Raw genomic sequence first — 83,837 nt, 5'->3', positions numbered from 1 at the left:
CAGGCGCGCCCTGGTGGTTATATCCGAATCCTGAAGTGCGGCTACCGCACAGGCGACAAGGCCCCTATGGCATATGTTGAGCTTGTGGATCGTCCTGAGCCCGAGAGCTACGACGACGCCGGCGACGAATAAGCCGCTGGAGTTAGAGAGTGTTACGAGAAGCCGGGTTTATGCCCGGCTTTTTTGTGCCTATTGTTTTGACTCGCCACAACGATCCAGTGGTCGCGGATAACACCACCCCTGTTGTAACGCGTCGCGCAGAGCGCTCCTGATTGCTTCACAACAGGCCTGCAGCGGCGGTGGCGTGAAACGGAGCGACACAGGGACGAGTTTTCTACTTCGTTGAGTGTGATCAGCAAAGACTCAGTGAATCAAGGTCGTGTGTGCTGTTACTGGTTACGCCGCCTTACTTTTGCCAGGCTTGCTCCCAAACATGGGCTTCAAAAAGCTTCCGGTATGCGACTTCTTGTTCTTGGCCACGGTCTCCGGCGTACCGGTAGCGATGATCTGCCCGCCGCCACTACCGCCCTCCGGACCAAGATCCACGATCCAGTCTGCGGTTTTGATGACATCCAGGTTGTGCTCAATGATCACTACGGTGTTGCCGTGGTCACGCAGCCTGTGGAGCACCTGCAAGAGCTGCCGAATGTCTTCAAAGTGCAGGCCGGTGGTGGGTTCGTCCAGGATATAGAGTGTCCGGCCGGTATCCCGCTTTGAGAGTTCCCGGGACAGTTTGACGCGCTGGGCTTCACCCCCCGAAAGGGTGGTTGCCGCCTGACCGAGCCGCACATAGCTCAAGCCTACATCTATGAGCGTCTGCAGCTTACGTGCGATTGTGGGTACCGCCTCGAAAAACTCCAGGGCATCCTCGATGGTCATATCCAGCACCTCGTGGATATTTTTGCCTTTGTAGCGAATATCCAGGGTTTCGCGGTTATAGCGTCGACCCTTGCAGATATCGCAGGGTACATAGACGTCGGGGAGGAAGTGCATCTCCACCTTGGTGACGCCATCGCCCTGGCAGGCCTCACAACGGCCTCCTTTCACGTTAAAGCTGAAGCGCCCCGGTTTGTAGCCCCGGGAGCGGGCTTCCTGTGTGCCCGAAAACAACTCCCGCACCGGAGTGAAAATCCCTGTATAGGTCGCGGGATTGGATCTTGGCGTACGTCCAATAGGGCTCTGGTCGATATCGATGCATTTGTCGATGTGCTCAAGACCCTCCATGCCCTCATGTGCTGCGGGAGTGAGGGTGGTTGCACCGTTCAGGGCAGTGGCTGCCAGCGGGTACAGCGTGGCGTTGATCAGGGTTGACTTACCGGAACCGGAAACACCCGTTACGCAGGTCAGGAGCCCCACTGGAATCTCAAGATCTACCGCCTGTAGGTTGTTTCCCGATGCCTTGCTGAGTCGAAGGAGCTTGTCATCGTTTCTGCCTACAAGCTTTTCCGGGATTTCGATGCACCGCTCCCCCGAGAGGTAGGCGCCGGTCAGGGAGTTTTTCTCGTCCATTATGGCCTGGGCATCGCCCTGGGCAACAATGGTGCCCCCATGGACACCTGCGCCCGGGCCGATATCGATAATGTGGTCCGCTGTTCGGATAGCGTCTTCATCGTGCTCCACTACGAGTACCGTGTTGCCCAGATCCCGAAGATGTGTGAGGGTGCGCAGCAGGCGTTCGTTGTCGCGCTGGTGTAGACCGATAGACGGCTCATCAAGGATGTACATCACGCCCACAAGCCCCGCACCGATCTGGGATGCCAGACGAATCCGCTGGGCTTCTCCGCCGGAGAGCGTCTCGGCGCTGCGATCCAGGCTGAGATAGTTAAGACCCACATCGACGAGAAAACGATAGCGGGCGCGTATCTCCTTAAGTATTTTCTCGGCAATTTCGGCCTCTCGGCCTTTCAGATCAAGGGCGGCGAAGTAATCCTCCGCCTGACCTACCGGTAACGCGGTAATATCAGGCAGATTGCGATCGTCCACCAGAACATGCCGCGCGTCCTCGCAAAGACGACTGCCACCACACTCCGAGCAGGGCGCGGTGGTAAGAAACTTCGACAGATCCTCACGCACTGACTGCGACTCGGTATCGCGGTAGCGGCGTTCCATGTTGGGGATGATGCCTTCAAAGGCATGGGAGCGCTTGAATACGTCCCCACGGTCATTCACATAGGAGAAGCTGATTTCCTCCTTGCCACTGCCCTCCAGAATAATCTTGCGGTGTTTCGCCGATAGCTCCTCAAAGGGTGTGTCAATGTCAAAACCAAAGTGGCTTGCCAGCGATGTGAGCATGTGGAAGTAGTAGACGTTACGGCGATCCCAGCCACGAATGGCGCCCTCAGCGAGGCTGGCCTCGGGAAAAAGTACGACCCGGTCAGGATCGAAAAACTGCCGGACGCCAAGGCCATCGCAGCTTCCACAGGCGCCGGCGGGGTTGTTGAAGGAGAACAGGCGCGGCTCAAGCTCGTTGATGCTGTGACCACACTCGGGGCACGCAAAGCGCGCCGAAAACACCAGATCAGCGGATTCGCCGTCCATGTCCACTACCAGCGCCAGACCGTCTGTGAGCTCCAGCGCGGTTTCAAAGGACTCGGCGAGGCGTTGCTTAAGATCATCCCGAACCTTGAAGCGGTCCACCACAACCTCAATGCTGTGTTTTTTCTTTTTGTCCAGATCCGGGAGGTCGTCAAGATCCCTGACGCTGCCGTCTACCCGCGCCCGGACAAAACCGGCGCCGCGGAGCTCTTCAAAGACATGGTGATGCTCCCCTTTTCGCTCGCGAACCACAGGCGCCAGCAGCATTAGCTTGGCGCCCTCAGGTTGCGCCAGCACTGTATCCACCATCTGGCTTACGGTCTGCGCCTGCAGGTGGCGATTGTGCGTAGGGCAATGGGGTTTACCTACCCGGGCAAACAGCAGCCTGAGATAGTCATAGATCTCGGTGATGGTGCCTACGGTGGACCGCGGGTTATGGGAAGTGGATTTCTGCTCTATGGAGATGGCTGGTGAAAGCCCCTCCACGTGATCGATGTCGGGCTTTTCCATCATGCTCAAGAACTGGCGTGCGTAGGTGGACAGCGATTCCACGTAGCGTCGCTGACCCTCGGCATAGAGCGTGTCAAAGGCGAGGGACGATTTTCCGGAACCCGAGAGTCCTGTGATCACAACCAACTTGTCCCGGGGAATATCCAGGTTGATGTTTTTCAGGTTGTGCGTCCGTGCACCACGCAGTTGAATTGTATCCATACTGATTTCCGCAAGTAACAGGCAAAAGCCACCCAGTATAAGGTGACGGCTGGGGGCGAACAAAGATTAGCCAGAAAATCGGGTAAATATACGCCGGCTGAGCAGCTGTGGATGGTCGGCGTTCGCGGAAAAGCTGTTACCATCTGCGTCATTCGTGAGGTACCTCTGAATTGCTAACAACTAATCCCATGACAGCGCTGGAGCGTCGCGTCGTTGCTGCGTTGGCGCTGCTTTACAGCTTTCGCATGCTCGGCCTTTTCATGGCGCTGCCCCTGCTGGCGCTATACGCCGCTGACATGCTGGGCGCGTCACCACTGATGATCGGTGTGGCCCTCGGCGCCTACGGTGCCACCCAGGCTTTGCTGCAGATTCCCCTCGGTTGGCTCTCGGACAAAATCGGCCGCAAGCCCGTAATTCTCGGTGGCCTGGCCCTCTTTGTGCTCGGCAGCGTGGTGGCGGCGCTGGCGGAGAGCGTGCCAATGATCGCCGTGGGGCGCGCGCTTCAGGGTGCGGGTGCCATCTCTGGCTCGGTGATGGCGCTGGCTGCGGACCTTACTTCCGAGGAGCAGCGCACTAAGGCCATGGCCGTGATCGGTATCAGCATAGGCCTCTCCTTTGCCCTGGCCTTGATCTGCGGCCCTTTGTTGGCCGCCTGGGGTGGGTTGGCGGCGGTGTTCTGGATGACCGCAGCGCTGGCGCTATTGGGTATGGCCATAGTACTGCTGGGAATACCGTCGGCGGTCGCACGGACCCACGAAGGCGTTGGCGCAGATCGCAATATGTTTAGACCGGTGCTAAAAGACCCAGTCTTGCAGCGCCTCAATGGTTCGGTGTTTCTGCTCCACTTTATGCTCACGGCGTCATTCCTGGTGGTGCCTGCGGTGATTGAGGGCAGCATGGGGGTTCCCAGGGACTCGCACTGGCAGGTCTATCTCCCGGTGCTCGTGGTGTCACTACTGGGGATGTATCCCTTTTTGCGACTTTCCGAACGGGGAGGCCGGCCTGGACTGGCACTGAAAATCACCGTATTGATGATGCCCCTGTCGCTGGCAGCGCTTTTTCTGGGCGAAGATACGCTGCTGCTCTACGCAGCGTTGGGCGGGTTCTTCACAGCGGTGAACTACCTCGAGGCCGCACTGCCGTCTCTCGTCAGCAAAGCCGTGTTTGCCCATGGCAAGGGTACTGCACTGGGTATCTATGCAACCTGCCAGTTTCTCGGCGCTTTTGCCGGAGGCACCACCGGGGGCTTGGTCTATGGCTATGGGGGGCTTTCGGCGCTCCTGTGGCTGGTGGTAATGGCCGCGTTCCTTTGGCTACTGCTGATCTGGCGCATAGCCCCAAGGCCTGAATCCGGGGCTGCAGCCAGCGCTGCTTGAACGTTTATGCTGTCGCAATTCCAGAGGCGGATTGCTATATTGATCGGCCCTTTTTTACAGATTCGGAAATAGCTATATGGCTTCGCGCGGCGTCAATAAAGTGATTCTTGTGGGCAATCTGGGCGCAGATCCTGAAACGCGCTTTATGCCCTCCGGCGGCTCGGTGACAAACGTCCGTCTGGCCACCTCAGAGACCTGGAAAGATAAACAAACGGGGCAGCCGCAGGAGCGCACCGAATGGCATCGTGTGGTGTTCTTTAACCGCCTTGCCGAGATCGCCGCTGAGTATCTGCGAAAAGGTTCCAAGCTCTATGTCGAGGGCTCCATCCGCACCCGCAAGTGGCAGGATCAGTCGGGACAGGACCGCTATACCACGGAAATAGTCGGTAACGAGATGCAGATGCTTGACAGTCGCGGCGGAAACGCTGGCGGTAACGACGGTGGTTATGATCAGAGCTACTCGGAAGTTGGTGGCGGAAGTGGGAGCGGGTCAAGCATGGACTCCGCGTCTCAGGGGGGGCCACCAACTTCGTCACCTTCATCACAACCGGCAGCTATGGGTGATATTGACGACGATATTCCTTTTTAACGAGGAGGTTTTTCATGATCACTGTCTCGATGTCTATCTTGACTGGTTTTTTCTTGCCGTTGTGGACTGCCGCTCAGCGGCGCCTGGGAAAATCTATACGCCAGTCCGGGGCTCTCTGAGCCCCCGTGGACGTTCTTCTCATTGGCGCGGACAATCCGGTGGGGATGGCACTGCAGGTCGTCTTTGCTCAATGGGGACGACATAGAGGATTAGCAGTAAATACCGCTTCGGCACGGTGGCGCAGCGAGCGCCAGGCTAAAAAGGCGGCCCGGAAAGATAAACCCCAGGCGGTAGTGGATTTGCGTCTCGCCTGGCAGGTATCCACCGGCGAAATACCCCAGCCAATTGATATCGAGCGCGCCCACTGGCTATCGAAGGCCTGCGAGCACAGTGCCATACCTTACCTGCTGCTATCTAGCGATCGTGTGTTCGCCGGTCAGGGTACCCGGAGCTTGCGGGAGTTTGATGCCCCTGATGCGTTTGACGAGCCTGGCTTCCAGATTATGGAGACAGAGACTCGCGTCATCCAGGCCGCGCCCTCAGCCATCGTACTGCGGACCGGCCCCCTGTTTGCGAGCACCGACAGTAATTTTCTGACACGAATGTTGTCCAGAATGAGCGGCGAGCGCCACGCCACTTTCGATGATCAAAATGTCTTCACGCCCGTAGCCTGCGCTGATGTCGCGCGGGTTCTGGCGGCAATGCTTGATCAGCTTAGCGTGGGTGCAGACGCCCGGGGTGTCTATCACTATAGCTCTGGGGATCGCACCACGAAGTACGCGTTTGCCGAGGCGGCACTGGCTGCCATGAGTCAGTATCGCGACTGTGGTGACATTGTGATTAGCGCCAAGGACAAACGTCCGGATGAGAGTGCAGAAACACGGTTTTTTGACTGCAGTCGATTGCGCGACACCTTCGCGATCAAGCAGGTGCCCTGGCGCGGTTTTATAAACGCCACGGTCAGGGATTATGCCGAAAGCAAAAACACCAAGGAGGTCGCCTGACCGTCATGGCAGAAGAGTCATCAGAATCCACAGGCACAGAAGCTAATGGGGCTGTTCCTCTGGGAATTGCAGTGCTGACCGTATCGGACACCCGGGGACCGGAGAACGATACTTCGGGGGACTTTCTTGCACAGGCAGCCCGGGATGAGGGGCATCGGATTGTTCAGCGCGCTTTAACCCCTGACGACATCTATGCGATCCGTGCAGTGCTCTCTCAATGGATTGTTGACGCTAGCGTGCATGCGGTTCTGGTGACGGGAGGGACTGGTTTTGCAGGAAGAGACTCCACCCCCGAGGCAGTATCCCCCCTTTTTGATAAAACCATCGAGGGGTTTGGTGAGACTTTTCGAGCCCTGTCTCTTGCCGAGATCGGTTCCTCCACGATTCAGTCCCGGGCCATTGGCGGTCTGGCTAACCGAACCGCGATATTCTGTATGCCGGGGTCTACCGGCGCCTGCCGCACCGCCTGGAACGGAATTCTGAAGGATCAGTTGGATAGTGCTCACCGCCCCTGCAATTTCGTGACGGTTCTCACCAATCACTGAGTTTATTTCTTGAAACCCCTCCTACCGTTGAATGAGGCGCTGGAGCAGCTGCTTGCCAATGCCACCTGCCGTCTCCCGGGGGAGCCGGTTCTCTTGGAGGATGCCCTGGGCCGAATACTGGCGGAGGATCAGCATGCGGTCATTGACGTGCCCCCGGCTGACAATAGCGCTATGGATGGATTCGCTCTTCGGGCCAGTGACGCTGGACGCAAGTTGCCCGTGAGCGCGCGTGTCGCGGCCGGCGATGCGGGGTCGAGTCTCGAGCAGAACAGCGTCGCGAGAATATTTACCGGTGGAGAGATCCCTGTCGGGGCCGACGCCGTGGTCATGCAGGAAGATGTGCACCAGGCAGAGGGTTTTGCACAGCTGCCCCGGGACGTCCGAGCCGGGCAGCACATCCGACGCAAAGGTCAGGATTGTCGGGCGGGTAGCCTGCTCCTCTCGCGCGGGCGGAGACTCAGACCTCAGGATATGGGCCTTCTGGCTTCCCAGGGTATTGCTCAGGTGCCTGTGTTTCAGAAACTCACGGTGGCACTCCTGTCCACGGGCAACGAGTTGCGGGAGCCCGGATCCGGAGCATTGCCCTCGGGTGCAATCTTTAACAGTAACCGCCCCATGCTGTTTGGTCTGCTCAGTGCGCTGGGCTGCAAGGTGCTAGATCTGGGCATCGTCCGCGATACCGCTGTGGCAACCCGGGAAGCCCTTTTACTGGGGGCCGGTAGCGCCGATGTGATCGTGAGTAGTGGCGGGGTGTCTGTGGGCGAGGCAGATCACGTGCGGGACGCCGTAGAGGCGCTGGGTGAGATCGCGCTGTGGCGTATTGCTATAAAGCCAGGGAAGCCCTTTGCATTTGGTCACGTGGCTTCCACACCCTTCATCGGTCTGCCGGGAAACCCCTCGTCCGCCTTTGTCACATTTCTGTTGTTGGCGAGGCCTTACCTCTGCAAGCTGCAGGGACGGGAGGATGCGACCTTGATGTCCCGGCCGGCACGGGCAGATTTTGCGTTAACAACACCGGGCAGTCGACAGGAGTTTCTTCGGGTATCGACGTCCCAGAGGGATGGTGAAATATGGGCGACGCCCTATGCCAATCAAAGTTCGGGGGTGCTCAGCTCTTTGTCCGCAAGTGATGCCTTGGCTGTGATCCCTGTCGGAGAGACCGTTGAGCAGGGGCAGCCCCTTCAGATAGTCAGCTTGGATGATCTGCTGCAGTGAGGGCGGGCGATGCCCCGCCCAGCATGACCGGTATCAGCCGGTGAAGGCCTGAAACACCAGCGATGCGTTGGTGCCTCCGAAGCCAAAGCTGTTGGACATTACCCGTTGGAGGTCCGCGTTGTCGTGTCGCTCCCGGGCAATGGGCATTCCCTCTGCTTCAGGGTCGAGATTTTCGACGTTCGCCGAGGCAGCAATAAAGCCCGCCTGCTGCATCAACAGGCTGTAGATCGCCTCTTGCACGCCGGCCGCACCCAGGGAGTGCCCCGACAGGGATTTTGTAGAGCCGATGACCGGAGTATAGCCTTTGTCAGAAAAGGCCTCCCGCACCGCCTTGAGCTCCTGAATGTCTCCCGCGGGAGTGCTGGTGCCATGGGCATTAATGTAATCAATGGGGCCTTCTACGGTAGACAGAGCCTGATGCATGCATCGCACCGCGCCTTCGCCTGAGGGCGCGACCATATCGTAACCGTCGGATGTGGCGCCGTAACCCACGAGTTCCGCGTAGATTTTCGCGCCGCGGGCCTGGGCGACTTCCAGAGCCTCAAGCACGACCATGCCGCCTCCACCTGCGATAACAAAGCCATCGCGGTCGGCATCGTAGGCCCGGGAAGCCTGTTCGGGGGTGTCGTTGTACTTTGTGGAAAGGGCTCCCATGGCATCGAACAGACTGCTCATGGTCCAGTGAAGCTCCTCACCGCCGCCCGCAAACACGCGGTCCTGCTTGCCCAGCTGTATCTGCTCCATGGCGTTGCCAATGCAATGGGCGCTGGTGGAGCAGGCTGATGAGATTGAGTAATTAACGCCGCGGATCTTGAAAGGAGTGGCGAGGCAGGCAGAGACGGTACTGCCCATGGTCTGGGTCACCCGGTAGGGCCCTACTCTGCGAAGGCCGCGCTCGCGCAGGATGTCTGCTGCTTCGGTCTGGCTGGCGGAAGAGGCGCCGCCGGAACCGGCGATAATGCCCGTGCGGTCGTTGGATATCTCACTGTCGTTCAGCCCTGCGTCTGCAATGCAGCGCTGCATTGCGATGTACGCGTAAGCCGCCGCAGCGCCCATAAAGCGGAGCTGTTTGCGGTCTATATGGTCTTTAAAGTCAATGTCGGGCGCGCCGGCCACGTGGGAGCGCATACCGACGTCTATTTGCGCCTGATTGGTGCTGATGCCCGAGCGACCATCAAGAAGCGCCTGAGTGACCGTCTCGGCATCGTTACCCAGGCAGGACACAATCCCCAGACCTGTCACAACTACTCGTCGTTGCATGACCTGTTGCATGACCTGTTGCATGGTTTAAAAACTCTCCGTCGATTGGAACAGTCCGACGCGAAGATCAGATGCATGATAGATCTCTTTGCCGTCAACGCTGACGGTACCGTTTGCGATACCCATCACCAGCTTTCGCTCGATGACGCGTTTGATATCTATGGTGTAGGTAACCTTAGATGCCGTTGGCAAAATCTGCCCGGTGAACTTGACTTCGCCGGAGCCCAGCGCCCGTCCGCGACCGGGATTGCCGCGCCAGCCCAAAAAGAACCCCACCAATTGCCACATGGCATCGAGACCGAGACAGCCGGGCATTACGGGATCGCCAGGAAAATGACAGTCGAAAAACCACAGGTCCGGGTGGATGTCCAACTCGGCAATGATCTGCCCCTTGTCGTGGGCTCCGCCCTCAGAGCTGATGTGAGTGATGCGATCGAGCATGAGCATGTTGCCCACTGGCAACTGAGCATTTCCCGGGCCAAACAAATTGCCATGGCCGCAGGCAACTAGTTCGTCTTTTGCGTAGCTCGATTGAGAATTCATGGGTTTTGTGTCGTCCGGGATAATTGATGGGGAGGTTGGGCGAGATTCCGTGCTGAGTCTCTGCGCCTGGTTTTCGCGGGATTTTTTCGCGAGGTTAATGCCAGCATTCTATGCCCGCGAGCCAAGTTGTCAGTTCATGAATTTCTGGTTCACACAAGCGCGGTAATCAAGCGCGGTGATACTGTGACGCAGTTGGCGCTTGATGCAGGTCTTTTGCCGCGTTGGCGGCGTTTTTGCGCCGCTGCCCTTGCCAGCACTCGTCAATTGGTTAGTCTGTGCGGTGAGGGTCATGTAATAAAAGTAGTTAGTTTAAAGCATGCATCCGACAAGTCCACCCGTCACGGTGAAAACAATGGGGTAACAAAACCTTACGCCATTGAAATCCGGGAGCGTTGCTGTTGGCCCGGGACCGCGTAGAGGACGGAAATGCTCTTCACTGTATGTTTGAGGTTTACGATTGATGTTGATACCTGTGTTGTTGTCCGGAGGGGTGGGCAGCCGCCTGTGGCCGGTTTCCCGGGAGGCGTACCCGAAACAGTTCCTCGCGCTGGCCAGTGAGTTATCAATGCTCCAGGACACCATGGCGCGGACTAAGGGGCTGGAGAGCGCATCACCGCTGGTCATTTGCAACGACGAACATCGCTTTATGGTTGCTGAGCAGCTTCGCCAGCTGTCTGTGGATCCCGCGGCCATCATTTTGGAACCCGAGGGACGCAACACCGCGCCCGCTGTGGCATTGGCGGCGTTTCAGGCGCTTGCTACTGATCCCGACGCGCTGCTCCTGGTACTGCCTGCAGACCACGTGATACGCAATCCCGAGTCCTTCACGCAGGCAGTGAAGCAGGGGCTGGGCAAAGCTGGGAGCGGAGCCCTTATGACCTTTGGTGTGGTACCGGATGCCCCAGAGACCGGCTACGGTTATCTGCGCCTGGGCGAGCGTGATGATGATGGTCTCTTTGCCCTGGACAGCTTTGTGGAAAAGCCCGATGCAGAGACGGCGAAGCAGTACCTGGAGTGCGGGCAGTACCACTGGAACAGCGGTATGTTTTTGCTGTCCGCCTCGGTCTACCTGGAGGAGCTCAAGACCCACGCCCCGAAGATCCACAGCGCCTGTGAGCGCGCTATGGCAAACGCCAGTGCTGACCTCGACTTCCTGCGTCCTGATAAAGACGCTTTTCTGGCCAGTCCCTCAGACAGTATTGACTACGCTGTTATGGAGCACACTCAGCGCGGTGGGGTTATTCCCCTGGACTGTGGTTGGAGTGACGTGGGTGCCTGGTCTACCTTATGGCAGGTGTCTGAACGTGACCGTGACGGCAACGTACTTCTGGGCGACGTTATGATCGAAGGCTGTTCCGACAGCTATCTACGCAGCGAGTCACGACTCATCGCAGCTACCGGTATCAAGAATCTTATTGTGGTGGAGACCCCGGATGCGATCCTTGTGGCCGATCGCGACGAAGTACAAAACGTAAAGCAGATCGTCAATCGTCTGAAGTCCGAGGGGCGCAGCGAGGCCTCCACCCATCAGCGGGTTTATCGTCCCTGGGGGAGCTATGAGTCCCTTATCGAAGGTGATCGTTTTCAGGTGAAACGCATTGTCGTTAATCCGGGCCAGACCCTGTCCCTGCAGATGCATCATCACCGCGCGGAGCACTGGATTGTGGTTCACGGTACCGCCGAGGTGACCTGTGAAGACAAGGTTTTTACCCTGGTGGAAGATCAGTCGACGTACATACCCCTGGGGCACAAGCACCGCCTGGCTAATCCGGGCAAAATTCCCGTGGAGCTCATTGAGGTTCAATCGGGAAGCTATCTGGGAGAAGATGACATCGTGCGTTTCGAGGATGTCTACGGACGCAGTTCGTAGTTTGACGTTCAGGCGTTCTGGTCACCCATGGTCCGCAATGCCTCCCGGTTTTAATGGGCGCACGATCAATGAGCACAGCAAAAAGCGGACAGGAGTTTTAAGTGATTAAAAAATGTATGTTTCCCGTGGCGGGCTACGGTACGCGGTTTTTGCCGGCGACCAAGAGTATGCCCAAGGAAATGCTCCCCATTGTTAACAAACCCCTGGTGCAGTATGGCGTCGAGGAGGCCATTGAAGCAGGAATGACCACCTGTGCCATGGTCACAGGTCGCGGTAAACGGGCGATCACCGATCACTTTGATATCAGCTATGAGCTGGAGCATCAGATTAGCGGTACCGCCAAGGAGGGCTATCTCGACAGCATCCGTAATGTGCTGGATAAAGGCATTTTTACCATGGTGCGCCAGCGGGAGATGAAGGGGCTGGGCCATGCCATTCTCACCGGTGAAACGCTGATCGGCAGCGAACCATTTGGCGTGGTCCTCTCCGATGACCTGTGCATTAACGACGGGCCCGGTGTGCTGGCGCAGATGGCGGAACTTTACAATCAGTTCCGCTGCTCTATCGTTGCGATCATGGAGGTGCCGGCAGACGAAGTTCACAAGTACGGTGTCATCGCCGGGGAGTCGCTGAAAGATGGCATCTACCGCGTGGACAAAATGGTAGAAAAACCCAGTACAGACGAGGCGCCGTCAAACCTGGCGATCATCGGACGATACATTTTGACGCCGGATATTTTTGACATCATCCGCGAGACTGATCCGGGGGCCAATGGGGAGGTGCAGATTACTGACGCCCTGCAGATACAGGCCGACCGCGGCTGCGTCATGGCCTACAAATTCAAGGGAAGACGCTTTGACTGTGGCAGCGTGCCCGGCTTTGTAGAGGCTACCAACCATATGTACGAAAACCACTACCTCAAAGAGAACTGAGCGCTCCTATGGATGAAATTACCTGCTTCAAGGCTTATGACGTTCGGGGCCGGGTTCCTGATCAGCTGAGCGAGGATATTGCCCGGCGCATTGGCTGCGCCTATGCGGCGGTGATAAAGCCAAAGAAGGTGGTGGTGGGGCACGACATCCGCCTGAGCAGCCCCGCGATCAAGGGAGCATTGACCGAAGGGCTGCTATCCCAGGGAGTTGACGTTTACGATATTGGTTTGTGCGGTACCGAGGAAATTTACTTCGCTACGCATCATGCCGCAATGGATGGGGGTATTGCGGTCACCGCGAGCCACAACCCCAAGGACTACAACGGCATGAAGTTTGTGCGAGAGGGGTCAAAGCCTATTTCCGGTGATACGGGGCTTTTTGATATCAAGGCGCTCGCAGAACGGAACGAGTTTGCGGACGCTGCTGTCCGGGGGCAATTGCAGTCGCTGGATACAGAGGAGGCCTACGTCACCCATCTCTTGAGTTACATCGATGTTCCCAAGTTGAAGCCTCTTAAAATAGTAGTGGATGCTGGGAATGGCGGAGCCGGAAAAGTGGTGGACCTGCTTGAGCCCCAGTTACCCTTTGAGTTCATTAAGTTGCACCACGCACCCGATGGTAACTTCCCCAATGGTGTGCCCAACCCCATGCTTGAAGAGAACCGTCAGCCGGTCATTGCTGCGGTCAGGGAGTACGGCGCGGATCTGGGTATTGCCTGGGATGGTGACTTTGATCGCTGCTTTTTCTTTGATGCCCAAGGTCGCTTCGTTGAGGGATATTACCTGGTTGGCCTGCTGGCAGAGGCGTTCCTGAAGCGCCACCCGGGAGAGCCGGTGGTCCACGATCCACGACTGACGTGGAATACCTGTGCTGTAGTGGAGGAGCTTGGTGGTCGGGCAGTGCTGAGCAAGACGGGACACGCCTTTATCAAGGAGCGGATGCGCCTGGAGAACGCGATCTATGGAGGGGAGATGAGCGCGCACCATTACTTTCGTGATTTCGCCTACTGCGACAGCGGAATGATTCCCTGGCTTTTGGTGGCGGATCTCATCAGCGCCCGGGGGCAATCCCTGGCGGCGATGGTGGAAGAGCGTATGGCGGCCTTTCCCTGCAGCGGCGAAATAAATCGCTCCATCGAAGATCCGGCGGCAGTGCTGTCGCGGGTTGAGGCAAAGTACGCGGACTCCGCACTGCGGCTTGAGACAGTGGACGGACTGAGTTTCGAGTTTGCGGACTGGCGCTTTAATCTCCGACGATCGAACACGGAGCCTTTGGTGCGCTTAAACGTGGAGTCGCGAGGTGATGTTCAGCTGATGGAAGAAAAAACCCGGGAGCTTCTGTCGCTCATCGATGCTGGCTGAGCAGCGTCCGAGGCCTGTTCACCGCTTAGCGCGCAAAGGCCTCAAATCCGCCGCGTTCCTCGATGCTTAGTGAGATCGCTCCAGAGAAAGCGCCGCAAGATTAACCATCGCCACTTTTGCCGTTGACTCGGGGAAGCTACTCAGCGCTGCGAGGGCTTTGTCCCGACACGCGACCGCAGCCTTGCGGGTGTACTCGAGGCTCCCGCAGTCTCTCACAGCCTGAATGATGTCGGGCAGTCGTTCTCTGTCTTTTGCGTTGATCGCGTCACGCACCAGGGTGGCCTGAGCTTTACTGCCCTCGCGCATCACATGAATCAGCGGCAGGGTGGGCTTGCCCTCAGCGAGATCATCGCCGACATTCTTCCCCGTAACTTCGGGGTCGCCCTGATAATCCAGAAGATCATCGATAATCTGAAACGCGACGCCGACGTTGCGGCCGTAGATATTGAGTTCCCGTGCCTTCCCGGTGTCTACGCCGGCGAGGAGGGCCGCTCCTTCGCACCCTGCGGCAAAAAGCGCAGCTGTTTTCCGGTCGATGACATCGTAGTACTGGTCCTCGCTGGTCGTGGAGTCTCCTGCCCGAATCAGCTGCAGCACCTCGCCCGCGGCGATGGTGTTCGTGGTGTCTGCCATCATCGATAGGACGTCATGATTGCCCAGTGTCACCATCAACTGAAATGCGCGGGTGTAGAGGAAGTCCCCCACAAGGACGCTTGATGCGTTGCCAAAGGCGCTGTTGGCCGTGGGTCGCCCCCGGCGCAGTTCAGATACATCGACCACGTCGTCGTGTAGCAGGGTCGCAGTGTGGATAAATTCCACCACAGCGGCGAAACGGATCTGCAGATCGCTGATGGATCCCAAAGCTGCGGAGGAGAGCAGTACCAGTACCGGGCGCAGCCGCTTACCGCCGGCATCAACGATGTATTGCCCGACGTTTTCGACCATGTCGACGTCGGAGCGCAATTGTTCGATGATCACAGCATTAACCGCGTCTAGCTCTTCGCTGACAACGGCACGGACTTCTTGCATGGTGGGTAAAACCTTGACCCCGGAGAATTGGTCGCGGATGCTAGGTGCCCCCTGCGAGGGTGTCAAGGATTCAGCGCTTGCGTACGGGGCAAAGTGCGCTGTTCCCGGGGGTAGCAGCGATAAAACTTTCTTGAGCTATGACTTCCTTTTCAGTACAATCTCGCGCCCCGCAGCCGCGCGAACGCGGTTTGCGTGATTTTTTTGGACTGCGGGTTGAAGGTTTTTTCTCCTAGTCATGGCTGAAAATCCTTTTGAAAACAGTTACTTGTGCCTGGCCCTGCCCACTGCGAGAGCGGTGCCGCCGGTTTCCCTGGCGTTGCCAGTAGAGCGATACAGCGATGTAGCGTGGCTAACGCGATGGTTGACGGTGTTATTCGAATCTGCGGGAAGGCGAACAACGGAGAAGAAAGATGTACGCAGTTATTGAAAGCGGTGGAAAGCAGCACCGTGTGACCGAGGGCGAGTCCCTCAAGCTCGAGAAAATCGAGGCCGCAACGGGCGACACCATCGAGTTCGACCGGGTTCTTATGCTCGGTGGCACGAACACGCAGGTGGGAACACCGCTCGTCGCTGGCGCCAAGGTCACCGCCGAGGTGGTTTCCCAGGGTCGTCACGCCAAGGTGAAGATCGTCAAGTTCAACCGCCGCAAGCACTACCGAAGAGAAACCGGGCACCGTCAGTGGTTTACGGAAGTCCGTATCACCGGCATCAGCGCGTAAGGAGACTGACAAATGGCACACAAGAAAGCAGGCGGTAGTACTCGTAACGGCCGCGACTCGACAAGCAAGCGTCTCGGCGTTAAGTGTTTTGGCGGTGAGCAGGTGAAGGCCGGCAACATCATCGTTCGTCAGCGCGGCACCCGCTTCCACGCCGGCGAAAACGTCCGGCTGGGCAAGGACCACACTCTGTTCGCAACGGTCGCGGGCAAAGTTGAGTTCATTACCCGGGGTAACAAAAACCGTAAATTCGTACGCATCGTTGGCGCCTGAGGCGAAACCGAGAGCGTAGTGAGAAGCCCCGGTTTCATCCGGGGCTTTTTTTTGCCTGTCGCTCAGTGCGGCAGTTGCCCTATAGAATGAACCCATGAAATTTGTAGATGAAGCCAGTATTCGCGTTTTCGCCGGAAAAGGGGGCAATGGTTGCCTGAGTTTTCGCCGGGAGAAATACGTGGAGCGAGGCGGTCCCGATGGTGGCGATGGGGGTGATGGCGGCAGTGTCTATCTGGTCGCCGATCACAGTCTCAATACCATGGTGGATTATCGTTTCCAGCGTGTTTATCGCGCAGAGAGCGGTGAAAAAGGTCGCGGGCGTAACTGTACCGGCGCCGGGGGTGCTGACCTTGAGTTGCCGGTGCCCGTCGGGACAACTGTTCTTGACGAGGACAGCGGCGAGACTCTGGGGGATCTTGTGGCCCCGGGTGACCGGCTGCTGGTCGCGCAGGGAGGCTTCCATGGCCTGGGAAACACCCGGTTCAAATCGTCGGTCAATCGTGCGCCACAGCAGACCAGCCCCGGTAGTGAGGGGGAAGAGCGGTCACTGAAGCTGGAGCTCAATGTGCTCGCGGATGTGGGCCTTCTGGGATTGCCCAATGCCGGTAAATCAACATTTATTCGCTCGGTCTCAGCCGCGCGGCCGCGAGTGGCTGACTATCCCTTTACTACGCTGGTCCCGCAACTGGGCGTTGTGAAAGTCGATGCGTTGCGTAGTTTCGTTATTGCAGATATCCCAGGATTGATCGAGGGCGCGTCGGACGGGGCGGGGCTGGGGATTCGCTTTCTTAAACATCTCACCCGTAATCGCATACTGCTCCATCTGGTGGATGTGGCACCTATGGATGGTAGCGACCCGGCGGACAGCGCCGCCTCCATTGTGCGTGAGCTGGAGCGTTTCAGCCCGACCCTTGCCGCGCGAGAGCGTTGGTTGGTGCTCAATAAGACCGATCTCATCGATGAGACTGAACTGGCTGATATCGAGGCCAGTGTCATCGACAAACTTCAGTGGTCAGCGCCGGTTTACAGTATTTCGGCACTGGCGCACGATGGTACGGAAAGACTGTGTCAGGACATGATGGGCTATCTGGAACGCTGCGCCGAAGAAGAAGCTGCGAACCCCGACCTGATTGTTGCCGAGCGCGAGGCGCAGCAGGCGATGCAGGAGGAGGCGCGGGAGCGTGTGAACCTGCTCCGCATGCGTAAACGCGGCGAGATGTCTGAGGACGATGAAGACGACGATGATGATCACGATGTTGAGATCGAATACGCACCGTGAGCAACCACTCTCGACACTGGGTGGCTTCTGCCCATCGCTGGGTAGTCAAGGTGGGGAGCGCGCTCCTCACCGATGACGGGCGCGGCATCGATGATGGAGTTATTGTGGCACTGGTTGAACAGTTGGCCGAATTACGCCAGCGAGGCTGTGAAGTGCTCCTTGTCTCGAGCGGGGCGGTTGCAGCGGGGCTTTCCCGCCTGGGGGCCACCGAGCGTCCGGAGGAACTCCACGAATTGCAGGCCGCGGCGGCCGTGGGGCAGTCTGCCCTCCTTCGTCGTTACGAGGAGGCTTTTGCAGCAAAGGGTCTTATGGCTGCGCAGATACTCCTCGGTCACGACGATGTGTTTGCCAGAGACCGCTATCTGAACGCCCGCGCTGCCCTGAAGACCCTGCTTTCCCATGGCGTGGTACCGGTGATTAATGAAAACGACACCGTTGTCACCGACGAAATCCGCTTTGGGGACAATGATACGCTGGCGGCTCTCGTGGCGAACCTGGTAGATGCGGATGTTCTGGTTTTGCTCACGGATCAGGAGGGTCTGTTTGATGCGGATCCCCGAACGACAGACGGAGCGAGCCTTATCCAGCACTCGCGTGCTGATGACCCCCGGCTGGATGCGGTGGCAGGCGAGGGTGGTGTTCTGGGTCGTGGGGGGATGCTGACTAAACTCCGAGCTGCCCGTCTTGCTGCGCGTTCCGGTACCGAGACGGTGATCGTCGGGGGGCGTCATCCCGGGATACTCACCGAACTTGCTAATGGTGAGACGCTGGGCACCTGGCTGGAAAGCGGCAGTGCTCCCGAAAATGCGCGGCGACAGTGGCTTGCCAGCCTGGTGACCTTTCGCGGCATTGTGGAAATTGACGATGGGGCAGTGGCAGTCCTCAAAAGCTCCGGGCGCAGCTTGCTCCCTGTGGGTGTGAAGTCCGTGAGTGGTGAGTTCGAGCGGGGCGATGTGCTCCTCTGTCGTGATATGCAGGGCCGTGAAGTGGCCCGGGGTTTAAGCAATTACAGTGGAAAAGAAGTGCGTCAAATTATGGGCCTGAGCTCAAAAAAAATCGCGGAAATCCTGGGCTACGGTGGTGAAGCTGAGCTGATTCATCGCGACAATCTGGTGCTGCTCTGATGTCTCCCATGCTGTTGCTGGCGGTCTATGGTACTGCTCTTATCGTCTTCTCTGTAGCCGGCGGCGCTGTAACCCAGCGCATCGCTATGACTCATACGAGAACGCAGCTCGCCATGAGCCTCGTCTCTGGTCTTATGCTGGGCATCGCATTTTTCCATTTACTGCCTCACGCAGTGCTGACTCTGGGTGTACATCACGGTCTTACCACGGTGATGTCCTGGACCATGGGCGGCTTGATTGTGATGCTCCTGCTGCTGCGAATACTGCATTTTCACCAACCGGACTATCCCGCCGAAGCGATCGCTGTCTGCGAACACGAGTATGATCATAGTCATGAGCACGGTGCTTCCTTGGGGAACGGGCAAGACGCCGCAGCCCGTGAAGTAACCTCGGTGGTCGCGCCCGGGGTGAGTTGGCGGGGCGTGTTGGTGGGGCTCACCTTTCACACCTTTATCGACGGCGTGGCACTCGGCGCGGCGCTATTGTCGGCCCCCCACGGGCATCAGCAGCAGTTGCTGGGGTTCGGGGTTTTTCTGGCTATTCTTCTTCACAAGCCCCTGGATGCAATGTCGATTGTTGCCCTCATGAAGGCTTCGGGCACTACCGCCTCGGCACAGGCGAGGGCGAATCTCGTGTTTGCCTTTGTGTGTCCCCTCGGGGCTTTGCTGTTTTACTTTTACGCTACGGGACTGGGGGTCAATGGCGAGCTTGTTATCGCATCGGCGCTTGCGTTTTCGGCGGGGGCGTTCGTGTGTATTGCGCTCAGTGATCTGTTGCCCGAGGTCCAGTTTCACAGTCACGATCGCGTAAAGCTAACGGCGGTGTTTTTGCTGGGGATAGCCCTCGCTTACCTTATGGCAAACACCGCGGCTAACCACAGTCACGCGATAGCGACGCTAGCGTTTACTCAAGCCCCAATCTAAATCCAAGTCAGCTTTAAGCGGCATTTCGCGCTTTCATAGCCTCTGCCATGGTGGCGGTTGGTGTATTCTGTGCAGGCTTTGCCGCCAGCCAGGGTCGAAGACGATCGTTTACCAGGTCTGCCAGGAAATCGATGTGTCTTTCGCTGGCATTCAGGCAGGGAATATACTCGTAGCGCTCCCCGCCGGCCTCAAGAAAGTAATCCCGGTTTTCTTCTCCGATTTCCTCGATGGTTTCAAGGCAGTCTGCGGAGAACCCTGGACACACAACCTGCACTGACCGCACACCGCCTCCGGCCATTTCCTTGAGCGTGTAATCGGTGTAAGGCTTTAACCACTCTTCCCGCCCGAACCGCGACTGAAAAGCGCTCAGGTATTCGCCCTCTCCCAGCCCCAGTTCCTCAGCCACGAGTCGGGTCGTCTTGTGACACTGGCAGTGGTATGGGTCGCCTTCATCAAGATAGCGCCGCGGCTCGCCATGATAGGAAAACAGGAGCTTCTCCGCTCGCCCATGGTTCTTCCAGTGTTCCCTGATGCTGCTTGCTATTGCGCTAATGTACCCCGGTTGGTCGTGATAGCTGGCAACAAACTGGAAATCGGGTAACCAGCGCCGCTTACTAAAATTTTCTGCTACCGCATCGAAGGTGGATCCACCGGTAGGGCCACTGTATTGAGGGTACATGGGCAGCACGAGTAACTGGCGAGCTCCACGGTCCATCAATGACTGCAGCGCGTTGCCGATGGAGGGTTCACCGTAGCGCATGGCAAACTCTACGATAACCTCACCGCCGTGTTTGGCATTGAGGCGCTTCTGCAGCTCATGCGCCTGGTTGCGAGTGTGTATCAACAAGGGGGAGCCCTCATCAGTCCACACGGTCTTATACGCCTCGGCAGATCGTGCCGGACGAACGTTGAGAATGATACCGTTGAGAATGAACCACCAAAGAAGCCTGGGAACCTCTACCACTCGCGGGTCTGACAGGAACTGCTTCAGATAGGGGCGCAAAGCTCCTTTCTCCGGAGCCTGTGGCGTGCCCAGATTTGTGACGAGCACGCCGATACTTCCCTGCTGGGCGTGATCGAAATCCGGACTGCCTAGATACTTCATGCCTTAAACCCGTTTCCTGCTGTTCGGCGTCTGAGGAATACTCTTGCGCCGGCTGGTCTCTATTGGCGCGCGGAGCGCATCCCTCCAGCTTGCCACCTATTGTACCGCCAACGTCTGCTTGTTGGCGGTTTTTACGACTTTCTATGCAACGGATAAGAATACGCAGAGCTTTCGCCGCTGGATTCCACCAGCTTATCGACGTTGCCTAACGTTTCACCGAAACGCTCTAACGATGCGCACCGCTCTAACCTAATTTGGGATCGTGGGATGGCGAAGAAGGACGCAGACCGCAAACTAATCCGGCCAATGGCCATTAAAAAGTATGGAGCTTAATCATGAAATCAATTCGACGTGTATTGTTTGCAACGGCAGTGTCTGGTGTTCTCGCCGCATTTGCGGTTCAGGCGAGTGCCAGTAGTATCACTGAGGTCATTGCCGACTCCGTGACAAATCCGACCCAGGTCGCCGTGAACTTTTCTGATCTTGACCTCGATTCTGCAACGGGACAAAAGGTATTGCACTATCGACTGGCTCGCGCCGCGGAACAGGCCTGTGGTCACAGTGATATTCGACGGGCTGGCAGTGTTGCGCGTGCCGCGCGCAACATGGACTGCTACGAGCAGTCGTTGTCTCGCGCCCTGTCGAAGGTGAATGCCTCGGCTGTTGCTGCCGCAAACTGAACCTCCGTGTTCCCGCTACCCCTGGCGGCTCTCCGGCTCTATTGTTACAAGCGCCGAGTTTTGGAAACTTGATTTTGTGCTTGCCAGAGAGCGATGACTGGCGCTTAAAAACTCGCGGGAAAAACGCGATGCGACTTAAACCGATACTGACCTTGGTACAGGCCTTTCGGTGGAGAGCTGGAGCGGGAGGTTGGGGAGATGCAGCGATGCAGCGATGCAGCGATAGAGAGTTTGAGAAGCTTTTAGTTGGTCGCTAGCTGCTGAGAAGGCGGGGCGACAGCTGCTATGCAGCTGCCGCCACAAGCTTACTTCTTTTTCGCTTTGGCAGCCGCCTTCTTTTTGGCAGGTGCTTTTTTCTTTACCGCCGCCTTAGCTTTTTTAGGTGCGGCTTTCGCTTTCTTCACGGCTTTCTTGGCTGCAACCTTAGCCTTCTTGGGAGCTGCTTTTGCTTTCTTGGCTGCAACCTTAGCCTTCTTGGGAGCTGCTTTTGTTTTCTTGGCTGCAACTTTAGCTTTTTTGGGAGCTGCTTTTGCTTTCTTGGCTACTTTCTTGGCAGCTGCCTTGGCCTTTTTAGGTGCTGCTTTTGCTTTCTTGGCTGCAACTTTAGCCTTTTTGGGAGCCGCTTTCTTTTTCGGTGCTTCCACAGTCAGGTCCAGGGTATCAGCGCCGGGTGCATTAAGACCGACTGACTTGATGCCTTTCTCCATGCTGACTGCATTGGAGTACATTTGGCTCTTGCCGATTACCTGGCCATTGGTGGCCTTTATGACGAAGTAGGGTTGTCCTTTGGTCGACGACTTGCGTTCGTAGCGAGCATCCTTATCCGCATTTTTCTTTACGGAAGTAATGCCTGCTGTAGCCGAGCGTTTGCTATCGTAAGTCTGGCTGGTGAATACAACCTGACCGTTTCCTGATTTAAGATTGAAGGAAAACTTTCCGGTTTTTCCTTTCTTAAGTTCAAACTTTCCTGCCATGATCACACCCCTTGTAATGATCCCTATGCCCATTCACATTATTTGCGCGAAATATCTACCCCGCGCATCACAGCATAAGGCTTTCACAAGCTATCGCAAGGGTTAAACCTTCATTTACCCAGAATAAAATCAACGACTTTTTCGGTCTCAAGGAAGCTTAAAAATGCGGATTGAACGGTGAATAAAGACTCGCAGCCCGATTTTCCCCAGGGCGCGGTGGTGTTGATGCTTGCTGCGGGTAGAGCGAAGCGCTTTGGTGATGACAAGCGTCAGGTAATTCTAAAGACAGGTAAAACGCTTTTAGAGCAGTCTATTTCGCAGTTCACATCTTTGGGGCTTCGCGTTTTTCTTAGTCTGTCGACTGAATCCCGGGATGATATTCTTGCTCGAAAACTGCGCGATGAGTCTGTTGAGCTCCTGCGCTGCCAGCGCGCAGGAGAGGGGATGGGAGGCACTCTTGCTGAAAGTGTGGAAAGTATCGGAGACGCAAATTCCATTCTCATCGCGCTTGCAGATATGCCGGGATTGGGGGTGCAGACGATTTTGTTGCTTCAGCAACAGGCGCATAGGGAGCGCATTGTCTTTCCCGTTTACGAGGGCCGTCGAGGTCATCCGGTAATGTTTGGCCAGCGCTTTATACCCCTGCTAAAAAACCTGTCCGGTGACGTGGGTGCAAATCATCTCATCAATGAATATGCGAGCGAGTGCATACCGGTGCCCGTAATTGACCCCGGGGTGGTGAGGGATGTTGATGTGGCTTCTGATCTTCCGGGCATTGAGCGATTGCTTCAGGCGCGTTCTTCCTGAGGAGTGTCCATCTGGCGTGATGGGTGCGCGCGGTAAAAGGCAGGCAATTGTTGGCAGCGCTCATCGAGGGCGGTGATGTTCGGGAACGAGGTCAGATCAACTTTGAAGCGGTAGGCGTTGAATACCTGTGGGATGAGAAACACCTCGACCATCCCGGGGCGCTCCCCAAGAGAAAATTTTTTTCCGAACTGGCCCACCGCCTTTTCCAGAGGCGTAAAGCCGCGATGTATCCAATGTGCATACCAGTTATCTACGGTGCTCTGCTCGAGTCCCAGGGGGTCGCTCAGATAGCGCAATACCCGGAGATTGTTCAGCGGATGAATATCGCAGGCGATGTGTTGGCAAAGGGCACGGGTCTCGGCTCTCTTTAGCGTTCCCTCGGGATACAGCGGTGGATCAGGATGGGTTTCCTCCAGCCATTCCAGAATGGCAACGGACTGTGCGAGGGTGGTACCTGAGTCAAGTGTCAGCGCAGGCACCAGCCCCTGGGGGTTCTCTGAAAGGAACTGCGGGCTTCGCTGCTGTCCTGCCAGAAGATCGACAGGCACGATGCTGTGATCGAGACTTTTAACGCCCAAGGCAATACGCACACGATACGCCGCAGTGGATCTAAAGAAGCTGTAGAGCCTCACTGTTTACCCCCGGGAGGGTTCAAAGGGGGTAATCCGTTGATCAATGGCACCGAAAACAGAGGTGCCCTCATGGTCGAGCATCTCGATACGAATGCGGTCTCCAAAGCTCATGAACGGTGTGCTGGGTCTGCCGTCGCGAATGGTCTCCAGACAACGCACTTCCGCGAGACAGCAGGAGCCATCTTTTGACCCCACGTTGGATACGGTGCCCGAGCCGATAACTGCGCCGCTGATCAACGAGCGGGACTTCGCGCAGTGCGCAATCAGGGTTGGAAAATCAAAGGTCATGTCCTGGCCTGCATTCGGTGCGCCGATTAATTTGCCGTTGAGGGTTGCCCGCAGGGGTAAATGCAGGCGGGCACCGTCCCAGGTATTGCCAAGTTCATCCGGAGTCACGAACACCGGTGCGAAGGCTGTCCAGGGTTTGGATTGATAGAAACCAAACTGCTTGGCAAGTTCTGCGGGAATGAGATTGCGAAGGGATACGTCATTGACGATGCCCAGGAGTTTGATGTGCTCGGCAGCTTCCTCGATTGTGGTGCCGGCCGGCACATCGTCTGTCACCACGACCACCTCACCCTCGAAATCGATGCCCCAGTCCTCGCTTTCTGCTGCTACCGGGTCTTCGGGTCCGATAAAAGCATCCGATGCACCCATGTATACCAGCGGGTCTTCCCAGAAAGAGGCTGGCATTTCGGCGCCTCTCGCTTTTCTCACCAACTCCACATGGGTCACGTAGGCACTGCCGTCTGCCCAGTGGTAGCTGCGGGGAAGCGGCGCGTCGCATTTGCTGGCGTCGAAGTCGGTTGTCTCGCTGTGGTCGCCGCGACAAAGACGCTCGTAGTGCTCCTGAAGGCGTGGCGCAGTGTTGCTCCAGTCATCCAAAGCGACCTGCATCGTGGGGGCAAGGTCGCCGGCGGGGCAGCAACGCTGCAGCGCTCTGTCCACGATCATCAGCTGGCCATCGCGACCCGATTTGTAGGAGGCTAATTTCATGAGCTTGATCCTGCGCTAACTGCGGGCTCTTCTGCACCCTGGCTGCGCCAGGAGTTGACATAGTCGGGTTTTTCGACGCCTTTTACAGCGCTTTGAATAGTCAGGGCCCGTCGTGTATCGATCATCACCGCCACTTCATCCGTGGCCTTGGCGGGATCGGTTTGCGACTTCTGGAGCGCCTTGGGATGAGGGCCGTGAGCGAATCCGCAGGGGTGATAGGTAATCATCCCTGCTTCGATGTTGTCGCGACTGAAAAAATTACCTCGGTGGTAAAAAAGCACTTCATCGTAATCATCGTTGTTGTGATAGAAGGGCACCTTCAGCGCGCCGGGATCCGTCTCAATGGGCCTCGGGCAAAAAGTGCACACCACGAAACCACCGCCTACAAAGGTTGTGTGGGCCGAAGGTGGCAGGTGGTATCGGTGACTCATCACCGGACGGATGTCCCGCCAATTCAGGCGCAGCACCGTATTGTTACCGTGCCAGCCCACTGCATCCAGGGGATTAAACGGGAAGGTGACAACGCTTACCTCATCGTGACGTTTGATATGGACGTCCCAGGGCACCTCGCTTTGCTGGGCAAGAAAGTCGTCATTAATGCGGGGGTGATCGAGAGTCGCCGGATCAAAAACCGCGTGGGGTCCCAGCATTCCGCGATCGGGTAGTTGATAGGCGCCGTCGCGGTCTTCAATGATCAGGCACTCCGCCGGTTCCGCGGGCTCCATGCGCCATGCGGTTCCCCGGGGAATCACCAGGTAATCGCCATCCCGGAAATTCAGCTGGCCGTAATCACAATAGAGAGAGCCACTCCCATTGTGGATAAACAGCAGGTCATCGCCATCGCTATTGCGTACCAGATGTTCCATGGCGCGGTCGCAGCGCCAAAACCTCAGGGCCACATCCTGATTGGCCAGCAATGCGTGCTGCGCAAAGGGGGACTCACTCAGTGCGTCCAGTTGCGTCAGATCAAAAGCGTAGGGTCTCAGCGGCCCCTTCCAGTCGACCCAGCCGGTAGGGGGGTGACGATGGTGAATATGGCTTGCAGGGCCGAAGAATCCTTCACGACCCATCTCTCGCTCGTAGGTGCCTTCGGGGAGGTCGCAGTGTGCCTGCCGAGAGTGCTGTCCTTCGCGAATCACATGGGGGAACCACTGCCGACTCATGACTTTGCTCCTTGCTCCTTGACAGACCTGCAGCTTACTAGTTTCATATGAAACTATCTAGCGAGTTGAAGGAAGCCATGAAAACCCTGTTTCAGCTGGAAGGTTTTTTGCCCTACCGCTTGGATCGCCTGGCGAAACATATCAGTGTGTCTCTTGCCGGGGTGTATCGAGCGCGCTTCGCTGTGAGTGTGCCCCAGTGGCGTATTCTTGCCCTGTTACATGAGACGCCCTATCTCAGTGCCAAAGCCCTTGCCCGGCAGGGCAATCTCGATAAAGTCGCCGTATCCCGAGCCGTTGCAGACCTGGAAAAACGGGGGTTATTGAAGCGCTATTTGAGCACTGGCGATGGTCGCGTGAGCGAACTCTGTCTTACCGGTGCGGGCTCTGAATTGTTCGAATCCATTGCACCCCTGGCGCTGCACTGGGAGACTGGCTTTTTGAGGGTGCTCAGCGCCGTGGAGCGTCAAAACCTCAGGCAGATCCTGGCAAAGCTTGAGGACCATGCCATGACCGAAAAGTCCGACCTATCAATGACAGAAGGTAAGCTACCGTGAGTTCTGCCACACCAAGTCAGCAGGAGATTGTTGCCAGTTTGCCCGTGCACCTTCGGCCCTTCGTCACTGTCCAGGATCCGAACACGCAGTACACGCCCCGGGATCATGCCGTGTGGCGTTTTCTAATGACGGCGCTCACCCGCGGGCTCGCGGAATCTTCGCATCCGGTGTATCTCGAGGGCCTGTCCCGAACCGGTATAGCCCTGAATCACATTCCTTCCATTGATGAAATGAATGCCTGCCTGGCAAAGCTGGGTTGGCGTGCGGTCGTGGTCGATGGCTTCATACCCCCCGCTATTTTCATGGAGTTTCAGGCGCTTAAGGTATTGGTCATAGCCCTCGATATGCGCAGTGTGGAGCACCTTCTTTACACGCCGGCTCCGGATATTCTCCATGAGTCTGCCGGCCACGCGCCCTTCCTCATTGATGTGGACTATGCGGAGTTTCTCCAGCGCTTCGGCGAGGTGGGCATGCAGGCTATTGCCAATGAGCACGATCATGAGCTTTATGAAGCGGTTCGGGAGTTATCCATACTGAAAGAAAATCCCACCACAGCTCCCGATGATGTTGCACGGGCCGAAGCGCGCCTTGCAGCCCTTGCGGAGAGTGATGAGGAACCCTCCGAGGCAGCGTTGCTCACAAGGCTGCACTGGTGGACCGTTGAATACGGGCTCGTCGGTGACGTTGAGGATTATCGGCTGTTCGGGGCGGGCCTGCTGTCTTCCCTGGGCGAGAGTCAAAGCTGTCGTGACGATGAGCGTGTTAAGAAGTTACCGCTGACGGTCAATGCCGTGGAGACGCCCTACGATATTACCTCCACCCAGCCACAACTCTTTGTCACGCGAAGCTGCCGGCATATGAGTCAGGTGCTGGAGGAGTTTGCTGCCACCATGGCAGCCCGGCGCGGTGGCGCGGACTCTCTTCGCAAAGCCATCGATGCGAAGGTGGTTTGTACTGCGGAGTACGATTCCGGGGTGCAGGTCAGCGGTGTTATCTCGGAGGTCATTTGCGATGCAGTGGGTAATGTGAATTACCTTCAGACCCGTGGGCCTACTCAGTTGGCTTGCCGTGGGAGCGAGTTGTACGGGCACGGCATAGACAGTCACCAAGAAGGTTTTGGATCTCCCGTCGGTTTGCTCAAGGAGTTCAGTCGCTGTCTTTCCGAGTACACCGTCGATGAATTAAAGGTCCACCGCATCGCCGTAGGGGAAACGGTGGAGCTTGAGTTTCTCTCGGGAATTACGGTGCGGGGTCATTTGGAAGATGTGCTGCGTCAGGAGCACCGCAACCTCCTGTTGAGTTTTAGTGAATGCACGGTGACGGCGCTGGATGGTCGGGTGTTGTTCGAGCCCGCCTGGGGGCGTTACGACATGGCGGTGGGTGGACGGATTAGCAGTGTGTTTGGCGGCGTTGCCGATCGCGAAAACTACCAGCTGTACAAACCTCTACCGCGCACCACGACGCCGGAGTCCCAGTCTGATGATCGGTTGATGGCTGCTTATGCACTCCTTGGAAAAGAAAGTTCGGGCAGGTCCCTGGAGCCCGAAACGACAATTACGGAGGGGGCGAGAGGCGTTGAATACGCTTTTGACAAGAGCGATATGCAGTTGCTCCGAGCGTGCCTGGACGATTACGCCCGTGAGTGGCTTTTGCGCGCAGAAATACTGCGACTCGGTGATCCCAGGCTTCCCGCAGAATTGATAAATCGTGCCAAGGCAGAGCTCGATGAGTTGGTGGTGGAGGAGCAGCATCGCCGGGCCCTGGCGCTGGTGTTCCCCGAAAGCGCCTACGCCTGACTGCCTGCGCTGGAGCCCCCGGCAGTTGGGCGCCCGGCGCTTGTTGAATTGAGCGCCACTCAGTATTATTAAGCAGCACTCAATGCAACCCGGATTCAGGAAGCCCCGATGTCTCTCGACTTTGATAGCGCGCGTTTGCCCAACCCCCATTTTCGTCCTGAACACGAGGAATGGCGCACCCAGCTGCGGCGTTTTGTCGACACCGAAATAGCACCGTTTGCGGAGGATTGGGACGAGGCGGGAGAGATTCCCCTGGATCTGTGGCCAAAGGCCGCCGCGGTGGGGCTTTTGGGTATGGGTTATCCCGAAGCCTACGGTGGCATTCTCGACGGTATTGATTCCTGGCACAGCTGGATCTCCGGCGAGGAGATGAACCGCTTTGGAGTCGGTGGTGTCCCCGCCTCTTTGCTGGTCCACGGTATAGGCCTGCCCCCGGTAATCAATTGGGGTTCCGAAGCCATGAAACAGGCAATTGCGCCGCCGGTCCTCGCAGGAGAAAAACATATTTCCCTGGGTATCACCGAGCCGGGTGGAGGATCCGATGTCGCACGGCTTCGCACAACGGCGGTTCGCGATGGCGATCATTACATCGTCAACGGCTCCAAAACCTATATCACCGGCGGTATGCGCGCCAACTGGGTGTCCACGGCGGTGCGCACCGGGGGCGAGGGCGCGGGCGGTGTTTCTATGCTGCTGATCCCTACCGACTCTGAAGGCTTCTCCCGCACTGCCCTGGATCGCAAGCAGGGCTGGTGGGCATCAGATACCGCAACGCTCTACTTCGACAACCTGCGCGTGCCGGTGGAGAATCTCATCGGTGAGGAGAATCGTGGTTTTCATGTGATCATGACCAACTTCAACAGCGAGCGCATGGCCATGGCTGTCTCCATGGAGGCGCAGGGTCGGGTCTGCCTTGAGGAGGCAGCTACCTGGGCGAGGGAGCGCAACACCTTCGGGAAGCGTCTTGCCGACCATCAGGTCATCCGGCATAAGTTTGCTCAGATGAAACAAAAAATCAACGCCACCCAAGCCTACATTCGCAGCTGCTACGAAAGCATCGAGAATGGTAGCCCGAATCCTGGCGACATCGCGCTGTTGAAGGTGCAGGCCAGCGAAACGCTGGAGTTTTGTGCGCGGGAAGCAATGCAAATTCTCGGGGGCACGGGCTATATGCGGGGTAATCGGGTGGAGCGGATTTATCGGGAAGTGCGGGTAAACGCCATTGGCGGCGGATCGGAAGAAATTATGCGTGATCTGGCAGCACGGCAGTACGGACTATGACAATGAAATTGTGGCACTGCGAAGGTGCGCGCTCCCTGCGGGCAGTATGGGCGCTGGAAGAGCTGGGCCTCGATTATGAGCTCGTAATGCTGCCTTTTCCCCCGCGGGTTTTTCAGCGCGACTATCTTGAGATAAACCCTCTGGGCACAATTCCTTTTTTTGTGGACGGCGATGTGGAAATGACGGAATCCTGCGCCATTCCCCACTATCTGGCGACCCGGCCCGGCAACGAGCATCTTGCAGTGCCACCGGAGCATCCGGCCTATGGCGACATGCTTAACTGGACCTACCATGCGGATGCGACACTGACCTTTCCCCAGACCATCGTGCTCCGCTACACGGTTCTGGAGCCTACACCCGAAAAGAAACCCGTGGCGGATGACTATGCCAAGTGGTTTATCGCGCGGCTACGACGTCTTGACGCCCACTTGGAGAACAACGACTACCTCGTGGATGGGCGTTTTACCATCGCCGATATCTGTGTTGGCTATGCGCTGTATTTTGGTAAAACTTTAAAACTGGATGAGCGCTATAAACCCCAAACCGCGGCTTACCTTGAGCGCCTCACAAGCCGCGATGCCTTTATCCGGGCGGACGCGGCAGGACGGCAAACGCCGGACGCAGACTGATGTGTCACTGCGCCTTGTTTAAACACGATGCCCCAAAGACTATGGAAGACCTGATATGAACGCTGCAGTAAAGGAACTGGAAGACTTTCGTCGCGAGGTGGCCAGCTGGCTGAAAGCAAATAAACCTGCGGATCCCGGCTTTCTGTTGCCTCAGACGTTTATGGAGGTGGGCAGTGATGAGCAGCTGGAGTTTCTGCGCGAGTGGCAGCATAAAGTCTGGTCCGCTGGTTACCTGGGCATGGCCTGGGCGAAAGAACATGGCGGTCAGGGCGTGGATGCGATCTATCAATCGGTGGTTGATCAGGAGATGCGCCGTCAGGCCGTGCCCATTTGTTTTAACGTCATCGGACTGGGTTGGGCCGGACCACTCATCAACGATATTGGTACCGAAGAAGAAAAACAGCGTTATCTCAAGGGCATCCTGAGCGCCGAAGATATCTGGTGCCAGGGCTTCTCCGAGCCTGATCACGGCTCGGATCTGGGGAATGCGCGCACCCGTGCGGAGCGCGACGGCGATGACTACGTCATCAATGGCAGTAAGATCTGGACCACCATGGGTAACTACGCCAAGTACATGATTCTCCTGGCGCGCACCAATCCCGAAGCCGAGCGCAAATACGACGGCTTGTCCTTCTTCCTTGCGCCCATGACCGTTGATGGCGTGGATACCCGGCCTATTCGCAAGCTCACCGGTGAATTCGGATTTACCGAAACCTTCTTCACCGATGCGCGTATCCCCGCTGACTGCCTCATGGGCGATGAAGGTGACGGCTGGAAGATCGCCATGAAAACGCTGCAGTACGAGCGCGGTGCAGAGGCTGGCGCGGCGGGCGGTCTGGCCTTTGTGCGTATTGTCATTGATGATCTCATTGAGCAGCTTCGCGATGTGACCCGTGATGGAAAACCGGTGCTGGAAGACCCTCTGATCCGTGATCAGTTGGTCAGTCTGATTATGGAGGAGAAGGCCGTGGTTCTGGGTGATCGCCGCTCGGGTATCCCGGCATTGACCAGTGACTATCCTATGTCCCTTCCCTTGTCGAACAAATTGCGCTGGACCGAGTACGCGCGACGCATGCGTCAATTTGCAATCAACGCCCAGGGTGCTGATGGTGCTTTGTTCGTTGGCGATGATCGTGCCCGGGAAGGGGGGTTCTGGCAACGCGCCTACCTCAACAGCTTCTCCGCAACCATCGGTGGTGGCACGAGCCAGGTACAAGCAAATATTGTCGCCGAGCATGTGCTCGGCCTGCCAAAGTAGGGGCTGAATATGTCGGTAATGGGTAGTACGGCCATGCGTTTTGATGAGGAGCAGAGCATGCTCCTGGATTATGCGCGCAGTTTTTGTGCTGACCGTGGCGGCCTGAGCGTTGCGCGAGAGCATCTGGAGACTCCTCTGGAATACAGTCCCGAAGTTTGGGATGAGATGGTGGCAATGGGTTGGACCGGCATCGGCTTACCCGAGGAGCTCGGGGGTTCAGGGCTGGGCATAGGCGCTGCAGTGCCCGTGGCGGAGAGCTTGGGTAAATCCCTGATGGGGACCCCGCTGTTATCGACCTTGCTCGCGGCTCAGCTTCTGCTGCGCGCGGATGGCGAGTCGGTGGCTGAGGTGCTCCGGGGAATTGCCAGCGGGGACGCGGCCAGCGTCGCTGAGCTGGAGTCCGAAGATTGGAGCGCTCTGCCAACGGGCACCGTGATCGATGACGCGGGTATGCTCCAGGGGCAGAAGCGACTGGTGATGGATGCCCAGAGCGCGCGGTGGATCGTGGTGACTGCGCTGTTGGGCGGAGAGACCGCTTTGGCAGTCGTTGACGCGAACAGCCTTCACGACGATGAGAGTGAGAGTGCGATCCGCCCTCGGGTACTCATCGACCATACTCATCGCGCCGCAGACATCACCTTTAACGGCGTGGCACCCACCGCGGTGATAGCAGGGGCAAGCGTCCTTACTGCGCTGCGGGATTATCGTATGCTGGGTGCTTTGCTGGTGGCCGCCGAGAGTACCGGTGCCGCTGCTGCCTGTCTGGACGCGACGGTGGACTATCTCAAGACGCGCAAACAGTTTGGTAAGCTGATTGGCTCCTATCAGGCGCTCAAGCATCCCAGTGTTGAAATTCTGAATATGATGGATTCCGCACGCTCCTTTGTGTACCACGCCAGCTCGCTTGTGGGTGCCGAGTCTCTGGATAAGGACCAGGAGGTGGCCTGCCGCATGGCGAAGGCCCAGGCCACTGATGCGCTGAAATTTGCGGGCGATCGCGCCGTGCAGTTCCACGGCGGTATGGGTTTTACCTGGGATTGCGACGCCCAGCTCTTTATTCGCCGCGCCCAGGGCGCGCAGCAGCAGTTCGGCGATGCCCAGCATCATCGTCAACGCCTCGCGGCATTGCTTTTGGACGGGTAGTTCAGATTCTGGACAGCAGCACCCCCGCGTCATCCTGAGCGCGGGAAGCTGCGTATATAACTCATGACAAAACGCTCTTCCATCCGCCGCGGCAGTTTTGGTCGCGGTCTTGCCGTATCGCTTGCAGGTATCCGCGCAGGGGGGGCCTTCGCCCTCGGCTCCGCCGTGGGCAAGATTCGCGGAGATGAGGCGGGCAACAGCGACCTCATGCGCCGAGAAGCGAGGCGATTTACCGCAGAGCTGGGCCGGCTTAAAGGCACCTACGTCAAAATCGGGCAGATGATGGCCTTACTCGGCGAGCACTTTCTGCCGGCACCCCTCACTGAAGCACTCCATGACCTTGATTCCCAGACTCACCCTTTGCCCTGGGATGACTTGGAGGACGATGTGCGCGAAAGCCTCGGCGATCGATACGAGGAACTCAGCATAGCAAAGCCGCCGCTGGCAGCCGCATCCCTTGCCCAGGTGCATCGTGCCACCCGACAAAGCGACGGCTACGAAATGGTGCTCAAGGTTCAGTATCCAGGACTTGCGGATGTTATCGACGAGGACTTTGATGCCGTGGTGCGTATGCTGGTACTCACCCGCTGGATCAAAACCGGGCGGGAGATTGATGCCTGGCTTGGGGACATGCGCGAACAGCTTCATCACGAAATTGACTACCAGCGGGAAGCCCTCATGACCCGCGATGCCGGTGCCCGCTTTGCCGATGATGCCCGCTACCATGTGCCCGCGGTCATCGACGCCTACTGCAGCGACACGATGCTGGCGCTAGAGTACGTGGACGGCTACCGCGTGACCGAAGCTGAGGTTGCGGCACTCTCCCAGTCCCGACGGAACGCCCTCGGTGAAGCAATGCTTGAGCTGTTTTTTATCGAGCTCTATGACTGGGGCGTGTTACAGACTGATCCTAATTTTGGCAATTACCTGATACGAAGCGGCGACACTACCGACAGCCTTGTTTTGTTGGACTTCGGTTCCACCCTGGCCTGCGATGATAACTTCCGTCGCCACTTTGGCGATGCGATTGCCGCGGGACAGACGGGTGATCGTGAGTTGCTTGCCGATAGCCTGGTAGGTCTTGGTTGCCTTCGGGACGACGCCACGGAGTTCGCCCGGGAAAGCTTCTGCGAGTTTTGTGAGATGCTCCTCGAGCCCCTTGCTCACCCGGAGAACCTGCCCAGGGAGTACCTTAACAAGCGCGGGCTGTATTGTTGGGGACGATCACGATTGATGCAGCGCGTCGGCAAGCATGCGGCAAATTCGGCCGCGACCCGGCATTTTGCAACGCCTTCCCGGGATTTCGCCCTTATCGTGCGCAAACTGACGGGCGTCTTCACCTTCATTACTGTCCTCAACGCAGAGTTTAATGGTCACGAGATTGCCCATCGCTATATCGATGACTGGATCACGGAGGACATGTAGTCATGGCAGGGTCCGACGATAAATCACGGTCAAAGGGCAAAGCCGTTCCCGCGAGTCGCGCTGGGCGCTTTGCCAAGGTCGCGCGCCTGGCGGGCGGTGTGGCTGGCGGCATGCTCGCCGAGGGGGCCCGGCAGATTCGCGCGGGTAATCGTCCCAGCAAGCGCGATCTGCTCCTGACTCCGGGTAATGCGAGGCGGGTGACCCGGCAACTGTCGGAGATGCGCGGCGCGGCCATGAAGCTGGGTCAGATTCTCTCCATGGATTCGGGCGAGCTTTTACCCAAGGAGCTCACGGACATTCTGGCGAGCCTGCGCTCTGATGGCACCAGCATGCCCGACTCGCAGCTCGAAGAGGCCATGACCGATGCCTACGGTGCCGACTGGGAAAACGAATTCCAGATGTTTGATCGCTATCCCATTGCCGCGGCTTCCATCGGGCAGGTGCATCGCGCTGTGAGCCACGACGGTACGGAGCTTGCGCTGAAGATTCAGTACCCGGGTGTGGGCAAAAGCATCAACAGTGACGTCGACAATATTGCTACCGTGCTGCGTATTTCCGGATTGCTTCCCGAAGAAGCGGATCTTCAGCCCCTGCTGGATGATGCCAAGCGCCAGCTAAAGGATGAAGCCAACTATCTCAAGGAAGCGGAGTTTCTTCGACGTTTTAATGAAGTACTCGGAGACGATGAGCGCTTCATTTTACCGGAGCTGATACCTGAGCTGACGCGAAAGAACGTGCTTGCTATGACCTACGTTGCCGGCGGCCCCATCGATGCCATAGCCCGGCGGCCCCAGGAAGAGCGCGACCGCGTGGTGTCCGCGCTGGTAGAGCTGCTCCTTACAGAGCTCTTTGAGTTACGTATGGTGCAGACGGACCCCAACTTTGCCAACTACCAGTATCGCTGGTCCAGCGGCGAGATCGTGTTGCTGGATTTTGGCGCTACCAGGGACTTCAAGGTCCGTTTTGTAAACAACTATCGCAAGTTGGCCGCCGCTGCCGTTAAAGGGGATCGCGGCGCCATGGCCCTGGCCGCCGAAAAAGTCGGTTACTCCATGGGGGATGAGGATTCACGTTACCGCGAGTTGGTACTGGAGTTGCTGCTACTGGCTTTGGAGCCTCTTCGGGAAGACGCCCTTTATGATTTTGGCAATTCCACCATGCCTGAGCGTATGGGCGAGCTTGGCAAGAAGGCGACGGAGTACGCGGAATTCTGGCACGCGCCCCCGACGGACGTGGTGTATTTCCATCGCAAGCTCGGGGGCATCTTTATGCTGGCGGCACGTATGAATGCGCGGGTTAATGTACACGCGCTCATGCAGCGCTGGCTCTGATCGGACCCTGAATAGTGCGCGGCAGTGGTTAGAAACAGCTGCCAGAAAGAGCAGTCAGAAAGAACAGTGAGAAAGAGTCGTTTGCATGAGTAGTAAAACACTGCGATTGATCCTGGGTGATCAGCTTTCCCTCGAGAACCCCGTACTGGCAAGTGCGGACCCGGATCGGGACTGCATCTTACTCGCCGAGGTGGCTGAAGAAGCCAGCTACGTTGCCCACAATCGTCACAAGATCGTTCTGATCTTCAGTGCCATGCGACACTTTGCCGACCTGCTACGAGACAAGGGTTTTACAGTTATCTATCGGACCTTTGACGAGGGTGTGCCGTCGCTGCAAAAGGCCGTAGAGGAGGGACTGAAAAAGTCCAAAGCAGAAGCGCTATTGGTGACGGCACCCGGTGAATACCGATTGCTCGAAGCTATGCAGGGATGGGAATCAGCCCTGGGCGTGCCGGTGGTTCTTCAGGACGACGAGCGTTTTCTGTCATCCATTGAGGACTTTGAGACCTGGGCGGACGGCCGCAAGCAGCTTCGCATGGAGTATTTTTATCGCGAGATGCGTCGGCGCTATGAACTGCTTATGGGTGAAGACGGAGAACCTGAAGGCGGTAAGTGGAACTACGACGCCGACAATCGAAAGGGCTGGCGTGCCCAGATCGATGTGCCCCAGCGGCCATCGGTGAGCATCGACAGCATCACCCAGGAGGTTATCGATCTCGTCGAGGAGCACTTTCCGGACAACCCCGGCGATCTGAAGGAATTCCGTCTGGCAGTTACCACCGATGACGCCCAGGCCCAGTTTGACTGGTTTTGCAGGCATGCGCTGGAGAATTTCGGGACCTATCAGGATGCCCTGGCTGAGGAGTCACCGTGGATGTTCCACGGCTTGATTTCCATGTATCTCAATATTGGTTTGTTGGAGCCTTTGGCCGTTTGTCGGCAAGTGGAGGCTGCCTGGCGCAAGGGCGAGTGCTCCCTGGCGGGCGCCGAAGGCTTTATTCGTCAGGTACTCGGGTGGCGGGAGTACGTGCGGGGTATTTACTGGCACGCCATGCCTGACTATGCAAAGCGCAACACCTTTGAGGCCACCCGAGCCCTGCCCGACTGGTTCTGGAGTGGCGACACCGATATGCGCTGCCTGTCCCAGGCTTTAAAGCAAAGCCTGGATCTGGGCTACGCGCACCACATACAGCGCCTCATGGTGATCGGCAACTTTGCCTTGCTGGCGGGACTCGATGTGGGCGAAGTCTGCGACTGGTACCTGGCGGTGTATGTGGATGCCTTTGAATGGGTGGAACTGCCGAACACGCTTGGTATGGCGCTTCATGGTGACAAGGGTCTGATGGCGAGCAAACCCTACGCCGCTTCGGGAAAATACATTCAGCGTCAGGGCAATCACTGCGGTGCCTGCCGCTATGATCCCAAGGAGACTACGGGAGAGGGCGCTTGTCCCTACAACAGTCTCTACTGGCATTTTATTGACCGGCACCAGGAATACCTCACCAAGAACGCGCGTATGGGTCTTATCATAGGCGGCTGGAAGAAGCGTAAAGCCGCGGACCGCGATGCCATCGTCGATTGGGGCGATCGGATTCTGGCAACGGTGCTGGATTAGGCGCGATCGCTGCGGCGGCTGCGCTGGCTGGAGCAGCGCCGGGAGCAGTAAACGATCTCCTCCCAGTTATTCTTCCAGCGCGCCCGCCACTGAAAAGGTCTGTCGCAGACCGGACAGGTTTTTTCCGCTTTGGGGTTTTTGGCCTGCCCCCGACCCTTGGAGGAGGCCGTGTTCAGTCGTCGCGCTTTCATGAACCGCTTGGGTTGATGGGCCAGTCCGCGGCGTCGGTAACGTACATGGGCTGGGACGCACGCTCGCCATCCCACTTGGCAATGAAAACGCCGTCGGGGTCATATTGGGCCGTTTGTTTTTCGATGTTGAAGGCTCGTCCGCCCCGGGGGTCCGCACCTACACCGGCAATGTACTGCCAGTTGCCGTAATTGCTGCCCACGTCGTAATCGATGAGATGCTTTTCGAAGAATGCGGCGCCGTAGCGCCAGTCGATGCCAAACTCGTTAACAAGGCAGCTGGCTGCAATCTGTCGCCCCCGGTTACTCATCCATCCGGTGGCTACGAGCTGATGCATGAGGGCGTTAACTAACGGATGGTTGGTATCGCCTGCGCACCAGCGTGCAAAGTTCCGAGGCTCAAAGGTGCAGCGCGACACCTTGCCCTCGCGACCTCCATGGCGAAACAGCGCTACGCCGTCCTGCAGTGCTCGGTGAAAAAAGTACTCCCGCCACAGCAGTTCAAAGACCAGCCAGTAGGTGGATTCGTTGGCCCCTTCCTGTGCTTCATGCTCATGCACCGCCGCGGCGACCTCCCGTGCCGACAAGCTTCCCAAAGCCAGCCAGGGAGACAGGGTGGAACTGCCCTCGAGGGGATCGAGGCAGTTGCGGGTTTCTTTGTAGCGACGGATCGCGCCGCTGTGCAGAAACTGCTGCAGGCGACGCTGTCCCGCACGGCTGCCCCCGCGCACAGGCAACCCCAATGGAGCCTTGATCTGCGCATCGGGAATGCGATGAAAGGTGACGGCGGGTGGGGGCGGCAATTGGGGAAGGTCCCGGGAGGGCTTGAGGGGCTCGAGGTTTTTCTCCACCTTGCGCCGAAAGGGTGAAAAACTTTTTGGAAGTTCCGGGCACAGCGCCTTGATATCCGATCGCCGGAACAGGGTGTTCCCCCCATACTCGGTTACAGGTATCTCCAGTCGCTCCCGAAGAACACGCAGTGCCCGGGTCTCATAGCTTCCCGCACACTGACTGGCATGCACCGCGTCAACGCCATAATCCCGCACCAGATCGGGTATCACCAGCTCCGGTGACCCCTGGAGCACTAGAAGGTTTTGTCCCAGTGGCTGAAGATCGTCATGAAGAGCCTTGAGGCTTTCAGTGATAAAACGCTCCCGCTGCTCACCCATGCCCTGGGTGTTGCACCAGGGGCGCTGGAGTGGCCACAGGTACACCAGCAGGAGCTCGTCCGCATTGGCGGCCGCAATGAGTCCGGGGTTGTCGTGTAGTCGCAGGTCATTGCGAAACCAGTAGATAGCGCGCATGGAAAACTCAATGGTGAAAGTAGGGTAAATACGCAGTTAATGGGCGCTTAGATGGCAATTTTCCAGGGCCTGGGCTAGGCTTCCTGCCCCGGCATTGTCAGAGCCTCAGCCCTTGGAGCGTTGCTCCATTGCCATCATCTCTGTTTTTTTGTAACCCGAATCATGGAGTATTCATGTCCGATAACAGCGCCCTGTTTAAGCCTTTTACCTTTGGCAAGCTTGAGCTTCCCAACCGCATCGTTATGGCGCCCATGACGCGGAACATGTCTCCGGACAATGTGCCCCACGAGCAGGTGGTAGAGTACTACCGGCGTCACGCCGCCGGAGGAACCGGGCTGATTTTTACCGAGGGTACCTGTATCAATCACGTTGCGGCCAGCGGATACCCAGGTGTCCCCTATTTTTGGGGTGAGGAGCGTCTCGCGGGATGGAAGAAAGTTGCGGAGGCGGTCCATGAGGAAGGAGGGAAAATCGCGCCGCAGCTCTGGCACGTGGGTGGTGTGAGGCGCGCCGGCACAGCACCGGAGGGTGATGTTCCCGGCTATGCACCCTCAGGTATGGGTGTTCCCGGCAAAGTGCGCTGTCACATCATGACCCAGGAGGATATCGATGATGTCGTCCAGGCTTTTGCCGACGGTGCACGGGATGCCAAAGCCTGTGGCTTTGATGCCATTGAGCTTCACGGTGCCCACGGTTATCTCATCGATCAGTTTTTCTGGGAGGCCACAAACCAGCGAGACGACCATTACGCTGGATCTATGGATAACCGCGGACGTTTTGCCTGCGAAATCATTGCGGCCTGCCGCGAGGCGGTGGGGCCTGATTTCCCCATAGCCCTGCGCTGGTCCCAGTGGAAACAGCAGGACTACACCGCGCGACTGGCGGAGACGCCGGAAGCCCTGGAGCAGTTCATCACGCCCCTCTCAGAAGCGGGGGTCGATATTTTCCATTGCTCTCAGCGTCGTTTCTGGGAGCCGGAATTCGAGGGATCCGAGCTAAACCTCGCCGGATGGACAAAGAAGATTACGGGTAAGCCCACGATCACCGTGGGTAGTGTCGGTTTGAATGCGGATTTCATTCCGGCGCCGGGCGAGACAACCTTCCGGGAAGCGGAGACCGCATCGCTGGACGATCTTGTTGCACGGCTTGAAGCCGAGGAGTTCGATCTGGCGGCCGTAGGGCGTGCAATGCTGGCGAACGCCGACTGGGCAAACAAGGTCCGTGATGGCGATCACACGGGACTGGTGCCCTTCAGGAAAGAAATGCTGGGTGTGTTGAACTAAAGCCTTTTGCTGCCTGAGGGCCTTTTACCGGCTCAGGGCTTTTTACCGGCTCAGGGCTTTTTACCGGCCCAGGGCTTCTTCAAGCGCCGCGATGCGCTGCTGTAACTGGCGGTTTTTGACCCGCAGGGCGTTCACGGATCTCCTAAGCATGTGATTGCAGAGCGTTAGCAGGACGAAACTTCCAAAGTCCGGGTCGCCGAACTGAACGATCGTCTTGCCCATCTGGAAGATGAGGCCGACATACTGCGCAGCGAGATCAGGAACAAGAATGATCTCGCTTTAAAGGATGCCCTGACCGGTGTTTACAATCGCGCGGGCTACGATGAGAGAACCAAGGAGCTTTATGCGCGCTGGCAGCGCACGGGTGCGGCGCTGTCTATTGTTTTTGTGGACTGTAATAAGTTCAAGGAAATCAACGACACCTATGGCCACACGGCTGGCGACCTGGTGCTCGTAAAAGTTTCTGATGTGCTTCAGGGTAGGGCGCGGGCCAGCGATATCGTGTGCCGTTACGGTGGCGATGAATTTGTGATCCTGCTTCCTGATACCCACATTCAGGGCGCTGAGGTATTTGCGCGAAGTGCCTGTGATGAAGTGCTCAATGCAGGATTCAATGATAGCGGCAAGCCATTGGATGTATCCATTTCCTGTGGTGTCACTGAGCTTATCACCGGTGACACCCTTGAAAGCGCCATTGGCCGCGCCGATGAGGCTATGTACCAGGCCAAGAAAATGGATGGCGTGAAGGTTTCCGTCGTCAAGTAATTCTCCCGACCTTCGATCCCTAAGGAATCCGGTAGGGGTCAGATCACGATCACTGCAAGCAACGCTACCTCACGGAATACCGGGGCTGGGCATCCACCGGCGGGCTGCTGCTAATAGTGGCTGCGCGCCAGTTCCTCGGTCAAACTATTTTCTAGCATCCTTGGTATTTATATATTATAATTATCGAATATACGGTGAGCTGAACATTGCCAATGTCTCGCTGTAACCCTTCTTCGGTCCGTGAGCTTTGTCTTGCGGTTAGCCCCGTGGTCTCTGATCACGGGGCTTTTTTTTGCTCCGAAGACTCGCATCGAAGTCAGGACCGCTGCCGCGGCTTGGGTAGCGAGCGAGGAAGTAATCCGGCAAGCGGTCGCTACTTACTCCGCTCGCTGGGTAGGGGTGACGCTCGCTTCGCAAATCGCGACCCCTTGCCTGACGCATGCGCTCAACCGCTTTGCTTTCCAGGACCCCGGCTTTCTCAATTGTCGAGATTCAAAAAGACACCGTGTTCGTTGTACCAGCGTTCGTCGATGACCCAGCGAATGTTGCTGACATCGGGAAAAGCCTTCACGAGTTCCGCTGCGCGGGACTGGGTCGCTGCCAGAGTATCCTGGGCCTTCATCATGTCCGGATGATCAACCGCTGTTTTACTAAGCTCAGGATAGGCGGTGCGCAGGAAACGCATGGCCGGCACCTGTGCCGAGCGGGGGCTGTTCATGGTGGCGATGCCGTTTTCGAGGGTCTCCACCCGAAAAGGGAAGGGGTAGTTTGCCAGCTGACTGTCCAGGGTCAGGCGGTTGTTTATTTCGCCAACGCGGCTGTCCTGTGACGACCAATACCATGCCACTCCAATCACCATTATGGTGACCAGGCCAATCAAGTAGTTTCTGGCAAACGTGTCCATGGGGTTCCTGCATTTGTGAAGAGTGAGGTCTCAAAGGATAAAGGGACCTTGTCAGACCGCCAAGGCGCGAATGCGCTCGGCAATCTCAAGTGCCAATATTGATGCTGCGCATATCCGCTCCCTGGTTATTTCTTGTTTTCTGCATTTGCTACGGCTGCTATGGTGGAGAATTGCCCGATTCCAAGCAAATGAGGTTTCCCCGGTGACAAAATTATCCGAGCCACTCTCCCTTCCCTGTGGTGCAACTGTTCCGAATCGCCTGGTGAAAGCGGCGATGACTGAAGGATTGGCCAGCCTCACAGGCGAACCTACCCCGGCGCTGGAACAGCTTTACCGCATTTGGTCTGAAGGTGGTTCCGGGGTTTTGCTAACCGGTAATGTGGTTGTCGACGCTAACCACCTCGAGCGACCGGGCAATGTCGTCGTGGACCGCGAACCCGATGATGCCATGAAAGCGGCGCTTGCCACTTGGGCCCGGGCGGCGACTTCGGCGGGGAATCATGCCTGGGTACAGATCAGTCATGCGGGTCGCCAGACCTTGAAAACGGTTAACCCTCACCCCAAGGCGCCCTCCGCAGTGAAACTGGGTTTGCCCGGCGGCCAGTTTGGTGAGCCCCAGGCGCTGACCATTGATGAGATCGCCGACCTCGTGCAGCGCTTTGCTGTGGCAGCAAAGGCGATGCAGGAAGCGGGGTTTAACGGGGTGCAGGTTCACGGCGCCCACGGGTATCTTATTTCACAGTTTTTAAGTCCGCGAAGCAATCAGCGCGATGATGCCTATGGTGGCGAACTGGCTCATCGAGCCCGATTTCTTCTGGAGATCATTGACGCAGTGCGGGCCGCGGTGGGGCCGGAGTTTCCCGTTGCGGTCAAACTCAACAGTGCGGATTTTCAGAAGGGGGGCTTTGCCTTTGAAGACAGCCTGCAGGTAGCGAAATGGCTGGAGGAGCACAGCGTCGATGTGATTGAAATTTCCGGCGGTACCTACGAGCAACCTAAACTTCTGGGTAAGGAGGGCATTGAACCCTCGGAGCAGCAGCACGTGGCGGAGACCACTCTACGCCGTGAGGCCTATTTCGTCGACTTTGCGCTGGCCATGCAGAAACAGGTATCTATTCCGCTGATGGTCACCGGTGGTTTTCGGTCTCGGGCGGCCATGGAGCAGGCCCTCGATGAGGGCGGCGCCTCTCTTATCGGTCTGGGACGTCCCCTGTGCGTGCAAACCGATGGTCCCGCGCGTCTTCTGGATGGCGCAGAGACTCTTCCCCGATATGAAGATGAGCTGGCTCTGCTTCCGCCCTGGCTGGGATTTTTGAAAGGGCTCCGCCTGGTAAAGACGCTGAGCACCTTCGCCACGACCTATTGGTTTTATGCCCAGCTGGACTCGCTGGGACGCAATGGCAAAGTCATGGAGAATCTATCGGTGCTTAAGGCGGCCATGCAGGTCAGCAAACAGCAGTCATCGTTTTTGAAAGCCCGACGTAGCCAGACCTAAGTTGGGGAGGGAAAGATAGAGCCTTGCTGCGCTGCTCCCCCCCGATCACAGGCCCATGGCTTTTGTCCCGGACTGCGACCTCCGGGCGCTGCAGACGTCAGTCGACAAGCTCCAGATCCATCCATACCAGGCGGTGATCGGACGAAGCCCGGCGGTTCTTGACCAGACGGCGCAGTGGGTCATCGGGCGCGGGCCAGAAAACCCCCGCATCAATCACCCGCCAGCCTTCCTTGCTGGGAATCACATAGTCCGCGCGCATACCCCAGCTCGCGGTGTGGGTGGGACTGAATCTGCTATCCGCGTTATTGGCCCGTCCTCCATCACTGGTTGGCAGCAAGCCTCGGCGGACTTTGTCGTGTCCTAAAAGCGCCGTGATGCCCTCCCGGCGGGCGTCTCCTTCCTCCATGGAGGCATTGAGATCACCGAGAATGACAAAGCGGTCGTTGTTTAACCCCCCCGGCTGATCCCGATCGTCATAGATGTAGGCGGCCTGCTCCCCGCCTTCGATGTAATCCACCCAGAAGCGGATCTCATCATGGTTGCGACGCCCGTTACGATCTTCCGGGCCATCAAAGACCGGGGGTGTGGGATGGCTTGCCAGCACGTGCAGGACCTGGCCATTGATGCGGATGGGAACATCCCAGTGGGACTTGGACGACAGGCGGAGCGCTTTCTGCACGGATTCGGGGTACCACAGTTCCTTGTCTTCGGTGCGCATGTCCCTCATGAGATTGTCGGGCATGTCCTTCCACTTAAATAGCTGAAAACTGCGGATTGACTCAAAGTCGATGGGATAGCGGCTCAGCAGCAGCATGCCGTACTGGCCAGGATAGAGCCCATAGCCAAAGGCATCGTTACCCGTTCCCGAGGCGTCCCCATCTCTGTCGAGGTCCATGCCGGAATCCACGCCGGTATTGACCGGGCCCTGGTAATAGTAGGGATAGTCAATGGCCTCAACGTCCGCCCGCGATTGCTGCAGATAGCGCTCAATAAATGGCTTTACGCCCTGTTCGGGATCAGCGTGATAGTCGAATTCGTTGAGCAAGAGAAGGTCCGGTCTGATCCGCTGGATAATTTCTGCGATGTTTTTGATTTGCGGGTGCTCGCTGTTACTCAGGGCACCGGGCAATTCGTGGCCGCTGGGAGTTACCCCTTTGCCGACGTAGTTGCCCCCTTCCATGCTCACGTTGAATGTGGCAATGCGAAGTACGCGGGCCTCGCTATAGGCTCCGGCGGGCATCAACAGCGCTCCCCATAGAATGAAAAGAGGGGAGAGCAGCTTAAGGGAGAGGCGGCGCATACAAGCTCCATGGTGCAGGACCTGAGAGTGACCTAAAAACGACGCGCGACACGGTAGCACGGGGAGGATGTTTCCCCCATGGTTTTCCCAACGATTGTGGGTTTCTTCGCGTAAACTACGCGGCGTGTTTTTATTTCCCTTGATACTGTACCCAGTCGGAGCATGAGATTAATGAGTTTTGATACCAAGGCCGCGCGAAAGTTTCTCTCCAGCGACTTCATGGATTTTTGCATCAGGCTGGGACTGGTTGTGGTCGGTGTCGTTGCCTGCGTCGAAGTTTTTGCACCTTTTCTGCCGATCATGCTTTGGGGAGTAATTCTGGCCATTTCGCTCTATCCGGTGTTTGGCGCTCTGCGTGGGCGCACGGGATGGGGGGCCGGGAGCGCGGCCTCGCTCATCGTGATCCTAGGTATATTGCTTCTGGGTGTGCCCACGGTGCTGCTGGGCAGCTCTTTCGCAACCCATATTTTTGATGTTATCGGAAACTTCGACGCGCAGACGGTGACCGTAGGCCTACCCGACCCGTCGGTCAAAGAGTGGCCCCTCGTGGGAGAAAAGGTCTACGAGGCCTGGTCGCAGGCCCATGCGGATTTGCCTGGGTATATCGAAAGCCTGCAGCCCCAGTTGGGTAACTTCAGCAAGGCTGCCCTCCGCTCCGCAGCAAGCACGGCAGGCACGCTGCTGTTTTTCTTCGGCGCGTTGATCATCGCCGGTATCATGATGGCCTATGGAGAATCGGGTAATGCGGCAATGGCGCGCATTTTTTCGCGCATGGTCGGCCATCAGCGTGGACCAGGACTTCATACCATCACGACGCTGACGGTTCGCTCCGTGGCAACAGGGGTTGTGGGTGTCGCGTTTATTCAGGCACTGCTGCTGGGTGTAGGATTTATGATGGCAGGTATCCCCGCAGCAGGCCTGCTGGCTCTGGTGGTGCTTGTCATTGGTATTCTTCAACTGCCCGCGCTGCTGGTCTCTATACCTGCCATTGCCTACCTGTGGGGCGTGGGGGATAGTTCAACTCTGGTGAATGTTCTCCTCACCGTGTACTTCATTGTGGCGGGCTTTGCCGACAACGTTCTCAAACCCATGCTCCTGGGCCGCGGTGTGAGTGTTCCCATGCCAGTGGTACTTATCGGCGCCCTTGGCGGCATGATCGGTGCCGGTATTGTCGGACTTTTTGTGGGCGCTGTGATTTTGAGCGTCGGCTACGAATTGTTCATGAGCTGGGTGGATGAAGCCCCGGCGGGCGAGGGGGCAGAGAGCGCAGAGGCTGAGACATTCACCGATGGCACGCCTCAGTGATCTGCTAGGGTGCTGAGAATCGCTTTGACGCCCCGCGCTTTTCTCTTACTTACAGCCTTTTTGTTTGTGGGCTGTACTACCCTGGGTCCTGATTACCAGGAGCCGGAGCTTAACTGGCTTGTGGATTGGCAGCCGGATCTCTACGGTCAACTGGATCCCACTTCTGAGTCTGCGAGTTCGGAGCTCTCTTCCTGGTGGCGCCGTTTTGAAGATCCGGCGCTCAATGAGCTTATAGAGAACGTTCTTACGGAAAATCCCACCCTGCAAATAGCGGGGCTCGGCGTTCTCGAGGCAAGAGCTCGCCTTGGGGGTGCCGAGGCACTGCGTTATCCCCAGTCCCAGCAGCTGGGTGCGTCCGCGGCCTATATCCGTCAACGGCGCAGCGATGGTCTTCTTCCTGCGACTGATGACAATTTTGGCAGTTACGATGTCGGACTGTCCGCAGGCTGGGAACTGGACTTCTGGGGGCGTTTTGCCCGAAGCATAGAGTCTGCGGATGCCGCCTTTATGGCGTCCGTTGCCAACCAGCGGGATCTCCAGGTCCTGCTCATTGCGCAAACCGCGGATATCTATTACGCCTATCGCACGATTCAGCTGAGAATCGCCATTGCAAACAATAACGCGGCTATCCAGAAGCGCAGTTTCGAAATTACCGAGCAGCTGTATGACAGCGGACAGGAGTCGGAGCTCGATCTGCAGCAGGCCCGGACCCAGTATCTTGCTACTCTGGCGACAATTCCCGATCTTGAGCGTCGCCGGGTGCAGCTACGCAACGCCCTTAATCTATTGTTGGGACGCCCGCCGGCACCGATAGGGGAGTTGGAGGAGGCCTACGAAAGCTTGCCGGCTTTGGCGCCCCTAAGCCTGCGGGGTATCCCGGCCCGGTTGGTGCTCCGTCGACCTGATGTTCGCACCAGTGCCTGGCAGGCGGGCGTGCAGTCAGCACAAATTGGTGTCGCAAAGAGTGACCTGTACCCCGCGCTTTCACTCCTGGGCAGTTTTGGCTGGAATGGTGACAGCCTGGGGGTGACCCGCGACGGTCTGACCTTTGCCGCAGGTCCTGCCATCCGGTGGAACATCTTTGATTACGGACGTATCCGAGCAAACATCCGCGTCCAGGATGCGCGGCTTCAGCAAAGCCTTGTGGCCTTCGACGCGACAGTTTATCGGGCAGCGCAGGAGATTGACGATGCGGCTATTGCCGTGGTGAAGACGGCCGAGGCGCAAGCCGTGCTCCGTGAGTCCCGCGCGGCTGCGGAACGTGCTCTTGAGCTTGCGAACAGACGGTATAAAGAAGGCTACGCGGATTTCCAGAGGGTGCTGGATGCACAGCGCGCGTTGTTCGCGCAGGCGGAAAAAGAACTGGTTAACGAAGGCGCGCACATCTCTGCGGTGATCGACTTGTACAAAGCCCTGGGTGGAGGGTGGCAGCCTCAAACTCTGGAGGACATGATCCCTGAGGACATCCGCGAGACCATGCGACAGCGGGTGAACTGGGGAGAGCAGTGGGAGGCGCCGGTGCCTGTGGCGCTGGATAACGCCGGTTCAGGAGGAAGTTCTCAATGAGTGACAGCGACACGGACACAGATCAGGCGTCCTCTGCGGCGATCAAGCGTACGACCTGGATCGTGCTGGCGCTCATTCTAGGAAGCCTTGGCTGGTCTCTCCTGTCTGATCGTTACGCACCGTATACCAGCCAGGCGAGGGTGCAGGGCTACGTTATCGGTGTAGCACCGGAAGTTGCGGGCACCATTACCAGGGTGCTGGTGAAAAACAATCAGGAGGTGGAAGAGGGTGATGCGCTTTTTGAGATTGATACCTCGCAGTATCAGATAGCGCTGTCCCGGGCCGAGTCTGATCTTGCCAACGCAAAAAGCCAGGTAGAGGCAGGTAATGCAACGGTAGTCAGCGCCCGTGCCAACCTCACCGCGGCGAAGGCCAATGAACTTCGGGCCAGTCAGGATTATGAGCGGCTTACGCGGCTCAGGGAAACGGACCCCGGGACTCTATCGTTAAGGCGTCTGGAGTCTTCCAAGGCTTCCCTGGACCAGGCCCGGGCCAAAGTTGTCGCAGCGGAGTCCGACATTCAAAAAGCCATCGAACAGAAGGGGGGCGATGATGAAAGCAGCAACGCAATATTGCTCTCTGCCCAAAGCGCCGTAGAAAAAGCGCGGCTGGATATCGAAAACGCCGTTGTCCGGGCCTCCTCCCGGGGATTGATTACCGATCTCCGCGCCGACGTGGGCCAGTATGCGGGCACGGGAAAACCTGTGATGACCCTTATCGCCATTCACGACCTTTGGATTAATGCAGCCTTTACGGAAAACAATCTGGGACACATGGAAGCGGGCAGCACCGCGGAGGTCGTGTTTGATGCGCTACCGGGAGAGGTTTTTACCGGCACTGTGCGCAACGTGGGGCTCGGTGTCAGCGCTGGGCAGGCTCCCGCTCCGGGTACTTTACCTACAGTGAGCAATAGCCGTGACTGGCTCCGCCAGGCCCAGCGCTTCCCCGTGGAGGTAGGGTTTGAAATGCCCGACAGCACCCAGCGGAACCAGCTGCGCATCGGCGGACAGGCCTCGGTGATGGTTTACAGCGAGGATGCCCATGTTCTGAAGATGCTCGGTAAGATTTACATCCGGCTCATGAGCTGGCTTTCCTACGGGTATTAAGCGCTTGGCGTCTTTGCCTATGATCTCACCAAGCGCTGAAACCTCGGATCTATGAAGACCGCAGAGCGCCGCGCAATCCGATTTTCCCTCGCCACAACAATGGCCCTGGCGCTGGCTTATGGTGCGGGATTTCCTCTGCCCTTTCTGGCACCGCTGTTTGTGGTGTTTTTAAGCGCCATGCCGGGGCCACCCATGGGGATCAAGGGACTTTTCGCTTTATTGCTGATTATGGTGTTGTCACTGACGGTTGGTGTGTTGCTGATTCCCTTGATTCGCTATTACCCCGTAAGCGCTGTGCTCATTGTAGCGGTCGGACTGTACTTCTCGATGTTCCTGACGCTCATTCGCGGCAAACGCCTGCTGGGCACTTTTCTCACTGTGGGCTTTACCCTGATATCTGTTGCCGGCAGCGTGGATTATCTCCTTGCGACCACGGTTATCAAAGCGCTGGCCTTGAGCATAGTTGCAGCAGTGCTGTGTCAGTGGGTTGTCTATCCCTTTTTCCCTGATGAGGTGGCTGCCGACGCAGCACCCGAGGCGGCCAGTGGCGAGGCCCTGTCGAACTGGCTTGCAGTGCGAGCAACTCTGATAGTCATGCCCGCTTACCTCCTGGCGCTGACCAATCCCTCACAGTATCTGATGACCATCATGAAGTCCGTGTCATTGGGGCAGCAGACTTCCGCCATGGACATGCGCCACGCCGGGCGGGAGCTCATCGGGTCTACCTTTGCCGGGGGGATCATGGCAGGAGCGTTTTGGCTGATGCTCTCCATCTTGCCTACGCTCTGGATGTTTTCTTTGTGGATGCTGGCGTTCTCGCTATACGTTGCTGCAAGGCTTTACGGCTTCATCAAAACGCGGGTTGCTCCTTCTTTCTGGATTAATGCCCTTGTCACTATGCTCATTCTCCTGGGGCCCGCGGTAGAAGATAGCGCCAACGGCAAGGATGCCCTGACGGCATTTCTTCAGCGTTTTGTGACCTTTGTGGGTGTAACCCTGTATGCCTGGGGCGCCATGGCGGTGCTGGAACACTGGCGCAGCCGACGTCTGGCAAAGTCTCAGGCCACCCGAGCAGCTGCGCTGCTCGAGTTGTAAGGAGACAGCAGCGCTGCTTTAGTGCTACGAAGGCAGCTCGGCCTTCTACCGTTGAGAGCTGTCCCGGTAGAAGGCAAGTCGTGACAGCGCCACGCGCGCGGGACCGGGATTACCGATGGCAATCACGCCGATGCGCCGGAGCTGGGAGATGTTCAGAGGCTTCTCAATACGATGCGGTCCGAAGCTGGCAAAGGAAAGGTAGTGAGTTTGCCATTCGCTGCTACTGTCTATGGGGCTTCGATAGCTCTGCCAGGGTCGTTGGGTATCTGCCGTTCGAAGGTTGATTGCATACTCTTGTCCGTCGCCGCAAAGGCTCACCGCAATGCCGGTGGCTCCAGTAGCATCCAGAAATAATCCCGGCCCCGCGAGATCGAGCGCCGCCTGGATAAAGCCGCCGTTGTTTTCAAGGCTCACTGTCCCATGGAGCGCCAGGGCAGGGTTACCTTTTTCCTGCTCATGGTGTGCGCTGCCTCGGGAGATGCCACCCATTACATTGTCGCTCACGTACTGCCAGCTCTGACCGTTGCTGGCCCCTCTGGCGCTGGAAAAATCATCGATGAGCGAGGTTTCTTCGAAAGTGTTTTTCATGGGCAGGACTCTTTTGGCAATGCGTTTTGCGCTGTTGTCACTGGGCTGTGCACTGTATACGCTCGTGACCCGGTCATGGCTTTAGTCCTGTCGAAAAGCCATTGCCAGCGTGCGGGATGACCGTTTAATTCAAAATACTAAGGATTGATCCGATGACCAAAACACTGACCTTGTCTGGCAAACTCGCCCTGGTTGTTACTGCGCTTTTTGGCCTTCTCTATCTGAGCTTTGGTCTGGCCTGGCTTGGAGCGCCTTCCGTGATCGCTGGCGCTCTCGGCGCGTCATTGCTTCAGGGCACCGGTCTGTCTACGCAGCTTGGCGACAGCGCCGCATTTTTTCTGTGCGCGGGCGTTTTTATGCTCTACGGAGTGTTCAGGCGGCATTCGAGTTACCTCATGGCAGGCGCGCTGCTTATCGGTCTTGTGGCGCCGGCGCGTATCGTCGCCTGGCAGGTGCATGGTGCTGCACTGACCCTTGAGCCCATTATTGCGGAGCTCCTGACCTTTGTGGTGGTGTTCGCAGCAGCTCGAGCTGTGCGCACTGATTAGCTCTTTTCCAATTTGCGCACGAAATACTCCAGACTATTTCCCCGGTGAATTATCTTGCCCACGCTCTCCTCGCTGAGCCCTATGCCCATAGTCTGATTGGTAACATCGCCGGTGATCTTGTGAAGGGGCCTCTGGACCGGCACCGGTTGCACCCCCGGGTCGCCGGCGGTGTTCGTCGTCATCGACGGGTGGATGTACTCACCGACAGTCACCATGCCTACCGTGCGCTTAAGCTGCGATTTCCCGACGGCCAGCGCCGCTATGCCGGGCTCGTGCTCGATGTGTTGTTTGACCATTATCTCGTTCACCATTGGGATAGGTTCAGCGAATGGCCGCGGGATGCTTTTCTGGATAGCACCTATCGGGTGCTCAGGGAAAACCCGGTGCTATTGCCGCCGGCGCTTGGCCGTGTTGCAACGGCCTGGACCGATGCCGACTGGCTACGCGTATACGAAACACCTGAGGGTGTGGCGGCGGTGCTTGAACGTCTCTCCCGACGCCTGACGCGACCCGTAGACCTGGTGCGGCTGCTGGACGTCGCGGACGAGCACAGCTCCGAATTTGATCAAGGCTTTCTGGAGGTGTTTACGGATGTACAGCGCATGATAAATGCTTAAGCACAACGCCCCCAATGCTCAATGCTAAGTAATACTCGTTTTATGAACCACCTCCGACTTTACCCAAGGAATAGCCCATGACCCTGACTGCAGAATTAAGTCTTTACCCCCTTCATGAAGAATACATACCGGTTATCCAATCCCTGATTGACGAGCTCAATACGCGAGAAGGTTTAAGCGTTGTCACCAACGCTATGAGCACTCAGATTCAGGGAAGCCACGAGGTCGTGATGGGTGCCGTGAGTGACACTTTGAAAGCCAGTGCAAAGCGCTACGGCCCGTCGCAGGTATTGATCTGCAAATTTATCCCCATGGCTTTGGATCTATAGCTCGGGGCCAGGTTGTCTGGAAAGACATGGTCTATGATGCCGCGCATGACTGATCAATCTGTGTATCTAAAGCGCGGTGCCTTCGAGAGTATTCCGTTGTTTATCCCCGCCATACCCTTTGCCCTGGTGTTTGGCGTGGTGGTGGGAGAGTCTGGTATTGCACCCTGGCTCGGTTGGAGTTCATCGCCGCTGATCTTTGGCGGTGCCGCCCAGATTACCCTCATCAGTCTCCTGGGGGAGGGGGCCTCGGTGGCCTCGGCGGTGACTGCAGCCTTGATCGTGGGTGCACGCCATCTCTTGTACTCCGTAAGCATTGCGCCGCGATTCCAGGGACAGCCTGCGTGGTTTCGCTGGATCGGCCCTTATGTGTTGATCGATCAGGTGTTTGCACTGTCCATGTTGCGCAAGGACGAAGACCCCGCTGCTTTCCGGGCGTATTTTTTAGCCGCCGGGTTCACCTTCTGGTCCTTGTGGATGGTCTGCACCGCCGCGGGATTGTTTCTGGGTCCCCTTGTGCCCGGTAGCTGGAACATTGCCTTTGCCGCACCGGTTCTGTTCACCGCCTTGCTGGTCACGGCCATTGATCGACCGGAGAAGCTGGTTGCCGCTTTAGTTTCCGCTGCGTGCACCGTGTTTCTCAGTGAGCTACCCAATCGCTCGGGATTATTGCTCGGTGCCATGCTCGGGGTGTTGCTGGGCTTGTTTCTCGAAAGTCGGCGCCAGCGCTCATGACACAGTTTGTGGCCATTGTGCTGGCGGGACTGGGTACCTATCTGAGTCGAGCTGTTTTCATCATCGCGCTGGCGGATCGACGCTTCCCTCCTCTTGCCCTTCGCGCTCTGGAGTATGTGGCGCCGGCAGTCATGGGGGCGCTCATTGTCTCCATGCTCACCAGCGCAGAGGGCGAGGTGCTGATCGCAGCGCCGGAATTGGCGGGATTGTCCGCCGCAGCGCTTGTCGCCTGGCGTACGCGTAATCACATCTTTACATTGCTCGCGGGAATGACAGTTTTTTGGAGCATTGCAGCCGTTGTTAGCTAGCAGTGGGGCTATCGGCCAAGCACCGTGAGAGTCTCCACATGGGGCGTCTGCGGGAACAGGTCCAGAGGTTGGATCTCCTGTAGCTCGAAGTCATGGGTCATCGCCACCTTCAAGTCTCGTGTCAGCGTGGCGAGATCGCAGGAGATATAAATAATCGTGCGAAGCTCTTTGGCGGACGCGAGGTAGTCCCCGATGTTTTTCAGCCCATCGCGGGGCGGGTCGAGGAGCAGCAGCGCAGCGCTAGACAGCGGCTTATGGAGTTGGGCGGCGGTAGCGCTGCGATCCAGATCGCAGCTTAAGCCCGTGACACCGGATAATGCACGCTTGTTGAGGCGCTCGATGGCAGGCTGAAAACTATCAACTGCGACAATGTTCTGGCATCCGACCTCCACCAGAACCTCCGTAAAGTTGCCGGACCCTGCGAACAGCTCAAGAACGTGATCAAGTGAGCCTGCCTCAAGCAGTCTGTCTTTCAGCCAGGTTCGCATGCGCTGATTCTGCGCGCTGTTGCCCTGACGAAAAGGCCGGCGTTGGTGAGCGCTCACTTCCGTTGCCGTGATGTGGTCGTCGATATCCAGGGTGGTCCATGCTTTGGCGCGGTCGGGTCTCCAGGGGGAGTTGGGCAACTGCGCACGGAGGTCTTTGAGGGTTTGACGGTTTTTGTCATTGAGCACCAGGCAGTCATGCACTTCAGCGATCTCTCGGGAGTTTGCCGCGACAAATCCCAGGCGCTGTCCGTCAGTTTTGAATTGTCCCCGATTGCGGTAACCCAGTTCGGCAGGAGATGCCCAAATCTCAGCCACAGTGAGCGCTTCGTTCAGCGGCTGGAGCATTTTTGTCACGGACTGTTCTTTGCGCGCTAACTGTTCTGCATAGTCCATGAAAAGCCACGGGCACCCGCCGCAGCTGCCGCTGGCGAAGCCATGGTGAGGGCAGGGGGGGGGGCGACGTCGCGGTGAGGCCTCGCCGAGGGATAGCAGCTTCGCAAAACCCATGCGTCCTTTAAGCGAAGTGACCTCGAAAACACCGGTCTCACCCGGCCATACGCCCGGCACAAAAAAAATGCGCCCCTGGGGGTGAGCAACCACACCCTGACCCTCGCTGTTCACATCACGAACGGAACCGTCGAAGCGATGTCCGGGGGGTATTGGGTCTCGTTTTCTGGATTTAGGTTTTGGGCGTTTGAGCAAACTTGTCTCCTTTGGGGAGCGCAAACTTACCACGAGCCGCGTTGCTTCACGCGGTTAAAGACGGGGTAAAAATCGAAAGAGCTGAGATTGGCGGCCCCGAGGTCGCGCTGACCGGGGGCCGGGCCGTTGTGCAGAGGTCGATGGTCGACCTAGAAGGCGTAGGATCCGGTGACGCCGTAGGTGCGCGGTGGAAGCATGGAACCCACGCGGAGGGAGTTGTATAGCGGGGCGGTGATGATGTTGTTAGATATCACCTCCTCATCGCTGAGGTTGCGGCCCCAGAGACTCACCATCCAGCGCCCTTCAGCGCCAAAGCTGTAGTCGGCGTTGGCATTGATCAGTCCGTAGGATTTTTGGAAGGCGTCCTCCCGGTTCCACTCAGTGAAGTACACGTCGTCCTGGTAATAGCCCTCACCACGCAGACGCAAATTGCCGTCACCCAACGCGGTCTGATAGGTCACCCCGACCTTGAAGGTGTACTCCGGTGCGTTCGGCAGTGTGTTGCCGCTCAGATCCGTGGGTTCAAAGCCGTTGGCATAGTCGCCATTGATGAACTCCTTGTACTCGGCGCTAAGGTAGGTCGCGTAGAGGTCGAAGCTCAGGGCGTCGGTCATCGCATAATTCAGCTCCAGTTCGGCACCGTAGTTTTCGGCTTCCGCCGCGTTGATGGTGCTCACCGTGCTGGTTTCATCCACAAAGGATATCTGCACATTCTGGTAATCGTAGAAAAACGCGGCCAGCGCATAGGTCATGCGTCCGTCGCTGCTGCTGCCCTTGTAGCCAAGCTCAAAGGCATCCACGGTTTCGGGGTCCAGCGGTGGGCTCAGGCTCCCCGTGTTGATCACGCCTGACTTGAAGGCCTGATTGTAGGTGGCATACATCATGTCGTTATCGCTGGGACGATACTCGAGGGTGATGCGGGGCGTAATATCGTCCCAGTCAGCCTTGGCGTCCGTGGGCACATTTAGGCCCACCGCGTCAAAGATAAAAGAGCCGGTGCCCTCCCTCTCCTCATAGTTGTACCGGGCGCCGGCGATGACCGTAAACTGCTCACCCAATGGCACTGTGACTTCTACAAAGGCAGCGTAGGCCGTGATGTCCACATCGCCATCCTGAAGGTATTTGCCGCTATTGAGAAAGTCTCCGACGGGCGTACCACAGGTAGCGGGGGCTGCGAATTCACAGAAGTTCGTCAGCGGTACAAAGACTTCGCCAAAGAGCTCCTCTTCAAAATACATCGCGCCTGCCAGAACACTGTAATTGTCACGCTCAATATTCAGGGTAAATTCCTGGCCGAAGGAGTCGCTCTCCTCGGTGTAGTTGTTCTGCCCAAACAGATCGACTTCCGTGGAGTCCAGATCATCCCGCAGGAAGCGGTCCATGTTCTGTGCCGACGTGGTGGAGCGCAGAGACACGCTGTCGGAGAGTTCAAAGTTCAGGATCATGTTTGCCATGAATCCGTCCCGGGTATTGATAGCCTCCTGATCCGAGTAGATGTCGTAAAGCGTTCCGCCGACGTCAAAAACAGTGCTTCCGCCGAGCGCGGTTACCGCTGGAGGCTGGCCCCCCGCTGTTCCCGCGGAAGGCCCGAAATAATGGAAGGCGTAGTTATTGTCGTCTTCCTCGTAGTACTGGTAAGACAGTGTGGCGTCCCAGTTGGCATCCGGGGTGTAGCTCAAGGTTGCACGATAGGCCTCGGCGTCCCGGTCATCCACATCGTTGCCCGTAAACAGGTTGCTGCCGTAGCCGTCGCGGCGCTCGATTTTGGTGGCCAGGCGCAGTGCCAGAGCGTCGGAGAAGGGAATATCCACGGCGCCCTCAAGGGTGCCCATGCTGTAGTTACCGGCAGTGAGGTTTACGTAGCCACCCAGTTCATTGCCGGGTTTGGCGGTGACCACATTGATTGCGCCGGCGGTGGCTCCCCGTCCGTAAAGGGTGCCCTGGGGACCACGGAGAACTTCCACCTGTTCGAGATCAAACATGCCCACCAATTGCGCGGCGGGACGCGGGATAATTGCACCATCCTGAAGTATGGATACCGCCCCTTCCCCGCCGATATCGATGCTGGTCATGCCGATGCCCCGCATAAATATCCGCGCAAAACCAAACTGGTCACCGATAGAGAGGTTGGGTATTTCTGTGTACATGTCTCTGACCGTTTGCACGCCGCCGGGACCAATGGCATCCCCGCCAATAACATTGGCTGCAGCAGAAAGGTCCGAAAGACTCGCGTCGCGTTTGGTGGCGGTGACCACCACTTCTTCCAGTGTATTCTGGGCAGCGAGACCCGGTGAGATAATGGCGGCCGCTACGGCCGCGGTTAAAACTTTAGATGACTTGCTTTGCATGATGTTTCCCTGCCCTGTTATTTAATTATGGTGTTACGTGGGTCTGCCTTGCGTGCTCACTAAGGATTGTTGTCTGGTATTAGCTACTTAGTGCCTCCCGCTTAACTTTGATGCCTGCTGCTTCTCTGTCCCAGGTGTCACTGGTTACCGCCTCGCCCCGGAGGATGTGTTTAAGGACCTTGGCCGACGGTGTTTTGGGTAGTTCATCCATGATGCGGATATAGCGGGGGACCATGAAGTAGGCCATGCGCTCAATGAGAAACCGCGTGAGATCCTCGGGATCAATGCTGTGTCCGTCTACCGGCGCGATACAAATCATCACGTCATCCTCGCTCAGGTCGCTGGGTACGCCATACGCCGCCGCCTCTCGAACAGCAGGATAGGCAACGACCTCCGCTTCTACCTCGAAGGAGGAGATGTTTTCGCCGCGACGCCGGATGGCGTCTTTACGACGGTCCACAAAGTAGAAATAACCTTCTTCATCTTTACGGAAACAGTCCCCCGTGTGGAACCAGCCGTTGCGCCAGGCTTCTGCCGTTGCCTCGGGATTCTTGTAATAGCCGGAGTTCATACCCCAGGGCCGGTCCGTGCGAACCAACATTTCACCGATTTCACCCAAGGCAACTTCGCAGTCATTCTCGTCCACCAGGCGCACATCGACGCCGTCCCGCTTTTTGCCGCAGGTGCCGCGACTGGTGGGGTTGGGGTCCGAAACAATAGGCGAAGATATCTCCGTCATGTTGAAGATGGTGTAAATGTCGATGCCAAAGCGGGTGTGAAGTTCTCCTGCGGTTTCCGTCATGGGGACCATGAAGGCGAGCCGCAGGCTGTGGTCCTGATCCTGTGGTGAAGGCGGTTGTTTGAGGAGGAACGTTGCCATCACCCCCAACAGGAACGCGGCGCTGGTTTTCGTTTCGCGGACAAAAGGCCAGAAACGTTCCGTATCAAAGGTTTCCATCACTGCAATGGATCCACCCCGGGCGAGCATGACCGAGATAATGCCCATGCCGCCAATATGAAACAGCGGCATGTTGATGAGGAAGCGATCATCCGCAGTCACAAAGTGCCAGGTTTCCGGGCCGGCGTTGGTAAACAAATGCAAATAAGAAGAAAGAACGCCCTTTGAAGGGCCGGTGGTACCCGAGGTGTAGATGATGGACTGATTGTCCCAGGGCTCTATGGGGCGCTCCAGGGCGGGGAGATCCCCTTTCTGTCCCTCGAGTTTTTCGAAAACCTCGCAGGGCAGAGGAGAGCCCTGCGCCTCACCACCGACGGCCATGACTGCTGCCAGCTTTGCGGTGTCAGCATCGGCCAGGCGCGGTATCAGATCTTTATGGGCAATCAATAACTCAGCATCTGAATTACGTAGCACGTGTTCGAGAAGGCTGCCTTTGTAGGCTGTATTGAAAGGTACAAAGACGGCGCCTAGATAGTTGATCGCGAAAAAAGTGAGGATGCCCTCGCGTCCGCCGAAGAGCCACACGGCGACGTGGTCACCCTGGGAGACTCCTCGTTGTGCCAGACCTGCCGCGACGCTAAGGACCTTGTCCCGCAGCTCTTTGTAGGTCCAGGTGTCCCCATTTTCAAAGATCGCGTAGACCGTGTCCGGAGTTTCCGCAGCCCAGCGGTCAATGAGATACCGCACCACGCAATCTTCTCTGGGTGGGACCCGGGTGTCCTGATGGCCATCACTTACTGTATTCACGAGCTTGTCCTCTATCGCTTGATTTTCTTTATGGGGCTTGCTGATTTGCTTTTGGCAGCGTTAGGTTTTTTTCGGGATTGAAGATCCAGGGTCTCGGTGCGAATGGGAGAATGCACAATGCGCGCAACATTCTGTATGAGCGTCGCCAGCACCTCCGTCTCTGACCAGTGACCGCCGGGGGTGTACCACAGGGCCACCCAGCTCATCATGCCGCCAATGGTGGTGGCGGTGAGACCCGGGTTATCGACGGTGAACTCGCCAGACTCACTACCCTCAAGAAGCAGCGCGGCAATGCGGTGATCGAAGAGCGAACGAAGCTCCCGGATCTCCCGGGCTGCTGGCCCCTCCAGGTTTTTCTCCTCACGAAGATAAACCACGATGTTTTCCTCGTTCGCGAGAATTAAACGCGTGACATTATCCACGGTCAGTTTTAACCGGTCCCAGGGCGAGCCCGGGGATGCAAGACAGATTTCCTGGGCTTCCAGAGACAGGGTGATGCCAAGCTTTGAGATGTCGAAGAGGATGTCGCCCTTGTTTTTGTAGTAGCTGTAAATAAAAGGCTTGGTGACTTTCAGGCGTTCGGCGATGGCGTCAATGGTGGCGCTTTCGTAACCCTGCTGAAAAAACAGATGTGCCGCTTCCTCGCGGATACGGCGTCGCTTGAAGGTGGCGAGTTCCCCTTTGAGTCCATCATCGGTGGGACCCGTTGCTACAGCTGAGGGCTGCGTCGCCACGACCTGTTTTTATCCGGCGGCCATCTTGAGGACCGGTAGAACATCGTCGGCTTTTTCGACGGTGCGGGGATTCGTTCGTGCCCAGAAATCATGCATGGTGTTCTCGGCCACCAGCGCATGATCACTCTCGCTCACGCCCACTGCCGACAGCGACCGTGGCATTCCCAGACTGGTGATGAACTCATCCACGATGGTGGATGCTTTGTCGTCCGGACGACCAAAGGCGCGACTGATGCGCTTCTGGCGCTCGCCGTTCACGGGCTCATTGAAGGCCAGCACGGCGGGTGCCATGACGCAGGAGCAGTAACCGTGGGGCACATCGAAACTGCCGCCCAGGACATGCCCGACGGCATGACTCAGACCCATGGGCACGCCCCCCACAATAGGGACCATGGATTGCCATGCGCCAACCTGGCACTTTAAGCGCGCGTCCAGATCCCTGGGGTTCGCCTTAACCCGCGTTAGTCCCTCGCTGAGTAGCTCAAGGGCGCTGGCCGCCATGCCGTCGGCAAAGTAATTGGACTCGTAGGACGCAAGGGCCTCCAGAGCGTGGTCTACCGCGCGTACGCCGGTAGACAGCCACAGCCACTCCGGGGTGTGCACGGTAAGTGCAGGGTCCAGGACGACGGTCACCGGCGCCATAAGCCGCGTCTCGTAGCCCTGCTTGAGCTTGGCTTTCTCGTCCGTCGCGCCACTTAAGGGATTGAACTCGCCCCCGGAAAGCGTTGTAGGACAAATGATGGCGCGAACATCGGGGCCGTCAAAAACGGGTTTGATCACATCACCCTCGTCGTTCACGTAGACCCGGTAGTTATCCATGTCGTCATGGGTGCGGATGTTGTGTTTAAGACAGATGGTGACGATCTTTCCCGCATCAGTTACGGAGCCGCCCCCGACGGTCACCACCAGATCTGCATTGGCTTCTCTGGCCATGGCGGCAGCTTCCAGCACCGCGCCCCGGGGCGCGTGCGGAGGCATGCCGTGATAGGTCGCTGCGACCTTGCTCCCCAGGGCTTGTTGGATCTGATCTATTTCGTCGGTTTTTTCGAGGAGGGTTGAGCTGACGAGCAAGAAGACGCGTTGCGCATTCAGGCGCTCCGCTTCCTGGGTAATGGCGACTGCTGCACGCTCGCCCATATATACCTTTTCTGTAGCCGTCAGATCGAGAGCCGAGGAAGACACCATTGCTGAATCCTTATGTTTGTTTATGTCAGCGCTTGCGGTTAGATAGGTAGAGTAATATTTTCTTATTCACAGTCAAGCAAATATTTTATCAGTAGACAGGCGCCGATAGCGGGTAGTATCTTCACTAGCCTTTAGCCACCGAATAATGAATAAGTCAGGGCATTTTATGCAGCAACCACCCGATGATTCCCGCGACTGGGTGAGTGCCTCGGGCATTCCCCTCAAAAGCTTTTACCTGGCCGACGATATACCAGCGGCGCACCAGAAAGTGCTTTCTTCTGGTCCGGGAGAGGCGCCCTTTCATCGCGGCAGCTATCCCACGGGTTATCGCACCAAGCCCTGGCGTATCTTTCAGCTTAGCGGTTTCGGCAAGCCCGAGGATGAAAACGAGCGGATTCAGTTTCTGCTGGAGCAGGGCGAGACGGGCTTTATTATGGAGCACGATCGCAACACCGCGGACCATCTGTATAACGTGGACCACCCCGAGGTTCTGGCGCGCCGTGAAGATGTAGGCCTGACTGGCGCAGTCATGCAAAGCATCCGCGATATCGATATCTGCATGAAGGACCTTCCCATAGAAACCAGCTATGGCCATGCGGGAGGCGCCGTGGTGCAGCACGCACCGTTTGCCCTTGCGGGTTACTGGAGCGTTGCCAAACAGCGGGGCTATGATCTATCCCGTTTGCCGGGAACCGGACAAAGCGATTTCTTTCTCACCTACCTCGGTTGCGTGACCAAACAGCAGATACCCACGGACGCGGGCCTGCGATTCAACGCAGACATTATGGAGTTCTGCGATCAACACCTGCCGCGCTGGGTGCCTGTATCCATAGCGGGTTACAACGGCGCCGACAGTGGTTTGAACGCGCCGCAGGAGCTCGGTGCGCTGTTCGCCAATGCTGTGGAGTATCTTGAAGAGATTAAGCGACGGGGCACCATGCCCATCGCGAGGGCAGCGCGGGCCTGCGGTGGTGTGAGCTTCCGGATGTCCATGGATGTTTTTGAGGAGGCCAGCAAGTTACGCGCCGCCCGTCTCATGTGGACCCAGCTTCTCAACGAGCGCTATGACGTCCATGATCCCAAAGTCAGCAACCTGCGCATTCACTGCGTTACCGCCGGTTCGCGCATGACCTATCAGCAGCCTATCAACAACATTGTCCGGGGTACGCTCATGGGACTGGCTGCCGCTTTGGGTGGTGTGCAATCCCTGGGGGTCAGTGGCTACGACGAGGCCCTGTCCATTCCATCGGAGCATGCGCACCAGATGTCTGTGCGCATTCAGCAGGTGTTGCAGGAAGAGACCAATATCGCGGCGGTCACCGATCCCCTGGGTGGTTCCTACTACGTAGAGACGCTTACAGCGCAATTGATCGAGCGCGCCTGGGCATTCTTTGAAGAGATTCAGGACCAGGGCGGATTCCTGGCAGCCCTGGACAGCGGTTGGCTGCATCAAAAAGCCGCCGAGAATCAGCACCGCGAATTTATGGCCCAGAACGATGGGACACAAAAAATCATTGGCGTCACCGATCACACGGACGACATCTCGCCTTACGAGGTCGATGGCTTCATGGGGGTGGATGATGCCTTTGATGTGGCCCTTGCACGACTCGAGGAGGTCAAGCGAAGCCGGCACGAAAAGGCCGCGGGGAGCGCCATGCGAGACCTCGAGGCGGTGTTGCGCACCTCGGACAATATTATGCCTGCGATGATGACCGCCCTTGAGTCCGAAGTGACATTGGGTGAAGTCGGTGATATCTACCGCGAGGCGTTTGGTGACTGGGCAACCCCCATACAGACCTGAGGATAAATCATGGAAGACACGGGCAAACGCATTCTCATGGCTAAAACAGGCCTCGACGGGCACTGGCGTGGGCCGACGATTGTCGCCACCGCGCTTCGCGATGCGGGTTTTGAGGTCATCATGATTGGTATGGCGCGATCGGACGAGGTCCTCCAGGCAACCATCGATGAGGACGTCGACCTGGTGGGATTGAATATTGGTGGGCACATCGATGTAGCCCTGCGCGCTGTAGAGACCATCCAGAAGGAATGCGAAGGCATGCCTATCTTCTGCGGTGGCGTTGTCCCTCCTCATGCCAAACGTCGCCTCGAGGCATTGGGCGTCGAGGTGTTTCCGCCGGGCTCCCAGTTACCGGACATTGTGGATTCCGCGCGCCGACTCACCGGTATCGCCTAAGCGTTTTCTGTGACCACTTCCACGGATACCCTGGAGAGCCGCTTAGCGCGGGCACAGGCGGGGGACCGCCGTGCTCTGGCACGGCTCATCAGTGCCATCGAACGCGGCGAGCGCTTACCGGGTATTCCCCTTGGAGACGTTGATGACACCGCGCGGCTCTGCGTGGGTATCACCGGGGCTCCGGGTGCGGGGAAGTCTACGCTCGTGAGTGCTCTTACCGACGTCATGCTTGAGAGCGCGCCCTCCGCGGCGGTGCTCGCGGTAGATCCCTCCTCACCGATCAGTCGCGGTGCCCTGCTGGGTGATCGCGTGCGAATGCACCAGCATGCCACCCGCCCCGAGGTGTTTATCCGCTCCATGGCGACCCGCAGTCATCATGGTGGTCTTGCGGGGGCAACGCAGGCGTCGCGCCGCCTTTTACAGCATTGTGGATGGCCGTTGGTGCTTATCGAAACCGTCGGCGTAGGGCAGGTGGAGCTTGATATTGTCAACACTGCCGATATTGCGGTGGTGGTGCTCAACCCCGGCTGGGGTGATGAAATTCAGGCCAACAAGGCTGGCTTGATGGAGATTGCGGACATATTTGTCATCAACAAGGCGGACCGCCCGGGACTGGAGTCTACCCGCCGGGACATCGACGCCGTAATTATGGCGCGGCCCGAGTCTCAACGCCCCCCGGTTATTGAGACCGTCGCCACGGAGAACACCGGCCTGCGCGAGTTTGCCCATGCGATCACCGATGTGCGGCAGTCACTCCTGGCCTCGGGGGAGTTGGCACGGCGGCGTTACGCACAGCTGGGCATGGAACTCTCGCAACAAATGCAGCGGCGTTTTGTGCGCCAGCTGGTAGCCTATGCAAGCAGTGACGGGTTCAGCTCCGGCGTGACCTCACTGGCCGAGGGCAGCGTGAACATCGAAGCACTCATTGACGAGCTGCTGCCCCAGGTGCTGAACTCCGTTTCCGACGTTTAAGACCCTTTAAATTCAAAACCATAGTGGAGAAGTATCTTGGATATGCAAAAACTGTTTTCCCTCGAAGGACGTGTAGCACTGGTGACCGGGGGGTCACGGAACCTCGGGAAAACCATTGCAGCGGCATACATAGCTCAGGGCGCGACGGTTTACATAAGCTCTCGCAAGGCCGCCGATTGCGAAGCCACCGCCGGGGAACTGGGGCCCAACTGCCATTCGCTGCCCCAGGATGTTTCGACGGTTGAGGGTTGCCAGACCCTGGCAAAGGCTCTGGGCGAGCGCGAGCAGAGGCTGGATATTCTGGTGAACAACGCCGGCGCAGCCTGGGGACAGCCCTTTGAGGAGTTCCCGGAAAAAGGCTGGGATAAGGTGATGGACCTGAATCTCAAGTCACCCTTCTTCCTGACTCAGGCACTCCATGAGATGCTAAAAGCCGGAGGCGCAAACGGCTCTCCCGCCAAGGTCATCAATATCACGTCCATCGATGGCCAGCGTCTCAATCCCTGGGAGACCTACAGCTATCACGCCTCCAAGTCCGGATTGATTTACCTGACCAAGCGCATGGCAGCCCGTCTGGTAACGGACAATATTATTGTTACCTCCATCGCACCGGGCGCCTTTGCCTCAGACATGAACAAGGCGGCGCGGGACCATGGCGAGGAGATAGGCAAGAGCATTCCCCTGGGCCGCATCGGTACCGATGAGGATCTTGCCGGCACCGCGATCTATCTGGCCAGCCGCGCTGGGGATTATGTGGTGGGAGATACCATCACCATCGACGGCGGCATTGTGCACGCAGCCCTCGGACAGAGTATCGATGTCTGAGGCCATGACCGCAGACGGCGTAGTGTCGGTTGCTGAGGAAGAGCGTAGCCGTGTCTTCGCATCCATTGCCAGTGCGTTCTCCGGCGATCCGCTCATGCGCTGGTTCTTTCCTGAGGCGGCGGATTACATCAATGCCGCCACCGGTGAGTTCTACGATGCTTTTGGTGGCGGGGCGATCGCCGCTGGCACGGCCTACCGCAGTGCGTGCTTTGAGGGCGCTGCACTCTGGTACCCACCGGGCATAGGGCCGGACGAGGAGCGGCTCGTGGCGAACATGGTGACCACTGTGCGACCCGCGATACATGAGGATTGTGTTGGGCTCATGGAAGGCATGGAGAAGTATCACCCCGAGGGCGACTATTGGTATCTCGCGGTGCTGGGCGTAGACCATGCCTATCAGGGGAGAGGTCACGGTGCCCAGTTGATGAAGCATGCCCTGGCCAGGATCGATGCCCTGGGTATGCCGGCCTATCTCGAGTCTTCAAACCCCCTCAACATATCGCTGTACAAGCGCCATGGTTTTGAAGAAATGGGCAGCATCCAGAGTGGATCCTCGCCGGCGATTGTGCCCATGCTCCGGGAGGCGAGGGGGTGAATAACGCGGGTTTCCCCGGTTTCTCCCGTCGGGGCTTTATTCAGAGCCTCGCGCTGAGCAGTCTTGCGGTGGGCTCCGGGGCGGGTGCTTCTGCTCCCACGGGTGAGCTATCGGGGCAGGACTATCAGGATCTGGGCGATAGCTTTATCGTGGAGGCTGGTTGGATACTCCGGGAGTCGAAGGGCGAACTGGAGCTTCTGCGCGACGGCGAGGTGCTGGTGCGGCGCGGAGTGATCGAAGAGGTGCGTAGTGGTCGGTTTTCCGATGCATTGCCCCGCCTAAAATTACCCGATCAGCTCCTGTTGCCGGGATTCATCTCCGGCCATACCCACTGTTGCAGTGCTACACCTACCCGGGGAATTATCGAGGGTCCCCGCTCCTACGCCCGGCCGCTGGAGCTGGTGGAAAAGCTGTCTGACGACGAGATGGACGCGCTTACGGCGCTGAACCTGGCGGAGCTTCTGCGGTCCGGGTGCACCACCCATCTGGAGATGAGCCTGAGTCTCCGCCAGGCCGAGAGCTATGTCCGCGCCGCCGAGCCCTGGGGTGTGCGGGCCTACCCCGGAGCCATGATTCCCGGTATCGAACGACTGTTCGCTATATGGTTTCGTGGGGACGATCAGGTGCTCATGGACGCGGAGTCCGGCACCCTGGACGAGATAGCCGCTAATCTTGCCTTCTGTAAAAAGCACATGGGTAAAGGCGAGGGTCGGATTCTGCCGATGATGTCTCCCCACGCTTGCGATACCCAGACTCCGGCCACCATGCGCGCGCTGGCGTCGGCCGCGAAGGAACTGGGCACCGGACTGCATATTCACTTGTCCCAGGGGCAGCGGGAGACTGACACGGTCAAGAGGCTGTGGGGGGTAACACCCACGCAGTGGATGGAGAGCTTCGGCATGCTCGCCCACGGACCGGTATTCGGCGCCCATATGAGTGGTCTGGACTGGGAGGTCGACCCACCGATTCTCAACAAACACGGTGTGGTCTATGCGCACTGTCCTTCTGGAGGGGGTGCAGGGAATGGCACCCAGCCCTATCCCGAAGCGCTTGCCGCCGGGATGGCGGTGAACATCGGGATCGATACCCACTCCAACGATTACATTGAAAATCTAAAGCTAGCCGTGCTTTATGGCCAGGCCCGTAACGAATTGTTGGGGGAGCTGGATTCCGGGCGAGAAAGCCAGCGTCCCACGGTATGGAATGCCCTGGAGGGTGCGACGCGCATTCCGGCAAAAGGCCTGGGTCGCGATGATCTTGGTGTGATTAAAGCCGGGGCCCGCGCGGATCTCGTATCTATCGAGGTGTCTGGCATGCTCAACGGCACCGGTGCCTTACCCCCGGAGCCGCTCAACAATTTGCTCTACGCTAACGGCCGCATGGTGCGCAACGTCATGACCGATGGGCGCCTGCAGGTGCATAACGGTGAGTTTGTTGCCGATGAGCCTCAGCAAATTCTTCGCAACGGGGGCGCGGTTGCCAAAAAAATCTGGCGCCAGCTTGAGGCTGAAGACTGGTTTACCGAAACGCCGCGCTAAGCAACCCGGTCCGACTCAGAATTCAAGCCTTGGCTGCAGCAAGAAGATGGCAGGCGCTGCCATGCTCATTACCCACTATGCGCATGTCGGGATAGTGCTCACTACAGCGCGGTTCCGCCACGGGACAGCGCGGATGGAAGTGACAGCCGGGCGGCGGGGCGATGGGAGAGGGCACATCGCCGGTGAGTATCTGTCGTTCATGACTGCGGTGGGGATCGGGGACCGGGATCGCTGAAATGAGGCTTTTTGTGTAAGGGTGACTGGCGTTTTGATAGAGCGTTTCCGATGCGGCCGTCTCTACGATTCGCCCAAGATACATAATAGCCACACGGTCCGAGACATGCTTTACCACTGCCAGATCGTGGGCAATAAACAGGTAGGCAAGGTTGAATTCCCGTTGGAGTTCGATAAGCAGGTTCAATATCTGGCTCTGAATAGAAACGTCCAGCGCCGACACAGGCTCATCGCAAATGATGAGCTGGGGATTGAGGGCGATGGCGCGGGCGATGCCGATACGCTGGCGCTGGCCCCCTGAAAATTCGAAGGGGAAGCGACTCACCGATCGGGCGGGCAGCCCGACAATATTGAGCAGCTCCCGGACGCGCTGTTTGCGTTCGCCGCTTTTGCCACCGACGCCCTGAATGATCATGGGCTCTTCAAGAATCTCGCCGACGGTGTGCCGCGCATTCAGCGACTCCATGGGATCCTGAAAGATCATCTGAATATTCTGGCGAAGAGGGCGGAGGGCGCGCGGCTTTAGCTGCGTAATGTCCTGCCCCGCAAAGCGAATGCTCCCCTCGGTGGGATCGTAGAGGCGCACCAGGCAGCGTCCAAGGGTGGATTTGCCGCAGCCGGACTCACCCACCAGTCCCAGTGTTTCCCCCGGGTTGATATGCAGCGAGACCCCGTCGACCGCTCGATTCGCACGGTGGGAGCGCATAAAAACCCCTTCCTTGACAGGAAAATGCATGCGCAGATTGTCGACTTCCAATAAGGGTGTCATGGCGTTTGCCAGTGATGGCAGCTGATCTGATGCATGCCGTCCACAGGCTCTTCGGTCGGGGGTATTTCACGACACTTGTCCGTCGCTTTCGGGCAGCGATTTTCGAAGCGACATCCTGACGGCAGATCTTTAAGACCCGGCACCATGCCTTCAATCACGTTAAGCGTGGATTTTGGGGTGGTCTCGAGGGTAGGGATTGAGCGAAGCAGTCCCTGGGTGTAAGGATGGGACGGGCGATCAAAGATATCGAATACTGACCCTTTTTCGGCCACTTTGCCCGCGTACATCACCACTACTTCATCACAGGTTTCGGCGATGACTCCCAGATCGTGGGTGATCAACATGACGGACATACCAAGATCGGCTTGGAGTTCTTTGATCAGTTCGAGGATTTGCGCCTGAATGGTGACATCCAGGGCTGTGGTGGGCTCATCGGCGATAAGCAGAGCAGGACCGCAGGCCAGGGCTATGGCGATCACCACACGCTGGCGCATGCCCCCCGACAGCTGATGGGGGTATTCACCCATGCGTACTTCAGGGGACGGTATACCGACTTTATCCAGAATCCTAGCCGCTTCGAGCATGGCATCCTGACCATTCAAGTCCTTGTGTAGCTTGAGACCTTCGGTGAGTTGCCGGCCGATGGTGTGCACCGGGTTCAGCGCGGTCATGGGCTCTTGAAATACCATACCAATGTGATTGCCGCGAATGGTCTCCATTTCCTCGAAACTGAGCTTTGCGAGGTCCTGTCCCTTGAGACGGATGGCGCCGCCGGCGATGCGGCCCATGGGCTGGGGCAGGAGACGCATGATCGACAGCGCCGTAACGCTTTTACCGCAGCCGGATTCGCCCACAATGCCTACGGTTTTCCCGGGATCGACGGTAAAGCTGACGCCGTCCACGGCGCGTACCCGACCCTCGTCGGTATCGAACTCCGTGATGAGGCCGTCGACCTCCAATATGGGTGAATCAGCCAACTGTCAGGGCTTCCACTGGTCGTATACTTCAATCATGGGTGGGAAGGTCTTGCCCGACTTGCGGGCTTCCAGTACTTCCTTCTTAAGTTCTGTATCGATCCAGTGGACCCAGAGTGTGGAAGCCTCGCGGATATGTTTGTGATTGAAGTAGTCCGGATAGCGAACCCAGCGCCAGTGCCCGAGGCGTATTGACGGTTGGTACCAGCCCGGCGAAAAAGATGCATGTTCGTGGTGCAGATTGAGGATTTTCTTCGATAAACCAATCATTTCAGCTTTATCGCTGGAGGCGCGGTAAGCGTCGATCAGGCCATCCATTTCGAAGACGGCAAACTCTTCGAGATTATTAGTCTGGGTTTTGACTTTACGATCGGGGTTTACGCTGCCGTCTTCGAGAAAGGCATCATCGTAGGCATTATCTGAGTGGTAGTGCTCCCAGTAGCGTGGATACATTTCGAGAAAGCGCCCGAAGGCCATTAAGACGATGTCATGCTTCTTTTCAGACCCTTTTTTAAAACCGGCGGTGAGGTCAAGCACCTCGACGCGGAGTTCGAGACCGGCTTTCTGGGCCTCCTGTTTCAGGATGGTCAGTACATCTGTCAGGTTCCCGTAGCCCGTGGTGAGGGTGAAGGCCAGCTTCTGTCCCTCTGAATTAACAAGAATCCCGTCCGGACCGCGCTCCGTAAACCCCGCGGCAGCGAAGTAGGCCTGGGCTTTTTCTATGTCAAACTCTCTGGGCTGTATGCTGGGGTCGTTGAACTCGCCAAAGCCCTCGTTGGCGGTATGCAAACGCGCTGCGTCCCCGCGGAAGTACTGATCTATCACCAGTTGCCAGTTGCTCGCATGCTGAATGCCAAGGCGAACGTTCAGGTCATCGAGCAGCGGCATGGAGGTATTCATCCAGAGCCCGTAGGGTGGCCGGGGGTAGTCGTTGTAAAACACGGTTTTAGCGATGTAACCCGCCTGTACGTCCGGGTCCGAATTTGGCAGCTTCTCGTACCAGTATTCCGACAGTGCCAGGCCAAACTGGTCGGTGTCTCCGCGCTTGAAAGCTTCAAAGCGTTTAGGCGCGTCGCGAATAATATTGAACTGCACACGGTCCGGATTGTAGCGATAGCGGAAGTGCTTTTTATCTTTTGCCCACCAGTCTTTGTTGCGGGTAAGGACGATAGAACGACCCTTCTTCAAGTCCTCATCGCGGAGGACGTAGGGGCCGGTAGTGGGCGTAAAGCGCCACTGATATCGCTCCAGGTAGTCATCCCCCAGTTCTGTGAAATGGTGGCGAGGTTTCGGATGGAGTTCGAGAACCTTCGAAGCGTAATCGGGCTTTGCGGAGGATGTCGTAATGGAAAAAGTACGGTCATCGTAGCGGGTAATATTGGTGTATTGCGTGCCGTACCAGTTGTTGTACCAGGGCGCCTGAATGTATTCCGACTTGTAAAACCAGAACATGAAAAAGAAGTCGTCCGTGGTAATGGGCACACCATCGGACCAGGTGGCTTTGGCGTCGAGCTTGACGTAAACCGTAGATGTTTCCGGCTCCAGAGCCCAGGATTCTGCCAGCGCTGGATAATACTCCCGCTCATCGGGGTGTAATTGCGCGATAAGCGTAACAACGTTGTCCAGGATGTAGGGCCTGAAAGAACCATTGGAGTCAGGTCCCACCGTGCGCAGCGTCCGCGGAAAGTCCGGAAGCGCAATGTACTGTGTGCCCCCTTTTACGGCATCGGGCGAGCCGATCTCTGGTAATGCGGCGCCGTCTTCCCATTCCAGATTGTCCGGAAGGTCCTCCAGGCTCCTGAAGCGGTAGAAGTCCGGTTCGGCGGCGTAGCCTGCTTCGACCTCCGCGCTGTTATCCATGGTCGGCGCCGATGCTCCGGCATCACTCTCACTGCTGTCACCACCACAGGCGGTCAGCGTGAGGGCTGTGAGGATCAGGATCCAGTGGGAAGCGCGATTCATCATAGTCACTACTCTTTACAAAGTGCTTAGCGGTAAATGGAATACGTTTTTGGATCAAAGGACTCACGCACGGCCTCGCCAACGAAGGTGACAAGAGTGAGAAGCGCCACCAGGGTGCCAAAGGCTGAGATCACGATCCAGGGCGCGGTGCGTAGGTTGGCCGTTCCTTGTTTTAATAACTCCCCCAGGCTCGGCGTAGGCGGGGGCAAGCCAAAGCCCAGAAAATCCAGCGCGGTAATGGCGGACACCGCTCCGACGATCGTGAAGGGCATAAAGGTCACGAGTGTGGATAGGACGTTGGGCAGAATGTGTCTGAAGATGATTCGGGAGTTCGAGGCACCGATGACCCTCGCCGCAGCGACGTAGTCGCGGGCTTTTTCTTTATAGGTCTCGGTACGCATGTAATAGGTCATACCCGTCCAGGAGAACAGCACCATGACCGCCAGGAGGATGGCGATACGGGTCGGGACCGAAAATGCAGCGGGAATGACCGAGAAGATGATGATGACCATGTAAAGGAAGGGTACGTTGGACCAGATCTCGATGACTCTTTGAAACAACAGATCGAAAACACCGCCGAAATACCCCATGGAGCAACCGATGGCGATACCAATGAGATACACCGACAGCATAAAACCAATGGAGAAAATCAGCGCGATACGCGTGCCGTAGAACAGTCGAGCCAGGATGTCGCGACTGGTGGTGTCTGTACCCAGATAGTGTTGCTGCTGTGCGTTAGGTGCCAGAGGTTTAAAAATGCCCCCCGGCGCATGGTTCTCATAGGCGTTGTAAGGCACCAGCGGCATGAGGAGCCAGTTCCCACTGCCATCTTCTGCAAACGTCTCTTTTAGCTCGCGATAGTTAACTTCGTAGTCATAGTCGAGACCGAAGTCCGTGCCGGGATGGAAGGCAGTGTAAACAGGGAAGTACAGCTCGCCCTCGTAGTTGACCAACAGCGCGCGGCTATTTATCAGAAGCTCTCCAAACGCCAGCAAAACCATAAGGCCTGCAAGAAGCAAAAAACTGTAGTACCCCCTTCGTATGTGCCGAAAACGGCGCAGCTTTTTGAGGGTTTGAGGGTTGATATTCAGCATCAATCAGCTGAACCGTATGCGGGGGTCGACCAAAGCGACCAGCACGTCCGAGATGATATTCCCGATAAGCAGCAGCAGGCTGGCAAGGAGAACGACACCCATAACCACCGGGTAATCTCTGTCCAGTATTGAACTGAGTCCCAGCAAACCAAAGCCGTCGATGTCAAAGATGGTTTCTATGAGGAAGGAGCCGCCCACAAGGAGTGTGATGTTCTGACCGAAGGTGGTGGCGATGGGGATCAGCGAATTGCGCATCGCATGACGGGTAACGGACTTGCGGAAAGAAACGCCCTTGGCAACAGCAGTCCGGATGTAGTCTGCGGCCAGATTGTCCATGAGATGGTTTTTGAGTAGCAGCGTCACCAGGGCAAAGCTGCCCACGAGATAACAGATTAAAGGCAGCAGGGAGTGGTTTATCAAATCCAGGACTTTCTCTGTGGCGCTCAGCTCGTCGAAGTTAAAGCTCACGAATCCCCCCATGGGGAACCATTCAAGGCGCACGGCGAAAAAGAGAATGAGCAGAGATCCCAAAGCGTAGCCGGGAATGGCGTAGCCGACAAAAATCAATAGGGAAGACAGGTTGTCGACAAAGGTTCGATGGCGGATGGCCTTGAGGATTCCCAGGGGAATACACACCGCGTAGGTAAGAATGAGGGTCACTACGCCATAGTAAAGTGATACGGGAAAGCGCTCCTTGATCACATCCCATACCGGTTCGTTGTAGCGATAAGATGAACCAAGATCTCCGGTGACTACTTTACCGAGCCACTCCACATAGCTCTGGAGTACGGGTTTATCAAAACCGTAGTATTCCTTGAGCGCCTCGATCTGCTCGTCGGAAATCGCCATGCCCTGCCCGGCAACCTGACCACCCCCAGCCTGGCTCATTTGCTGGGTTTCCATGATCGCGCGCTCAAGCGGTCCACCCGGTACAAGCCGTGTGATAGCGAAGACGATAATGGTTACACCCAGAAGGGTGGGCGGAATCAGGAGCAGACGTCGCAAAAAATAGTCGCGCATCAGGTGAAGCGAACTTGTTTTAAAGGAAAGAACAGCGAACTTACAGTGCTCCAAGGTCCGGTGCAAGAAGGATCAATCTCTTGGAGTCGTTCAGGTTTTGGGCGTCTCCCCATCGTAGTCCGGGGCGTGATATGGCAGAGTGCGTATGTCTGCTATGCCAGCTGCAACCGGAACCCGATTCACCCTAGCGAATGAAAACACCCAAGCGTCTTCAGCCTCTCGTGGAAGAGGGAATCATTGACGAAGTTATCAGCCCCCTCATGAGCGGCAAGGAGGCAGATGTCTTTATCGTTCGCAGTGCGGGCGAACTCCGCTGTGCCAAAATTTATAAGGACGCGGTGAAGCGGAGCTTTAAAAAAGCGGTGCAGTACACCGAGGGTCGCAAGGTGCGCAATAGTCGACGCGCCCGCGCCATGGAAAAGGGCTCGAAGTTCGGGCGCAAACAACAGGAAGAAACCTGGCAGAACGCAGAGGTGGACGCGCTCTATCGTCTGGCTCGCGCTGAGGTACGTGTTCCCCAGCCCTATGGCTGTTTTGATGGCGTGCTTTTGATGGAGCTGGTCACCGATGAGGATGGGGATGTCGCGCCACGCCTCAATGACGTGACCATGTCTCCAGAGCAGGCTCGCGAAGATCACGCTTTGATGATGCAGTATGTGCTGCGCATGTTGGCTGCGGGACTCATCCACGGCGATTTGTCCGAGTTCAACGTACTGGTGGACGAAGATGGCCCGGTGATTATTGACCTGCCTCAGGCGGTGGATGCCGCCGGCAACAATAACGCCCAGTCCATGCTCACTCGCGATATTCGAAATGTCACGGAGTACTACGCGCAGTTTGCGCCGGAATTACTGGATACCCACTATGCTGAAGAGCTGTGGGGATTGTTTGAGGAAGGGGATCTGAATCCTGAGCAAATACTGACGGGCTCGGCAGAGTTGGACACCCACGAAGCAGACACGGACTCGGTGATGGCCGAAATTCGCGCAGTGCTTGCCGAAGAGGAGGCGCGACAGCGGCGTCTCAAAGCCGCAGAGAGCGATGAAGAGCCTGAAAGAGAGCCCGGGGAAGGCTACGATCAGGGGGCTTAATTAGTCACAACTTTCTGCGGGCCTTAGGCTGTATAATACCGCTTTGCCCCGCCTGCTTATCGCACCCATGGGCACATCATTCTTTTTTCGGTAATTCCCATGAGCACCCCAACAACCACCGGCAGCTTTGATGAGCTGCAACTTCCCGTATTTCTGATGAAAGCGCTCAGCGATGTGGGTTACGAGACGCCCTCCGCGATCCAGACCATGACCATTCCGCCACTGTTGGAGGGTAAGGATCTGGTGGGGCAGGCGCAGACCGGTACCGGTAAAACCGCGGCTTTCGCCTTGCCCATCCTTGCCCGACTGGATCCAAAGCTTGCCAAGCCCCAGGCCCTGGTGCTCGCGCCGACGCGCGAACTTGCTATTCAGGTGGCCGAAGCGTTTCAGAAGTATGCTCGTCACAGTAAGGGCTTTAAGGTGCTGCCTATCTATGGGGGCTCGGATTATCGAACGCAGTTGCGTCAGCTTCAGCGCGGTGTTCACGTGATTGTCGGTACGCCGGGTCGGGTGATGGACCATATGCGTCGCGGTTCCCTGGATCTGTCGGCGCTGAAGACTCTGGTGCTTGATGAAGCCGACGAAATGCTGCGCATGGGTTTTATTGACGATGTGGAGTGGATACTCGAGCAAACGCCCCCGGAGCGTCAGATAGCCTTGTTTTCAGCAACCATGCCCGATGCCATTCGGCGCATTGCGCAAAAACACCTGAACCAACCCGAAGAAATCACCATCAAGCTCAAGACGGTGACCAACGCGTCTATCCGCCAGCGGGTATGGATGATGGGTGGCATGCACAAGTTGGATGCGCTTACGCGGATTCTCGAAACCGAGGACACGGAAGGCGTCATTATTTTTGTCCGCACGCGTATCGCTACGCAGGAGCTTGCTGACAAGCTTGCCGCCCGCGGCTACGCCACCGCCGCGCTTAATGGTGACATTCCCCAGAATCTGCGTGAAAAAACCGTCGAAAACCTCAAAAAGGGTGCGTTGGATATTCTTGTGGCAACGGACGTTGCTGCTCGTGGACTGGATGTAGAGCGCATCAGTCACGTGATCAATTACGATATTCCCAACGACCCGGAAGCGTATGTCCATCGCATCGGGCGTACCGGCCGTGCCGGCCGTACGGGAGAGGCTATCCTTTTTGCAGCCAATCGGGAGCGCCGCTTGTTGCGCACCATCGAGCGGGTGACGGGGCAGAAAATTGAGTCCATGGAGCTGCCAACCTCGGAGCAGGTCAGCGACAAGCGCGCGGCACGTTTTAAAGCGCGTATCACTGAAACCCTCGACACCCAGGATAGAGAATCTGCGCGAGCGCTGGTGGAATCCTACCAGCAGGAGTTTGGTGTGCCGATTATTGAAATAGCCGCAGCCCTGGTGGTGATGAACCAGGGGAAAGCGCCCGCTATTCCGGCTGCAGAACCGGCTCGGCGGATTAAGGATAAGCCTCAGCGGGAAGGGCGATCCCAGGATCGTCACAGGGACCGGGATAGCAGTAAGTCGCCTGAGGTGGAGAGAGAGCGCAAGCCCCGTCGCGACAGGGATAGTGCAGCCAAAGGCGCCGATGTGGGTATGGAGCGCTATCGTGTAGAGGTGGGGCATCAGCACGGCGTAAAACCCGGGAATATTGTTGGCGCCATTGCGAACGAAGCCGAGGTCGATGCCGAGTACATCGGCCGCATTCAGATTGAAGACGATCACAGCTTCGTGGATTTACCCGAGGGTATGCCCAAGGAAATCTTCAAACATCTGCAGTCAGTATGGGTGAGCGGTCAGAAGCTGCGCATTTCCCGCCCTGGAGCGAAACATAAAAAATCCGCAAAAGGTGCCGGGCTGGTCGATGGTGTCAAAGGGAGTGGTGTCAAAGGGGGTAAAGCGGTTAACGACGCCGATGATAGTGGCGTCAAGAAAAAAGCCCCGCGAAAGCGTAAAGTGCCGCCCCTTGGTTGAGTTGCTTGTGTGGTGCTCCAAAAGAAGCTGGGTGGTGCATGGCAGGCACATGACGGTTGCTTCGGCAGGACCCCGTGGCAGGTTCGCAAAAAAGAGGACTTTACTTGAACCCCGATAGATATCTGGAACTCATCAAATCAACATTGCTTGATGATATTTATGGCTCACATGTCGCCAAGGAGCAAAGCTGGGGATGGGGTGATGGAGACAGGGCCGGAAAGGCAGCAACGCCCCACGAAGTAAAAAACGGGGGTTACTGGCCTGAGCGAGCCCATACGATGATTGGCAGAAAAAGACTCGATAACTTACACGAGTGCCTTGATCGGGTGATTGCCGACGGGATTCCCGGTGATTGCATAGAAACTGGGGTGTGGCGGGGCGGTGCAACGATTTTCATGCGAGCATTCCTTGCTGCGCACGATGTTTTGGATCGAAAGGTTTTCGTAGCAGACTCGTTCGCCGGTCTTCCGCCGCCTGACCCGAGATACCCTCAGGATCAAAATGATGAGCATCATAAGGTGACGTTCTTGAGCGTAGGGCTAGAGGAGGTGAAGTCGAATTTTGCGAAATATGACCTTTTAGATTCTCAAACGGTTTTCTTACCCGGTTTTTTTGAAGAAACATTGCCTGAAGCACCCATACACCGACTGGCCCTTCTCCGGCTCGACGGTGATATGTTTAGCTCCACGATCCAAGTTTTGGACTCTCTGTATGAAAAAGTGTCGAGAGGTGGTTTTGTGGTGGTGGACGATTACGGGCTTGAAGGCTGCAAAGCGGCGGTCGATCACTTCAGAGAGCGCGAAGGGATTACCGAGAATATGGAGCGTGTTGACTGGAGTGGCGTCTATTGGAGAAAGGGCTGATCTGAATTGCCCTAGAGTCTCTTAAGTTGATTTGGCACCTCCTGCGATTTGTGTCGAAGAAAGCATAGAGGGGCCTTGAACGCTAATGCTAACGCTTGCGCGACACCCACCATCGCAAGACTTCTTCTTCGACTCGATACAAAGGGCTGCTGCCCGGTGGTGAGTCCGCGGGGTCCTGTGCCGTACCGGTGATAATCGTGGCGATGCCGTCTCCGGTCTGCGGGTCGAATAAGGCATGACTGAGCACACCGTAGGCTTCACCCAGATGACCAACGAGTAAGGCCGGTCCATCGTCGAAGCCCCAGTCCCGCATATTGATGCGGTGTACCGAGAGACCATAACTGGCCATCAGCCCGTCGGTGGGGCCCCCTGGCTCCGCTTCACCCGCAGAAAGACCGTTGCTGCCCTGCGCATTGAGTGTCCATTGTGGCGCTAGCATCGCATCGACGGACTCCGGCGATATAATTCTCCCGCCGTTAATCATGCCCCCATTGATGAGCATTTTCAGCACGACCACCAGATCATCAGCACTGGCGCGAAGCCCCCCCTGTGGAGAATAGATCGTCGCATTGCTGCCAGGAGTATAGTTCGCCAGGAAAGCTTCATTAAAGTCAGCGTCCCGCGCGCCATAAAAGCAATTCGGCTTGGAGCCGTCGACCTGTGCCAACCAATCTGCCCCGTTGTTCCAATTCCCCGGTTCCGTGCCTTTTCTAAAAGCGGCGGCGCGCTGCGGTGCGGGTATCTCACAGGGATCAAAGCGCGCGCTGAGTCCCATGGGATCCAGAACATTGTTTGCCATGTACTGATCAAAACGCTGCGCTGAGAGTAATTCGATGACGGTTCCCAGAAGTCCGAAGTTCAAATTCGCGTAGGTGAAAAAGCTGCCCGGAGCCTGGCCTCCAGCGTCGGCAAAGTGGGCGCCGTCTTCCCAATAGGGTGAGCCGGGAGTGAAAAAGTCGCGCAGCTCTCCGCTGCCCGCGGCAATGAAGTAGGCGGAGCCGTCCCGGATTGAGGAGGTGTGGGCGAGTAATTGTCGTGCGGTGATAGCTGATTCAGGAAAGGTCGGGTTTCGCAGCTCCCAACCAAGATAATCTGAAAGATCACGATCCAGATCGAGCTTGCCCGCATCCACGAGCTGCATCACGCCCAGAGCCACAACAAGCTTTGATATGGATGCTATTCGGGTTTTGTGATTTCGTCTGAGAGGCTGTTTTACGCCGGAGGTGATTTGGGCAAAGCCAAGGGCATAACCCTCGGTAGCCTCTCCGCCTTTCAGGAGGCTGATCTGCAGGCCGCTGAGTGCGGGACTCACAGAGGTACCCTCTAGCAGCGTTTCCAGCTTTGACGGCTGCCCCTGAGCAAACGCCGCGGTGTTTAGCAGCGCCGCAAATACACAGGCAAATGTAAGTCTCGCTCTCACCTGAGTCCTACCCCTCAATTTGCTTCGATGCGTTCTTGATCACCCTGCCACCCTTCATAACAAAGCCGACATCCTGCAGGGCTTTGATATCTTCCAGCGGAGAGACTTGGGTAGCAACTATGTCTGCGTGCTTCCCTGCTTCGATAGTGCCGAGGGAATCGCTCATATCGATGAGATCGGCGGCATTGACCGTCGCGGAGACCAGAATATCCATCTCGCTCATGCCCGCGTCATGCATCAACTCAGCCTCCCGTGCATTAAGACCGTGGCGAGAGACGGCGCTGTCTGTACCAAAAGCCACTTTAACTCCGGCCTTGTAGGCTTTCGCGAAGTTGCCCTGCATGGCATCGCTCACCTCAATGGCTTTTGCGGCCTGGGCCGGCGTAAGCACACCGCCCATTTTCGCCATATCGCCAGCGGTTGCACCAGCCAGTAGGGTCGGAACGAGATAGGCGCCGGTGCGCTTGAATTCCTTGATAGCCGCAGGGCCTGCATAGGTACCATGTTCAATGCTGTCTACCCCGGCTTTTAGGGCGGCGATGATGCCGTCTTCCTGATGAGCGTGACTGGCAACCTTTCGGCCCATACGATGGGCAGCGCGCACAACTTCCATGAGCTCGTCATCCTCCATTTGCTTGCCCGTGCCGGTGGCCCGATCGGTGAGAACGCCGCCGGTAGAGGTAATCTTGATAAAGTCTGCGCCGTACTTGATGCCATTGCGTGTGGCGCGGCGACAGTCGTAGGGCCCGTCGCAGACCGATTCGTCGGTCATGAGCTCCATAAACTCGTGCTTTGTGCCACTCACATCATTATGTCCACCGGTAATGCCGACACCGCCCGCAGCGATAATACGGGGCCCGACAATCCAGCCACTGTTGATGGCATCACGTACCGCGTAGGTCTGCTGGTTGAGGGAGCCGGCATCCCGCACTGTCGTAAAGCCGGCCCTGAGTGTTGTCATGGCATTGTGGTAGCCGTACATCTGTACCAACTCGTTAGACCAGCGAAGGGCGCGGCTGTCGTTGTCCGGGCTCAACTCACCCTGAAGGTGAACATGCATATCCATGAGGCCGGGCATGACGAAGCTGTCTTTTAAATCAACAACCGATGCTGCATCGTAGCTTTCTGCCGTTTTGTAACCGGCGACAACGTTCGTGATACGACCGTCGGTAACAACTACGGTTTGTTCTTTCAGCGGCTTTTTGCCGGGTACGGCGAGGAGTTCGCCGGCGTGGATCAGTTGGGTATCTGCAATGGTGGCCGAGCCCGCAAAAGCCAGTGACAAGCCCGCCAGTACTGAAAGCGCATTTTTCAAAATATATTCTCCGTTGGGATTTTATGTACCTGTATTGTGAACAGGCAGCATAACAGGAGCTGTAACACCGCTGACATCCCGCTGTCACATGCGCTCCTCACACTAGGGGATTGAGTTTTTTGGCTGAGAGAAATGTTGACTAACGCCTCACCAGCTGCAGGTGACGAAAGCGCGGCTGAGCAAGAGCCACACTCGCCATTGATCTGGCTCGGCGTTGTCGGTCTTGTTTATCTGCTCCTTCTTGGCGTCGGCACCATCGGTGACGGTTTTAAATGGATATCCGGTGGAGCAGACGGCGCTCAGGCGATTTTTGCTTTTGCACGGAACCCTATTGTGGGTGTGATTCTTGGCGTTCTCGCTACGGCGCTGGTGCAATCTTCCAGTACGGTAACGTCAGTGATCGTTGGTCTCGTGGCCGGGGGCGTACCCGTTAGCATCGCGGTGCCCATGATCATGGGTGCAAACATGGGGACCACGATAACGAACACGATTGTGAGTCTGGGTAACTTTCGAGACCGCAGCGCTTTTAAAAAGTCCTTTGCCGCAGCTACCGTTCACGACTTTTTTAACTTGTTCAGTATTGTGATTTTTCTGCCCTTGGAGGTGATGTTCCATCCTCTGGAAAAAATGGGCGCGGAGCTTGCAGGTTTTCTCAGTGGCAGCGGCGAAGCATCTATCGGCGGGTTCAATGTTGTTGCCCAGCTCACCAAGCCTTTCAGTCATGCGATTGTGAGTACCCTTGAGATACTTCCCACGACCATTGGCGCGCTCGTAACCATTGGTCTGGGCATTGCGATGGTGATGATCTCGGTGCTGTATCTCGGAAAGCTGCTCCGCGCCGTGATGACGGGTAAGGCGCGGGTGCTCATTGATGCGGCGATCGGTCGAGGCCCGATGTCCGGTATTGCGTCGGGCACCGTGGTCACAGTGCTCGTCCAATCCTCATCAACCACCACGAGCCTGGTGGTTCCCCTGGCGGGGGCGGGCGTGCTCACAACGCGGCAGATTTATCCCTTCACGCTTGGAGCGAACATAGGTACCTGCGTCACCGCTTTGCTGGCAGCAACATCAATTACGGGACCCAACGAGTACTTTGCGCTGCAAATTGCTCTGGTGCACTTGCTCTACAACGTTTTGGGCGTCGCGCTTTTCATGGCAGTGCCTTTGTTACGTGAATTGCCAGTGCAGTCCAGTGAGTGGTTAAGTTCCAGGGTTGAACACAATCGAGGCTGGGCGTTTGGCTATATCGGCGCTGTATTCTTTGTCGTTCCGAGTGTGGTGTTTGGAGGGGAAATGTATTTTTCCCAGGAGCCGGCGCATCGGGTCGACGCTGTCTGTGATCAGGCTTTGCTTGATTGCGCCGCTGAAGAGGTTCAGCGCGTGGATTTGCGCCTGGAATAGCGGGGACCTCCCAAGTTCTAGTGCAGGCTCGTCACATCTGAAGGACGAGCTGTCGCTGATCTTTCTCTGTATTCCGTCCGGATTAGCGATTTTCGCTCCGCTTTGTGACAATGGCGCCCGCGCGCAGTTGATCGGCGCTTTTGTTTCTTCCGCGAGGCACTTGAAAATAATGATTACCCTGTACGGTTTTTCTTACAGCAACTATTACAACATCGTGAAACACGTGTTGCTCCACAAAGGGCTGCCTTTTAAGGAGGTCGAGCAATTTGGCGCCGACGATGCCTATATCGAAATCAGCCCTTTGGGCAAAGTCCCAGCGATGACAACGGAACACGGGGAGTGCATGAGCGAGTCGACGGTGTGTTGTGACTATCTCGAGGATGCCTACCCCTTCAATTCGCCGTTATACCCGGCTGATGACTATGATCGTGCGAGGGTGCGCCAGGTCATCAAAGTCTCTGAACTCTATCTGGAATTGGCTGGACGCAGGCTTATTCCATTCTCTATCTCTAAAAGCCCGGTGCCTGCGGCGCTGGCTCAAGAAGTCAGTGACGTTCTCAATAAAGGGGTAGCGGCGCTCAACAACCTCGCAGAATTTGACCCCTATGTGATGGGAAACAAGCTAACGATGGCTGATATTTATCTGCGCTATGTACTGGGAGTGGTGGCTTTGGCCGGTGCGTTACTGGAGCGGGATTTTGTTGCGGAGATCGAAGGTATTGAGGACTGGCAAGAGATGATGGCGGATACAGATATCGCGCGGAAAGTGGATGCTGATCGGGAAGCTAACGGTCCGGCGTTTTTTGCTTACATCAAAGAGCGTTATGGGATTTGAGTTGCCCCGTCGCTTCCGGGGCAGTTGTGGGCGTTGCCCGAATGTAGTTGGGGCTTAGACTGATCTTGCGCGTTGTCGTGATAAATTCGCGATTATGCTGCCAAGGATGGGGAAAACTAACAGTCCCCAATGCACCAGCAAGGTTCTAATGGTTGGGCTTGGAGACCACAGCACCGGTGGCGTGATCATGACAGTCAAGACGACTATTAGAGCCGAGCCATAACCTATAACGAGCCCCCATACTCGCCGGCGTCCCTGACTTCCCATCTTCCGAAAACGATGACAGGAAACGAGCATGGCTAGCGGCACCGCGAATACCCCCAGCAAAAATGCGACCGTGTTCATCGGACCTTTGTGTGAGGGTAAAGCCATACCCAGAATCCGCTGAGCAGCAGTAAAACCAGCGCGCCTCCCACTAAGTCACTCAACAGAAACCCCCGTGCTCCAAAGGCGTCACCGGTGTGCAGCTGTTCTAGAAAGCTGTCGTTACGCTGACCGGTTAACAATGGTGTGCCGTCATCCAGCGCCAGGGTGACTTCGCTGACACTGGCATCGTTGAAGCGTACTTTGATGATTCCTTTTCCGGGTCGTACGTCCATGCGGTCTATGCCCAAGGCAGCGACTTCCGGGGGGACGGCAGCCTGGGCTAACTGCGCCAGTTTGGGCAAGGGGAGCGCGTCTTTAAAGGCTTCGGCTCGTTTAATTGGGGTTTCAGGTATCAATCCCAAAGTGCGCTTGTGATTTAGCAATATGCCGGTAACAGAAATCATTACGACCAAAAAGCTGATGGTAACGCCAATCCACAGGTGGCCGAAGAACATCCATCGGGTTACTGAGCGTATTTTGCTGGATCGTTGTCGGCGCCGCGTAGCGTCGGGTGGGGTGATGTTCAAAGTTGCCTCGAGAAAGGTTGCCACAGCAACACCGGGCGGTGTCACAGAGCTACATGTTTTGGCGCACGTGAATACGCTGAATATTACCAAAAGGGTACATGGCGCAAGAATGTTTTGGCAAACATGAAACGAGCAAAGAACAACGAACGTAGTCATTGATGATAGCTTGCGATATCCAGCAGTAAGAAAGGGCCGCCTTGGGTGACCCGTTTAACTATTGGTGGGGGCGAGAGCTTTGCGTGTTCACCTGCCCTGCGGGCCGGCTCGACAGACCTCGCTGCGCCCTAGATCGCTCCCGCGCATCCATGCGCTTCGCGATCGCCTCACATCCTGTGAGGCACCCGCGCTCCTTGGGTGCGAATCCATCTCTCGCCAAAATCCAGAAATTAAAAAAGGCCAACCCTTGCGGGCTGGCCTTTTTCAATTTGGTGGAGGCGGCGGGAGTTGAACCCGCGTCCGCCAGCACTCTGCCTTTGGCTCTACATGCTTAGATCCCATTGATTAATCTAGCCGCACACAGCCCAATGGGCAGGACGTGATTGGCGATCCCCGTAAATGTTTAGCAGCGCGGCCCGGGGCCTGCTTTGCTGCGATCCAGTTCTATATGACAGTCAGTAACGCGGGGCTGGAACCTTGCTAAAGACCGCTAGGGCCGAAGCCACTAGATGAAGTATTGATGACTGCTTACGCAGCCAGCGCTACCTCGTAGTTGTCGTCATTGGCAACTAATAGTTTGCAGCTTTGGATTTACGTGATTGGCTACCATCACGGCATGCACCGCAGGTTTCGTTACCGTCGTCGAATCCGTAACGCCCCCGTCCCGGCAGTATACATCAGCTACTGTAGAGCCACACTGCAATTGTTCACGTACACTCCGCGCATGAAAATATCGTCACCCATCGCCAAGGCTGCATTTGCCGATATGCTGCCGCTGTTTTTACCCGCGCTGCCGTTCGCGCTGCTGTTTGGCGTCATGGTTGTGGAGTCAGGTGTGCCTCAGCTATTGGGGTGGTCAAGCTCCGTGATTATGTTTGGCGGCTCCGCGCAGATGACCCTCATTACGCTCGTGGGCGAGGGTGCCGCGGTTTCCGCCACAGTGACGACGACGCTCATTGTCACGGCACGACACATTTTGTATTCGGTGACGCTAGCACCGCGCTTTCAGGCGCAGCCACGCTGGTTCCGATGGTTGGGGCCTTATGTCCTGATTGACCAGGTGTTCGCACTCACTCAAGTTCGTGATTTGTCCGATGACACTGATTTCCGCCAGTACTATCTCGCGGCGGGTTTTACGTTTTGGGCCATGTGGGTGTTGTTTACGGGTCTGGGCATTGTGCTTGCCCCGATCATTCCAGCATCGATAGGCATCGAAATTGCCATTACGCTCATGTTTCTCGGTTTATTGCTCATGGCCATCAAGCGCCGAAGTCAGGTGGTCACAGCTCTGTTGAGTGCAGGGACTGCCCTGTGGTTCGCCCATCTCGATAATCAGGTGGGGCTTATCATTGCTGTGCTGGTGTCTCTATTTGTCGCGACCATCATGGAGTGGCGAGAGGCATGAGTCTGTTCTGGGGCATTGTCGTCGCCGGCATTGGCGCCTACATCATGCGCGCCTCGTTCATTGTGCTGTTGTCGGGCGTGACCTTTCCGAGTCGGGTCATTCGCGTTCTCGATCACGTGGGTCCCGCCGTCATGGCCGCACTTGTTGTCACGACGCTTACGAACTCAGCGGGGGAGCTAGAAGCCGGTCCCATAGAGTTTGTTACCCTCGCAGTAATGGCAAGCGTCACGCTCTGGCGCAATAATTTATTAATCGGCCTTTGCGCAGGTCTTATCGTATTCTTCACCCTTAACAGCGTTGTCTAGGGAGCTGCCATGACAAAACGACCCAACCCGCTTGATCGCTATGCGCTCGACATAACCCCCGGTGAGCTGACGTGGATAGGTGTGCGACCCAAACGGCGAGAACCTCTTCAGTCCGTGGCGTCGACCAAGGCTGTGGCGACTCTGGGTCTTGAGGGTGACCATCGCATGGGTAAAACGCCTGGCTCAGGTCGTCAAGTGTCCATCATATCCGAGGAGTTTATTGCGCAGGCGGCACACTTTTTGGGGCGCGATGCCATCGATCCAGCTCTGTTGCGTCGCAACCTGGTCGTCAAGGGTGTGAATCTCAATGCTTTGCGTCGGCAGCGATTCACCATCGGAGGCGCGGTTTTTGAGGCCACCCAACTCTGTCATCCATGCGCGCGCATGGAGGAGAACCTCGGCAAAGGCGGCGTGGCTGCTATGCTGGGTCACGGCGGACTGTGTGCCAAAATAATCGAGTCGGGTGACATCGCTCTCGGTGACGCAATTACCGTTCTACCCCCTGCGGAAGATTGATGGACGATCCCTACGCTTTTCAGCTTGACCCGCAACTCGAGGCGGACACGGTTCTTATTGCCGACTGGCATTTATGCCAAGTCAGGCTCATGAATGACAGTCGATACCCCTGGGTGATACTGGTGCCAAAGGTCCCGGGTGTAGAGGAAATCCATCAGCTAGCAGACGAGCAGCAACAGTTGTTACTCGGTGAATCGGTTCGCTTGTCGAAGGCCCTCGAGCAATTGTTCGCCCC

At 57.1% G+C, this 83,837-nt stretch carries 79 protein-coding genes and 1 other RNA gene; 52 read left to right on the top strand and 28 right to left on the bottom strand.

Annotated elements, in window-relative coordinates; translation table 11 throughout:
- Window positions 1–132: L17 family ribosomal protein (locus ACTG3T_RS01310; protein ID WP_439100460.1), on the top strand; the 132-nt coding region annotated here is incomplete at its 5' end.
- Between the two features lie 264 nt (window positions 133–396).
- On the opposite strand, the gene uvrA is transcribed toward ACTG3T_RS01310, so the two are convergent.
- The gene (gene uvrA / locus ACTG3T_RS01305) at window positions 397–3,246 is read right to left on the bottom strand and encodes an excinuclease ABC subunit UvrA (RefSeq protein WP_439100456.1); all 2,850 of its coding nucleotides are present in this window, start codon (window positions 3,244–3,246) and stop codon (window positions 397–399) included.
- Between the two features lie 170 nt (window positions 3,247–3,416).
- Between uvrA and ACTG3T_RS01300 the strand changes: the two genes are divergently transcribed.
- The 5 genes from ACTG3T_RS01300 (at window position 3,417) to ACTG3T_RS01280 (ending at window position 7,975) form a co-directional block, all read left to right on the top strand.
- A complete protein-coding gene (locus ACTG3T_RS01300) occupies window positions 3,417–4,622 on the top strand; it encodes an MFS transporter (protein WP_439100455.1) in 1,206 nt (401 codons plus the stop codon).
- A gap of 76 nt (window positions 4,623–4,698) precedes the next feature.
- Window positions 4,699–5,211 (top strand): single-stranded DNA-binding protein, encoded by a 513-nt coding sequence (gene ssb / locus ACTG3T_RS01295; protein ID WP_439100454.1) that lies wholly within the window; start codon window positions 4,699–4,701, stop codon window positions 5,209–5,211.
- Window positions 5,212–5,336: 125 nt separating this feature from the next.
- Window positions 5,337–6,215, top strand: a complete 879-nt coding sequence (locus ACTG3T_RS01290) for a sugar nucleotide-binding protein (RefSeq protein ID WP_439100453.1) — start codon at window positions 5,337–5,339, stop codon at window positions 6,213–6,215.
- Window positions 6,216–6,220: 5 nt separating this feature from the next.
- Window positions 6,221–6,760 (top strand): molybdenum cofactor biosynthesis protein B, encoded by a 540-nt coding sequence (gene moaB / locus ACTG3T_RS01285; RefSeq protein WP_439100452.1) that lies wholly within the window; start codon window positions 6,221–6,223, stop codon window positions 6,758–6,760.
- 9 nt (window positions 6,761–6,769) lie between these two features.
- Window positions 6,770–7,975, top strand: coding sequence for a molybdopterin molybdotransferase MoeA (locus ACTG3T_RS01280; RefSeq protein ID WP_439100451.1), 1,206 nt, complete (start codon window positions 6,770–6,772; stop codon window positions 7,973–7,975).
- 33 nt (window positions 7,976–8,008) lie between these two features.
- On the opposite strand, the gene fabB is transcribed toward ACTG3T_RS01280, so the two are convergent.
- The gene (fabB, locus tag ACTG3T_RS01275; protein ID WP_439100459.1) at window positions 8,009–9,235 is read right to left on the bottom strand and encodes a beta-ketoacyl-ACP synthase I; all 1,227 of its coding nucleotides are present in this window, start codon (window positions 9,233–9,235) and stop codon (window positions 8,009–8,011) included.
- A gap of 27 nt (window positions 9,236–9,262) precedes the next feature.
- Window positions 9,263–9,778: a 3-hydroxyacyl-[acyl-carrier-protein] dehydratase FabA gene (gene fabA / locus ACTG3T_RS01270; RefSeq protein WP_439100450.1), complete on the bottom strand. Its 516-nt coding sequence runs from the start codon at window positions 9,776–9,778 to the stop codon at window positions 9,263–9,265.
- Window positions 9,779–10,238: 460 nt separating this feature from the next.
- Between fabA and ACTG3T_RS01265 the strand changes: the two genes are divergently transcribed.
- The 3 genes from ACTG3T_RS01265 to ACTG3T_RS01255 all read left to right on the top strand — a co-directional run bounded on the left by ACTG3T_RS01265 (window position 10,239) and on the right by ACTG3T_RS01255 (window position 13,941).
- Complete coding sequence (locus ACTG3T_RS01265; RefSeq protein ID WP_439100449.1) at window positions 10,239–11,648, top strand: mannose-1-phosphate guanylyltransferase/mannose-6-phosphate isomerase; 1,410 nt, start codon at window positions 10,239–10,241, stop codon at window positions 11,646–11,648.
- A 101-nt stretch (window positions 11,649–11,749) separates the two neighbouring features.
- Window positions 11,750–12,580, top strand: coding sequence for a UTP--glucose-1-phosphate uridylyltransferase GalU (gene galU / locus ACTG3T_RS01260; protein ID WP_439100448.1), 831 nt, complete (start codon window positions 11,750–11,752; stop codon window positions 12,578–12,580).
- Between the two features lie 8 nt (window positions 12,581–12,588).
- On the top strand, window positions 12,589–13,941 hold the full coding sequence (locus tag ACTG3T_RS01255) for a phosphomannomutase (protein ID WP_439100447.1): 1,353 nt from the start codon (window positions 12,589–12,591) through the stop codon (window positions 13,939–13,941).
- 66 nt (window positions 13,942–14,007) lie between these two features.
- Here ACTG3T_RS01255 and ACTG3T_RS01250 read toward each other — a convergent pair whose 3' ends face one another.
- Window positions 14,008–14,970, bottom strand: coding sequence for a polyprenyl synthetase family protein (locus ACTG3T_RS01250; RefSeq protein ID WP_439100446.1), 963 nt, complete (start codon window positions 14,968–14,970; stop codon window positions 14,008–14,010).
- Window positions 14,971–15,380: 410 nt separating this feature from the next.
- Here ACTG3T_RS01250 and rplU point away from each other — a divergent pair, with 410 nt between their 5' ends.
- The 5 genes from rplU (at window position 15,381) to ACTG3T_RS01225 (ending at window position 19,285) form a co-directional block, all read left to right on the top strand.
- On the top strand, window positions 15,381–15,689 hold the full coding sequence (rplU, locus tag ACTG3T_RS01245; RefSeq protein WP_439100445.1) for a 50S ribosomal protein L21: 309 nt from the start codon (window positions 15,381–15,383) through the stop codon (window positions 15,687–15,689).
- Window positions 15,690–15,701: 12 nt separating this feature from the next.
- A complete protein-coding gene (rpmA, locus tag ACTG3T_RS01240; protein ID WP_008292570.1) occupies window positions 15,702–15,959 on the top strand; it encodes a 50S ribosomal protein L27 in 258 nt (85 codons plus the stop codon).
- 94 nt (window positions 15,960–16,053) lie between these two features.
- Entirely contained in the window at window positions 16,054–17,238 is a 1,185-nt protein-coding gene (cgtA, locus tag ACTG3T_RS01235; protein ID WP_439100444.1) for an Obg family GTPase CgtA, read from the top strand.
- The gene (gene proB, locus ACTG3T_RS01230) at window positions 17,235–18,362 is read left to right on the top strand and encodes a glutamate 5-kinase (protein WP_439100443.1); all 1,128 of its coding nucleotides are present in this window, start codon (window positions 17,235–17,237) and stop codon (window positions 18,360–18,362) included. The genes cgtA and proB overlap by 4 nt, the downstream gene beginning before the upstream one ends.
- Window positions 18,362–19,285: a ZIP family metal transporter gene (locus ACTG3T_RS01225; protein WP_439100442.1), complete on the top strand. Its 924-nt coding sequence runs from the start codon at window positions 18,362–18,364 to the stop codon at window positions 19,283–19,285. Before proB ends, ACTG3T_RS01225 begins: the two co-directional genes overlap by 1 nt.
- Window positions 19,286–19,298: 13 nt before the next feature.
- On the opposite strand, the gene hemH is transcribed toward ACTG3T_RS01225, so the two are convergent.
- Complete coding sequence (gene hemH, locus ACTG3T_RS01220) at window positions 19,299–20,390, bottom strand: ferrochelatase (protein ID WP_439100441.1); 1,092 nt, start codon at window positions 20,388–20,390, stop codon at window positions 19,299–19,301.
- Window positions 20,391–20,725: 335 nt separating this feature from the next.
- Between hemH and ACTG3T_RS01215 the strand changes: the two genes are divergently transcribed.
- Window positions 20,726–21,070 (top strand): UrcA family protein, encoded by a 345-nt coding sequence (locus tag ACTG3T_RS01215; protein WP_439100440.1) that lies wholly within the window; start codon window positions 20,726–20,728, stop codon window positions 21,068–21,070.
- A gap of 305 nt (window positions 21,071–21,375) precedes the next feature.
- Here ACTG3T_RS01215 and ACTG3T_RS01210 read toward each other — a convergent pair whose 3' ends face one another.
- Window positions 21,376–22,044, bottom strand: a complete 669-nt coding sequence (locus ACTG3T_RS01210; RefSeq protein WP_439100439.1) for a YegP family protein — start codon at window positions 22,042–22,044, stop codon at window positions 21,376–21,378.
- Window positions 22,045–22,221: 177 nt separating this feature from the next.
- Between ACTG3T_RS01210 and ACTG3T_RS01205 the strand changes: the two genes are divergently transcribed.
- Window positions 22,222–22,851 carry a nucleotidyltransferase family protein gene (locus tag ACTG3T_RS01205; RefSeq protein ID WP_439100438.1) on the top strand — a complete coding sequence of 210 codons (630 nt, stop codon included), beginning with the start codon at window positions 22,222–22,224 and terminating at the stop codon, window positions 22,849–22,851.
- Here ACTG3T_RS01205 and maiA read toward each other — a convergent pair.
- From maiA to ACTG3T_RS01190, 3 genes are read right to left on the bottom strand one after another with little or no spacing between them, the layout of a single operon-like run.
- Complete coding sequence (gene maiA / locus ACTG3T_RS01200; RefSeq protein ID WP_439100437.1) at window positions 22,833–23,483, bottom strand: maleylacetoacetate isomerase; 651 nt, start codon at window positions 23,481–23,483, stop codon at window positions 22,833–22,835. The two genes, ACTG3T_RS01205 and maiA, sit on opposite strands and share 19 nt — an antisense overlap.
- A 3-nt stretch (window positions 23,484–23,486) precedes the next feature.
- The gene (locus tag ACTG3T_RS01195) at window positions 23,487–24,479 is read right to left on the bottom strand and encodes a fumarylacetoacetate hydrolase family protein (RefSeq protein WP_439100436.1); all 993 of its coding nucleotides are present in this window, start codon (window positions 24,477–24,479) and stop codon (window positions 23,487–23,489) included.
- Window positions 24,476–25,642 carry a homogentisate 1,2-dioxygenase gene (locus ACTG3T_RS01190; RefSeq protein ID WP_439100435.1) on the bottom strand — a complete coding sequence of 389 codons (1,167 nt, stop codon included), beginning with the start codon at window positions 25,640–25,642 and terminating at the stop codon, window positions 24,476–24,478. Before ACTG3T_RS01190 ends, ACTG3T_RS01195 begins: the two co-directional genes overlap by 4 nt.
- A 47-nt stretch (window positions 25,643–25,689) precedes the next feature.
- On the opposite strand from ACTG3T_RS01190, the gene ACTG3T_RS01185 reads away from it, so the two are divergent.
- The 9 genes from ACTG3T_RS01185 to ACTG3T_RS01145 all read left to right on the top strand — a co-directional run bounded on the left by ACTG3T_RS01185 (window position 25,690) and on the right by ACTG3T_RS01145 (window position 36,674).
- Window positions 25,690–26,196, top strand: a complete 507-nt coding sequence (locus tag ACTG3T_RS01185; protein ID WP_439100434.1) for a MarR family winged helix-turn-helix transcriptional regulator — start codon at window positions 25,690–25,692, stop codon at window positions 26,194–26,196.
- Window positions 26,193–27,992 (top strand): aromatic amino acid hydroxylase, encoded by a 1,800-nt coding sequence (locus tag ACTG3T_RS01180; protein ID WP_439100433.1) that lies wholly within the window; start codon window positions 26,193–26,195, stop codon window positions 27,990–27,992. The genes ACTG3T_RS01185 and ACTG3T_RS01180 overlap by 4 nt, the downstream gene beginning before the upstream one ends.
- Before the next feature lie 108 nt (window positions 27,993–28,100).
- Window positions 28,101–29,273, top strand: coding sequence for an acyl-CoA dehydrogenase family protein (locus tag ACTG3T_RS01175; protein WP_439100432.1), 1,173 nt, complete (start codon window positions 28,101–28,103; stop codon window positions 29,271–29,273).
- Between the two features lie 2 nt (window positions 29,274–29,275).
- Window positions 29,276–29,902, top strand: a complete 627-nt coding sequence (locus ACTG3T_RS01170; RefSeq protein WP_439100431.1) for a glutathione S-transferase family protein — start codon at window positions 29,276–29,278, stop codon at window positions 29,900–29,902.
- Window positions 29,903–29,957: 55 nt separating this feature from the next.
- The gene (locus ACTG3T_RS01165) at window positions 29,958–31,160 is read left to right on the top strand and encodes an acyl-CoA dehydrogenase family protein (RefSeq protein WP_439100430.1); all 1,203 of its coding nucleotides are present in this window, start codon (window positions 29,958–29,960) and stop codon (window positions 31,158–31,160) included.
- Window positions 31,161–31,169: 9 nt separating this feature from the next.
- Window positions 31,170–32,303 (top strand): acyl-CoA dehydrogenase family protein, encoded by a 1,134-nt coding sequence (locus ACTG3T_RS01160; protein ID WP_439100429.1) that lies wholly within the window; start codon window positions 31,170–31,172, stop codon window positions 32,301–32,303.
- A gap of 63 nt (window positions 32,304–32,366) precedes the next feature.
- Window positions 32,367–33,728: an ABC1 kinase family protein gene (locus ACTG3T_RS01155; RefSeq protein WP_439100428.1), complete on the top strand. Its 1,362-nt coding sequence runs from the start codon at window positions 32,367–32,369 to the stop codon at window positions 33,726–33,728.
- Between the two features lie 2 nt (window positions 33,729–33,730).
- The gene (locus ACTG3T_RS01150) at window positions 33,731–35,059 is read left to right on the top strand and encodes an ABC1 kinase family protein (RefSeq protein ID WP_439100427.1); all 1,329 of its coding nucleotides are present in this window, start codon (window positions 33,731–33,733) and stop codon (window positions 35,057–35,059) included.
- 85 nt (window positions 35,060–35,144) lie between these two features.
- Window positions 35,145–36,674 (top strand): cryptochrome/photolyase family protein, encoded by a 1,530-nt coding sequence (locus ACTG3T_RS01145; RefSeq protein ID WP_439100426.1) that lies wholly within the window; start codon window positions 35,145–35,147, stop codon window positions 36,672–36,674.
- On the opposite strand, the gene ACTG3T_RS01140 is transcribed toward ACTG3T_RS01145, so the two are convergent.
- Window positions 36,671–36,865: a DUF2256 domain-containing protein gene (locus tag ACTG3T_RS01140; protein ID WP_439100425.1), complete on the bottom strand. Its 195-nt coding sequence runs from the start codon at window positions 36,863–36,865 to the stop codon at window positions 36,671–36,673. The genes ACTG3T_RS01145 and ACTG3T_RS01140 overlap by 4 nt on opposite strands.
- Window positions 36,862–38,166, bottom strand: a complete 1,305-nt coding sequence (locus tag ACTG3T_RS01135; protein WP_439100424.1) for a DASH family cryptochrome — start codon at window positions 38,164–38,166, stop codon at window positions 36,862–36,864. Before ACTG3T_RS01135 ends, ACTG3T_RS01140 begins: the two co-directional genes overlap by 4 nt.
- Before the next feature lie 173 nt (window positions 38,167–38,339).
- Here ACTG3T_RS01135 and ACTG3T_RS01130 point away from each other — a divergent pair, with 173 nt between their 5' ends.
- Together ACTG3T_RS01130 and ACTG3T_RS01125 are read left to right on the top strand one after the other, a co-directional pair.
- Window positions 38,340–39,449, top strand: coding sequence for an NADH:flavin oxidoreductase (locus tag ACTG3T_RS01130; protein WP_439100423.1), 1,110 nt, complete (start codon window positions 38,340–38,342; stop codon window positions 39,447–39,449).
- 201 nt (window positions 39,450–39,650) lie between these two features.
- Window positions 39,651–40,214: a GGDEF domain-containing protein gene (locus tag ACTG3T_RS01125; RefSeq protein WP_439100458.1), complete on the top strand. Its 564-nt coding sequence runs from the start codon at window positions 39,651–39,653 to the stop codon at window positions 40,212–40,214.
- 478 nt (window positions 40,215–40,692) lie between these two features.
- Here the strand turns inward: ACTG3T_RS01125 and ACTG3T_RS01120 are convergent, their stop codons facing one another.
- The gene (locus ACTG3T_RS01120; protein ID WP_439100422.1) at window positions 40,693–41,118 is read right to left on the bottom strand and encodes a hypothetical protein; all 426 of its coding nucleotides are present in this window, start codon (window positions 41,116–41,118) and stop codon (window positions 40,693–40,695) included.
- Window positions 41,119–41,320: 202 nt separating this feature from the next.
- Between ACTG3T_RS01120 and ACTG3T_RS01115 the strand changes: the two genes are divergently transcribed.
- Window positions 41,321–42,613: an NADH:flavin oxidoreductase/NADH oxidase family protein gene (locus ACTG3T_RS01115; protein ID WP_439100421.1), complete on the top strand. Its 1,293-nt coding sequence runs from the start codon at window positions 41,321–41,323 to the stop codon at window positions 42,611–42,613.
- A 97-nt stretch (window positions 42,614–42,710) separates the two neighbouring features.
- Here the strand turns inward: ACTG3T_RS01115 and ACTG3T_RS01110 are convergent, their stop codons facing one another.
- A complete protein-coding gene (locus tag ACTG3T_RS01110) occupies window positions 42,711–43,913 on the bottom strand; it encodes an endonuclease/exonuclease/phosphatase family protein (RefSeq protein ID WP_439100420.1) in 1,203 nt (400 codons plus the stop codon).
- A gap of 171 nt (window positions 43,914–44,084) precedes the next feature.
- Between ACTG3T_RS01110 and ACTG3T_RS01105 the strand changes: the two genes are divergently transcribed.
- Genes ACTG3T_RS01105 through ACTG3T_RS01090 form a run of 4 tightly spaced genes read left to right on the top strand, consistent with a single transcriptional unit; the run spans window position 44,085 to window position 48,985 of the window.
- On the top strand, window positions 44,085–45,218 hold the full coding sequence (locus ACTG3T_RS01105; RefSeq protein WP_439100419.1) for an AI-2E family transporter: 1,134 nt from the start codon (window positions 44,085–44,087) through the stop codon (window positions 45,216–45,218).
- 24 nt (window positions 45,219–45,242) lie between these two features.
- A complete protein-coding gene (locus ACTG3T_RS01100) occupies window positions 45,243–46,784 on the top strand; it encodes an efflux transporter outer membrane subunit (protein WP_439100418.1) in 1,542 nt (513 codons plus the stop codon).
- The gene (locus ACTG3T_RS01095) at window positions 46,781–47,890 is read left to right on the top strand and encodes an HlyD family secretion protein (protein WP_439100417.1); all 1,110 of its coding nucleotides are present in this window, start codon (window positions 46,781–46,783) and stop codon (window positions 47,888–47,890) included. The genes ACTG3T_RS01100 and ACTG3T_RS01095 overlap by 4 nt, the downstream gene beginning before the upstream one ends.
- Before the next feature lie 51 nt (window positions 47,891–47,941).
- Window positions 47,942–48,985, top strand: coding sequence for a DUF2955 domain-containing protein (locus ACTG3T_RS01090; protein WP_439100416.1), 1,044 nt, complete (start codon window positions 47,942–47,944; stop codon window positions 48,983–48,985).
- A 45-nt stretch (window positions 48,986–49,030) separates the two neighbouring features.
- Here ACTG3T_RS01090 and ACTG3T_RS01085 read toward each other — a convergent pair whose 3' ends face one another.
- The gene (locus tag ACTG3T_RS01085) at window positions 49,031–49,573 is read right to left on the bottom strand and encodes a CIA30 family protein (protein WP_439100415.1); all 543 of its coding nucleotides are present in this window, start codon (window positions 49,571–49,573) and stop codon (window positions 49,031–49,033) included.
- A gap of 152 nt (window positions 49,574–49,725) precedes the next feature.
- Here ACTG3T_RS01085 and ACTG3T_RS01080 point away from each other — a divergent pair, with 152 nt between their 5' ends.
- The 5 genes from ACTG3T_RS01080 to ACTG3T_RS01060 all read left to right on the top strand — a co-directional run bounded on the left by ACTG3T_RS01080 (window position 49,726) and on the right by ACTG3T_RS01060 (window position 52,107).
- Window positions 49,726–50,121 carry a hypothetical protein gene (locus ACTG3T_RS01080; protein ID WP_439100414.1) on the top strand — a complete coding sequence of 132 codons (396 nt, stop codon included), beginning with the start codon at window positions 49,726–49,728 and terminating at the stop codon, window positions 50,119–50,121.
- A gap of 44 nt (window positions 50,122–50,165) precedes the next feature.
- Window positions 50,166–50,738 carry an ACP phosphodiesterase gene (locus ACTG3T_RS01075; RefSeq protein ID WP_439100413.1) on the top strand — a complete coding sequence of 191 codons (573 nt, stop codon included), beginning with the start codon at window positions 50,166–50,168 and terminating at the stop codon, window positions 50,736–50,738.
- A gap of 77 nt (window positions 50,739–50,815) precedes the next feature.
- Window positions 50,816–51,067: a YkoF family thiamine/hydroxymethylpyrimidine-binding protein gene (locus ACTG3T_RS01070; RefSeq protein WP_439100412.1), complete on the top strand. Its 252-nt coding sequence runs from the start codon at window positions 50,816–50,818 to the stop codon at window positions 51,065–51,067.
- A 45-nt stretch (window positions 51,068–51,112) separates the two neighbouring features.
- Complete coding sequence (locus ACTG3T_RS01065) at window positions 51,113–51,799, top strand: AzlC family ABC transporter permease (RefSeq protein WP_439100411.1); 687 nt, start codon at window positions 51,113–51,115, stop codon at window positions 51,797–51,799.
- The gene (locus tag ACTG3T_RS01060) at window positions 51,796–52,107 is read left to right on the top strand and encodes an AzlD domain-containing protein (protein WP_439100410.1); all 312 of its coding nucleotides are present in this window, start codon (window positions 51,796–51,798) and stop codon (window positions 52,105–52,107) included. The genes ACTG3T_RS01065 and ACTG3T_RS01060 overlap by 4 nt, the downstream gene beginning before the upstream one ends.
- Before the next feature lie 8 nt (window positions 52,108–52,115).
- Here ACTG3T_RS01060 and ACTG3T_RS01055 read toward each other — a convergent pair whose 3' ends face one another.
- From ACTG3T_RS01055 to ACTG3T_RS01035, 5 genes are all read right to left on the bottom strand, one after another.
- On the bottom strand, window positions 52,116–53,297 hold the full coding sequence (locus ACTG3T_RS01055) for a class I SAM-dependent RNA methyltransferase (RefSeq protein WP_439100409.1): 1,182 nt from the start codon (window positions 53,295–53,297) through the stop codon (window positions 52,116–52,118).
- 149 nt (window positions 53,298–53,446) lie between these two features.
- Entirely contained in the window at window positions 53,447–55,645 is a 2,199-nt protein-coding gene (locus tag ACTG3T_RS01050) for a TonB-dependent receptor (RefSeq protein ID WP_439100408.1), read from the bottom strand.
- 79 nt (window positions 55,646–55,724) lie between these two features.
- On the bottom strand, window positions 55,725–57,350 hold the full coding sequence (locus ACTG3T_RS01045) for an AMP-binding protein (protein ID WP_439100407.1): 1,626 nt from the start codon (window positions 57,348–57,350) through the stop codon (window positions 55,725–55,727).
- A gap of 11 nt (window positions 57,351–57,361) precedes the next feature.
- Entirely contained in the window at window positions 57,362–58,084 is a 723-nt protein-coding gene (locus ACTG3T_RS01040; RefSeq protein ID WP_439100406.1) for a TetR/AcrR family transcriptional regulator, read from the bottom strand.
- Window positions 58,085–58,093: 9 nt separating this feature from the next.
- Complete coding sequence (locus ACTG3T_RS01035) at window positions 58,094–59,269, bottom strand: iron-containing alcohol dehydrogenase (RefSeq protein ID WP_439100405.1); 1,176 nt, start codon at window positions 59,267–59,269, stop codon at window positions 58,094–58,096.
- Window positions 59,270–59,435: 166 nt separating this feature from the next.
- Between ACTG3T_RS01035 and ACTG3T_RS01030 the strand changes: the two genes are divergently transcribed.
- The 6 genes from ACTG3T_RS01030 to ACTG3T_RS01005 are packed head-to-tail and all read left to right on the top strand — an operon-like array spanning window position 59,436 to window position 65,396.
- Complete coding sequence (locus tag ACTG3T_RS01030; RefSeq protein WP_439100404.1) at window positions 59,436–61,070, top strand: methylmalonyl-CoA mutase family protein; 1,635 nt, start codon at window positions 59,436–59,438, stop codon at window positions 61,068–61,070.
- A gap of 9 nt (window positions 61,071–61,079) precedes the next feature.
- Entirely contained in the window at window positions 61,080–61,466 is a 387-nt protein-coding gene (locus tag ACTG3T_RS01025) for a cobalamin B12-binding domain-containing protein (RefSeq protein ID WP_439100403.1), read from the top strand.
- A 9-nt stretch (window positions 61,467–61,475) separates the two neighbouring features.
- Window positions 61,476–62,438, top strand: coding sequence for a methylmalonyl Co-A mutase-associated GTPase MeaB (gene meaB / locus ACTG3T_RS01020; RefSeq protein ID WP_439100402.1), 963 nt, complete (start codon window positions 61,476–61,478; stop codon window positions 62,436–62,438).
- A gap of 42 nt (window positions 62,439–62,480) precedes the next feature.
- Entirely contained in the window at window positions 62,481–63,263 is a 783-nt protein-coding gene (locus ACTG3T_RS01015; RefSeq protein WP_439100457.1) for an SDR family oxidoreductase, read from the top strand.
- On the top strand, window positions 63,256–63,858 hold the full coding sequence (locus tag ACTG3T_RS01010) for a GNAT family N-acetyltransferase (protein ID WP_439100401.1): 603 nt from the start codon (window positions 63,256–63,258) through the stop codon (window positions 63,856–63,858). The genes ACTG3T_RS01015 and ACTG3T_RS01010 overlap by 8 nt, the downstream gene beginning before the upstream one ends.
- Window positions 63,855–65,396 carry an amidohydrolase family protein gene (locus ACTG3T_RS01005; protein WP_439100400.1) on the top strand — a complete coding sequence of 514 codons (1,542 nt, stop codon included), beginning with the start codon at window positions 63,855–63,857 and terminating at the stop codon, window positions 65,394–65,396. The genes ACTG3T_RS01010 and ACTG3T_RS01005 overlap by 4 nt, the downstream gene beginning before the upstream one ends.
- Window positions 65,397–65,418: 22 nt before the next feature.
- Here the strand turns inward: ACTG3T_RS01005 and ACTG3T_RS01000 are convergent, their stop codons facing one another.
- Genes ACTG3T_RS01000 through ACTG3T_RS00980 form a run of 5 tightly spaced genes read right to left on the bottom strand, consistent with a single transcriptional unit; the run spans window position 65,419 to window position 71,449 of the window.
- Entirely contained in the window at window positions 65,419–66,399 is a 981-nt protein-coding gene (locus tag ACTG3T_RS01000; RefSeq protein WP_439100399.1) for an ABC transporter ATP-binding protein, read from the bottom strand.
- Window positions 66,396–67,376 (bottom strand): ABC transporter ATP-binding protein, encoded by a 981-nt coding sequence (locus ACTG3T_RS00995; RefSeq protein WP_439100398.1) that lies wholly within the window; start codon window positions 67,374–67,376, stop codon window positions 66,396–66,398. The genes ACTG3T_RS01000 and ACTG3T_RS00995 overlap by 4 nt, the downstream gene beginning before the upstream one ends.
- A gap of 3 nt (window positions 67,377–67,379) precedes the next feature.
- Window positions 67,380–69,338, bottom strand: coding sequence for an extracellular solute-binding protein (locus tag ACTG3T_RS00990; protein ID WP_439100397.1), 1,959 nt, complete (start codon window positions 69,336–69,338; stop codon window positions 67,380–67,382).
- Window positions 69,339–69,361: 23 nt separating this feature from the next.
- On the bottom strand, window positions 69,362–70,429 hold the full coding sequence (locus tag ACTG3T_RS00985; RefSeq protein ID WP_439100396.1) for an ABC transporter permease: 1,068 nt from the start codon (window positions 70,427–70,429) through the stop codon (window positions 69,362–69,364).
- A gap of 3 nt (window positions 70,430–70,432) precedes the next feature.
- On the bottom strand, window positions 70,433–71,449 hold the full coding sequence (locus ACTG3T_RS00980; protein WP_439100395.1) for an ABC transporter permease: 1,017 nt from the start codon (window positions 71,447–71,449) through the stop codon (window positions 70,433–70,435).
- Between the two features lie 191 nt (window positions 71,450–71,640).
- Here ACTG3T_RS00980 and ACTG3T_RS00975 point away from each other — a divergent pair, with 191 nt between their 5' ends.
- The 3 genes from ACTG3T_RS00975 (at window position 71,641) to ACTG3T_RS00965 (ending at window position 75,356) form a co-directional block, all read left to right on the top strand.
- A complete protein-coding gene (locus ACTG3T_RS00975; protein ID WP_439100394.1) occupies window positions 71,641–72,540 on the top strand; it encodes a PA4780 family RIO1-like protein kinase in 900 nt (299 codons plus the stop codon).
- Window positions 72,541–72,639: 99 nt separating this feature from the next.
- Window positions 72,640–74,493, top strand: a complete 1,854-nt coding sequence (locus tag ACTG3T_RS00970; protein ID WP_439100393.1) for a DEAD/DEAH box helicase — start codon at window positions 72,640–72,642, stop codon at window positions 74,491–74,493.
- A gap of 74 nt (window positions 74,494–74,567) precedes the next feature.
- Window positions 74,568–75,356 (top strand): TylF/MycF/NovP-related O-methyltransferase, encoded by a 789-nt coding sequence (locus ACTG3T_RS00965; RefSeq protein WP_439100392.1) that lies wholly within the window; start codon window positions 74,568–74,570, stop codon window positions 75,354–75,356.
- A gap of 88 nt (window positions 75,357–75,444) precedes the next feature.
- On the opposite strand, the gene ACTG3T_RS00960 is transcribed toward ACTG3T_RS00965, so the two are convergent.
- Both ACTG3T_RS00960 and ACTG3T_RS00955 read right to left on the bottom strand, forming a co-directional pair.
- Window positions 75,445–76,776: a serine hydrolase domain-containing protein gene (locus ACTG3T_RS00960; protein WP_439100391.1), complete on the bottom strand. Its 1,332-nt coding sequence runs from the start codon at window positions 76,774–76,776 to the stop codon at window positions 75,445–75,447.
- 7 nt (window positions 76,777–76,783) lie between these two features.
- A complete protein-coding gene (locus ACTG3T_RS00955) occupies window positions 76,784–78,091 on the bottom strand; it encodes an amidohydrolase family protein (protein WP_439100390.1) in 1,308 nt (435 codons plus the stop codon).
- 198 nt (window positions 78,092–78,289) lie between these two features.
- Here ACTG3T_RS00955 and ACTG3T_RS00950 point away from each other — a divergent pair, with 198 nt between their 5' ends.
- Both ACTG3T_RS00950 and ACTG3T_RS00945 read left to right on the top strand, forming a co-directional pair.
- Complete coding sequence (locus tag ACTG3T_RS00950) at window positions 78,290–79,492, top strand: Na/Pi symporter (protein WP_439100389.1); 1,203 nt, start codon at window positions 78,290–78,292, stop codon at window positions 79,490–79,492.
- Window positions 79,443–80,327: a glutathione S-transferase family protein gene (locus ACTG3T_RS00945; RefSeq protein WP_439100388.1), complete on the top strand. Its 885-nt coding sequence runs from the start codon at window positions 79,443–79,445 to the stop codon at window positions 80,325–80,327. The genes ACTG3T_RS00950 and ACTG3T_RS00945 overlap by 50 nt, the downstream gene beginning before the upstream one ends.
- A gap of 341 nt (window positions 80,328–80,668) precedes the next feature.
- On the opposite strand, the gene ACTG3T_RS00940 is transcribed toward ACTG3T_RS00945, so the two are convergent.
- Both ACTG3T_RS00940 and ssrA read right to left on the bottom strand, forming a co-directional pair.
- Window positions 80,669–81,244, bottom strand: a complete 576-nt coding sequence (locus ACTG3T_RS00940; protein WP_439100387.1) for a PepSY-associated TM helix domain-containing protein — start codon at window positions 81,242–81,244, stop codon at window positions 80,669–80,671.
- A 402-nt stretch (window positions 81,245–81,646) separates the two neighbouring features.
- Window positions 81,647–82,037, bottom strand: a transfer-messenger RNA (tmRNA) gene (gene ssrA / locus ACTG3T_RS00935).
- Between the two features lie 63 nt (window positions 82,038–82,100).
- Between ssrA and ACTG3T_RS00930 the strand changes: the two genes are divergently transcribed.
- From ACTG3T_RS00930 to ACTG3T_RS00915, 4 genes are all read left to right on the top strand, one after another.
- Window positions 82,101–82,781 (top strand): AzlC family ABC transporter permease, encoded by a 681-nt coding sequence (locus tag ACTG3T_RS00930; protein ID WP_439100386.1) that lies wholly within the window; start codon window positions 82,101–82,103, stop codon window positions 82,779–82,781.
- On the top strand, window positions 82,778–83,086 hold the full coding sequence (locus ACTG3T_RS00925) for an AzlD domain-containing protein (protein ID WP_439100385.1): 309 nt from the start codon (window positions 82,778–82,780) through the stop codon (window positions 83,084–83,086). Before ACTG3T_RS00930 ends, ACTG3T_RS00925 begins: the two co-directional genes overlap by 4 nt.
- Before the next feature lie 9 nt (window positions 83,087–83,095).
- On the top strand, window positions 83,096–83,602 hold the full coding sequence (locus tag ACTG3T_RS00920; protein ID WP_439100384.1) for an MOSC domain-containing protein: 507 nt from the start codon (window positions 83,096–83,098) through the stop codon (window positions 83,600–83,602).
- A partial coding sequence (locus tag ACTG3T_RS00915; RefSeq protein ID WP_439100383.1) for an HIT domain-containing protein occupies window positions 83,602–83,837 on the top strand: 236 nt, incomplete at its 3' end. The genes ACTG3T_RS00920 and ACTG3T_RS00915, both read left to right, overlap by 1 nt.

Origin of the sequence: Congregibacter sp. (assembly GCF_965660375.1) — a bacterium.
GTDB lineage: Bacteria > Pseudomonadota > Gammaproteobacteria > Pseudomonadales > Halieaceae > Congregibacter.
Note: the sequence above shows the minus strand (reverse complement) of the source record. Positions and strands in the feature narration are given on the sequence as shown.

What these genes read in the sequence shown, in the direction of transcription:
- ACTG3T_RS01000 (WP_439100399.1), bottom strand. Translation starts at nt 66,399, where the DNA reads ATGACACCCTTATTGGAAGTCGACAATCTGCGCATGCATTTTCCTGTC.
- ACTG3T_RS00925 (WP_439100385.1), top strand. Translation starts at nt 82,778, where the DNA reads ATGAGTCTGTTCTGGGGCATTGTCGTCGCCGGCATTGGCGCCTACATC.
- ACTG3T_RS01165 (WP_439100430.1), top strand. Translation starts at nt 29,958, where the DNA reads ATGAACGCTGCAGTAAAGGAACTGGAAGACTTTCGTCGCGAGGTGGCC.
- fabA (WP_439100450.1), bottom strand. Translation starts at nt 9,778, where the DNA reads ATGAATTCTCAATCGAGCTACGCAAAAGACGAACTAGTTGCCTGCGGC.
- rpmA (WP_008292570.1), top strand. Translation starts at nt 15,702, where the DNA reads ATGGCACACAAGAAAGCAGGCGGTAGTACTCGTAACGGCCGCGACTCG.
- fabB (WP_439100459.1), bottom strand. Translation starts at nt 9,235, where the DNA reads ATGCAACGACGAGTAGTTGTGACAGGTCTGGGGATTGTGTCCTGCCTG.
- ACTG3T_RS01130 (WP_439100423.1), top strand. Translation starts at nt 38,340, where the DNA reads ATGTCCGATAACAGCGCCCTGTTTAAGCCTTTTACCTTTGGCAAGCTT.
- ACTG3T_RS01250 (WP_439100446.1), bottom strand. Translation starts at nt 14,970, where the DNA reads ATGCAAGAAGTCCGTGCCGTTGTCAGCGAAGAGCTAGACGCGGTTAAT.
- ACTG3T_RS01225 (WP_439100442.1), top strand. Translation starts at nt 18,362, where the DNA reads ATGTCTCCCATGCTGTTGCTGGCGGTCTATGGTACTGCTCTTATCGTC.
- ACTG3T_RS01160 (WP_439100429.1), top strand. Translation starts at nt 31,170, where the DNA reads ATGTCGGTAATGGGTAGTACGGCCATGCGTTTTGATGAGGAGCAGAGC.
- ACTG3T_RS01140 (WP_439100425.1), bottom strand. Translation starts at nt 36,865, where the DNA reads ATGAAAGCGCGACGACTGAACACGGCCTCCTCCAAGGGTCGGGGGCAG.
- ACTG3T_RS01085 (WP_439100415.1), bottom strand. Translation starts at nt 49,573, where the DNA reads ATGAAAAACACTTTCGAAGAAACCTCGCTCATCGATGATTTTTCCAGC.
- ACTG3T_RS01010 (WP_439100401.1), top strand. Translation starts at nt 63,256, where the DNA reads ATGTCTGAGGCCATGACCGCAGACGGCGTAGTGTCGGTTGCTGAGGAA.
- ssb (WP_439100454.1), top strand. Translation starts at nt 4,699, where the DNA reads ATGGCTTCGCGCGGCGTCAATAAAGTGATTCTTGTGGGCAATCTGGGC.
- ACTG3T_RS01255 (WP_439100447.1), top strand. Translation starts at nt 12,589, where the DNA reads ATGGATGAAATTACCTGCTTCAAGGCTTATGACGTTCGGGGCCGGGTT.
- ACTG3T_RS01135 (WP_439100424.1), bottom strand. Translation starts at nt 38,166, where the DNA reads ATGCGCGCTATCTACTGGTTTCGCAATGACCTGCGACTACACGACAAC.
- ACTG3T_RS01185 (WP_439100434.1), top strand. Translation starts at nt 25,690, where the DNA reads ATGAAACTATCTAGCGAGTTGAAGGAAGCCATGAAAACCCTGTTTCAG.
- ACTG3T_RS01215 (WP_439100440.1), top strand. Translation starts at nt 20,726, where the DNA reads ATGAAATCAATTCGACGTGTATTGTTTGCAACGGCAGTGTCTGGTGTT.
- uvrA (WP_439100456.1), bottom strand. Translation starts at nt 3,246, where the DNA reads ATGGATACAATTCAACTGCGTGGTGCACGGACGCACAACCTGAAAAAC.
- ACTG3T_RS01170 (WP_439100431.1), top strand. Translation starts at nt 29,276, where the DNA reads ATGAAATTGTGGCACTGCGAAGGTGCGCGCTCCCTGCGGGCAGTATGG.
- ACTG3T_RS00980 (WP_439100395.1), bottom strand. Translation starts at nt 71,449, where the DNA reads ATGCGCGACTATTTTTTGCGACGTCTGCTCCTGATTCCGCCCACCCTT.
- ACTG3T_RS01195 (WP_439100436.1), bottom strand. Translation starts at nt 24,479, where the DNA reads ATGAAATTAGCCTCCTACAAATCGGGTCGCGATGGCCAGCTGATGATC.
- ACTG3T_RS01050 (WP_439100408.1), bottom strand. Translation starts at nt 55,645, where the DNA reads ATGCAAAGCAAGTCATCTAAAGTTTTAACCGCGGCCGTAGCGGCCGCC.
- cgtA (WP_439100444.1), top strand. Translation starts at nt 16,054, where the DNA reads ATGAAATTTGTAGATGAAGCCAGTATTCGCGTTTTCGCCGGAAAAGGG.
- ACTG3T_RS01095 (WP_439100417.1), top strand. Translation starts at nt 46,781, where the DNA reads ATGAGTGACAGCGACACGGACACAGATCAGGCGTCCTCTGCGGCGATC.
- ACTG3T_RS01080 (WP_439100414.1), top strand. Translation starts at nt 49,726, where the DNA reads ATGACCAAAACACTGACCTTGTCTGGCAAACTCGCCCTGGTTGTTACT.
- ACTG3T_RS01155 (WP_439100428.1), top strand. Translation starts at nt 32,367, where the DNA reads ATGACAAAACGCTCTTCCATCCGCCGCGGCAGTTTTGGTCGCGGTCTT.
- moaB (WP_439100452.1), top strand. Translation starts at nt 6,221, where the DNA reads ATGGCAGAAGAGTCATCAGAATCCACAGGCACAGAAGCTAATGGGGCT.
- ACTG3T_RS00975 (WP_439100394.1), top strand. Translation starts at nt 71,641, where the DNA reads ATGAAAACACCCAAGCGTCTTCAGCCTCTCGTGGAAGAGGGAATCATT.
- ACTG3T_RS01105 (WP_439100419.1), top strand. Translation starts at nt 44,085, where the DNA reads ATGAGTTTTGATACCAAGGCCGCGCGAAAGTTTCTCTCCAGCGACTTC.
- ACTG3T_RS01190 (WP_439100435.1), bottom strand. Translation starts at nt 25,642, where the DNA reads ATGAGTCGGCAGTGGTTCCCCCATGTGATTCGCGAAGGACAGCACTCT.
- ACTG3T_RS01065 (WP_439100411.1), top strand. Translation starts at nt 51,113, where the DNA reads ATGACTGATCAATCTGTGTATCTAAAGCGCGGTGCCTTCGAGAGTATT.
- ACTG3T_RS01145 (WP_439100426.1), top strand. Translation starts at nt 35,145, where the DNA reads ATGAGTAGTAAAACACTGCGATTGATCCTGGGTGATCAGCTTTCCCTC.
- rplU (WP_439100445.1), top strand. Translation starts at nt 15,381, where the DNA reads ATGTACGCAGTTATTGAAAGCGGTGGAAAGCAGCACCGTGTGACCGAG.
- ACTG3T_RS01035 (WP_439100405.1), bottom strand. Translation starts at nt 59,269, where the DNA reads ATGGTGTCTTCCTCGGCTCTCGATCTGACGGCTACAGAAAAGGTATAT.
- ACTG3T_RS00970 (WP_439100393.1), top strand. Translation starts at nt 72,640, where the DNA reads ATGAGCACCCCAACAACCACCGGCAGCTTTGATGAGCTGCAACTTCCC.
- hemH (WP_439100441.1), bottom strand. Translation starts at nt 20,390, where the DNA reads ATGAAGTATCTAGGCAGTCCGGATTTCGATCACGCCCAGCAGGGAAGT.
- ACTG3T_RS00930 (WP_439100386.1), top strand. Translation starts at nt 82,101, where the DNA reads ATGAAAATATCGTCACCCATCGCCAAGGCTGCATTTGCCGATATGCTG.
- ACTG3T_RS01090 (WP_439100416.1), top strand. Translation starts at nt 47,942, where the DNA reads ATGAAGACCGCAGAGCGCCGCGCAATCCGATTTTCCCTCGCCACAACA.
- ACTG3T_RS01210 (WP_439100439.1), bottom strand. Translation starts at nt 22,044, where the DNA reads ATGGCAGGAAAGTTTGAACTTAAGAAAGGAAAAACCGGAAAGTTTTCC.
- ACTG3T_RS00920 (WP_439100384.1), top strand. Translation starts at nt 83,096, where the DNA reads ATGACAAAACGACCCAACCCGCTTGATCGCTATGCGCTCGACATAACC.
- ACTG3T_RS00990 (WP_439100397.1), bottom strand. Translation starts at nt 69,338, where the DNA reads ATGATGAATCGCGCTTCCCACTGGATCCTGATCCTCACAGCCCTCACG.
- ACTG3T_RS01025 (WP_439100403.1), top strand. Translation starts at nt 61,080, where the DNA reads ATGGAAGACACGGGCAAACGCATTCTCATGGCTAAAACAGGCCTCGAC.
- ACTG3T_RS01110 (WP_439100420.1), bottom strand. Translation starts at nt 43,913, where the DNA reads ATGCGCCGCCTCTCCCTTAAGCTGCTCTCCCCTCTTTTCATTCTATGG.
- ACTG3T_RS01015 (WP_439100457.1), top strand. Translation starts at nt 62,481, where the DNA reads ATGCAAAAACTGTTTTCCCTCGAAGGACGTGTAGCACTGGTGACCGGG.
- ACTG3T_RS01175 (WP_439100432.1), top strand. Translation starts at nt 28,101, where the DNA reads ATGTCTCTCGACTTTGATAGCGCGCGTTTGCCCAACCCCCATTTTCGT.
- ACTG3T_RS01150 (WP_439100427.1), top strand. Translation starts at nt 33,731, where the DNA reads ATGGCAGGGTCCGACGATAAATCACGGTCAAAGGGCAAAGCCGTTCCC.
- ACTG3T_RS00985 (WP_439100396.1), bottom strand. Translation starts at nt 70,429, where the DNA reads ATGCTGAATATCAACCCTCAAACCCTCAAAAAGCTGCGCCGTTTTCGG.
- ACTG3T_RS01070 (WP_439100412.1), top strand. Translation starts at nt 50,816, where the DNA reads ATGACCCTGACTGCAGAATTAAGTCTTTACCCCCTTCATGAAGAATAC.
- ACTG3T_RS01265 (WP_439100449.1), top strand. Translation starts at nt 10,239, where the DNA reads ATGTTGATACCTGTGTTGTTGTCCGGAGGGGTGGGCAGCCGCCTGTGG.
- ACTG3T_RS01030 (WP_439100404.1), top strand. Translation starts at nt 59,436, where the DNA reads ATGCAGCAACCACCCGATGATTCCCGCGACTGGGTGAGTGCCTCGGGC.
- ACTG3T_RS01060 (WP_439100410.1), top strand. Translation starts at nt 51,796, where the DNA reads ATGACACAGTTTGTGGCCATTGTGCTGGCGGGACTGGGTACCTATCTG.
- ACTG3T_RS01120 (WP_439100422.1), bottom strand. Translation starts at nt 41,118, where the DNA reads ATGGACACGTTTGCCAGAAACTACTTGATTGGCCTGGTCACCATAATG.